Below are 101,469 nucleotides of genomic sequence, written 5' to 3' on the forward strand. Positions count from 1 at the left end.
AACCCAGCGCCCACCTGCCGCCCACCGCCTTCGTCAACTACCTGCAGAACCACGACCAGGTGGGCAACCGGCCCCGGGGCGACCGGCTGGTGACCCTGGCGGAGCCGCAGGCCCTGCGCGCGCTGGCCAGCCTGCACCTGCTGTCCCCCGCCATCCCCTTGCTCTGGATGGGGGAGGAATGGGGCAGCCGCACGCCCTTCCACTTCTTCGCCGGCTTCCGGGGTGACCTGGCGGAGGCGGTGCGCCAGGGCCGCACGAGCGACTTCCAGGGCTTCCCCGGCTTCCTGCCCCACCTGGACGACATGCCCGACCCCAACGCGGAGGAAACCTTCGCCGCCTCCCGCCTCTGCTGGGAGGATCTGTCGAAGGAGGAGCATGAGGACTGGTTGGCCTATTACGAGCTGCTGCTGACCTTGCGCCACACCGCCCTGGTGCCGCGGCTCGCGGGGCTGGCCGGAAACGACGCCAGGGGAAGCCTGCGCGATGGCACCGCGGCCACCCTGTCCTGGACCCTCGCGGACGGGGCAAAGCTGACCGCCCTGCTGGCCCTGGGGCCCGATCCCGCCGGCGGTTTCGACCCGCCCGCCGGCGACCTGCTGTTCGAGACGCCGGAAGGCGCCAGCGCTGGCTTCCAGGCCGACGGCGCCCTGCCGGGCTGGTCGGCGGCCTGGTTCATGACGGAGGGGAAGCTGACCAGGGGGTGAGGGGTCAGGGCACCCGCCACACCGTCGTCTCCCGCTGCTCCCGGTCCTCCAGCTCCCGCGTCGTGGGGACGGTGTAGGTGGCGAGCGGCTCCAGGCCGGTGCGGGGCAGGTAGGTGCGGCCGGGGTCGCCCATCAGGACCAGGGTGCCGGCGCGGGTCAGGTCGCGGAACCAGGCCAGCGCCCGCTCGGCGAAGGGCCGCTCATAGCAGATGTCGCCGGCCAGCAGCACCTCCACGTCAGGCAGGGGCTGGCCGACCAGGTCGGCGAGGCGCGTCTCCACCGCCACGCCGTTGGCCCCGGCGTTCAGTTCCGTCGCGGCGGTGGCAAAGGGGTCGATCTCCACCGCCACCACGTGGGCGGCGCCGGCCTTGGCCGCGGCGATGGCGACCAGGCCGCTGCCGGTGGCGAAGTCCAGCACCCGTTTCCCGACCACCAGGCCCGGATTGTCCAGCACGTGGCGGGCCAGGGCCTGACCGCCGGCCCAGGCGAAGGCCCAGAATGGCGGGGGCACCTGGTGGTGCTCCAGCCAGGCCTCCGTCGCCTGCCACAGGGGCGTGATCTCCGTCGCCAGGTACATGGGCACTTCCGGCACCAGGGGCGGGGCCGCCAGCGCCGTGTGGGCGCGGATGAAGGCGATTCGGTCGGCGGCGGTGCGCGTGGGGGTGTCGGTCATGGCCCGGGCACTATGCGCGTCCCGCGCCGGGCGGCAACCGCTTTCACCGACGAAACGTCATGGGACAATAGCCTTACCGTGTGAGAGGCTGTCCAGGCGCCCGGGGGACGGGTGCGACCAGCGACAACAGGGGGGATGGACATGAGCGACGCGGGCAACCCGATGGCGGCGGGCAACTTCGTCTGGACCGAGCTGAACACGCCGGACCCGGAGGCGGCGAAGGCCTTCTTCGCCGGGGTGCTGGGCTGGACCTTCACCTCCAAGGACATGGGCCCCATGGGGGTCTACACCATCATCCAGAACGGCGACCGGCAGATCGGCGGCATGATGAAGATGGAAGGCGCCATGTGGGACGGCATCCCGCCCCATTGGATGAGCTACATCGCCGTGGATGACGTGGACGCCGCGGCGGGCAAGGTGGAATCGCTGGGCGGCAAGGTCTGCGTGCCCCCGTCCGACATCCCGGAGGTCGGCCGCTTCTGCGTGATCAACGACCCCACCGGCGCGGTGGTCAGCCTGATCACCTTCCTGCCCATGGGCGGCTGAGGCCGTGTGGCTCCCCGCCCACCGGCGTGGTGGGGAGCCTTACCGGATGGGATAGGCGACGAGCTGCAAGGGCCCCACGGGGGCGGGCATCCGGTTGCCGTTCCCGCCGATGCCGGGGATGCCGCCGCCGGCGGACAGGGCGGCGGGCTGGCTCGCCACCCCGGCCATGATGGCGACCAGCAGGGCCCAGCCCACGAAGCGGCTGGCCTTGAAGGTGGCAAGGCTGTCCGCCGGGTCATCCACCTGCCAGCCGCGCACCTGCACCCACAGCAGGCCCCCCGTGGCCAGCAGCGGCACGGCCAGGACCCAGCCCTGCCCCAGGCTGGACAGGGCCGCCAGCCACAGGGCGAAAGCCCCGGCATAGAACCCGGCCACCCAGCGCTTGGACTTGGCGCCGAACAGCAGGGCGGTGGACTTGATGCCGACGCGGGCATCGTCCTCCTTGTCCTGGTGGGCGTAGATGGTGTCATAGCCCAGGGTCCAGAGGATGCAGCCGGCATAGAGCAGCAGGGCGGGGGCATCCAGCGTGCCCTTCACCGCCGTCCAGCCCATCAGGGCGCCCCAGTTGAAGGTCAGGCCCAGGAAGGCCTGCGGCCACCAGGTGATGCGCTTCATCAGGGGATAGCTGAACACCAGCACCAGCGACGCCACCCCCAGCAGGATGGACAGGAAGTTGAGCTGGAGCAGCACCAACAGGCCGAGGAACAGTTGCAGGCCCAGGAAGCCCAAGGCCTGGAAGACCGTCACCTCCCCCGCCGGGATGGGGCGGACGCGGGTCCGCTCCACCTTCGCGTCGAGCTTGCGGTCCAATATGTCGTTGACCGTGCAGCCCGCCCCGCGCATGACCACCGCGCCCACGGCGAACAGGGCCATCAGCCACCAGTCCGGCCATTGCCCCGCCGGGGCGGCCAGGGCGATGGCCCACCAGCCCGGGAACAGCAGCAGCCACGTCCCGATGGGCCGGTCCAGCCGCGCCAACCGCGCATAGGGCCGAAGCCCCGCCGGCAACACCCGGTCCACCCAGGTGCCGGTGCGGATGTCGGTGTGGCCGGTGGCCGTGTCCGTGGTTGAGCTTGCCGACATGCCGGTTCCGTCATCCCGCTGGGACAATGCCCTTGGCCTTCAAGTCGCGGATGGCCAGGGTTCTTGCTTCTGACAAATGCTCTTGGACCCGCGCCCCGAACGCATCCGACAACAGCCAAGCCGGGTCGGACGGATCTTCGATCCTTCGGGCCCGTGGTGCTTCCTGCCGCTCGGGTGTCATGGTTTGTTCCCTGCGTCCAGGTGTTGACATATACCATCGTCCAATCGAACCCGCACCGCCAAAGTCCCCCATGACCGACCGCCCCCGCACCCGCCTGTACCTGGACGCCCCCCTGGGCTCAGGCTTGCCCGTGGCTCTGGACGGGGACCGGGCGCATTACCTCAGGGCCGTGCTGCGGCTGGAACCCGGCGCCCGGTTGCTGGCCTTCAACGGGCGGGACGGGGAGTGGCTGGTGGAGGTGACCCGCCTGTCCAAGTCGGGCGGGGAGGCTGCCTGCCTGGAGCGGGTGCGGCCGCAGGTGCCGGATAACGGTCCCTGGCTGCTGTTCGCGCCGCTGAAGGGCGGGCGCACGGAGTATGTGGTGGAGAAGGCGGTGGAGCTGGGGGCCGGCCTGCTCCAGCCCACCTATACCCGCCGGGGCGACGTGGCCCGGGTCAACCTGGACCGGCTGCGGGCCAACGCGGTGGAGGCGGCGGAGCAGTGCGAGCGGCTGTCGGTGCCCGAGGTGCGGGACGGCCAGCCGCTGGACCGGCTGCTGGCGGGCTGGGACCCGGGCCGCATCTTGTTCGTGGCCGCCGAAAGTGGCAGGGCCGAGCCGATGGTGACCGCCGTCACAGCCCGGAAGGCCCAGCCGGCGGCATTCCTCGTGGGGCCGGAAGGCGGGTTCGACGCCCGCGAGCTTGACGCCCTCAACACCTTGCCCTTTGTTGTCCCGGTCGGGCTGGGGCCGCGGGTGCTGCGGGCGGACACGGCCGGCTTCGCCGCGCTAGCGGTGTGGCAGGCCCTGGCCGGTGACTGGACCCGGGACGGCGGCGACAGCCGCCCCCCGTTCCGCGCTGACTGAGTACCCGAATCGTTTCCCGTTGCCGACCTCCCCCAAGGAACGCCCTGCATGTCCGCCCCCCGAAGACGCCCGGCACCCCCATCGCCTCCCGGCGTGAGCTGGTCGAGTACCTGGAGCAGGGCTGCAAGCCCGCCGCGGACTGGCGCATCGGCACGGAGCACGAGAAGTTCGTCTTCCGCCATGGCGACAAGCGGCCGCTGCCCTATGAGGGGGAGGCCGGGATCGGTGCCATCCTGAAGGCCTTCGTTGACCGATTCGGCTATGAGCCGGTCTTGGAGGGCGAGAACATCATCGCCCTGGTGAAGGGCAAGGCCAACATCACCCTGGAGCCCGGCGGCCAGTTCGAGCTGTCGGGCGCGCCCCTGCAGACCATCCACCAGACCTGCGGGGAGGTGGGGGAGCATTTGCACCAGGTCCGCCAGGTGGGCCGGGACTTAGGCTTTGGGATGCTGGGGCTGGGCTTCAACCCGCTGTGGAAGCGGGACGACATCCCCTGGATGCCCAAGGGCCGCTACAAGATCATGGGCAGCTACATGCCCAAGGTGGGCGGGCTGGGCCTGGACATGATGACCCGCACCTGCACCGTGCAGGTGAACCTGGACTTCGCGTCGGAAGCCGACATGGTGAAGAAGTTCCGGGTGTCGCTGGCCTTGCAGCCGGTGGCCACGGCCCTGTTCGCCAACAGCCCCTTCACGGAGGGGCGGCCGAACGGGTTCCAGAGCTTCCGCAGCCACATCTGGACCGACACGGACCCGGACCGCACCGGCGACCTGCCCTTCGTGTTCGAGGACGGGTTCGGCTTCGAGCGCTATGCCGACTATGTGCTCGACGTGCCCATGTACTTCGTCTACCGCGACGGCCAGTACATCGACGCCTCGGGCCAGAGCTTCCGGGATTTCCTGGATGGCCGCCTGCCCGCCCTGCCGGGGCAGGTGCCGCTGCTGACCGACTGGACCGACCACCTGACCACCGTCTTCCCGGAGGTGCGGCTGAAGCGGTACCTGGAGATGCGCGGGGCCGACGCCGGCCCCTGGGGCCGCCTCTGCGCCCTGCCGGCCCTGTGGGTGGGGTTGCTCTACGACCAGACGGCGTTGGACGCCGCCTGGGACCTGGTGAAGGGCTGGACGGCGGAGGAGCGGGCGGCCCTGCGCCGCGACGTGCCGCGCCACGGCCTCGCCACCCCGTTCCGGGGCGGCACCCTGCGGGACGTGGCGGTCCGGGTGGTGGAGATTGCCCGGGCGGGCCTGCGCGCCCGCGCCCGCATGGAATATGTGGGCGACGACGAGACCCATTTCCTGGAGCCCCTGGCCCAGATCGCCGAGTCCGGCCGGTCGCTCGCCACGGAGCTGCTGGAAAAGTACCAGGGCGCCTGGGGCGGTGACGCCTCGAAAGTGTATGACGAATACGCTTACTGATCCCGCCCTTATGCCCGCCCGCGAAATCGGGTAGTGTCGCCGACACAGGCCGGGCCGCCAGGATGCCCGGCCGCGGGAGGAAATGGGTCCGGCGGGATGCTGCGTTTCGGGGAGTTCACGGATCCCGCCGCGGAGCGGTCCTACCGCCTCCATGCCATGGAGCAGGAGGTGCGGACCCTGCGCCGCAACCTGTTCGGGCTGATGGTCTTCTACCTGATGCCCCTGGCGCTGGATTTCCTGTATTTCCCGAAGGATACGGTCTACGGCCTGTTCCTGCCGCTGCGGGCCGTCGTCTATGCCGCCATCGCCGGCATCATCCTGATCCCCAGCCGGGAATCCACCTACCGGCCGCGGCAACTGCTGGTCCTGCTGCTCCTGGGCTATATCTGGGCCATGGCCACCCTGGTGGCGGTGAAGGTGGAGCGGCCGGACGCGGCGCTGACCGTGTCCTTCTTCATCATGATCGTGGTCCTGATGAACTACCTGTTCCTGCCCACCCGTTGGGTCTGGATGGTGGCATGGGGGATCACGGCCAGCGTGGCCTATGTGGGCGTGGTCATGCCCCTGGCCGACGCGCCCGCCCGCCAGATCGCCACGGCCACGGTGATGCAGGCGTTGGCCAACCTGTTCGGCGGCTTCACGGCCTACCAGCTCAGCACCCTGCGCCGGACCGAGTACCACCGCATGGTCCAGCTCGACACCGAGCGCCACCGGCTGGCGGAGGCGAACGGCGAGTTGCAGAAACGGGAAACCATCATCGCGGAGCAGCGTGACCGGCTGGCCGCCCAGGTGCGGGAGCTGGAGGAGGCGCAGCGGCGCCTGCTGGAGACCCAGGCCAGCCTGGTGCAGGCGGAGAAGATGGCGAGCCTGGGCCAGCTCGTCGCCGGGGTGGCGCATGAGCTGAACACCCCCATGGGCATCGCCGTGACGGCGGCCACCCACATGCAGGACAGCATGGCCGAGCTGGACCAAGCCCTGTCCACAGGCAAGCTGACCCGCAGCCAGCTCCGCGACTACCAGGAAACCCTGCGGGAGAGCAGCCGCCTAGTCACCGCCAACCTGACCCGGGCCGCCGGGCTGGTGCAGAGCTTCAAGCAGGTGGCCGTGGACCAAGCCAGCGCCGAGCGGCGGCCCTTCGAGCTGGGCCCCTATGTGGAGGAGGTGCTGCAGAGCCTGGCGCCCCGCCTGAAGCGGGAACGGCACAAGCTGGTGGTGGACTGCCCCGCCGGGCTGGTGCTGGACAGCTATCCCGGCGCCCTGTCCCAGGTGCTGACCAACCTGCTGATCAACGCCCTGACCCATGCCTATGAGCCGGGGCAGGCGGGCCGGATCGGCATCACGGCCGCCTATGCCGGCGCGGACGGGGTGGAACTGCGCTTCAGCGACGACGGGCGGGGCATCCCGGCGGAGAACCAGGGCAAGGTCTTCGACCCGTTTTTCACCACGGCCCGGGGCCAGGGCGGCAGCGGGCTGGGCCTGCACATCGTCTACAATCTGGTGACCCAGACCCTGCGCGGGACGATCCGGCTGGAGTCGGCGCCCGGTTCAGGCACGACCTTCATCCTCACCCTGCCGCGGCGCGTCGACACCGCCCCGGCCCAACCCGTGCTCCACCGGCCGGGGTAAGCCGGCCCGGCGGGCGGACCGTCCCGATACGCAGCACATCCCCCGCTGCCCCCTGGCCCCCTTGGCGTTCCTACCTACAATTCGCGGGACCGGATGGGGCAGGGGATCGGCATGGCGATGCAGGCACGGGTTGGCAGGGGAGGGGAGGGATGACGATCCCGGTCGAGGGCGCCTGGCCCGCCGCCCGCGCCCGCCTCATGGACCCGCCGCCGGCGGCCGACAGCCTGTTGCGGCCCCGCGCCGACCAGGCGGCGCGCCTGCCCACCGATCGGCCCCTGCTGGCCGTGGTGGTGGATGTGGAGGAGGAATTCGACTGGGCAGCGCCCTTCGACCCCGCCAACACCAGCGTCACCGCCCTGCGCCATATCCACCGGGCGCAGCGCCTGTTCGACCGGCATGGGCTGCGCCCGACCTATGCCGTGGATTACCCGGTCGCCACCCAGGCGGAGGGGTACGAGCCCCTGCGCGAGATCCTGGCGGACGGGCGCTGCCATATCGGCGCCCAACTCCACCCCTGGGTCACGCCCCCGGCGGGGGAGATCGTCGGCAAGCGCCATTCCTTCCCCGGCAACCTGCCCCCCGGCCTGGAGCGGGCCAAGCTGGTGCGGCTGAAGGCGGCGCTGGAGGATACGTTCGGCCTGTCGCCCTTGCTGTACAAGGCGGGTCGTTACGGGGTCGGTCCGAACACGGCCGGCCTGCTGCATTCATTGGGGTTCCGGATCGATGCCAGTCTGGTGCCCAGCCGGGACTACCGTCCCCTGGGCGGGCCGGACTTCCGCGACTCGCCCCTGGGGCCCTTCTGGTTCGGGCCGGGCCGGTCCCTGCTGGAGATCCCGGTGACTTGCGGCTTCATCGGGCTGGCGGGTGGCCTGCCGCAGCCCCTGGCCGCCCGGCTGACCGCGCCGGCGCTGGAGCCCTTCGGCCTGCCGGCGGTCCTGTCCCGCACCGGCCTGCTGGGACGGGTGCAACTGACGCCGGAGGGGGTGCCGCTGGCAGAAGCCATGGCCCTGACACGCGCCCTGCTGCGGCGGGGCACGCTCGTGTTCCAGCTCTGCTTCCACAGCCCGTCCCTGGCGGTGGGCCACACGCCCTATGTGCGGACGAGAACGGACCTCGACCGCTTCCTGGGATGGCTGGCGGATTATCTGGACTTCTTCTTCGGCGAGGTCGGCGGCGCGCCCACGACGCCCGCCGACCTGCTGTCCCTGGCCGAGGCGAACCGGGGGTCGGGGCCCCCGTGAATCCTCACGCCGCCTTCGTCCCACCCACCGTCAGCCCGTCGATGCGCATGGTGGGCTGGCCCACGCCCACGGGCACGCCCTGGCCGGCCTTGCCGCAGACGCCGATGCCAGGGTCCATGCAGCTGTCATTGCCGATCATGGTGACCTTGGTCAGGGCGTCCGGCCCGTTGCCGATCAGGGTGGCGCCCTTCACGGCGGCCCCGACCTTTCCGTCCTCGATCATGTAGGCCTCGGAGGCGGAGAAGACGAACTTGCCGGAGACGATGTCCACCTGCCCGCCGCCGAAGTTCACGGCATAGAGGCCGCGCTTCACGCTGGCGATGATCTCCTCCACGCTCTTGTCGCCGCTGCGCATCACCGTGTTGGTCATGCGCGGCATGGGCATGTGGGCGAAGCTCTGGCGGCGGCCGTTGCCGGTGGGCTTCACGCCCATCAGCCGGGCGTTCAGGCGGTCCTGCATGTAGCCCACCAGGATGCCGTCCTCGATCAGGGTGGTGCACTGGCTGGGCGTGCCCTCGTCGTCCACCGTCAGGCTGCCGCGGCGGCCCTCGATGCTGCCGTCATCCACCACCGTCACGCCGGGTGCGGCGACCCGCTGGCCCAGCAGGCCGGAGAAGGCGGAGGTCTTCTTGCGGTTGAAGTCACCCTCCAGCCCGTGGCCGATGGCCTCGTGCAGCATCACCCCGCACCAGCCCGGGCCGAGGACGACCGGCATCTCGCCCGCCGGGGCGTCCGTGGCGGACAGGTTCACCAGGGCGCCGCGCAGCGCCTCGTCCACATAGCCCTGCCAGACCTCCGGCTGGAGGAACGCCTCATAGGTGCGGCGGCCGCCGGCGCCGTAGCTGCCGGATTCCATCTTGTCGCCCTCGCCCACCACGACGGAGACGTTGAGCCGGACCAGCGGCCGTATGTCGGCCACCCGGGTGCCGTCGGCCCGCACGATCTGCACCGCCTGCCACTCCCCCGACAGGGAGCAGGAGACCTGGCGCACCCGCGCATCCTTCTTGCGGGCATAGGCGTCCACCTCCGCCAGGAGCTTCACCTTGGCCTCGAACGGGACCAGGCCCAGCGGGTTGTCGCTGGCATAGAGCTGGCGGTTGGTGCCCTGGGGCGGCTCGGCATAGGTGCCGCCATGGCCGGCATGGACGGCGCGCACCGTCTCCCCCGCCCGGCGGATGGCGTCCTCGCTCAGATTGCTGGCGTGGGCATAGCCGGTAGCCTCCCCCGACACGGCCCGCAGGCCGAAGCCCTGGGAGGTGTCGAAGCTGGCGCTCTTCAGCTTGCCGTCGTCCCAGGCGAAGCTCTCGGACTGGGCGTATTCCAGGAACAGCTCGCCGTCGTCCGCCCCCCGCAGCGCGTCGCCCACCAGGGATTCGGTGCGCGACCGGTCCAGGCCGGCGCGGGTGTAGAACAGGTCGTCGGTCAGGGCCAGGTTGGACATCGCTCTCTCCGCGGGGATGACACCTATACAATGGCGACCGGGGCAGGGCAGGGCAAGCGACAGGGATGGCGCGGATGGGGTGGGGCGCAGACCCGTCCCACGGGGGTGGTATCCGGGCCGGGATCGGGGGGCGCGCTCATGTCATCCCGCCGGTTACGGTGCACCCGGCAAACAAAACCTGTCGGTCACGGCAAGATTCACAGACAAAATAAGTTCTGGTAAAAACATGCTTCCGGAGATCGCGACTCGGAATGCGTGAAACATCCCCTTTGTTCTGCTGCCAAATGGTTATAGCATTTCCGGCGCCAATTTTTTAGGCGGATTCGGCCCCTGCCCCCTTCGCGCATGCGCCTTCGGAAGCGCATTTTCGCGGTCCGCATTGATCTATGTCGGCTGCGACGCATTGCCCGAGGGGTTGGAACCCCGCGGAAGGTGGTCGATCTTTACCCGCGTCGCCGCCGTCTGTATGGTCTGCGACGAAAAGCGCCCCGGTCGGGCGGCCCGTGGTGACCCGTGTTGCGTCCCTGCCGATCAAGCCACCTCCGCTCCGCCCGCAAGGCGGGACCGGCGGCTTGCCACGCCGGGGCCGGGCGGCATCTCCCCGTGTCGCGGTAACCGCGGGTTCGACGGTCGATCGGCCGGTCCGGCCAGGAAAGGGGGTGCAAAGCCCCCGGCAACGACGAGAGTGGTAAGGGATGTCAGTTCGCAAGATCGGCGCCGCCCTGGCGGCCTTCCTGATCCCCCTGGTGTATGGCGGCCTTCCGGCGCTGGCCCAGGAAGCGGGGCGCGTCGTGGGGGCGCCCACCGAGTGGCAGCTCGGGCTCCAGGAAGCCTCTTCCCCCGTGAAGGAGCAGGTGGACCAGTTCCATGACCTGCTGCTCATCATCATCACCACCATCACCCTGTTCGTGCTGGGGCTGCTGGTCTACGTGATGATCCGGTTCAACCGCCGGGCCAACCCGACGCCGTCGACCACCACGCACCACACCCTGCTGGAGGTGCTGTGGACCGGCGTGCCGGTGCTGATCCTGCTGGTGATCGCCGTGCCGTCGTTCCGCCTGCTCTATTTCATGGAGAAGGCGCCGAACCCCGAGCTGACCATCAAGGTCACCGGCCACCAGTGGTACTGGAGCTATGAGTACCCGGACCATGACGGCATCACCGCCGAGGTCCGCATGATCCCCGACGATGAGATCAAGCCGGGCCAGCACCGCCTGCTGGAGGTGGACAACCGCATCATGGTGCCCGTGGGCGTGGATGTCCGCGTGCTGGTCACCGGGGCGGACGTGATCCACTCCCTGGCCCTGCCGGCCCTGGGCGTGAAGAAGGACGCCGTTCCCGGCCGCCTGAACGAGACCTGGTTCCGCGCCGACCGCGAGGGCGTGTTCTACGGGCAGTGCTCCGAGATCTGCGGCACCGGCCATGGCTACATGCCCATCGCCGTGGAGGCCGTGACCAAGGACAAGTTCGACGCCTGGGTCGCCAGCCAGAAGCAGGCCATGAATTCGAATGGGGCGGAGCCCCGCCAGGTCGCCCAGGCGGCCGAGGCGAAGTAACCGGCTCCGGAAAGAGGGTGAGACAATGGGTGCTGTGACCGGGGCTCACGCCCACGACCACGATCACAAGCCAGGCTTCGTGAAGCGCTGGCTTTTCTCCACCAACCACAAGGACATCGGGACTCTCTACCTTTACTTCTCGGTCATCGCCGGGCTGATCGGTGGGTTGTTCTCGGTGATCATGCGCATGGAGTTGCAGGAGCCTGGCATCCAGGTCCTGTCCTTCTTGGCCGACGACCCGGGCCAGTTCTGGAACGTCCTGATCACGGCCCACGGCCTGATCATGGTGTTCTTCGTCGTCATGCCCGCCCTGATCGGCGGCTTCGGCAACTGGTTCGTGCCGCTGATGATCGGCGCGCCGGACATGGCGTTCCCGCGCCTGAACAACATCAGCTTCTGGCTGATCGTGCCGGCCTTCCTGCTGCTGCTCGGCTCCGCCTTCGTGGGCCCGGGTGCCGGCACTGGCTGGACCATCTACCCGCCCCTGTCGGGTGCGGCGTTCGGCCATGACGGCCCCAGCGTGGACATGGCGATCTTCGCCCTGCACCTGGCGGGCGCCAGCTCCATCCTGGGCGCGGTGAACTTCATCACCACCATCTTCAACATGCGCGCCCCGGGCATGACGCTGCACAAGATGCCGCTGTTCGTCTGGGCGATGCTGGTGACCGCGTTCCTGCTGCTGCTGGCCGTGCCCGTCCTGGGCGGCGCCATCACCATGCTGCTGACCGACCGCAACTTCGGCACCCACTTCTTCGACCCGGCCGGCGGTGGCGACCCGGTGCTGTTCCAGCACCTGTTCTGGTTCTTCGGCCACCCCGAAGTGTACATCATGATCCTGCCGGCCTTCGGCATCATCAGCCACATCGTGGCGACCTTCAGCCGCAAGCCGGTGTTCGGCTACCTCGGCATGGCCTACGCCATGGTCGCCATCGGCGTGGTGGGCTTCATCGTCTGGGCGCACCACATGTTCACGGTCGGCCTGGACGTGGACACCAAGGCCTACTTCACCGCCGCCACCATGATCATCGCGGTGCCGACGGGCGTGAAGATCTTCAGCTGGATCGCCACCATGTGGGGCGGCTCCATCGAGTTCAAGACGCCGATGCTGTTCGCCGTCGGCTTCATCTTCCTGTTCACCGTGGGCGGCGTGACGGGCGTGGTGCTGGCCAATGCCGGCATGGACATCGTCCTGCACGACACCTACTACGTGGTCGCGCACTTCCACTACGTGCTGAGCCTGGGCGCCCTGTTCGCCATCTTCGCCGGCTTCTACTACTGGGTCGGCAAGATGAGCGGGCGGCAGTACCCGGAGTGGGCGGGGCAGCTGCACTTCTACACGACCTTCATCGGCGTGAACCTGCTGTTCTTCCCGCAGCACTTCCTGGGCCTGGCGGGCATGCCGCGCCGCATGCCGGACTACACCGACGCCATGGCCGCCTGGAACATGATCTCCTCCTACGGCGCCTACATCTCCTTCGCCTCCACCATCTTCTTCGTCTTCATGGCGATCTACACGCTGGTGGCGGGCCGTCGGGTTGATGGCGATTACTGGAAGACCGGTGGCACGACGCTGGAGTGGACCCTGTCCAGCCCGCCCCCGTTCCACCAGTTCGAGACCCTGCCGCGCATCAAGTAAGTCGAGTGTGACAGTGGGCCGGCGGTGCGCCGCCGGCCCGGCCTGACGGCAAGAAGACCAGGGTCAGCCGCGCGGGGGATGCACCCCGCGCGGTTTTTCAAGAAGACCCCGGCCGCCGGGCCAGTTCCCGAGGGATAGAGACGCTCAAGATGACCGACACCGCCCTGGACATGAGTGTTGAGACCGGTGCCGCCTCGTACGGCGCCGCCTCCGTTAAGGACTACGTGGCCCTGCTGAAGCCCCGGGTGATGTCGCTCGTCGTGTTCAGCGGGTTGGCCGGCCTGATCGTCGCCCCGGGGCACCTGCACCCGGTGCTGGCGGCGGTGGCCATCCTCTGCATCGCCATCGGCGCCGGTGCCGCCGGTGCCATCAACATGTGGTATGACCGCGACATCGACGCGATCATGGCCCGTACCCAGAAGCGCCCCCTGCCGCAGGGCCGCATGGACCCGGACGAGGCGCTGGCCTTCGGCGTGTTCCTGTCCGTGGCGTCCGTCGTGCTGATGGGCCTGGCCGTGAACTGGGTGGCCGCCGCCCTGCTGGGCCTGGCCAACGCCTTTTACGTCTTCGTCTACACCATGTGGCTGAAGCGGCGGACGCCGCAGAACATCGTCATCGGGGGTGCCGCCGGCGCCTTCCCGCCGATGATCGGCTGGGCCGCGGTGACCGGGGACGTGTCCCTGGCGAGCATCATCCTGTTCGCCCTGATCTTCTTCTGGACCCCGCCGCATTTCTGGGCCCTGGCCATCTTCCGCAAGGTGGACTACTCCGCCGCCGGGGTGCCCATGCTGCCCGTGGTGGCCGGCGAGGCCGAGACCAAGCGCCAGATGCTCTGGTACACCCTGGCCCTGTTCCCCATCGGCGTCGCGCCGTACTTCGTGGGCGTGGGCGGGCCGGTGTACCTGGCCGGCAGCATCATCCTGGGCGGGCTGTTCGTGCTGAGCGCCATCCGCGTGCTGCGCAGCGAGGACCACAAGCCCGCCAAGCAGATGTTCACCTATTCCATCCTGTACCTGTTCCTGATGTTCGCCCTGCTCATCGGTGAGCGGCTGGCGGCCTGACGGAGGGGAAGGGGACCCATGACCAACCAGACGGACAAGACCGTGGCACCGGGGACGGGCATCCAGACAGAGGCGGAGCGGCTGAAGCGGCAGCGGCAGAAGAACATCGCCGTCGCCCTGCTGCTGGTGGCCTTCGTCGCCATCGTCTACGTGGTCGCCATCGTCCGGATGAGCGAGGGGGGCCGGGATGACCGACGGGAACCCGACGCCGAACCTGGGCCGGAAGAACCTGCGCGTCGCCGCGGCGCTGGGCGGCATCGTGGCGGGCATGGTGGGCCTGTCCTACGCCGCCGTGCCGCTCTATGACCTGTTCTGCAAGGTGACCGGCTTCGGCGGCACCACCCAGGTGGCGCAGGCCGTGTCGGAGCGCGTGGTGGACCGCACGGTGACCGTGCGCTTCAACGCCGACGTGAACGGCAACCTGCCCTGGCAGTTCCGCCCGGCCGTGACCCAGATGCAGGTCAAGGTGGGGGAGGCGGCGACCACCACCTTCCACGCCAGGAACACCTCCGACAAGGTGCTGGTGGGCACGGCCACCTACAACGTGACCCCGGACAAGACCGGCATCTATTTCAACAAGGTCCAGTGCTTCTGCTTCACCGAGCAGCGGCTGGAGCCCGGGCAGTCGGTGGAGATGCCGGTCTACTTCTTCGTGGACCCGGCCATGGCGGACGACCCCAAGCTGGCGGACGTCACCACCATCACCCTGTCCTATACCTTCTTCCTGGCGGCGGACCAGTCGGCGGCGGCGAAGCCCGCCCAGCCGGCCCCGGCGCAGGCGGCCCAGGCCCTGGACGGTGCCAAGGCCACAAGCTACCAAGGGACATCCCCCCAGCCGCCCCAGGGCGGCGCGGGGGCCGGACCGGCGGCGCGACCGAACTGACCGGACCCGAACGACAACAACGGCAACCAAGTCGGCACGACTGAGCGAGACCGAGGGAAAAGAGAGATGGCGGACGTACAGGCCCATTCCGGCAGCGTTCCCAGCGATGGGATCAAGCAGCCCTACCACCTGGTTGACCCGAGCCCGTGGCCCCTGCTGAGCGCCTTCGCCGGCGGCCTGCTGGCCACGGGTCTGGTGCTCCAGTTCCACGGCCATGGCTGGTACCTGCTGGCCGCCGGCCTGCTGGCCGTGCTGGGCTGCATGTGGGGCTGGTGGCGCGACGTGCTGAAGGAGAGCGTGGTCCAGAAGGCCCACAGCCCCGTGGTGAAGATCGGCCTGCGCTATGGCATGTCGCTGTTCATCGCGTCGGAGGTGATGTTCTTCGCCGCCTTCTTCTGGGCCTTCTTCGACGCCAGCCTCTTCACCAACGAGGCCATCCAGTACACCCGGGTCGAGGCGACCGGCGGCACCTGGCCGCCCAAGGGCATCACGCCCTTCAACCCCTTCGACCTGCCGTTCCTGATGACGGTGATCCTGCTGCTGTCCGGCACCACCGTGACCTGGGCGCACCATGAGATCATCGAGGGCCGCCAGAAGCAGGCCGTGACGGCCCTGGCCATCACCGTCGCCCTGGGCGTGCTGTTCACCGGCTTCCAGCTGTACGAGTACAGCCACGCCACCTTCGCCTTCAACACCAACGTCTATTCCAGCACCTTCTTCATGGCCACCGGCTTCCACGGCCTGCACGTGTTCATCGGCACCGTGTTCCTGGCCGTCTGCCTGTTCCGCGCCATGAAGGGCCACTTCACCCCGAAGAGCCATTTCGGCTTCGAGGCGGCGGCCTGGTACTGGCACTTCGTCGACGTGGTCTGGCTGTTCCTGTTCGTCGCCATCTACTGGTGGGGCGCCGGCGGGAAGTGGGTCGCCCACTGAGACCAGATCGTCGGCCGGCTTGCGGCGGGGGAATGTTTCCCCCGCCGTTTTGCTTTCTGGGGACCATTATCCGCCGCCTTCCGCACCCCCATCTGGATGAGGGCATCCTGAACCTCAGCGGACGAAGATGACCGCCCCCGATACCACCCTGGCACCCCGCCGTTTCCGCCCCAATCCCGTGGCCGCCCTGTTCGTGCTGGTGGGCGTCGCCATCCTGGCCGTGCTCGGCACCTGGCAGGTGCAGCGGCTGCAGTGGAAGTCGGACCTGATCCGGAAGATCGAGAGCCGGACAGACGCCCCGCCCGTGCCCTTGCCGGCCGTGGTGGAAGACCCGGAATCCTGGGACTACCGCCCCGTCCTGGTCACCGGCCGGTTCCTGCATGACAAGGAGCTGTATCTCGGCCCCCGCACCCTGACCCCGCCCCGCGGGCCGAAGCAGGCGGGCTTCCACGTGCTGACCCCCTTCGCCCGGGACGATGGGTCAGGCATCCTGCTGGTGGACCGGGGCTTCGTCCCCAACGACCGCCGCGATCCCGGCACCCGCGCCGAGGGGCAGGTGCAGGGCACCGTCACCATCCAGGGCATCGCCCGCGTGCCCCAGGGCCGGGCCTGGATGCAGCCGGAGAACCGCCCGGCGGAGAATTTCTGGTTCGCCTATGACCTGCCCGCCATGGCCGCGGCCACGGGCCTGCCCGGCTTCGACCCCCTGGTCATGCAGGCCGGCCCGGCGGAAAACCCGGGCGGCTTGCCGGTGGGTGGGCAGACGCTGGTGCAGATCAAGAACGACCACCTGTCCTACGCGATTACGTGGTACGGCTTGGCCCTGACCCTGGCTATATTCTTCATCGTCGCCAGTTACCGCCGCGCCTGAGGCCTGCCGCATGACCCTGCCGCCCTCCGCCTACCAGAAGCTGGAATCCGTTTTCGCCCGCCGCACCGCCCTGATGGGCGCCCTGGGCATCCTGCACTGGGACAGCCGCACCATGATGCCGGACGCCGCCGCCCCGTCGAGGGCGGAGCAGGTGGCGGCGCTGGAGTTGGTGCTGCACGAGCAGCTGTCCGATCCCCGCGTGGCCGACTGGCTGGCGGAGGCGGAGGCCAGGACGGCGGACCTGAACGACTGGCAGCGGGCGAACCTGCGGGAGATGCGCCGCGTCCGCGACCTGGCCGCCGCCCTGCCCGCCGATCTGGTGGAGGCCCAGGCCCGCGCCCATTCGCGGGCAGAGGCGACCTGGTGCACCGCCAAGCCGAAGGCCGACTTCGCCGCCCTGCGCCCGGCGCTGGAAGAGGTGCTGGCCCTCAAGCGGGAGGAGGCGTCCGTCAAGGCCGGGATCCTGGGCTGCGGCCTGTACGACGCCCTGCATGACGGGTACGAGCCCGGCAACCGGGTTGCGGACTTCGCGCCCGTGTTCGACGCCTATGCCGACTGGCTGCCCGGCTTCCTGGAGAAGGTGGAGGCGCGCCAGGCCGCGGAACCGGCGCCCCTGCCCATGGACGGTGCCTTCCCCATCGCCGGCCAGCGGGACCTGGCCATCGGCCTTGCCGCCCGCATCGGCTACACCGGCCGGGTGGACGAGACCATGCACGCCTTCTGCGGCGGGGCTACCGGCGACGTGCGCATCACCAGCCGCTTCGACGAGGCGAACTGGTTCAAGTCCCTGAAATCCAGCCTGCATGAGACCGGCCACGCCCTGTACGAGCAGGGCCGCCCCCAGGCCTGGATGCAGCAGCCGGTGGGCTTCGCCCGCGGCCTCGCGGTGCATGAGAGCCAGAGCCTGACCTTCGACATGCAGGTGGGCCGCCATCCCCGCTTCCTGGAATGGCTGCTGCCGCAGATGAAGGCCGCCTTCGGCGTGGATGGCCCCGGCTGGACCGTGGAGAACATGCAGCGCCGCTTCCGGCAGGTGCAGCGGACCCTGATCCGGGTGGACGCGGACGAGGTGACCTATCCCGCCCACGTCATCCTGCGCTGGCGGCTGGAACAGGCCATGGTGGAGGGAAGGTTGGAGATCGCCGACCTGCCCGCCGCCTGGAACGAGGGGCTGCGCGGCCTGCTGGGCATCACCCCGCCGGACGACGGGGTCGGCTGCCTGCAAGACCTGCACTGGCCCATGGGGCTGTGGGGCTATTTCCCCACCTACACCCTGGGCGCCATGATGGCCGCCCAGCTCTTCCAGGGGGCACTCAACGACATCCCCGGGCTGGAGGACCAGCTGGGCCGCGGGGAGTTCGGGCCCCTGGTGGGCTGGCTGCGCGACAAGGTCCACCGCTGGGGCCGCTTCCTGACCACGCGGGAGCTGCTGATCCAGGCCACCGGCAAGCCGCTGGACGCGGGCGTGTTCCAGGCGCACCTGGAGCGGCGGTATTTGGGGTGAGTGACCCCCTTCCTCCTTATTTCCTCGCGGTGGAAGCTTGGTCGAACGGCTGCGTTACGTCTCCTATCCCAGGGGGAGAGGGACAGGGTGAGGGGAGGCCAGCCTGGGACAGCAGGTCCTTGCCGCAGGTTCCCCTTTCCGGAAAAGGCCCAACCCCTCTCCCTGTCCCTCCCCCTATGGGGGAGGGGACGCAGGGGCAACGTTCATCCCCACAACCCCACCTGCATGCCCCCATGACATTGGCTGACTTCTTCACCTCCGGCCGCATCGTCGACATCGCCATCGCCCTGGCCCTGCTGGAGGGGTTGGGCGTGGCGCTTTACCGCTGGCGGACGGGCCGGGGGCCGGCGTTGCGGCCCTTCCTGGTGAACCTCGCCGCCGGCCTGTGCCTGATGCTGGCGCTGCGGGCGGCGCTGGTGGGAGCGGGGTGGGGGTGGGTGGCGGCGGCCCTGGTGGGGTCCCTGCTGGCCCATGGGGCGGACCTGGCATGGCGGTGGCGGGTGGGGGACAAGCGGCCTCCGTCAGCCCTTACTGGATGACCATCTCCACCCGCCGGTTCTGGGCCCGTGCCTCGGGGCTGTCGCCGGGCACGGCGGGGCGTTCGCGGCCGTAGCTCATGGTGGTGATGCGGTTGGGGGCGATGCCCAGGGCCTGGAGGCGGGTCTTGACCGCGTCCGCCCGCCGCTGGCCCAGGCCGATGGCGTATTCGGGGCTGCTGGTGTCGTCGGCATGGCCTTCCAGCCGCACGGCCAAGGCCGGGTCACGGACCAGGGTGCGGGCCTGCTCCTCCACAGCCACCAGCGCCTCCGGCCCCAGATCAATCCGGTCATGGCCGAACGGCAGGATCACCCGCAATGGCACGGTCAGGCCATGGGAACTTGGCGACACCCCTGCCGCCGCGGCACCCAGGGGTGCCAGCGTGAGTGCCACACAGGCCAGCAACAGCTTTCGCCGATCCATCTCCGCCCCCCTTCACTTCCATCATTTCCCGCCCCGCCCGGCCCCGCAAGGCCGGGCGGGGCCAGGGGAGGGCGTCAGTTCACCACCGTCACCGCCCGGCGGTTCTGGGCCCAGGCGGCCTCGTTGCTGCCGGCCACGGCAGGGCGTTCCTTGCCATAGGCGATGGTGGTTACCCGGGCCGTGTCGATGCCGGCGGTCTCCAGGTAGCGGCGAACCGACTCGGCCCGGCGCTGGCTGAGGGCCAGGTTGTACTCGCGGGTGCCGCGCTCGTCGGCATGTCCCTCGACGATGACCCGGACGGTCGGGTTCTGGCGCAGCCAAGCGGCCTGTTTCTCCAGGACGGAGGTCGCCTCCGGGTTCAGGTCATAGCGGTCCAGGGGGAAGAACACCCGGTCGCCGGCCCCCGCCGTCAGGAAGGGGTTCTCGGTGGACTGCACGGCCTGCACGGGTTGGGTGAGCTGGGCGGTCTGGCTGCCGCTGCCGCCCCCGCTGGTGTTGGCGCTGTCGCCGCCGGTGGTGGAGCAGGCGGTGAGGCCCAGGGCCAGCAGGCCGAAGGCGAAGAGTCGGGCGGTGTTCCCCATGGTCGGTTCCCCTTGTGTCAATCCCCGCGACCGTTTTTGGTCACAGGGCGACTACGCCGTTCGATTGGGGCAGGTCCGGGGCAGGACCGGGACGGGGAAAAGGCGTGTGTCCGGCAAAATACGGGTGTGTTTTCGGCGCACTACCCCGCCTCACTCGGGCCGGTCCACGGCGGCCAAGTGGCCGATGACGTCGGCATAGAAAAGCTCCTTCGCCTCCAGCCGCACCGGCACCAGCGGGTCGCCGGGGGCGGGGCGGCCCAGCCACAGGTCGAAGCCCCTGGGCTTGCCGTCCGGGGCGATGGTCCAGAAGTTCTGCTCGTTCCGCTTGGCCTGGCGGAAGCCCGCCACCGGGTGGACCAGCACGCGGCAGCCGATGGCCTGCCCCTCATAGGCCGTGTAGTCGGACTTCTCGATGCTGCGCGGCTTCAGGGGCCGGGCCTCCACGTCATAGCGGCGGCGCCCGTCATAGACCGGCACCCGCACCTCGCAGCGGCCGTCCTTTGCCTCCACGGCGCGGGAGATGGCGGCCGCGGCGGACAGCAGGTCCACCGTGCCCGCCCGCTGGTCCGGCGGCACCGCGGCCTCATCCTCCGCCGACTGGGCGGGGACATGGCTGGTGGTGACCGTGCCGTCGGGGGCATAGGCCATGTCCTGGGTGTGGGACTTGCCGCGAAGCGTGCGCTCACTGTGGAAGCGCTGGGGTTGCACCCCGGCGGGCCCGCCGAACCGGCCGCCCGCCTCTGCCACGTAGGACCAGTTGATCAGCCGGGCCAGCAGGTCGCCGGGCCTGGCCCCGACGGCCAGGGTGTAGGCATCCCCCTGCACCTGGGTCTGCAACGTCATCCGCCCCAGCTTCAGCCCGCCCACATAGACGTCATAGCCATAGGTGGCCGCCCCCGGCGCCGCCAGGGCGGGGGAGGGGAGGAGGAGGCAGATCAACAGGAAGGGTCTTAGCATGGTCCCCGGTCCGTAGGTCGGATTAGGTGCGCCAGCACCGTAATCCGACGCCAACAGGGGGATATGCCGGGGATCACAGGGCGACTGTCGGATTACGCGGGCTCTCGCCCGCTAATCCGACCTATAAAGACCGCCTCACGCGTGGCCGACCTCCGCCGACAGCATGGACAGGCTGGCGCCCAGCTTGGCGATGGCCCGTTCCCACTTGGTGTCCAGGTCCGGGTCGAACAGCAGGGCCGAGTCGGCCGGCGCGTGCAGCCAGCCGTTGGTCTGCATCTCCTGGTCCAGTTGCCCCGGCCCCCAGCCGGCATAGCCCAGGGCCAGGAAGCTCTGCTTCGGGCCGCGGCCCTCCGCGATGGCGCGCAGGATGTCCACCGTGGCGGTCAGGGCCACGTCGTCGTCCACCTGCAGCGTGCCGTCCTGCATGTAGTCGGTGGAGTGCAGCACGAAGCCGCGCCCGGGCTCCACCGGGCCGCCATAATGGATACGCAGGTCGCCGGCCAGGTCCTGGGTATCGATCTCCAACTGCTCCAGCAGCTCCTCGAAGTCGATGCCGTTGAACAGCCGGTTCACCACCAGCCCCATGGCCCCCTCGGGCGTGTGCGCGCACATGTAGATCACGCTGCGGGCGAAGCGCGTGTCGGGCATCTGCGGCATGGCGATCAGCACCTGGCCGGTCAGGCTGTGGCGTATCTCTGATACCTTCATGGGCGTCCGCTCATCCGGTCTGGGTCCAGGCTGGCCCGGGAAGGGCCCCGCACCGTCAACAAGCAATCGTAGCACAGGGCGGGGCGTCGGGCCTATTCCCCGTCGCCGCTGGCCGTCGGGCCGCCCGTCTGCCAAGGGGAAACCCGCGCTTTCGTGAAAGGTTGCCCCGCCCGCCCCGGCGCGCAAGGGGGGCGGGCCGGAAGGATAGCCCGCACCCCCGCTGAGGCAGCCCCTTGCCCCCGGCGCGGCCGGACCGTAGAAGCTTGGCGTGAGTGCGATTGCCCCAGGCGGGCTCCCCTGGGGCGTGGACCGCACGTCCCTGTTTCGGGCCCCAGTCCAACTCCCGGGAGGAGATAGAGATGAGCATCAATGTGGGCGACCGCATCCCGTCCGTGACCCTGAAGCACCTGACCGAGTCCGGGATGCAGGAGATCAGCACCGACGACATCTTCAAAGGCAAGAAGGTCGTCCTGTTCTCCGTCCCCGGCGCCTTCACGCCCACCTGCTCCGCCAAGCACCTGCCGGGCTTCGTCGAGCATGCGGAGGAGCTGAAGGCCAAGGGCGTGCAGGAGATCGTCTGCATGGCCGTCAACGACCCGTTCGTGATGCAGGCCTGGGGCAAGCAGAACAACGTGGCCGGCAAGATCACCATGCTGCCCGACGGCAACGGCGCCCTGACCAAGGCCCTGGGCCTGGAGATGGACGGCACCGCCTACAACCTCGGCCACCGCGGCCAGCGCTTCGCCCTGGTGGCGGAGGACGGCGTGGTGAAGGGCCTGTATGTGGAGAAGCCCGGCGCCTTCGAGGTGTCCAGCGCGGAGTATGTGCTGAAGCAGGTGTGACGGGCGGGCCAGTTCGGCACCCGGGTTTCCCCCTCACCCCGACCCTCTCCCCGGGGGGGAGAGGGGGAAGTCGGCCCGCCTGAAGGGTATTGAGACAGAAAGCCGACTTTCGAATTCGAAAGTAGGACTTTGCGCCCATAAACCCCCTCTTCCTACCGAGGAGAGGGTCGGGGTGAGGGGGCCGTAGCAGCGAGACGCCGCCGTTCCGCTCAGAACCCCTCCCGTGCCTCCCGCAGCCCCTCGCGTGCCAGCTCGTCGGCGCGTTCGTTCTCGGGGTGGCCGGCGTGGCCCTTGACCCAATGGAATTCCACCTGGTGCTTGGCGACCAGGTCATCCAGGCGGCGCCAGAGGTCCTCGTTCTTCACCGGGTCCTTGCCGGCGGTCTTCCAGCCGTTCTTCTTCCAGCCGTGGATCCAGGTGGTGATCCCGTTCTTCACATACTGGCTGTCGGTGTGCAGGCGCACGGCCATGGGGCGCTTCAGGGCGGACAGGGCCTCGATGGCGGCCATCAGCTCCATGCGGTTGTTGGTGGTGGCGGGCTCCCCGCCCTTCAGCTCCTTCTCCACCCCGTTCCAGCGGAGGATGGCACCCCAGCCGCCGGGGCCGGGGTTGCCGCTGCACGCCCCGTCGGTATAGGCGTCGACCACCTTGTCCTCGGCCATGCTCAGAGCCCCAGGCTGGCGGGGTCGAGGCCGTATTCGGCCACGGTGCGCACCTGCTGGTGGAAGCGCAGCTTGTGCAGGTATTCCAGCGGGTCCTTGCGCCGGACCATGGCCCCAGCGGGCGTGTTCAACCAGTCATAAAGCCGGGTCAGCAGGAAACGGATGGCGCTGCCCCGGGCCAGCAGGGGCAAGGCGGCCAGTTCCGCCGCCGACAGGGGTCGGGTGCGGGCATAGTTGGCCAGCAGCAGCCGGGCCTTGGTGATGTTGAAGCTGCCGTCCGGCTCGAAGCACCAGGCGTTCAGGCAGATGGCCACGTCATAGGCCAGCAGGTCGTCGCAGGCGAAGTAGAAGTCGATCAGGCCAGACAGCTTGCCGTCGCGGAAGAAGACGTTGTCCGGGAACAGGTCGGCATGGATCACCCCGGCGGGCAGGTCCGCGGGCCAGGATCTCTCCAGATGGTCCAGCTCCGCCGCCAGCGCGTCGCGCAGGCCGGGCTTCACCTCATCCGCCCGGGGGGCGCTGGCCTCGAACAGGGGGCGCCAGCCCTGGACGGACAGGGCGTTGCGCCGCTTCAGGGGGAAGCCGGCGCCGGCCAGGTGGAGGCTCGCCAGCCCCGCGCCCAGTCCGGCGCAATGTTCCGGCAGGATGCGGCGGGGCCACATGCCCTTCAGGAAGGTCACCAGCACGGCGGGCCGGCCGCACAGGGTACGCAGGGCCTCCCCGTCGCGGGCGCGCACCGGCTGGGGGCAGGTGACGCCGTTGGCGGCCAGATGCTCCATCAAGCCTAAGAAGAAGGGCAGGTCGGCCGGGTCCACCCGCTTCTCATAGAGGGTCAGGATGAACGGCCCGGACTCCGTCACCAGCAGGAAGTTGCTGTTCTCCACCCCCTCCGCGATGCCCTTGCAGGACACCACCTCGCCCAGCGGGTACTGGGCGACGAAGGAACGGACATCCTCGTCGGAGACTTCGGTGTAGACGGCCATGGTGGGTGGGTAGCCGAAGCGCGGCCCGCGGTCAATGCGACCACTGTCCTGGATCCGCCAACATGGCAGCAGCCCGTTTCCCCCTGGCTCGACTGCCTCCCCTGCGTAAGCAGGAGTCCACGGCTTTTGACCCGCCAGGCAACGTCACCCTGGTTGAAGAACTGTGGGCCCCTGCTTTCGCAGGGGAAGCAGAAAATCCAGGTCCTAATTCCAATCCTGGTGGCCTTCGGGTGGAGATGGAACTCACATGGCGGCGCCATTCAGAAAGTGGCGGAAACCGCCACACAATGGCGGCGATGTGGCGCCCAGGCCGGCGCGATTCCGGAAATGTGAGGAAATCCGCGGCTTCCAGCACTTGGCACGGCGGTTGCTGATAGGGAGGCATGGCCGGCAAGGCCGACGAGATGCCGCCCCACCGGGGCCGACCGACGGAGACGACGATGACCGACATGACCTTCAACCAGACCCAGGTGGCCCCCCGCACCGGCGAGTGGCCCAACCGCCTGGCCGAGGTGCTGACCGGCGCCGAGCTGCTGCCCATCCTGGCCTCCGCCCTGCTGATCGTGGCCGCGATCATCGAGATCCTCTGACCGCCGCCAAACCTGACCGACACATTCCCAGACAAGGACCAAGACCATGGGCCTGATCGATCGCCTCGGTGACGTGATCAACGCCAACCTCTCCGCCCTGGTGGAGCGGTCCGAGGATCCCGAGCTGGCGCTGAACCAGGCCATCCGCGCCCTGGAGGACGCTTTGTCCGAGGTGCGCTGCGGCACGGTCCGGCTGATCGCCGAGCGCAAAGATGCCGCCGAGGCCTGGCGCGCCGCCGAGTTCGAGATGCTGGAGTGGGAGCGCAAGGCCGAGCTGGCCCTGTCCCACGGCCGGGAGGACCTGGCCAAGGCCGCGCTCTGGAACCGGGAGCAGGTGCGCCGCGCCGCCAACCCGGCCCGGGAGGAACTGGACGTGCTGGAGAAGGCCATCGCTGAGCTGGGCGAGGATGCCCGCAAGCTGGAGGCGAAGCTGGCCGACGCGCAAGGTCGCCGCCGCAGCCTGGCCGCCCGCTACCGCGGCGCGGTGGAGCGGCTGAGGGTCCGCACCAGCCTGAACGACGGCCGCTTGGACGAGGCCCTGGCCCGCTGCGTGGAGCTGGAGCGCGACATCGACCGGGTGGAGGCCGCCGGCGACGTGGCCACCATGGGCCGCCGCCGCACCCTGGCGGAGGAACTGGCCGCCCTGGAGAGCGAGGAACGGGTCAAGGCCGACCTGCAAGCCCTGAAGACACGGGTCGGGGCGCGTTGAACGCGCGCCGGACCTGACTTGAACGAGACACCTGACGAGATGGAGAGAGACGTGACCACCTTCGACCACATCACCCGCAACGCCCGGTCCCGCAAGCTGTGCAAGGACCCCGCGAACGGCATGATCTTCGGCATCTGCGCCGGGGTCGCCGGGTGGCTGGGGGTGAAGACCTGGTTCATCCGCCTGCTGGCCATCCTGGGCCTGGTGTTCCTGACCGGCCCGACCCTGCTGGCCTATGTCGTGGGCGCCCTGGTCCTGAACAAGCGTCCCATCAGCCGCTACGACGCCTTCGTCCACCGCTACGGCCCCCTGGGCGAGGACCGCTACGACCGCAGCCGCTGGTAAGGCCGCACGGGCTTGCGGGGCGACGGGCGGGTCGCCCCGCATCCGGCCCCGCCCACCATCCCCGAGGGGGAGGTGGGCGGGGCTTTTCTATTTGGCCTTACGGTCTTTCTGCGACTTCCCCCCCAACCCGCCCCCTCTCCCCGCCGGGGAGAGGGGGCGGGTTGGGGGGGTGTCTCCGTGGGGCCGACCTCACTCCGCCGCCACCCGCCGCACCGGCGGGTCGTCCTGGTTCACCGGCACGGCCTCGGCCCGGGGCTTCTCGCCCAGGCGCAGCAGGGCCGGCAGCAGCAGCAGGGTGAAGACCGTGCTGACCGCCAGGCCGCCGGTGATCACCGCCGCGATGCCGCGGTAGATCACGCTGCCCTCACCGGGCACGACGATCATCGGGGCCATGCCGGCCACGGTGGTCAGTGTGCCCATGAAGATGGGCTGGATGCGGCTGCGCAGGGCGATGTGCACGGCCTCCGCCCGGCCCTTGCCCTCCAGCTCGCAGCGGCGCGTCTCATCCACCAGCAGGATGGCGTTGTTCACCACGATGCCCAGCAGGATGATGAACCCGATCATGGTCAGCAGGTCCAGCGGCTGGAAGGTGAACAGGTTGGTCACGTCCAGCAGCGCCAGCCCGCCCACCGTGGCGAGCGGGATGGAGATCATCACCATGGCGCTGTCCTTGGCGGAGCGGAACAGCAGGGCCATCAGCAGGAACAGCAGGCCCAGGGCCAGGATGAAGTTCTTGGCCATGGCGCTGACCGTGGCGTCCAGCCGGTCGGCGCTGCCGCCATAGCGGATGGTGCCGTCCGGCGGCAGCATGGCCTTCAGCTGCGGCTCGATCTCCGTGCGCAGCTTCACCAGCACGTCCTCCAGGGCGATGTCCTCCCCGGCTGGATGTTCAGGCTGATGGTGCGCTTGCCGTCGATGCGGGAGATATTGGCCGGCCCCACCGACCGCACCACGTCCACCAGGTCGCCCAGCGGCACCACGGCCCCGGACGGGGTGGCCACCGGCACGGCCTCCAGCTCCTCCGGCCCGGTCCATTCCGGGGCGCGCAGGATGATGTCCAGCCGGTCCTTGCCGTCGAACTGCTCCCCCAGGAACAGGCCGTCGCCAAGCGCCCGGACCACGCTGCCCACCTGGGTGCGGGTCCAGCCCACCTCCTGGATGCGCTGGTCGTCGGGGATCACGGCCAGCTCCGGCTGGGCCATCTCCGGGTTGGGGTCGCTGAACACGGCCACGCCGGGGAAGGCGTCCCGCAGCACCTGCAACCCGCGGGACGCGGCGTCCGCCAGCCCGTCGGCGTCGCTGCTCTGCAAATGCAGGGACACGGTGCCCTCCGCGCCCAGGCCGCCGAACAGGTTGCCGCGGTTGGCGAAGGCCTGGACGTCGGGGAAGCCCACCAGGATCTCCTCCCGCATGATCTTCATCATCTCGTCCAGGCGGGACTCGTCCTCCAGCCGCACGGCGACCGACCCGCCGCCGGGGAATCCGATGACGTAGAAGTTCTTGGCCTTGGGCTGCTTCTCGCCGAGGTAGTAGGGCATCAGCCGCTCCACCACGACCTTCCCCACCTCCTCCCGGTTCAGGTCCACGCTGGTGCCCACGGGGAAGTTCAGGAAGGCGTCCACGCTGTCGCGCTTTACCGGCGGCAGGTAGGACATGGACGGGAACAGCAGCCAGGACCCGCCCAGGCTCACCCCCACCAGGGCGACGATCACCACGATGCGGCGGCGGTTGTTGGCCGTCAGGTGCATGATCCTCAGGCTCAGCCAATCCACCCAGCGGGCCTCCCCCGACATGCTGGGGGTCAGCTTCATCCAGCGGCTGGCGGCCACGGGCAGCACGGTGGCGCAGACGATCAGGCTGATGGTCACGCCCACGGCGATGGTCAGGGCCAGGTCGGCGAAGATCTGGCCTTCCACCTCCTTCATGAAGACGATGGGCACGAAGGTGACCACCGTGGTGGCGGCAGAGGCGAACAGGGCGGAGATCACCCGCCGCGCGCCCTCATGGCTGGCGGTGTCGGGGTCATGCCCGCGCTCCCGCATGCGGACGATGTTCTCCAGCACCACGATGGCGCTGTCGATCACCATGCCCACGGCGAAGGCAAGGCCGGCCAGGCTGATCACGTTGATGGACCGGCCGGTGATGGCCAGCACGGCGAACAGGCTCAGCAGGGAGATGGGGATGGTGATGGCCACCAGCAGGGTCAACTGCGTGCGCCGCAGGAACAGCCACAGCACCGCCACCGCCAGCACGATGCCGGACACCAGGTTGCCGGTCAGCAGGCTGATGGCATTGTTGATGTAGACGCTGGGGTCGAAGCTCTGGTTGTTGGTCAGGCCGCGGGCCTTCATCTCCCCGTCGCGCATCTCCGCGAAGACGCGCTTCACCTCGTTCAGGGTGGCCAGCACGTTGGCGCCCTGTTCCCGGATCACCCGCAGGCCCACGGCCTCGTTGCCGTTCTGGAACGAGTAGTCGAACTGCCGCTCCAGGTCGACCTTCACCTCAGCCACGTCGCCCAGCCGGATGGGCCGGCCCTCGCGCCATTCCAGGATCAGGGCGGACAGCTGCTCCGGCTGGAAGCGGCCCTTGTAGCGCACGGTGTAGGTGCGGCGGCCGTCATCCACGAAGCCGCCGGTCACGTCCTGGGCCCGGCCCACCACCTGGGACACCTGGGGGATGGTGATGCCGAACTGGGCCATGCGGTAGGGGTCGAAGACCACCTGCACCTCATGCTCCGGCCCGCCGCCGCCGCCGGCACCCCAGTCCACCCGGGCCACGCCCTCGATGGCCTCGATGCGGGGGATCACGTCGTTGTTGATGTAGTCGTACTGGTCCCGCAGGCTGCCGGAGGTGCCGGGCAGCTTCTGGATGAAGTAGAAGATCAGCGTGTCGTTGGCGTTGGCCCCGCCGGGCCCGCCGCCGCCGATGGTGATGCGCGGCGGGTCCGCGTCCGCGGGCAGGGTGGGCAGGCGGTTCAACCGGCTGATCACGTCCAGCAGCGTCCGCTGCATGTCCGTGTCGATGCTGAAGGTCAGGGTGACGAAGGCGAAGCCCGGGTTGGCGCCGCCGCGCATCTCCGTCACGCCGGGAAGGCCCTGCAACACGTCCTCGATGGGTTCCAGGATCTCACTCTCGACCTCCTGGGGGGAGGCGGCGCGCCAACTGGCGGTGACGCCGATGGTGGGCTGCTCGATCTCCGGGAACAGCTGCACCGGCAGGGTCAGGGCGCTGTAGATGCCGGCGGCCACCACCACCAGCACGGCCACCAGCAGGGCCGCCGGGTTGCGCAATCCAAGCTTCACGATGTCCATGGGTATCCTCCCCCCGTGGCCGGGCGCGGGGAAGGATGGGCGGGCCCCGCGGCCGACGGCGATGCCGGCCGCGCGGCCCAGGGCGGGGGCCGCGTCGTCCGGTCGCTGCGGGGACCATACAACCGGGGCACGTAACCCGCCCCGGTCACTTGGAAACGGCGGGGTTACGAAGTGTAACGGGCGGGTAAATGCCAGGGTTTCCGCGGGTCAGCGGGGGCGGGCGGGGCCGGTGGTCTGGATGAGGCGGGCCGCGGAAGCCTCATCCAAAAGCGCTTCGATGGCTTGCCTGAGCCCAGGTTTGGCCCTGCCCAGCACACCCCGATCAGGTTCATGAATACGAGGGAAGAACGCCTGGGTCGGCGGAAGGTATGCAAGCCGGCGAAGATCAAGCCTGAAAGGCTGCCTCTGGCCCTCTGCCATGGCTTGCCGCAGATCAAAGTCCCGCACGCCTTTGGGCAAAGCTGACCCTACTGGGCCGATCTGGGTTGTCGTGTACGCAAGGACAACGGTCTCCCCGTTGCTCCTGACGAACGAACCCAAGACTTATGCCACGCGGACCTTTGGCCCTGGCAAATCCTTGCGGTCAAGCTCATCCTCTGGGAAGCGACACCGGACCCACTCACCAGAAGCGTAGATCGACAAACTCAGTACCCGCCCGCCGTGAGAACCCTGTCAAATAGGGCAACACGCTTCGCATAGCTTTCATCGGTATCGTCGGCTTCACGAACCAACGTGTATTCGCGGATGTCCGGCGGCGCGATCACCTGGAAGAACGGCCTGCCGTCTGCATCGCAATCCGGCAGCGGGTCGGCATACTCCACCATCTCCGTCGCGATAGCGACAGACGCATCAAGACGGTCCGCCGTCTCCCGGCTGACTGCCACCTGTTCATCCTTCAGGGCCGCAAAGGCTGGTCGGGCGTCGTCCATGGCCACCTCTCCCGGTGGAAGATAACGCGCCCGACCGCTTTCAACAATAGGTGTCCGCCGACATTGGACTCTGCCTCCCCCATCGCGGTGGGGGCCCGGGCCTCGCTGGCCGTTGGCGCCGTGGCCAAGGGTCCTTGGCCAGGGTCCCTGCCGCCGCAGGGAAGGCAGAGTCTCGGGATGTCGGTGCTTACAAGGCGTCCGCGTTGGTCTCGCCCGTGCGGATGCGGACGGCCTGGACCACGTCCAGGACGAAGATCTTACCGTCGCCGATGCGGCCGGTGTTGGCGGCCTTCTGGATGGCGTCCACCACGCCCTCCACCTGCTCGTCGGCGACGGCCACCTCGACCTTCACCTTGGGCAGGAAGCTGACCGAGTACTCCGCCCCGCGGTAGATCTCGGTCTGGCCCTTCTGGCGGCCAAAGCCCTTCACCTCGCTGACGGTCAGGCCCTGGATGCCCAGCGCGGTCAGGGACTCGCGCACCTCGTCCAGCTTGAACGGCTTTATGATGGCCATGACGAGCTTCATCGCGCTTTCCCTCCGGAATTGAAAACCTTGGCTCCCTTGGCGACGGCGTCACGGGTCCCCCCTGCCGCGCCTTGCTGCCCACAGCACTTACAAGAACCGTGCCGACGTCCGTGGTGGCGGAAAACGCGGGCAGAACCGGGTGCCCTGGCAGGGAAAGGCGCAACCATGGGCAGTAGCTGCCCAAAAAGCAGGCATATGCTGCGGCGGATCGGCCCCTGGACATCGCAGGCCAAGCGCGCAACCTTACGCCCCATGATGACCGACACCGCATCCCCCGCCGCCGCCACCAAGCCTGAGACCCTGACCGCCGACGTGGTGGTGGTGGGCGGGGGCCTGGGTGGCCTGACCATGGCCTGTGCCCTGGGCACGGCCGGCGTGCCCACCGTCGTGGTGGACCGCGACCCGCCCGAGGCGCAGATGGCGACGGCCTTCGACGGCCGCACCACCGCCGTGGCCTATGGCTCGGCCCGGGTGCTGGACGGGGCGGGGGTCTGGCAATACATGGCGGATGAGGCGGGGCCGATCCTGGACATCCGCGTCACCGACCAGAACGACCCACTGTTCCTGCACTATGACCACCGGGAGGTGGGGGACAAGCCCTTCGGCTGGATCGTGGAGAACCGCGTCATCCGCCACGCCCTGATGCGGCGGCTGGCGGAGCTGTCGAACGTGGTCCACCTGGCCCCCGTGGCCGTCACCGGGCTGGAGCGGGGGGCGAGCCATGCCACCGTCACCCTGGCCGACGGGCGCAAGGTCAAGGCGGGCCTGGTGGTCGGCGCCGACGGGAAGAAGAGCTTCTGCCGGGAGAGCGCCGGCATCAAGCTGACCTCCTGGTCCTACGGCCAGCACGCCATCATCACCAACATCGAGCATGAGCTGCCCCATGGCGGCACGGCGGTGGAGCTGTTCCTGCCGTCCGGCCCCTTCGCCATGCTGCCCCTGACCGGCAACCGCACCAGCATCGTCTGGAGCGAGCGGGCGGAGATGGCGCCCTGGTACCTGAAGCTGCCGGAGGCCCGCTTCACGGCGGAGCTGCGGCACCGGGTGGGCGACTGGCTGGGCCGCATCCGCCCCATCGGCCCCCGTGCCGCCTATCCCCTGGGCCTGATGCATGCGGAGCGCTACATCGACCAGCGGCTGGCCCTGGTGTCGGAGGCCTGCCACGGCATGCACCCCATCGCCGGCCAGGGGCTGAACGTGGGCATCCGCGACGTGGCGGCGCTGGCAGAGGTGGTGGTGGACGCCCGCCGCCTGGGCCTGGACGTGGGCTCCTCCGACGTGCTGGAGCGCTACCAGCGCTGGCGCCGCTTCGACACGGTCAGCCTGCTGGCCACGACGGACGCCCTGACCCGCCTGTTCAGCAACGACATCGCCCCCCTGGCCGCCGCCCGTCGCCTGGGCATGGCGGCGATCAACACCTTGCCGCCCTTCCGGCCCCTGAAGCGCATGTTCATGCGGCACGCCATGGGCGTGGTGGGCGACCTGCCAAGGATGGTGAAGGGCGAGGCTTTGTAGGTCGGATTAGCGCCGGCGGCGCGTAATCCGACGGCACCGCGTGGATGGTTGCGGACCCAGCGCGTAATCCGACGGGCCCCCACGGATGTTGACGTCGGATTACGGTCCTCTCGGACCTAATCCGACCTACGAGTGCCATGCCCATTTTCTTCACCTCCGACCAGCATTTCGGCCATGCCGGCGCGATCAGCCGGTTCCGCCGGCCCTTCGCCGGCGTGGCAGAGATGGATGCCGCCATGGTGGCCCGCTGGAACGAGGCAGTGGGGCCGGGGGATGAGGTCTGGCATCTGGGCGACTTCGCCCTGAAGCACGGGCCGGAGCGGATGGCGGAGATCCTGGGCAGCCTGAACGGCACCAAGCACCTGCTCTGCGGCAACAACGACAGCGCCGCCACCAAGCGGCTGCCCGGCTGGGCCAGCGTCGGCGACTATGCCGAGCTGATGGTGGACGAGACGCGGCTGGTCCTGGGCCACTACGCCTTCCGCACCTGGAACGGCCTGTACAAGGGCGCCTGGAACCTGCACGGCCACAGCCATGGCCAGTTGAAGGGCATGACCCGGCAGGTGGACGTGGGCGTGGATGTCTGGGACTTCCGGCCGGTGACGCTGGCGGAAATCAAGGCAAGGTTCGGGAAGAGGTTGAAGAAGTAAGGTCTCCGAGCCAACACCTCTGTAGAAAACAGAAGCCCCGTCATCCCGGCGAAAGCCGGGACCCGGGGTCAGGGGCGCGACATCTCCGCTATTGGCTTGTGAGCGGCTGAACCACACCGCCGGTGTTTGGGGCTCCTGTGTCACGGCTTTCGCCGGGATGACGGTGTAGGGTTCCCGGGCGGGGGTGAAAGGCGACCCCTTTTATTTCTCCGGCGAACCGCCACATCTCCTTGGCAACGCTTCCGCCCTCCTGCCTGTTCGGGGGAGGGCGGCGGCCGGTGTTCCGATCTGAAGGAAGCCAACAACCATGTCCCAACGCGACCCCCGCATTTTCATGTGGGCGCAGGCGGTGGAGCTGCTCGACCGGGTCGAGCGCATGCACCGACAATCCTTCTCCCCCGTCCCCGCCGCCTCGGCCAAGCCGGGCTGGCAACCCCCCGTCGACGTGTTCGAGACGGAGGGCGAATACCGCATCTGCGTGGCCCTGCCGGGCGTCCACAAGGACCAGCTCGACGTGCTGCTGGACGGCCGCACGCTCCTGGTGGTGGGGGAGCGCTCCTTCCCCGTGGAGCATGGCGAGGCGGCCCTGGTGCACCGGCTGGAGCTGCCCTATGGCCGCTTCGAGCGACGGATCGAGCTGCCGCCCACGGTGGTGGGCATCGGCCGGCGCGAGCTGGTGGACGGTTGCCTGCTGGTGGTCCTGCACAAGGCGTGAGGGGTTTTGAGACATGGCTGAGATGAACGTGAACGAGACCGCCTCCGCCGGCACCGCGGAGTCCCGGATCGCCCAACTGCCGCCGGACACGATGATCGTCCTGCCGGCCCGCAACATCGTGCTGTTCCCCGGCGTGGTCCTGCCGCTGGCCATCGGCCGCAAGCGCAGCATCGCCGCGGCGCAGGAGGCCGCCCGCAGCGGCCGCCCCCTGGGCATCCTGCTGCAGAAGCAGGAGGGGACGGAGGAACCGTCGGGCGACGACCTGTACCAGACCGGCACGGTGGCGAACGTCCTGCGCTACCTGACCGCCCCCGACGGCACCCACCACTTGGTGGTCCAAGGGGAGCAGCGCTTCCACGTCAAGGAATGGCTGGAGGGCTGGCCCTTCATGGTGGCCCGGGTGGAGCGGGTCAGCGAGGCCGAGACCCAGGACGCGGAGATCCAGGCCCGCTTCTACCTGCTGCGCGACCGGGCGCTGGAGGCGGTGAGCCTGCTGCCCAACGCCCCGCAGGAGATGGGCGCCGCCATCCAGGCCATGACGTCAGCCCCGCTGCTGGCGGACATGGTGGCCACGTACCTGGACATCGGCCCGTCGGAGAAGCAGGACCTGCTGGAGGTCCTGGACCTGCGGCAGCGGCTGGACCGCGTCCTGTCCGTCCTGAACAGCCGCATCGAGGTGATGCGCCTGACCAAGGAGATCAGCCAGCAGACCAAGGAGAACGTGGACAAGCGCCAGCGGGAGTACCTGCTGCGCGAGCAGCTCCGCACCATCCAGAAGGAGCTGGGGGAGGCCGACGAGAAGGCCACCGAGGTGGAGGAGCTGTCCCAGGCCATCGACAAGGCGAAGATGCCCGAGGAGGTGGAGGCCCAGGCCCGCAAGGAGTTGAAGCGGCTGGAGCGCATGCCGGAGGCCGCCACCGAGTACGGCATGGTCCGCACCTACCTGGAATGGCTGACCGAGCTGCCCTGGGCCGTGGAGACGGCCAAGGAGATCGACCTGAAGGAGGCGCGCGCCATCCTGGATGACGAGCATTTCGGCCTGGAGAAGATCAAGAAGCGCATCCTGGAGTTCCTGGCCGTCCGCAAGCTGAACCCGGAGGGCAAGAGCCCCATCCTCTGCTTCGTCGGGCCGCCGGGCGTGGGCAAGACCAGCCTGGGCCAGAGCATCGCCCGCGCAACGGGGCGCAAGTTCCAGCGTGTGGCCCTGGGCGGCGTGCATGACGAGAGCGAGATCCGCGGCCACCGGCGCACCTATGTGGGGGCGCTGCCCGGCACTATCATCCAGGCCCTGAAGAAGGCCGGCAGCCGCGACTGCGTGCTGATGCTGGACGAGGTGGACAAGCTGGGCCAGGGCTTCCATGGCGACCCGTCCGCTGCCTTGTTGGAGCTGCTGGACCCGGAGCAGAACAACAGCTTCCGTGACACCTACCTGGGCGTGCCGTTCGACATGTCGCGGGTGATGTTCATCGCTACCGCGAACATGCTGGAAAACATCCCCGGCCCCCTGCGGGACCGGATGGAGGTGATCTCCCTCGCCGGGTACACGGAGGAGGAGAAGCTCCAGATCGCCCGCCGCTACCTGGTGGACCGGCAGCTGAAGTCCAACGGCCTGAAGCCGGAGCAGGTCGCCATCACGGATGAGGCCCTGCGCGCCATCATCATGGGCTACACGCGGGAGGCGGGCGTGCGCTCCCTGGAGCGGCAGGTGGGGGCGGTGCTGCGCAACGCCGCCGTCCGCATCGCCAGCGGGGAGGCGGAGCAGATCACCATCGGGCCGGACGACCTCCAGGCCATCCTGGGCGGCAAGCGGTTCGAGAACGAGGTGGCCCTGCGCACGGCCCTGCCGGGCGTGGCCACGGGCCTGGCCTGGACCCCGGTGGGCGGCGACATCCTGTTCATCGAGGCCAGCCGCTACCCCGGCAACGGCAAGCTGGTCCTCACCGGCCAACTCGGCGACGTGATGAAGGAGAGCGTGCAGGCGGCCCTGTCCCTGCTGAAGAGCCGGGCCCCCGCCCTGGGCATCAAGGCCGAGGATTTGGACAAGCAGGACATCCACGTCCACGTCCCGGCCGGCGCCACGCCCAAGGACGGCCCGTCCGCCGGTGTCGCCATGTTCACCGCCTTGACCTCCCTCCTCACCGGGCGGAGCGTGCGGGCCGACGTGGCGATGACGGGGGAGATCAGTTTGCGCGGCCTCGTCCTGCCCGTGGGCGGCATCAAGGAGAAGGTGACCGCCGCGGCGCTTGCCGGGGTGAAGACCGTCATGCTGCCGGCCCGCAACCGCCGGGACTATGACGACATCCCGGAGGACGCCCGCAACCGGCTGAAGTTCGTCTGGCTGGAGACGGTGGACCAGGCCATCGCCTGCGCCCTGGGCGACGACCTCGGCGCCTCCTGCCACCAGGCCGCCCAGGCGGCGGAGTGAGGGCCTAAAGCGTGGGCAGCAGGGTCACCAAGCCCTGCTGCCCATAGGCCTGCAAGGGTCCATCCCGGGTCAGCAAGGGCAACCGCTCCACCGCGGCTTGGGCCACCAGCATCCGGTCGAACGGGTCCCGGTGGAGCAGGGGCAGGGTGGCGTAGCGGGCACAGTGCCGAGGCTCCACCGTCAGCAGGGCCATTTCCTCGGGTACGTCGAACAGCTTCGGGTTCCAGGGCAGACGGCCGATGCGGGATAGTGTGCCGATTTCCCACAGCACCACCGTGCTGACGAAGCAGATTGACGCCTCAGCGATGGCGGCCGCTTCGCCTTTCGTAAGCTGCCCTGGCTCCAGCCTAAGCCAGAGATAGATGTGCGTGTCGAGGATGATCCCCGGCCCGTTCACGGCAGCGACGTCTTGTAGAAATCGTCGATCAAGTCGTCCGGCAGGGAGATATCGTCGGGCACCCTGATGCCCAGGTGCGCCAAGTCACCGAAGCGGACGGGCTTGCGCCCCGGCTGGTCGTTGACCACCACCAGCCGCACCGCCGGCTTGCCCTCGCGGGTGACGAGGACGTCCTCCCCCGCCTCGGCGCGGGCGAGGAGGGTGTCGAGGTCGGCCTTGGCCTTGGCGACGGGGACTTGGATGGACATGGCGGGGCTCCCACGCGTGTCCCCATCATGATGGGCGGCGGCGGCCCGGCCGTCAACCGGGCCGCCGGGCGGGTGTCAACCGGCCTGCGCCGCCCGCTGCGCCGCGAACTTGGCCAGGAAGGCGCGGAAGGCCGTGTCCATGTCGGACCAGAGCTGCTGCACCAGGGGCTGGGCGGAGACGAACTCCACATAGCGGCGCAGCTTCGGCCGGGTCGCCAGGTCGTCGTTGCCCCGCGCCCAGAACATGCGGGCGTAGAACAGCCAGCCCACCAGGGTGCAGTCGGCCAGGGTGACCTCAGGCCCGGCGGCATAAGCGTCATCGGCCAGGAACACCTCCAGCGCGTCCAGCCCCTTGTCCAGCCGGGCGCGGGCCGCCTCCATGTCGATCTTGTGGCTGGGGTCCATGCCGGCCCGCAGCATCTCCCCCATATCCTGGCAGTACAGGTCCACCGTGCGGCCCACCAGCCGCGCCTTGGCCCGCGCCTGGGGGTTGGTGCCCAGCAGGGACGGGGTGGGGAAAGCGTCCTCCAGGTATTCGCAGATCACGGCGCTTTCCGGCAGTATGAAGCCGTCATGGTCCAGCACCGGCACCTTGCCGATGGGGTTCATCGCCTTGAACTCGGGCGTGCCGAAGGGCGCCGGCTTCAGCGTGTGCTCCAGCCCCTTCGCCCGAACCTGGAACAGCACCCGGCTGACATAGGGTGAGCCTGCCATGCCGTAGATCGTGATCAACCTGTCCTCCAATGCATCCTTTGTTGGTAGAGGGTCTATAGCACTGCGCCCGCCGCCCCGCACGGCCGGACAGCGGCATGTGAACGATTATCAGTCGCCACCCCCTTGCGCCCCGGCCCGCGCGGCCCCAGACTTCCGCCATGGACGTTCCCCAAGCCCGGCCCGCCGCCCCGGAGGCACCCTTGGACGCCCCGGCAGCACCACGCGCGCCGACGGGCGGGCGGGGTCGTGTCTTCTTCCTGGCACTGGGCTATGTCTGCGTGGCGCTGGCGGCGGCCGGGGCCGTGCTGCCGGTGCTGCCCACGACGCCCTTCCTGCTGGTGGCGGTCTGGGCCTACATGCGCTCCCACCCCGAGCGGGCGGAGAAGCTGTTGGCCCATCCCCGCTTCGGCCCCTACCTCAGGGACTGGCGCGACCAGGGCGCCATCCCCACCCGGGCCAAGCTGTTGGCCATCGGCATGATGGGGGTGTCCTTCGGGCTGGTCTACGCCACCTCGGACCGGCCGGCGGTGCTGTGGGGCGTGGGTGTCACCCTGGTCTGCACCGGCCTGTTCATCGCCACGCGGCCCGTGCCGAAGGCGCGTTAAGGCGCTTCCGCCCCCTTGCAAAGCTCAAACAACCGTTCGACACTCCCTTCCCAATACGGAAGGCGCCGCGGGCAACGCGGGCCGGGAACCCAGGGGAAGGACACGTCCGCCATGGCCGACGCCTATATCTTCGACACCGCCCGCACGCCCCGCGGCAAGGGCAAGAAGGACGGCAGCCTGCATGAGGTGACGCCGATCCAGCTTGCCACCCAGGTGCTGCACGCCTTGCGCGACCGCAACGCCCTGGACACGGCCGCGGTGGACGACGTCATCCTGGGCTGCGTCAGCCCGGTGGGGGAGCAGGGGGCCAACATCGCCCGCGTGGCCGCCATCAACGCCGGCTATGACCAGTCCGTGGCCGGGGTGCAGGTGAACCGCTTCTGCGCCTCGGGGCTGGAGGCGGTGAACATGGCCACCGCCAAGGTGATGTCCGGCCAGGCGGACCTGGCCATCGGCGGCGGGGTGGAGAGCATGAGCCGCGTGCCCATGGGCAGCGACGGCGGTGCCTGGGCCACGGACCCTGCCGTTGCCATCAAGACCTATTTCGTGCCCCAGGGCATCAGCGCCGACCTGATCGCCACCAAGTACGGCTACAGCCGCGACGACGTGGATTCCTATGCCGTGGAGAGCCAGCGCCGCGCCGCCCAGGCCTGGGGGGAGGGGCGCTTCGCCCGGTCGGTGGTGCCGGTGAAGGACGTGATCGGCCTCACCCTGCTGGACCGGGACGAGACGGTGCGGCCGGATGCCAGCATGCAGTCGCTGGCTTCGCTGAACCCGTCCTTCGCCGACCTTGGCGCCAATTATGGCTTCGACGGGGTGGCGGTGCAGCGCTACCCGGAGGTGGAGCGCATCAACCACGTCCACCACGCCGGCAACAGCTCCGGCATCGTGGACGGGGCGGCCGGGGTGCTGGTGGGCACAAGGGAGGCGGGGGAGCGGCTGGGCCTGAAGCCCCGCGCCCGTATCCGTAGCTTCGCCTCCGTCGGCTCGGAGCCGACCATCATGCTGACCGGCCCCAGCTTCAGCGCGGAGAAGGCCCTGAAGAAGGCCGGCATGACCGCTGCCGACATCGAGCTGTGGGAGCTGAACGAGGCCTTCGCCGCCGTGGTGCTGCGCTTCATGGACGCCCTGTCGGTGCCCCATGACCGGATCAACGTGAATGGCGGTGCCATCGCCATGGGCCACCCGCTGGGCGCCACCGGGGCCATGATCCTGGGCGTGCTGCTGGACGAGATGGAACGCCGCGACGCCGCCACCGGCCTCGCCACCCTCTGCGTCGGGGCCGGCATGGGCACGGCCACGATCATCGAGCGGGTGTGACCGGTTGATTCGTAGGTCGGATTAGCGCTGGAAGCGCGTAATCCGACGATCCCATACCGATCCGTTTGCCGTCGGATTACGCGGGCTGGCGCCCGCTAATCCGACCTACGACAAGAACAAGGTTCCGTGAGGCCCCCATGACCTGCATCACCACCGCCGTGGACGGCGACGGCATCTGCATCCTGACCATCGACCAGCCGGGCCGGTCGATGAACGTGATCGACGGGGCCTTTGCCCGGGAGTTCGCCGGTGCCATCGCCCAGGCCGCCGGTGATGCGGCCGTGAAGGGTATCCTCATCACCTCGGGCAAGCCTGCCTTCCTGGCCGGGGCCGACCTGATGGAGCTGGAGGCCGTGTTCGAGCGGGTGGCGGACACGCCCACAGCCGCGCTTTACCAGGGCTTCGCGGGCTTCAGCGCCACGCTGCGCAAGATGGAGACCTGCGGCAAGCCGGTAGCCTGCGCCCTCAACGGCACGGCGCTGGGCGGCGGGTTCGAGATCGCGCTGGCCAGCCATTACCGCGTCGTCGCCGACGATCCCGGCATCAAGCTGGGCCTGCCGGAGGTGCAGGTTGGCCTGCTGCCGGGCGCGGGGGGGACCCAGCGGGTGCCGCGGCTGATCGGCATCCAGCTGGCCCTGCCGCTGCTGCTGGAGGGACGGCAGCTCAGCCCGCAGAAGGCCAGGGATACCGGCCTCGCCCACGCGGTGGTGCCGGCGGGGGAGCTGCTGGCCGCCGCCAAGGCCTGGCTGCTGTCGCCCGCCGCCACGGCAACCCAGCCTTGGGACGCCAAGGGTTACAAGGTGCCCGGCGGGGCGGGGGGCATGGACCCGCGCTCGGTGCAGACCTTCATGGCCGCCGGGGCCATGCTGCGGGACAAGACTTACGGCAACTACCCGGCCCCCGCGGCCATCCTGTCCTGCGTGTATGAGGGCACGCAGCTGCCCATGGACACGGCGTTGCGGGTGGAATCCAAGTACTTCACCAGCCTGTTCCTGACGCCTGTGGCGCGGAACATGATCCGCACCCTGTTCATCAACAAGGGCAAGGCCGACAAGCTGTCCCGCCGCCCGGCTGACGTGCCGCGGAACAAGATCCGGAAAATCGGCATGCTGGGCGCCGGCATGATGGGGGCCGGCATCGCCTATGTGGCCGCCATGGCGGGGATCACGGTGGTGCTGGTCGACCAGACCCAAGAAGCCGCCGAGCGGGGCAAGGGCTATGCCGCCAAGCTGCTGGCCGACGCCGTCGCCAAGGGCCGCATGACCAAGGCGAAGGCGGACGGCATCCTGTCCCTGATCCAGCCCACCACGTCCTACGACGGCCTGTCCGACGCGGGGCTGGTGGTGGAGGCGGTGTTCGAGGACCGCGCCCTGAAGGCGGAGGTGACGCGGCGGGCGGAGGCGGTTATGCCCCCCACGGCCATCTTCGGCTCCAACACCTCCACCCTGCCCATCACCGGGCTGGCGGAGGCGAGCAGCCGGCCGGAGCGCTTCATCGGCATCCACTTCTTCAGCCCGGTGGACAAGATGCCCCTGGTGGAGGTTATCCGCGGGGAGCGGACGGGCGACGAGGCCCTGGCCATGGCACTGGACTTCGTGCAGGCCATCCGGAAGACGCCCATTACCGTGAACGACGGCCGCGGCTTCTTCACCAGCCGCTTCTGCGGCGCCTACATCAACGAGGGGCAGACCCTGTTGCTGGAGGGCGTGGCCCCCGCCCTGATCGAGAATGCCGGCAAGATGGCGGGCATGCCCGTGGGCCCGCTGGCCCTGGCGGATGAGACGGCCATCGACCTCGCTTACAAGATCTTCCGCCAGTGGAAGCTGGATCTGGGCGACAGCTTCGTTCCCGGTTCCGGGGCAAGCGTCACCACCCGCATGGTCGAGGAGTTCGGCCGCCCAGGCCGCAAGGGCGGCAAGGGCTTTTACGACTACCCGGAGGGCGGCAAGAAGCGCCTCTGGCCCGACCTCGCTACCCACTGGCCGCAAAGGCCGGCGGACCAGCAGCCCGACGTGGAGGAGGTGAAGACCCGCCTGCTCTATGCCCAGGCCCTGGACGCGGTACGCTGCCTGGAGGCGGGCGTGCTGACCACGCCGGAAGACGGGGATGTGGGCGCCATCCTGGGCCTTGGCTATGCGCCCTGGACCGGCGGTCCCTTCAGCCTGATCGACACGGTGGGCGTGGCCCGCTTCGTGGCCGAGTGCGACGCCCTGGCTGCCAAGCATGGCGAGCGGTTCAGCCCGCCCAGGCTGCTGCGCGACATGGCCACCCGCGGCGACCGCTTCTATCCGGCACCCGCGGCGAAACAGGCGGCCTAGGCACGGCAGGGTGGAAAAGGCGAGGGTGTTCCGCTATATTCTAGCACGAAAGCGATGGAGGCACCCTTGCCTGACCATTCCAGGATTGATGTGGGGGCGGACGAGGTCCAAGCCCATTCCTCAAGGAAGCGTGATTCCAAGGCCTTTGATGAGCTGGCCCAGGGTGAAGGGTTCGGTGCCTTCACCCTTGCCTGCATGTCGGAGGGCGTTGCCCAGGCTGTTGGCAACAGGCCCAAGGCCTTTTAGGTCGGATTGGCGGGCGCTAGCCTGCGTAATCCGACGGCACATCGTCGCCCGTTGATGTCGGATTACGGTGCTGGCGCACCTAATCCGACCTACCATTCACCCCTCCCACGCCCCCCTGATCCGGGGCAGGGCGTCTTTGAAGCCGGACAGGACTTCCGGGTCGAACTTGGCCGGGGTGATGCGGTCGTCGCCGTTCAGGATGCTGTCCACCGCCCGGTCGTGACTGAAGCCCGGCTTGTAGGGCCGGTCGGAGCGCAGGGCGTCGTAAACGTCGCAGACGGTGACGACCCGGCTCTCATACGGGATGTCGGTGCCGCGCAGCCCGTTGGGGTAGCCGCTGCCGTCGAAGGCTTCGTGGTGGTTCAGGGCGATGCTGGCGGCCAGGTCCATCAGCGGGTCGCCGCTGCCGCTCAGCACTTGGTGGCCCAGCTCCGAATGGCGATGGATGACGGCCCAGTCCTCATGCGTGAGGGGCGTGGTCTTGAACAGGATGCCGTCGGGGATGGCCAGCTTGCCGATGTCATGGGCGCTGGCCGCCTTGACCATCATGTCGGCCCGGGCCGCGCCCAGGTCCAGCGCCCGGGCCAGGACCCCGGTCAATCGCCCGACCCGGTCCTGATGCAGGGCGTGGATCGACCGCTCATGCAGCAAATCCCGCAGATGCTCCACCATCCGCAGTGAGGCGAGGGTGGGCGGCAGGGCATCGGGGAAGGACAGGCTGTCGGGCATGGTGTCAGTCTTATCGGAACTGGTTACCGAACTGTTAATCCACCAGAGGGCGAAAAGGGCAGTGCCTCCGCAAACGACAAAGGGGCGGCCGGTGGGCCGCCCCCCGTCTTCAAGGAACTCTACCGGGCCTACCCATAGATCGCGCTGGGCAGCCAGAGCGCCAGCCCCGGGAACTGGTACAGCAGGAACAGGGATATCAGCACGATGAACATGAAGGGCAGCATGCCCTTGAAGATGTCGTTCAGCTCCACCTCCTTCGGCGCCACGCCCTTCAGGTAGAAGGCCGACATGGCCATGGGGGGCGACAGGAAGCTGGTCTGGATGTTCAGGGCCACCAGCACGCCGAAGAACACCGGGTCGATCCCGTAATTGTCCAGCAGCGGCAGGAAGATGGGCACGAAGATCACGATGATCTCCGTCCATTCCAGCGGCCAGCCCAGCAGGAAGATCAGGATCTGGGTCAGCAGAAGGAACTGCCAGGGCTCCAGGTCGATGGAGGTGAACCACCCCTCGATCAGGTGCTGGCCGCCCAGCAGGGCGAAGACGCTGGCGAAGATGTAGCTGCCCACGAACAGCCAGCAGACCATGGCGCTGCCGCGGCCTGTCAGGAACACTGCCTCCTTCAGCTTGGTCCAGGTGAAGGACCGGTAGGCGACGGACAGCAGGATGGCGCCCAAAGCCCCGATGCCCGCGGCCTCGCTGGGGGTGGCCAGGCCGAACAGGATGGCGCCCAGCACGCCCAGCACCAGGGCGGTCAGCGGCACGAAGCTGGTCAGCAGCATCTTGACCACCTGCAGGAACGGGAAGTTGCCCTCGTTCTCCGGCAGCCTGGGGGCCAGGGACGGGTTGATGACCGCCCGGCCGATCACATAGACCATGTACATGCCGGCCAGCATCAGGCCGGGGATCAGCGCGCCGGCATAGAGCCGCACCACGGACTCCCCCGCCATGGCGCCATACAGGATCAGCATGATGCTGGGCGGGATCAGGATGCCCAGGCAGCCGCCCGCGGCGATGACGCCCGACGCCAGCTTCTTGTCATAGCCGGCGCGCAGCATGGCCGGCAGGGCCAGCACGCCCATCAGCGTCACCACCGCGCCGACGATGCCCGTGGCGGTGGCGAACAGGGCGCAGGTGGCAAGCGTCGCCACGCCCAGGGAGCCGGGGATGCGCCGCATGGATACCTGGAGCGAGTAGAACAGCTTGTCCAGGATGTTCGCCCGCTCGATCATGTAGCCCATGAACAGGAACAGCGGGATGGAGATCAGCACGTCGTTCGCCATCACCCCATAAGCGCGCTGCACCAGCAGGGGGAAGATGGTGTCCCCGATGGCGTAGAAGCCGAACATCACCGACAGGGCGATCAGGGTGAAAGCGATGGGGAAGCCGATGAGGATGCTGAAGATGAAGACCACCAGCATCAGCATGCCGACGGCGGGATCGCTCATCGCAGGCCTCCCGAGGTCTCGGCATGCTCATGGGCGAAGCGGTCCGCGTCGTCCTGGATGGCGTGCTGCTGCAGCATGATCTGTTCCAACTCCTCCACGTCGTGCAGCCGCTGCGGCCAGGCGCCGGTGCGCAGGCAGATCATGCAGCGCGCCATCTCGGCGATGCCCTGGAGCAGCAGCAGCGCGCCGGCGACGGGGATCAGGGTCTTGAAGGGGTAGATGGGCGGCCCGTCCGGGGTGAAGGAGCTGTGCTCGTTCATGATCCAGGACATCTTGGCGAAGCCGTAGCCCGAATAGATCAGGGTCAGCGCCGCCGGGACGAAGCAGGTGACGTAGAGCAGCAGGTCGATCCCAGCCTGGGTGCGGGGCTTCCAGGTGCGGTACAGGAAGTCGCCGCGGACATGCCCGTTGCGCGACAGCAGGTACGCCCCGCACATCATGAACAGGCTGCCATACAGGATGTAGCTGGTGTCGTAGGCCCAGGAGGTGGGGGCACCGAAGACGTAGCGGGACACGACCTCGTAGCAGACCACGAAGGTCAGCAACAGGATGCACCACGAGAACGCCTTGCCCACCCAGGTGCTGACCTCGTCGATCAGGAAAAGTAAACGGTTCATCACGCTCCCCGGGGGCAATGGGACGGGAGGGGGCCGGAACGGAAAAGGGGCGGCACCCCGTGGGATGCCGCCCCCGCCCGGTCAGGCGAACATGGCCTTGTAGGCCAGGTCCGTGCGAACCTGGAACTCGTCCTCGAAGGCGATGACGCGCTTGGCCCAGGCCATCTGGCTGTCCAGCACCTTCTTGAAGAAGGCGTCCTGGCTCTTGGCGGCGATCACCTTCTTCCAGGCGTCCATCTGGGCGTTCAGCACGGCGTCGGGGGTCTTCACCACCTTCACGCCGGCCTTCTTCAGCTCCTCCAGGTCCTTGGAGTAGCGGTCCATGGCCTTCCAGCTCATGTCCGCGGAGGCCGCCTCCGCCGCCACCCGCAGCACGCCCTGCAGCTCCTTGGGCAGGCCGTTGTACTTGGTGCGGTTGAAGATGACCTCGAAGCACTCCGCCGACTGGTGGTAGCTGCCCACCATGTAGGTCTTCGTCACGTCCTGGAAGCCCAGCGCCCGGTCGGAGGAGGGATTGTTGAACTCCGCCCCGTCCAGCAGGCCGCGGTCCAGGGCCGGCACGATGTCGCCGCCGCCCATGATGGTGACCGCGACGCCCAGCTCCTTGTTCAGGTCGGCGGCCAGGCCCACGGTGCGGTACTTCATGCCCTTCATGTCGTCGATGGTCTTGATCTCCTTCTTGAACCAGCCCAGCGGCTGGCTGGGCATGGGGCCCGTCAGGAAACCGACCAGGTCGAGCTTCAGGATGTTCTGGACCAGCTCGTCATACAGGGCCTGCCCGCCGCCATACTTGATCCAGCCCAGCATGTGGTTGGCCTTCCAGCCCATGGCCGGCGGGGTGCCGAACAGGGAGAAGGCGGCGTTCTTGCCGTACCAATAGGCGGTCACGCCGTGGCCGCCGTCCAGGGCGCCGGCAATCACCGCGTCCTGCAGCTGGAGCGCGCCCACCACGGCGCCGGCCGGCAGCAGTTCCAGCTTCAGCCGGCCGCCGGACAGGGTGTTGACGGTGTTGCAATAGTCCGCCGCGAACTCGTGGAAGATGTCGCGGGCGGGCCAGGTGCTCTGGAAGCGCAGGGTGGTGGTCTGCGCGCGGGAAACGTTGGGCATGGCCACCGCGCCGGCGGCGGCGCCCGCCACGGCACCGGCGGCCGCGCCGATGAACTTGCGGCGGCTGCTGCCTGTGGCTTCCGCCGGGGTCGTGTCGGCGGCTACCGCGTCGGTACGGGTCGTCTCATCGGTCATGAAATCTTTCCTCCCATGTCGGGCGCCCTTCGGCGCTTGTTCAGCCATTTCGAACTGACTTCCCAATGACCCTTTCAGCCCGCGTTTCCCGAAGTTCCCGGATACCCTCACCGGTTCTGTGACTTTGGGCCGCAGGTCTTGGCCGGGCCGCTGCGGCGGCCCGGGTCACCTTTGTGCGGGGGATCGTACCTTTCTTTTTGAAACATCACAATTTTTTGTCGCCCCGCGCATGTTTCGGCCGGTTAGACTTTGGTCGCGCCCCCATTTGCGCGATAGACCGCGACAATTCGCCTCACCCGAAAAGCCCGGCGAAGAAGCCGGCCGTGAAGTCCCACAGGGTCTGCAGCGCGCCCGGGATGGCCGCCCCGATGTCATAGGCCGTGGTATAGGTGCCGCTGCCCTCGTCGGGCATGTTCCGCACCATCCCGTCCCAGAAGCCCTCGATGGCGTCCCCGATCACGGGCAGGACGCCGCGGGCCTCCTCGCCCACCTGCTGGCCGATGTCCCGGGCCCTGTCCGCCTGTTCCGACATGGTCTCGCGCTCCCTCGTCCGCGTGTCGCCGGGGCTGCCGCCCGGCCCGAAGCACAACGTCGGGCCGGTGCGCGGGGTCCGCAAGCCGCCCGGCCGCGGGGTCCTGCGTCAGCCGGACACGGTCCCGGAGGGGGTACCGAGGGCGGAAGGCCTTGCTGCCCGTGCCGGAATACGGTTTCCTGGTCCGGCGGGGACGCCGGGGGCTGCGGCGATTATCCCCGGAGTCGGCGAGGGGAGTATCCGGGGGCTTGGCTGTTGCCGGTCCGGTGCCACCGGCGCCGACGGTCCCCACCGCCAGCCCATCCCCTTGGAGAACGTTGCCCCGTGTCCGTCCAGACCGACCTTGAGAACGGCCAGGCCGAACTGCCGTCCGACGACGTCATCTATCCCGGTATGATCCCCTTCCTGATGGTCCATGTGGCATGCCTCGGCGCCATCTGGACCGGGGTCTACTGGCGTGACATCGCCATCGCCGTGTTCCTGTATTTCCTGCGCATCTTCGCCATCGGCGCCGGCTACCACCGCTACTTCTCCCACCGGGCGTTCAAGACCGGCCGGGTGATGCAGTTCCTGCTGGCCTTCCTGGCGCAGACCACGGCCCAGAAGGGTGCCCTGTGGTGGGCGGCCAAGCACCGCCACCACCACAAGTACAGCGACACCGAGCTGGACGTGCACTCCCCCCGGCAGAAGGGCTTCTTCTATGCCCATGTCGGCTGGATCTTCACCAAGCGGCACGACACGGCCGATTACCGCACCATCCCCGACCTGACCAAGTTCCCGGAGCTGGTCTGGCTGGACAGGCACTACTACGTGCCGCCCTTCATCATGGGCTTCCTGGTCTGGCTGTTCTTCGGCTGGTCCGGCCTGGTGGTGGGCTTCTTCTGGTCCACCGTGGCCGTCTACCACGGCACCTTCTGCATCAACAGCCTGGCCCACGTGCACGGGCGCAAGCGCTATGTCACCGGCGACGACAGCCGCAACAACTGGCTGCTGGCGCTGATGACCATGGGCGAGGGTTGGCACAACAACCACCACGCCTACCAGTCCAGCGCCCGCCAGGGCTTCCGCTGGTGGGAGTTCGACCCGACCTACTACATCATCAAGGCCATGTCCTATGTGGGCCTGACCTGGGACGTGCATGAGCCGCCCAAGGCCGTGGTCCGCAACGAGCAGCGCCTGGGCACCAAGGTGATCGAGGCCGCGGCCAGCCAGCTCGCCGCCAGCTTCAGCCCGGACAAGATCGCCGCCCAGATCCGCGAGTCCCTGGGCGCCACCCCCACCCTGGCCGAGGTGGAGGCCCGCCTGCGCGCCGCCCGCGACAATGCCCGCCAGCGGGCGGAGGCCCTGCTGTCCGGCATCAGCCTCCCACACATGCCCAGCACGGACGAGCTCCGCCAACGCGCCTCCAAGATGTTCGTCCGCAGCCCCAGCATGGACGACATCGTCGAACGCGCCCGGCTGCTGCTGGCCGAGAGCGTGGGCGCCAAGCTGGCCGCGACGGCGGCGTAAGCGACCGGTCCATGGTGTGAGTTGGAGAGGGCGGGTGCCACGAGGCTCCCGCCCTTTTCATTTGGGCGGTGCCTCCAGACCCGATGGAGGCCGGTCCCCCTCTCCCCGGTAGGGAGAGGGGGATTGGCGGCGCTTCACGACGTCCGTCGCATGGGACCCAACGGGTAGGCCCGGGTGTTCCCCTCCCATGCGCCTGACCCTGATCCTCCCCTGCCTCCTCTTGGCCGCCTGCGGGACGGGGGAGGCGCCCGGCCCGGCCCGGCAACCCCTGGGCCCTTCGGTTGCCGCCGGCCCGGCGGGGCAGCTTGCCGGCAATTTCGCCGTTGGTTCCCTCACGGTGGAGACGGTCGGCGCGCTTGCCATCGCGGGCGGGGTGCTGGCGGCCATGTCCGGCAGCCAGGAGGGGGAAAGCACCACGACCACCACGGCAACCCAGACGCGGCCCTGACCTTGTCCCCGCCTTTGGGCAAGCTAGTTCCGCCGGCCCTGCCGGATGGGGGAGGCCGCCCCGCCGCCGCTTCCCATCCTTTTGCGTTTATGCAGATTTTATTGCATGGGCTTAGACTCACCCGGCAAGCAGGAAGGGGAGTAGGGACATGCGCTCTGCCACCAGGAATGCCATGGGTGTCCTCAGGCTCCGCGGCCAAGTCCGCCGGGGGCCAGTCTTCCAGCCTGTCCCGACGGGGGACTGGGCGCACCTTCCCGATTTCGCCGAACACGTTGCCGGGCTGATGCTCTGCCTGCCGCCGCTGTTCCTGTGCGGCTTGGCCCTCTGGAGTGCCCTCGACCTCGTCCTGGGCTGAAGCCCCTGCCATGGTGTGATGCTCCAGGCCGCCAGAATGGTTGGCCGCCGGCATGGACACGCCTCCGCGACTGCGCCGGATCGCGAAAAGCAAAAAGCCCCGCGGCGTAAGCCGCAGGGCTTTTGAAGGCCGATGGCGTCCCCATGGGGATTCGAACCCCAGTTTACGCCGTGAGAGGGCGTCGTCCTAGGCCTCTAGACGATGGGGACAGGGGCCGTCGGTGGAGCGGGTGTATAGGCCACCGACCGGGGCCCCGCAAGCGCTTTTTTCACCGCCGGGCAAAAAATCTCCGGATTGGATCGGGGCGATAGGGGGGCGTGGGGCGCTGCGCGCGAGTCTTGCGGTCCCCCTCACCCCAACCCTCTCCCCGGGGGGGAGAGGGGGTATTTGGGTGGCCGTTTTCCCTGGGTTATTCCCCGACCAGCCGCCGCGCGGCGGCCAGCAGGGCGTCCACGTCCTCTTCCCTGGTGTTCCAGGCCGTCACCAGCCGGACCACCTGCCCGTCCCAGCGGTAGAAGCCGAAGCCGGCCTGCTCCAGGCCCTGGATCACCGGCTCGGGCAGGCTGACGAACACCTCATTCGCTTGCACGGGATCGCGCAAGGTGGCGCCCGGCAGGGCGGACAGGCCCTCGCCCAGGCGGGCGGCCATGGCGTTGGCGTGGGCGGCCAGGCGCAGCCACAGCCCGTCGGCCAGGTAGGCGTCCAGCTGGGCCGACAGGAAGCGCATCTTGCTGAACAGGTGGCCGGCCCGCTTGCGGCGGTAGCCGAATTCCTCCGCCAGCCCCTTGTCGAAGAACACCACCGCCTCCGCCGCCAGGGCGCCGTTCTTGGTGGCGCCGAAGGACAGCACGTCCACCCCGGCCCGCCAGGTCACGTCGCCGGGGTGGCAACCCAGGCCTGCCACGGCGTTGGCGAAGCGGGCGCCGTCCATGTGCACCTTCAGGCCCTTCCCCTTGGCGAGGTCCGCCAGGGTGCGCACGTCCGCGGGGCTGTAGACGGTGCCGGACTCCGTCGCCTGGCTCAGCGACAGGGCCATGGGCTGGACGCAGTGGACGAAGCCCCAATGGGCCTTGTCCATGGCGCCGCGCAGGGTTTCGGGCGCCAGCTTGCCGTGCTCGCCGGGCAGGGGGACCAGCTTGGCGCCGCCGGTGAACATCTCCGGCGCGCCGCACTCGTCCACATTGATGTGGCCGTCCGCATGGGTGTAGACGCCGCCCCAGGGCTTCACCAGGCAGGTGAGCGCCAGGGAATTGGCCGCGGTGCCCGTGGCCACGGGGAACACCGCCACGTCCGTGCCGAACACTTCCGCCAGCCGCTGCTCCACCCGCGCGGTCAGCGCGTCGGCGCCATAGGACGGGGCCGTGCCCTCGTTCGCCGCCGCCAGGGCCGCCATCACCTCGGGCGCCGCCCCGGTGACGTTGTCGCTCATGAAGTTCATCGTGATGGGTCCAGGTTCCGGGAAATCCGGTGCATCTGGGCAAGACGATGCTTTGATGTAAAGGGGTTCAGCCTGGGAGGTCCTGCCATGGGCCGCGGACGCGGACGACGAGGACGATCTTCTTGTCCTCATCCACGCGGAATCTGATGCGGTGGCGTTCCACGATGCGCATCCGGAACCTTGGGTCGATGTCGTCCTGGGGCCAATGTCAGTGGGCCGACCCCAACTCGCTAACAGCGCTCAGGATATGCTTCACCTTGGCCTTCGCGGCCGGGCCGCCACGGCCATACCAACGACGGACTTCGTTCAGGTCGTCCGCTGCTTCCGGCAAAAGGATGACCCGGTAGCGCACTGGTCAGAACAGTTTCCGGGCCTGGGGACGAGGCAGTTCATCTTCCGTATCCCAGGAATCGACCCAAGCCTCTATTTCCTCCAACGGAATCCCGATCCCTTGGCGCGCGTGTTCCAACGCCCTTTCGGTTTTGGCGTCGTCCTCGCTCATCGGCAGCGGCTTCATGGCGGGCTTGGTCATGGCATAGACTATGGCACGGACCCCGGGGCGTTGGAAGGGGCGTGCCCCACCCCGACCAGCCCTCTGTCGTAAGGGGGGCTGGCCCGGGCGGCGGAATGTATTAGACTTGTTTGATCCAAAGGGATGGCCTGGGAATCCCGCGGCTGTCAGGCGCTTTTCCCTGTGACACCCGTCACCGCGCCGGGTTGGTTGCTTGGCCCATGCTGTCCCCGGTCTGGACCACCAGCAGGCTGGTGCCGGCACGGGGGTCCAGCACGTGCAACTGCTCGCGCCCGTCGGGCAGGGTCACGTGGTAGACGACGCGGCCGTTGGATTCCACCATCGGTCCGATGCGGCTCCCCGCCGGAAGGCTGCCGGGCTGGGCCGTCGCGCCGGCCGGGGCAGGGCCCGCGGCCGGCGCGGGCTTGGAAAAGCTGCGGGGATGGTTCGGATCGGTGGCGCGTTTGTAGACTTCCCAGGCGATGAAGCCGAACCCGGCGAAGATGATCACGCCCATGATGACCAGGAGTGCCTTGAGTGCCCGCACGCGACGTTGTCCCTTCGGTTGAGCCGCCGCCCGCCATGGATCTGGCGGGGCTGGAAGGCTGGGATGACGACCTTTTCCTGGAGGGGGAAGAGGGCGAGGGCCCCGGCGCGCCCGCAGACGCGGCCCCGTCCCTGCACCGCGTCCAGGTGCCCGCGGGCGCGGACGGGGAGCGGCTGGACAAGGCCCTGGCCGAGCTGCTGGCGGGGGCCGGCCTGTCGCGCTCGCGCCTCCGGTCCTTGATCGACCAGGGCCACGTGGCGACGGGCGGCGTGACCATAGACGACGCCTCCCGCCGGGTCAAAGCCGGCCAGTGGGTGGAGGTGGCGGTCCCCGCCGCCGTGGGCGCGGAGCCGCGGCCCCAGGACATCCCCATCACGGTGGCGTATGAGGATGAGGAGCTGCTGGTGGTGGACAAGCCGGCAGGCCTGGTGGTTCACCCCGCCGCCGGCAACCCGGACGGCACGCTCGTGAACGCCCTGCTCGCTCATTGCGGCGACCGCCTGTCCGGCATCGGCGGGGTCCGCCGGCCCGGCATCGTCCACCGGCTGGACAAGGACACCAGCGGCCTGATGGTGGTGGCCAAGACCGACCGGGCCCACCGGGGCCTGGCCGCCCAGTTCGCCGACCGCAGCCTGTCCCGCACCTACCTGGCGGTGGTCTGGGGCACGCCTGTCCCGCGGGAGGGCCGGGTGGAGGGCAACATCGGCCGCCACCCCACGGACCGCAAGCGCATGACAGTCCTGTCATCCGGCGGCAAGCCAGCCGTCACCTTGTATCGGGTAGAACGCAGCCTGGGCCTCTCCGCCAGCCTCGTGGAGTGCAAGCTGATGACCGGGCGTACCCACCAGATCCGCGTGCACATGACCCATGTCGGCCACCCGCTTGTGGGCGACCCTGTCTATGGCCGCCCCCGCGCCACCCGGGCGAAGGGGGAAGCGGCATCGGCCGCCAAGGCCCTGGCCGGCTTCCCGCGCCAGGCCCTGCATGCCGGACGGATAGAGTTCCTGCATCCCGTGACGGGCGCGCGCCTGTCCTTCACCGCCCCGTTGCCGGCGGACATGCGCGCGCTCATCGACACCGTGGGTTCGTCGTGATGGCGGGTCCCGGAGTCCTGTACTAGGTTATCATCGGTTGTCCGCTCCCCCGGTGCCACGTCCGGGCCGGGGGCAGGGAAGGAGGCCCTTCGGGGGAGAAGACCATGGCTAGCTTACCTGCCGTACCCACCATCAGTTCCGAGAGCAACCTTGCGCGCTATCTCCAGGAGATCCGCAAGTTCCCCATGCTGCAGCCCGAGGAAGAGTACATGCTCGCCAAGCGCTGGACCGAGCATGAGGACGCCGAGGCCGCGCACCGGCTGGTGACCAGCCATCTCCGGCTGGTGGCGAAGATCGCCATGGGCTACCGCGGCTACGGGCTGCCGGTGTCGGAGCTGATCTCCGAGGGCAACGTGGGCATGATGCAGGCGGTGAAGCGGTTCGACCCGGACCGCGGCTTCCGCTTGGCCACCTACGCCATGTGGTGGATCCGCGCCGCCATCCAGGAATACATCCTGCATTCCTGGTCCCTGGTGAAGATGGGCACCACCGCCGCCCAGAAGAAGCTGTTCTTCAACCTGCGCAAGCTGAAGGGCCAGATGCAGGCCATCGAGGATGGCGACCTGGCGCCGGAGACGGTGGCGAAGATCGCCCAGACCTTGGACGTGCCGGAACAGGACGTGGTCAACATGAACCGGCGCCTGGCCAGCCCGGACCACAGCCTGAACGCCCCCTTGCGCGTGGACGGGGAGGGGGAGTGGCAGGACTGGTTGGTGGATGAGCAGGAAAGCCAGGAGATCCGCTTAGGCGAGCGGCAGGAGCTGGGCAAGCGCAAGGCCCTGCTGGCCCAGGCCATGAAGTCCCTGAACGAGCGGGAGCGGCACATCCTGGTGGAGCGGCGCCTGAAGGAGGAACCGACCACCCTGGAGGATCTGTCCCAGGAATACGGCATCAGCCGGGAACGGGTGCGCCAGATCGAGGTGCGGGCCTTCGAGAAGCTTCAGAAGGCCATCAAGGCCGCGGCGATGGAGCAGCGGCTGGCGTGAGCGGCCGGGCCGCCTGGCCCGTTGCGGCGGTCGCCGGGGCGGCGGGGGCGTCTTCCTCCGGCGCCATGCCCAGCGGCTCGGCCCCGCCGGGGCGGCCCATGACCTCGGGGCCCCAGTCGGCCACCAGGCCGGCGCGCTCCGCCTCCATCTCCCGGATCCGGGACCCGCTGCGCGCCTGCTCCACCATGGCCACGCCCATGGGGATGAAGAAATACATCAGCCAGCCGATGGCCGCGGCCCCGAACATCACCATCCAGGTGAAGGGGTCCGCCAGCAGCCGCGCCGTCCCGTCCAGCGTATGCCCGGCCTGCCACAGCCGGACCAGGAAGGGGGCGATGCCGGTCAGGTTCATGGAGCCCACGGTCAGGGCCGCCGACTTGTCCGGGTCCTTGTCCACCACATAGGCGACGATGGTGGGGATCAGCCCGGCCAGCAGCAGCACCGTGCTGGGCAGCACGAACAGCCCCAGCGGGATGACCAGCACCAGCGTCAGCCACAGCCCGCCGCTGCTCCGCTTGCCCGCCGCCCGCGCCATGGCTCAGCGCCCCCCCAGCATGACGAACCCGGTCAGCAGCAGCACGACCCCGGCCACCACGCTGCTGACCACGGCCGCCACCTGGCGGCCATTGTGCTCCACCTCCCCGGCCTGGACATGCTGGCCGGCCCTGGTCCTGTCGATCTGCCGGGTCAGGCTTTCATACCGCCGCTGGGCCTGGCGGAAGCCCTTGTCGTCCTTGACGATGGCATCGGGGCTGTCCACCAGCCGGATCAGCCCGTCCAGCGACCCCTCCCGCGCCACCCGCTGCGCCTCGACGCGCAGCCGTTCCCGCGTTTCCCGGTGCTTGAACCGCTTGAAGGCCGGGTCCATCAGGCTGACGAACCAGCCGCACAGGTTGGGCAGCCGCGCCGGGCCGAAGCGCTGCTGCACGTCGGACAGGACATGCAGCATGGCCACCAGCCGGCGCCCCGGGTCCATCCCGCCCGCCAGGGGCTGCAACAGCTTCTCGTTCAGCTTCTTGTGGTGGGTGGCGATGAAGGCGGCCACGTGCCGGTCCACCGGTTCCTTCCCGCGGCCGGTCCCGGCCCCCACCGTGTCCAGCGCCAGCAGCAGGTCCGGCAGGGTCAAGGCGTAATGGGACGCCACCTGCGGGCTCAGGCAGGGGCAGGCGGGCGCCAGCTCATACAGCAGCCGCTCCACCCCGAAACCGGGGCCTGTCTGCTCCAGCAGGTTCCGGTTCCCGTCGAAGGCTTGCACCATGGGCACATATTCCGGCCGGAACTCCGGCTGGCAATTGGCCCAGAACATGGGCAACTGTGCCAGCACCAGCTCGGCGAAGGCCTGCACACCGCCCCCGTCCCACAACGCCTCCGCCAGGGCGGTACCCACCCCGTCCGGCATGACCGACAGGCCGCGATAGCGGATGGGGGCCGGCGGGTCCAGGGCGATGGCGGCCCGGGCGACCAGCCGGTCTTCCTGCGCGGTGGCCCGCCCGCCGATGCTGGCGGAGGAGATGGCGGCCTGCAACGCCTCCGCCCGCGCCTCGTCCCCACGGCGCGGCGCACCCACTTGTCCACGTCGCCCCGGTCGATCAGGGGGGCGGCGGCCAATGGGTTGCGGCACATGGCCCGGGCCAGGGCCCGGCAATGCATCAGCTCCTCCCCCCCGAACTCGAAGGGGCGGGCACCCTTGCGGGGCACCTGGGGCTGCTTCGGGCTCAGCCGCCGGCCCTGGAGCCATAGGTCCAGGTCGGCCATGGTCCAGCGTTGGCGGGGGTCGTCGGTCATCAGCCCGCGCAGGGGCTCGATCAGGTTCTGCGGCAGCCGCACCTGCGCGGTCAGGGCCGGGTAGGTGCCCCGGTCCATCTTGGCCTTCAGGATGGCGTCGTCGTCCAGGTCGCGCAGGGGGTTGCGGCCCAGGTGCAGGACCAGCAGGGTGACCCCCAGGGCGTACAGGTCGTCCGCGATGCTGCCCGGCCCGCGCCCCGACGGTTGGGCCATGCCCCGCTCGATGGTCTCCACCAACAAGGGCTGCCCATAGCCGGGGGGAACCGTCAGGCAGTCCCCGATCAGCACGCCGCCCGTGGTGGAGGCATCCTTGAAGAACAGGTTCGTCGGGTTCAGCCCGCCGCAGGTCACCCCGCGCATGTTCAGCTCACGCAGGGCCAGCAGCAGGGACGGCAGCAGCCCCCGGATGATCTGGTCCTCCGGCACCGGCTCCCGCGTGTCCCGCAGGTCGTCCATCACCCGGCGGCCGGCGGGCCGCTCATACAATACGGCGAAGCGCCGCCGCCGGTCGGGGGTCCAGTCCACCGCACCCCAGTCGGCCAGCCGCAGCACGGCGGGGTTGTCCAGGCCGCGAAAGGCGGGCAGGGCGTCGATGCGGGCGGGGACCGGCCGGTCGGTGACGATGGCGAACAGCTCCGTCCGCCGGTCCTTGATCGCCTTGGCCACATAGGCCTTGCCCCCGGCCGAATCCAATTCCGGCAGGCGCGACCCGGGCAGGATCTCGCAACGCCCGCCAAGGTCGACGGGCGGCAGGTCTGACACGGCGGCGGTCACGGCAGGGGCCATGGTTTCCCATCAAGGCGCGGGCAGCCTTTGCCGCCCCGCAACATCATGGCAAACCAACGGGGTAGGGGCAACCCGACCGGTGTGGATGGGTGTGTAACACTTATGGGTGGTACGGGTGGCGGGTGATGTCCGGCCTGGAGCCCGTGGTGGCGTGTTCGGGGAAAACGGATTCCAACGGATCGGAACGGATGAAAACGGTATGGGTGCGGCCTGGGGCTGCCGACGGGCCAGTTCTGCAAAGGTCATTCCGCGCCTGCGGCGCAATCACCTGAAGACGGCCTTGCATTCATGGATGCGGGTCACGCACCCGACACGCCTACCGTTCAAATCCGTTTTGATCCGTTAAACTCCGTTTTCCCTACACAGGCATCCACTGACACCAAGACTGCGAACATCCTCGAACGGCAGTCCCCACGCGCTCACTCCGCCAACACCTTCGGCAGCTTGAACACCACGTCCTCCGTGGCGGTGACCACCTCCTCGACGGTGACCTGGTAGCGGGCGCGGAGCGCGTCCAGCACCTCTTCCACCAGCACCTCGGGCGCGGAGGCGCCGGCGGTGATGCCAAGGGTGCGGACCCGGTCCAGCCGGTCCCAGTCGATCTGGGCGGCGCGCTGCACCAGCATGGCGCGGCTACAGCCATGGGCCCGCGCCACCTCGACCAAGCGGACGGAGTTGGAGCTGTTGGGCGCACCCAGTACCAGCAGCGCGTCGGCGCGGGGCGCGATGGCCTTCACCGCCGCCTGGCGGTTGGTGGTGGCATAGCAGATGTCCTCCCGCTTCGGGCCGGCGATGGCGGGGAACCGCTGCCGCAACGCCTCCACCACCTGCACCGTGTCGTCCACGGACAGGGTGGTCTGGGTGACGAAGGCCAAATTGTCCGGGTCCGCGACCTCCAGCGTCGCCACGTCCTCCACCGTCTCCACCAGCAGCACGGCTTCCTTGGGCAGTTGGCCCATGGTGCCCACCACCTCGGGGTGGCCGGCATGACCAATCAGCACGATGGTGCGGCCGTCCCTGTGGTGCCGCTCCGCCTCACGGTGGACCTTGCTGACCAGGGGCAGGTGGCGTCCACATACAGCAGGTTGCGGCGCTGAGCCTCCGCCGGGATCGACTTGGGCACGCCATGGGCGGAGAAGACCACCGGCCGGTCGTCCGGCACCTGGTCCAGCTCCTTCACGAAGACGGCGCCCTTACGCTCCAGGCTCTCCACCACGAAGCGGTTGTGCACGATCTCATGCCGGACATAGACGGGGGCGCCGTATTTCCTCAGCGCCACCTCGACGATCTGGATGGCCCGGTCCACGCCGGCGCAGAAGCCGCGCGGCGCGGCCAGCAGGATATGCAGGGCGGGCTTGGCCTGGGTGTCCCGCGCGGCGGGGTCCAGGACGGACATGTCAGGGCTGGCGGACATTTCTGCTTCGGCTTCCTGCTGCTCTACCGCGCTCCGGGATCGGGCACCGCATCCTATGGGCCCACCTGGTGAAGATTTCATGGCGGGGGAGGGGAGGGATGGCCGCACCCCGGTCCTGCCGGGCAACCCGGACCGCCGCGCCCGCCCGGGCTTGTGCGTCCCCGGTTGTTTCCCTATTGTCGCGTGGCCGCGGGACCCCCGCTACCCCTTTTTACGCACGGACCGGATCTTGCCTGTGACGCGCACCCGTTCGACCCCCGCCCATGCCCGCCAGCCTATAGCACGGGACGGCGGGAACGCCGCCCGCCGATTGGTCGGGGCTGCCATGGCCGGTGTGGCACTGCTGGCCCTTTCCGGTTGCGGCAGCGACCGCGACAGCTTCCGCCCCGGCTGCCCCAACGTGGGCATCGTCCGCGACGCCGCCACCTGGCGGCAGGAGGGCGGGGTGGCCGTCATGGCGCGGGTGGACGCGGCCTGCGAGTATGAGGACACGGGCGTCACCGTCACTGCCGACCTGACCATCACCGGCCGGACGGCGGAAGGGGCGAACCCCGGCCGTCTGCCGCTGGAATATTTCGTCGTCGTCACCGACCCGCAGCGCAACGTCATCGCCAAGCAGGTCTTCGCTACCGGCGTGGACATCAGCGGCGGCACGGGCGCGGTGGCCGAGTCCCTGGTCCAGTTCATCCCGGCCGCCCCCACGGTGGATGCCCGCTGGTACGAGGTGCTGGTGGGCTTCCAGCTCCCGCCGGAGCAGGTGGAGACCAACCGCCGGGTCAACGAGGGGCGCTGACGCCCCGCCCTGGGGAAAGTTTGGGCGTGACCGCCCGGCGCATTGACTTCGCCGGGGCCATGGTTAGTTTACCGCGCACATGCCGCTCACCCCATGCGGGAGAGACCGGATAGCCCATACGGGGTATCCGGCGCCGAAGGAGCAACCGCCCCCGGAAACTCTCAGGCAAAAGGACCGCTTGGGGCAGGCACATCTGGAAAGCAGGCGGGTCCGGGGTTTGTCCCGGGCCGACCGCCCACCGACGGAGTAAGTGGTTGGCGCAAGCCGGCCGCGAATCTCTCAGGGGCCAGGACAGAGGGGGGCAAACCTGCTTGGGATGATCCCGGGCGGGCGTGAACTCTGTCCGGGGGACTTCCAGTGGGCAATGATGCGGGCACCGCGCCCGAGACCCTTCTGCAGACGCCGCTCCATTCCCTCCACCGGGAGCTGGGGGCCAAGATGGTGCCCTTCGCCGGCTATGACATGCCGGTCCAGTACCCCATGGGCGTGCTGAAGGAGCACCTGCACACAAGGCACCAGGCCGGCCTGTTCGACGTGTCCCACATGGGCCAGGTCCGCTTGCGCGGCGCCAGCGTGGAAGCCGTGATCGCGGCGCTGGAGGCCCTGGTGCCCGGCGACGTGGCGGCCCTCGCGCCGGGCCGCATCCGCTACACCATGTTCACCGACGCGCAGGGCGGCATCCTGGACGACCTGATGGTCACGCGGTTCGATGACCACGTCTATGTGGTGATCAACGCCGGCCGCAAGCGCGCCGACCTGGCCCATATGGCGGAGAACCTGCCGGGCGTGGAGATCGAGTATCTGGGCGACGACGCCGGCCTGCTGGCCTTGCAGGGCCCCGCGGCAGCCACCGTCATGGCGCGGCTGGTGCCGGGGGCGGAGGCCATGCCCTTCATGTCCGCCACGACGGCCAGCATCAATGGCATCCCGGTGCAGTTCAGCCGCTCCGGCTACACCGGCGAGGACGGGTTCGAGATCAGTGTCGCCGCCAGGGACTCGGAAGCCCTCGCCCGGTTGCTGCTGGCCCAGCCCGAGGTTGCGCCCATCGGCCTGGGCGCCCGCGACTCGCTGCGGCTGGAGGCGGGCCTCTGCCTCTACGGGCATGACATCGACGAGACGACGACCCCCATCGAGGCGGGGCTGGCCTGGACCATCTCCAAGCGCCGCCGGGCAGAGGGGGGCTTCCTGGGCGCGGCCATCATCCAGGCCCAGCTCCAGAATGGCACCACCCGCAAGCGCGTGGGCATCCTGCCCGAAGGCCGCCAGCCCGCGCGGGAACACACGGACATCCAGGACCAGGACGGCCGCGTCATCGGCCAGGTGACCAGCGGCGGCTTCGGCCCCACGGCCAACGGCCCGGTCGCCATGGGCTATGTCGCCACTGCCCAGGCCGCGGTGGGCACGCCCGTGAACCTGATCGTGCGCGGCAAGCCGCTGGCGGCCAAGGTCGCCGCCATGCCCTTCGCGCCGCACCGGTATTTCAAGGGGTAGGGCCGTAGGTCGGATTGGCGGCGCACGCCGCGTAATCCGACGGCCAAGGGATTTCGTCTGATCACGCTTCGCTGATCCGACCTACAGAACAGGCTTCTCGGACAAGGGGACAGGACCATGACTATCCGTTTCACCAAGGACCATGAGTGGATCAAGCTTGAGGGTGACGTCGCCACCGTCGGCATCACCGACTATGCCCAGCACGCCCTGGGCGACGTGGTGTTCGTGGAGGTGCCGGAGGCCGGCAAGGCGCTGAGCCAGGGCAAGGACGCCGCCGTGGTGGAGTCCGTGAAGGCCGCGTCGGAGGTCTATGCCCCCGTTGACGGCACCGTGACGGAGGGCAATGCCGCCCTGGCGGATGAGCCCGCCCTGGTCAACACCGACCCCACCGGCAAGGGCTGGTTCTTCAAGATGACCCTGTCCAACCCGTCCCAGCTGGACGCGCTGATGGACGAGGAAGCCTATAAGTCCTACGTCGAGGGCCTGTGATGCGTTACCTCCCCCTGACCGAGGCCGACCGCCGGTCGATGCTGGCCACCATCGGGGTGGACAGCGTCGACGCCCTGTTCCGTGACGTGCCCGAGGGTGCCCGCCTGCCGGGTCCCATCCCCGGCCTGCCCAACCACATGGGCGAGCTGCAGGTGGAGCGGCACCTGTCCCGCCTGTCCACCAAGAACCTGACCGCAGGCTGCGTGCCCTTCTTCCTGGGCGCCGGCGCCTACAAGCACCATGTGCCGGCCAGCGTGGACCAGATCCTGCTGCGGGGCGAGTTCCTGACCAGCTACACCCCCTACCAGCCGGAGGTGAGCCAGGGCACGCTGCAGTACCTGTTCGAGTTCCAGACCCAGGTCGCCCTGCTGACCGGCATGGATGTGGCCAACGCCTCCATGTATGACGGCGCCACCGGCACGGCCGAGGCGGTGCTGATGGCCAACCGCATCACCAAGCGGAACAAGGCCATCCTGTCCGGCGGCCTGCACCCCCACTACCGGGAGGTCACCCAGACCACCTGCGGCGTGATGGGCATGGACATCCAGGCCCAGACCCCCGACCCCGCGGGCAAGGAGGACCTGGCCGGCCTGGTGGACGACCAGACCGCCTGCGTCGTCGTGCAGACCCCAAGCCTGTTCGGCCACCTCAGCGACTTCACCGCCCTGTGCACCGCCGCCCACGCCAAGGGCGCCCTGGTCATCGTGGTGGTGACGGAGGTGGTGTCCCTGGGCCTGCTGACCCCGCCGGGCCAGATGGGCGCCGACATCGTGGTCTGCGAGGGCCAGAGCATCGGCAACGCCCTGAACTTCGGCGGCCCCTATGTCGGCCTGTTCGCCACGCGGGAGAAGTTCGTCCGCCAGATGCCCGGCCGCCTCTGCGGCCAGACGGTGGACGCGGAGGGCAAGCGCGGCTTCGTGCTGACCCTGTCCACCCGTGAGCAGCACATCCGGCGGGAGAAGGCGACCAGCAACATCTGCACCAACAGCGGCCTCTGCGCCCTGGCCTTCACCATCCACCTGTCCCTGCTGGGGGAGGAGGGTTTCAGCCGCCTCGCCCGCATCAACCACGCCAACGCCGTCCTGCTGGCGGAGAAGCTGGCGGGCCTGAAGGGCGTGGAGGTGCTGAACGACAGCTTCTTCAACGAGTTCACCGTGAAGCTGCCGAAGAAGGCCGCCAAGGTGGTGGAGAAGCTGGCCAAGCAGCAGATCCTGGCCGGCGTCCCGGTCAGCCGCCTGTACCCGGCCGAGGACGGGCTGGAGAAGCTGCTTCTGGTGGCCTGCACCGAGACGAACACCGAAAGCGACATGGACGCGCTGGTGCGCGGCCTGGAGGAGGTCCTCTGATGAGCATGAACAACCAGGGCCGCCCCACCACGCCCCACGCCGCCAGCGCGTCGGAGACGGCCGGCACCTTCACCGGCAACCGGGCGCTGATGCAGGAAGAGGCGCTGATCTTCGAGCTGGACAACCCCGGTGTCGTCGGCGTGGACCTGCCGGAGCCGGCGACCACGAAGACCAAGCTGGGCGGCGTCAAGGCCCGCGGCCGCATCGGCCTGCCGGACCTGGCGGAGCCGCAGGTGGTCCGCCACTTCACCCGGCTGAGCCAGAAGAACTTCGGCATCGACAGCACGATGTACCCGCTGGGCTCGTGCACCATGAAGCACAACCCGCGCCTGAACGAGAAGATGGCGCGGCTGCCCGGCTTCAGCGACATCCACCCGCTCCAGCCCGAGTCCACGGTGCAGGGGGCGCTGGAGCTGATCGACCAGCTGGCCCACTGGCTGAAGACCCTGACCGGCATGCCGGCGGTGGCCATGTCGCCGGGCGCCGGCGCCCATGGTGAGCTGTGCGGCCTGATGGCCATCCACGCCGCGCTTGAGGCGCGCGGGGAGGGGCACCGCAAGCGGGTGCTGGTGCCGGAGAGCGCGCACGGCACCAACCCGGCCACGGCGGCCTTCTGCGGCTTCTCCGTGGACACGATCCCGGCGGAGGACAATGGCCGCGTCAGCGTGGAGGCGGTGAAGGCCAAGCTCGGCCCCGACGTCGCCTGCATCATGCTGACGAACCCCAACACCTGCGGCCTGTTCGAGCCGCAGATCAAGGAGATCGCCGACGCGGTGCATGAGGCCGGCGGCTATTTCTACTGCGACGGCGCCAACTACAACGCCATCGTCGGCCGGGTGCGCCCGGCGGACCTGGGCGTGGACGCCATGCACATCAACCTGCACAAGACCTTCAGCACGCCCCATGGCGGCGGCGGCCCCGGCTCCGGCCCGGTGGTGCTGTCCGCGGCCCTGGCCCCCTTCGCCCCGCTGCCCTATGTGGTGCACGGGGAGGACGGGTTCCGGCTGGTGGAGCACGCGGCCGACGCCGAGGGCAAGCCCTTCGGCCGGCTGAAGACCTTCCACGGCCAGATGGGCATGTTCGTGCGCGCCCTGTCCTACATCCTGTCCCATGGCGCGGACGGGCTGCGGCAGGTGGCGACGGACGCGGTGCTGAATGCCAACTACGTGCTGGCCAGCCTACAGGACGTCATGTCCGCCCCCTTCGGCGGCCCCTGCATGCATGAGGCGCTGTTCGACGACGGCTTCCTGAAGGGCACCGGGGTCACCCCGCTGGACTTCGCGAAGGCCATGATCGACGAGGGCTTCCACCCCATGACCATGTACTTCCCCCTGGTCGTGCACGGGGCCCTGTTGGTGGAGCCGACGGAGACCGAGTCGAAGTCCACCCTCGACCAGTTCATCGCCACCCTGCGCCACCTGGCGGAGAAGGCGAAGGCCGGCGACGCGGCGTTCTTCCAGGCGGCCCCCCGCCTGACCCCGCGCCGCCGCCTGGACGAGACGGCGGCGGCCCGCAAGCCCATCCTGCGCTGGACGCCCCCGGCCCAGCCGGTGCAGGCCCAGGCCGCGGAGTAAAGCAGGCGCAAGAGCGTGTTCCCGGGCACCGGGAGCACGCTCCGGCGGCGACCGCCGCCGCGCGGCCACGTGGCCGCGAAAGCCAAGCCGCGGATGCGGTGCCGGCGTTTGAGGAACTCAAGAAGCTAGATCCGATGCCAGCTTGCTGGAAGCGGGTCGAAAATTGCGCGGGCGGGGTCCGGAAGGCCCCGCCCGTGTCATTTCCGCCACCCGTCACGCGAATTTCCCGCAACCGCCTCCCATTTCCGGCGCGCCCGAGGTATGTTGCTGGTCTGTTACAGACCTGATCCGCGATGGCAACGACCTCCCGTCCCCTGATCCCTTTCCGGTTGCGTACCGTCCTTGTATCCCTGGCGTTCCTGGCCGGGCCCGCCAGTCCTGCCATGGCGGCGGGGGCGTTGACGGCGGCGGACAAGGAACGGCCTGTCGTCATCGCCTCGGACCCCTGGTGCCCTTATGCCTGCAACCCGGAGACGGAGGGGCGGGAAGGCTACATGGTGGAGCTGGCGCGGGAGGTGTTCCGTGAGGCCGGCCTGTCCGTGGACTACCGGGTGGTCAATTTCCAGGTCATGCGCCGCATGGCGGCCGACGGAAGCGCCACCTTGATCCCCGGCGTGGCCGCGGACCTGGACGGGACGCTGCTTTTGCCGAAGCTGTCCCAGGGCAACTCCGCCAACGCGGTGGCCGTGGCCCCGGCGCGGGACTTCACCTGGAAGGGGCCCGACAGCTTCACGGGCCACCGGCTGGGGGTCATCAAGGACTATGTCTATGGCGGCGCCATCCAGGCCTATGTGGACGCCCACAAGGCCGACCCGAAGCGGGTGGAGGTGTTGAGCGGCTTCGGCTACTCCCACGTCACCCAGGGCCTGCGCATGGTCATGGCCGGGCGCATGGACCTGTTCCTGGACGACCGCAACGTCCTGGTCTGGACCCTGTCCCGCCTGCCCAAGGCGGACGGGGTCCGCGTGGTCTCGCTGGAGGATGACGCGGACCTGTTCGTCGGCGTCTCCAAGCGCGACCCCCGCGCCGCCGCCCTGGCCACCCTGCTGGCGGATGGCACAGCCAAGCTCCGCGCCTCCGGCCGGTTGGCGGAGATCCTGGCCTCCTACGGGCTGAAGGACTGGGAACAGCCCAACCGCTGAGGACCACCTCCTCGCCCCCCGCCGCCGGGCCTGCTATGAAGGCGGGCAGATCGTCGCGTGGTGGGGAACCCGATGAAATCCGGCAACAGCGTCCTGTCCTCCTACGGCACCACCATCTTCGAGGTGATGTCCCGCCTTGCGGAGACGCACAAGGCCGTCAACCTCGGCCAGGGCTTCCCCGATGGCAACGGCCCGGCCGACTTGGTGGCGGAAGCCACGCGCTACCTGGACACAGGCTGGAACCAATACCCCTCCATGATGGGCCTGCCCACCCTGCGGCAGGCGGTGGCGGAGCATGCCAGGCGTTTCTACGGGCTGGATGTCGATTGGGCTTCGGAGGTGATGGTGACCTCCGGCGCCACGGAGGCGCTGGCCGCCTGCCTGTTCGGCCTGCTGGAGCCGGGGGACGAGGTGGTGCTGTTCCAGCCGCTGTACGACAGTTACGTCCCCATCATCCGCCGCGCCGGCGCCGTGCCCCGCTTCGTCAGCCTGCGGGCGCCGGACTGGAGCTTCGATCCGGATGAGCTGCGCGCCGCCTTCGGGCCCAGGACCAAGCTCGTCCTCATCAACAACCCGCTGAACCCTGCCGCCAAGGTCTGGGGGTGGGAAGAGCTGTCCACCCTGGCCGAGCTGGTGCAGGAGCATGACTGCCTCGCCGTCTGCGACGAGGTCTATGAGCATCTGGTCTTCGACGGTCGCCCGCACATCCCGCTGATGGCCCTGCCCGGCATGCGCGACCGCACCTTGCGCATCGGCTCCGCCGGCAAGACCTTCTCCCTCACCGGGTGGAAGGTGGGCTATGTCACCGGCGCCCCCCGGCTGCTCCAGCCCGTGGCGAAGGCCCACCAGTTCCTGACCTTCACCACCCCGCCCAACCTGCAACACGCCGTGGCCTTCGGGCTGCGCAAGGACGACGCCTATTTCCACGGCCTCGCCGCCGACATGCAGGCAAAGCGCGACCGGCTGACCGCGGGGCTGCGCGCCGCGGGCCTCACGGTGCTGCCGGCCCAGGGCACCTATTTCGTCACCGCCGACATCGGCCACACCGGGCTGGGGGAGGGCGACACGGAGTTCTGCAAGCGCCTGACCGCGGAGGCCGGCGTCACCGCCATCCCCGTCAGCGCCTTCTTCGACCAGGACCCGCCGGGCAACCTGATCCGCTTCTGCTTCTGCAAGAAGGACGAGACATTGGATGAGGCCTGCCGCCGGCTGGAGGGCTGGTTCGCGGCGCGGGCGTGAATCGCCAATGATAAAGCCGAAAGTGCGGCGAGGAAGGAAGTGTGCTGTGGGAACCTTTTTCTTCGATGATAGCAAGCACCCAAGCAGTGGTTTTCATATAGTTGCAAGCGTATATAGCGAGAAGGATGTATCGAATAAAATAAAGGAAAAATTTATTGAGGTTGGATATCGTTATGGAGTCGACGAATTTAAATCAGGTCGGCATATGAAGAATAATCAAAAGCTCTCTTGTTTGAGAGATAGTCTCATGGATATTATATCATATAATTGCAAGATTGGCGTAGCTATATCGAAGCCGGATGAGAACATGAGCAAGATATCCCTTGCGCTGCTGCGGAAAATGCTCGCCCATCCGAGTTTGATGGGAAGACCGCATCAGGTTTATTTCGATCAAGGACTGTTTCCGCGAAACCAATCAATCAGAGAAGAAACGTCGCTGTTGGTTACTGAGTGCCAGCTAAATTTCCAGTTCTCGTGCGATTCGAGAGAGGTATGCGGCATACAGCTTGCCGATCTGACGGCGCATACTTGTGCCATTATGCTGAAAGAAGCAATGGGTTTAACGAGCAAGAAAGTCAATATTGGAAAGGACGAAAATCAGAGCTGGCCCGAAGAAATAGAAATTGGATTTCTACTTTGGACGGGCATAAGGTATAACTTCTTCTCCGCCGCCCCTCCGCACCCTGACGATTGGCAGGCTGATGAGATCCAGCCGATGGCCGATGTGACGCCCTATGGGCTCTATATCGATGAAGCTTTGGCTGACGAAATCAAAGACGCGGCGTTGGCTCGTTTTGGAAAGATGTACCTCGGCTGTATACACTAAAGCCTTAACTTTGAGTTTGATTGACGCTACTAAGCCTGGGATCCCGCTTTCCCATCCCGGCCACCCCCATCCCCACCGCCAGCGTCGCCAGCCAGGCGACCCGGCTCTGGTAGCGGTCGTGGGGGTTGGACAGGGCGCCGTTGATGAAGGCGTTGCCCAGCAGGGCCAGCAGCATGAACAGGGCCAGGGCGGCCACGTCATGCCGCTTCCGCCGCGCGGCCCAGGCGACGACAAAGGGTAGGGCCAGCAGGGACAGGTGCGCCACGGGCACATGCACCAGGTTCAGCGCGTCGAACATGCCTTGCGTGGTCTGCTGCTTCTGCTGCTTCGCTGCGGTGAAGGCGTCGTTCTGCCAGGGCAGGTGGCCGCTGAAGATCCAGCGAGTGACCTCCTGCCACTCATCCAACCCGTCGCCCGTCTCCACCTCCAGGATCTGGTGCCAGGTGGCGACCAGGGCGGTCCTCAGGTGCAGTCCGGGATAGGCTTTCAGGCTCTCCTTGGTGATGCGGGACAGCTCCGCGTCCGCGCCACCCCAGCCGCCCACCTTCCTGAAGGGGCTGTCCGGGTGCCACAGGAACTCGTTGGCGTCCGGCACGATCTGGTCCTGGTAGTCGCACAGCTTGTAGGCGGGGTCGGGGCAGTGCTCCGCCAGGAACTTCTGCGCGATCCCGTCCTGCACCAACCGACCGAACACGAAGGCCGGGCCGCCGGGGGTGAAGGTCGCCTTGCCCACCAGCGCCAGGTGGCCCAGCGGCATCACCAGCAGGCTCGCCCCCAGCACCAGGGCGGGTGGCAGCAGCCGCGGCGTCACCGCCCAGCCCCAGCGCCGCACCGCCAGCTTGGCTCCGGCCACCACCGCCACAAGCCCGGCGGCCAGGGCGATGGTGCCCATGTGGGACAGCAGGGCCAGCAGGCCGACCGCCGCCACCCCCGCCCGTTCCCCCGCCCCAGCCGCTCCCAGCGGAAACCCAGCATCCAGAAGCCCAGGACCAGCAGGCCGGTCAGGATGTCCGGCATCAGTTGCGCGCTGTACCAGGAAATGCCCGTCAGGGCTGCCAAGCCGACCGCGGCACCTGTCAGCGCCCAGGGGCCGTGCGGCAGGTCGTGGGCCCGCAAGGCCAGCCGGACCAGCCAAAGGGTCACGGCCGCCTGCGCCAGCACCGGCCCCCATAGGGTCACCCAGCCCAGGGAACTTCCCCAGAGGAACAGGCCATAGAACAGGGACCGACCCGGCTCCAGCTCCAGGTCGAAAACCCGCTTGATGTAGCCACCCGTGTCGAAGAACACGATTGCGTAGCCGTTCCACAGGGCGGGGGCCAGCAGGGCCGCCAACGACAGCGCCAGCGCGGCGGCCCAGGCCAGGGCCCGGCGACCGTCTTGTGTCGCCTCGGCGGCGGCGGGGGAGGGGATCGGTGTCATGATGGGCTGGGTAGACCGGTGATGTGGCGACGATGCGGCGGAAGGATGCAGAGCCCGGGGCATTCCGCAATGGCCCTGATGATCGATTGCAAGAGCGTGGTGCCGCTGACCGGAGGCGGTGCCGGCGATTGAGAGACACGCAAAGCTTGGACCTGTTTCCAGCCTGCCGGATGCAGGTCAAAAATGCGCCTCCCATCCGGCCCCATGTCTGCCATATTGCGCCGCGAGAACCAGGGGACCGAATGCGGCCACCCCGGTTCGGCCCGGTCCCGTCCCCCTTCGGACCCGGTAGCGAGGAAACAGTCCCTGACGATGCCGACGCGCACCCTATCGCTCCTGCTCGCCCTTGGCATGCTCCAGACCCCGGCGGTCCTGGCCCAGTCGGCCCCGCCCGCCGGCTCCCGCCCGGCCCCGGCGCCGGCGTCCGCCCCGGCGGCGCCCCCGGCTCCGGCGGAGCCGTCCCCCGCCGAGCGCCCCTTCGAGCTGGCGGGCGTGGAAGTGGCGGCGGAGCGCGACAAGCCGCAGGCCTGCTTCCGGTTCACCCGCACCCTGCCGAAACCCCGGCCCAGGGGCGCGGACCTTGCCAAGTTCGTCCAGGTGGCACCGGCCCAGGACATCACCGTCTCTGTCCGCGACCGCGACCTTTGCCTGGAAGGGCTGGGCCACGGCCAGCGCTACACCATCACCCTCGCCGTCGGCCTGCCCGCCGAGGGCGGGAAGGAGACCCTGGCCGCGCCGGTCACGCGGGAAGTGGACGTGCCCGACCGCCGGGCCAGCCTGGCCTTCCGCGGCCAGGGCTACCTGCTGCCCCGCATCGGCGGGGAAGGGCTGCCCCTGCGCAGCGTGAATGTGGAGCGGGCGCGCCTGTCGGTGCTGCGGGTCAACGACCGGGCGCTGGTGGAGCAGATCTATTACGGCCGCATCAACCAGACCATGACCGACTTCGAGGTCGGCGACATCCTGGACAAGAACGGCGAGGTGGTCTGGCGGGGGGAGATGGCCATGGCCGGCGGGCGCAACCGCGCCGCGGTCACGCCCTTCCCCATCGACGCGGTGCTGGGCACCCTGCCACCGGGCGTCTATGTGGCGGTGGCGGAGAACGCGGCCCTCCCCGTGGTGGCCTGGGACATGCGGGCCACCCAATGGTTCGTCGTTTCCGACTTGGGGTTGACCAGCTTCCGGGGGGAGGACGGCCTGACCGTCTTCGCCCGCAGCCTGTCCAATGCCAAGCCCCTGCCGAACGTGTCCGTGCGCCTCGTCGCCCGGAACAACGAGGAGCTGGGCACAGCCAGCACCGGCCCGGACGGGCTTGCCCGCTTCCCCCGGGAACTGTTGCAGGGGCAGGAGGGGCGTACGCCCCAGGCCTTGTTCGCCAACGCGCCCGAGGGCGGCTTCTCCCTGCTGGACTTCGGCGCCCCGGCGGTGGAGGTGGCGGCGGACGGCCGGGCCACCGGCCCGCTGGACGCCTACCTGTTCACCGACCGCGGGGCCTACCGCCCCGGTGACCTGCTGAACCTGACAGCCCTGCTGCGTGACGCCGACGCCCGTGCCGTGGCCGGGCGCCGGCTGGCCTTCAAGCTCGCCCGGCCCGACGGGCTGGTGCTTGAGACGCGTTATGCCGATGACCGCGGGGCCGGCGGCTATGCCGTGGCCTTCCGGCTGCCGCCCAACGCCGTGGGGGGCCGCTGGTCCCTGACCGCCCATGCCGACGCCAACGGCCCGGCCCTGGGCAAGGCAGAGATGATGGTGGGGGAGGTGGCGCCCACCCGCCTGGACGTGACCCTGACCGCCGACAAGGCGCGGCTGGGCCCCGACGGCAAGGCCACCCTGACCGTGGACGGCCGCTACCTGTTCGGCGGCCCCGCCGCCCGCCTGCCGGGCGAGCTGACCGTGACCCTGCGCCCCGCGGAAAAGCCCTACCCGGGCCTGGACGGCTACCGCTTCGGCCTGGTGCAGCAGGCCCTCGCGCCGGAGCGGCGCAGCCTGCCCGGCTTCACCACCGCCCCCGACGGCACGGCCAAGGTGGGTGTGGAACTGGGCAAGCTGCCGGAGACCACCCGCCCGCTCGAGGCGGTGCTCCAGGCCACGGTGCATGACGTGGGCGGCCGCTCGGTGGAGCGGACGCTGGTGCTTCCCGTGTCCAACCAGGCCTTCGCCCTGGGCATCAAGCCGAACTTCAACGGGGAGGCGGTGCCGGAGGGGGCGAGCGTCGCCTTCGACGTGGTGGCCGTGGCCCCCGACGGGCAGCGGGTGGCCCGCACCGGCCTGTCCTGGGAGCTGTACGAGGAGGAATTCCAGTACGACTGGTTCGAGGCCGACGGCCGCTGGGACTACAAGTCCAGCATCCGGGACAAGCGCCTGACCGGCGGCACCCTGGACGTGGCCGCCGACAAGCCGTCCATCCTGGAGGAACAGGTCAAGGCCGGCCGCTACCGGCTGGAGGTGTTCGACCCCGCCACGGGCGTGGCGTCCAGTGTCCGGTTCTCCGCCGGCTGGTGGGTCAGCGCCAAGCTGGGCGACAAGCCCGACACGGTGGAGCTGGCGGTGGAGGGGGCCCAGGCCCAACCCGGCGGCACCGCCCGGGTGTTCGTCCGCCCGCCCTATGAGGCGACGGTGGTGGTGGCCCTGGCCGACCGCGCCGTGCGCTCCACCCAGGTGCAGCAGGTGGGGCCCCAGGGCGCCTTCCTGGAGGTACCCATCCCCGCCGACGTGACCGGCGGCGCGCACCTGCTGGCCACCGCCTATGCCCCGCCGACCCGGCCAAGCGCAACGCCCCCCGCCGGGCCGTGGGCATCGACTGGGTGGCCGTGGACCCGGCGTCCCGCCTTCTGTCCGTGAAGATCGAACCGCCGGCGGAGGCCCGGCCCCGCGGCCCGCTGACGCTGCCGGTCACCGTAACCGGGGTGGAGGAGGGGGCGCAGGCCCATGTGGTGGTGACCGCGATCGACCAGGGCCTGTCCTCCCTGGGCGGCCAGAACGCGGTGGGTGAGCAGGGCGTGAACCCCGCCGGCTGGTTCTTCGGCCGCCGCAGCCTGCCCGTGGAACTGCGCGACGCCTATGGTCGCCTGTTGGGTGAGCCTGCACCCGCCCCGCCCGTCACCAAGGACAAGGAACCGGTCAAGGCGCTGCCCCGGGCCCCGTCCCCGACCTTGCTACAGGGCCGGGACGTGGCCGCCGTCTATTCCGGCATCGTCACCGTCGGGGCTGACGGCAAGGCCCAAGTGGTCCTGGACCTGCCGGACATCCAGTCCACCCTGTCGCTGACCGCCGTGGCCTGGTCCGGCACGAAGGTCGGCCGCGGCGACGCGGTCATGGCCGTGCGCGACCCGGTCACCGCCACCCTGGGCGTGCCGGGCTTCCTGGCGCCGGACGACAAGGTCCAGCTCCGCCTCTCGGTGGACAACGCCGCAGGCCCTCGTGGCCCCTACCGGGCCACCCTGATCGCCGAGGGGCCGTTGGCCGTGGACAGCACGCCCATGGACTTCAAGGCCCTGCAGCCCGGCCGCAACGCCAATGCCACCCGCACCCTGACCGCCACCGGCGTCGGCCAGGGCCGGCTGACCCTGACCCTGACGGGGCCGGAGGGCTACACGCTCACCCGCATCTTCCCCATCACGGTGCGCAGCCCGGTCCCGCCGGTCGCCCGGCAGGATGGCGGCACCCTGGCGCCCGGCGGGACGCTGACCGTCCGCGGCGGGCCGCTGCTGGAAGGGCTGCGGCCCGGCACGGCGACCCTGGCGGTGACGGCGGGTCCCCGCCTGCCCCTGGACGCCGCCGGACAGCTGCTGGCCCTGGACACCCGCGCCTATGGCTCGTCGGAGCAGTTGGCCGGACGGCTGCTGCCCCTGCTGTACGTCAACGATTGGGCCCGTGACCTGGGCCTGCCCGCCGATGCCGCCCTGAAGGAGCGGGTGCAGATGCTGATCGACCGGCTGGCCGCGCGCCAGCGGTCGGACGGCGCCTTCGCCCTCTGGTCCGTGGACGGGCCGGCCGAGCCCTGGCTGACCCCCTTCGTCCTGGACGCCCTGACCCGCGCCCGGGAAGCCGGCTATGTGGTGCCGGAGGAAGGCTACCGCCGCGGGCTGGACTGGCTGTCCCGTGCCGTGGGCAACAGTTGGGTGGAGGATGCGGAGCTGCCCTCCCGCGCCTATGTCCTGTACGTCGCCGCCCGGGCCAAGGTGATCGACGCCGCCCCGGTGCGCTTCTTCCAGGAAACCTTCTTCCCCAAGGTGAGCAGCCGGTTGGCCCGGGCCCAGGTGGGTGCCGCCTTCGCCCTGCTGGGCGACGGGGAACGGGCGGCATCCATCTTCGCGGGCCTGCGCGACCTGCCCGTGGGCACGCCGGGCGCGCGCGACTTCGGGTCGGAGCTGCGCGACCGGGCCGCCGCCCTGGCCTTCCTGGCGGAGGGCAACGCCGACGCCGCCCTGGTGGAGGCGGAGGCCAAGGCCCTGCAGACCTTGTTGCGCGACCCCGCCCAGACCAGCACGCAGGAGCGGGCCTGGCTGCTGCTGGCCGCCAATGCCCTGTCGGGCCGCTCCGGCCCCGTGACCCTGGCCCAGGACGGCAAGCCGGAAACGCTGGCCCGTCCCCTGCTGCGCCGGGTGGACCCGGCCAAGGGCCTGCTTCTGGGCAACCCCGGCCAGCAACCCTTGTCCACGCAGGTCACTGCCGTCGGCATCCCCGCCAAGCCCCTGCCGGCAGAGGCCAACGGCCTTACCCTGGAGCGGCGCATCCTGGACACCAAGGGCAACCCAGTGGACCTGAACAAGGTCCGGGCCAACGACCTGTTGGTGGTGGTGCTTGAGGGCAAGGCGGAGCGCCCGCCGGCCGGGCCGCTGCTGCTGGTGGACCCGCTGCCGGCCGGCTTCGCCATCGAGAATGTGCGACTGGCCGGCAGCGCCCAGTTGGGTGACCTGTCCTGGCTGGGGCCTTTGTCCGATGCCGCCCATGTGGAGTTCCGGGAGGACCGGTTCGTCGCCGCCCTGGACCTGCCGGCGGAGACGCCGGACTTCCGCCTGGTCTACCTGGCCCGCGTGGCCAATGCCGGGACCTTCGGCCTGCCCGCCGCCCGGGTGGAGGATCTGGTGGACGCCACCCGCTTCGCCCGCACCCCGGCGGGGACCCTGACCGTGGTGGCGCCGAGGGGGTGACCTCGGGCGCTACCGCGCCGTCAGCAGGCCGCTGCCCTCTTCCTTCAGCGGCTCGGTGCCGGCGATGCTCATGACCACCTCGCCGGCGGTGGCGAAGCGCTCCAGGCGGCGGGACCAGACGGGGCCGGCGGCCTGGGCGCGACAGGGGAAGCGTTCCCCGGACCAGGGGTCCACGATGTCCGCCACCACCTGTCCCGCCTCCACCCGGTCCCCCAGGGCGGCGTGGTAGGCGATGACCCCGGCCACGGGGGCCCGCACCCGGTCCACCCCGGCCAGGGGCGTGCCCTCGCACAAGGCGGCGGGAAGGGGGGCCGGGGTGCCGGCCAGCACGCCGCGGACCCGCAGGTGGTCCAGGATGGCGTCGGCGTCGGCCTTGGCCTGCGTGTCGTCCACGTCCGCCTCGCCCCGCAGCTCGATGGTCGTGGCGGCGCAGGCGGGTGGCAGGGGGATGCCGTCCGGCAGCCGCGCCCGCAGCTTCCACCACACGGACGAACAGGCCTCATCGAACGGGTCCCCGCCCGACTCGCCGGCCAGCAGCGCCGCGTGGCAGCCCAGCCGGGCCGACAGGTCGGCGAAGCCCGGCCATAGCTCCGTGCCCGTGTACAGGTGCATCACCGCGTCCGAATCGCAATGCAGGTCTAGCATCACGTCCGCATCCACGGCGAAGCCCAGCAGCAGCTTGCGCAGGGCGTCCGCGTCGGTCTGCGGCACCAGCTCCGCCACCGAGTCCCGCAAGGCTTGGCGCACCAGGGCCACGTTGGTCGCCGCGTCCAGGCCCAGTTGGCCCCTGACCCGGCGCTCCACCGCGTCGGTCAGGTCGGCATAGGCCCGGTTGAAGTTCACCCCGCCGCCCAGCTCGAACCGGCCCAGCAGCCGGCCCTGGAACACCTGGTCGAAGCCGATGGGGTTGGCCAGGGGCAGCACCAGCACCTCCCCCCGGACCTGGCCCGCCGCATCCAGGGCGGCCAGCTTGGCGACAAGGTCAAGCGCCACCAGCATGCCCGGCAGCTCCCCCGCATGCAGCCCGGCCTGGACATAGGCCTTGGGCCCCGCGCCGGGCCTGCCGAAGCGGTGCAGCCGCAAGGACCGGCCGGTGCCCGGGCGGTTGAAGGGAAGGGGGATGATGTCGATGGCATGGGTCATGGCGACAGTCTGCCCACCCTGAAAGGGCCCGTCCAGCCCTGGCGCGCACCGCCGACCTCTGCCACCTTCTAGCCAGAGGCGGTGGGGAATGGTGGCTTTACACGGAACGATACCGGGGGCTGGGGAGGGGTGGCGGGTGTGGGCGCTCATCGCCGCCCTGATGGCCTATGGCGCCTTCTGCATGCCCGCGCCCCAGGGCTTCGGCCCGGCAGAGCTGGCGGTGGCCCTGGGCCTTTTCGCCGCCATCGGCCCGGCACGGCTGTTCGCCTTGTCCAGCGGCTTGTCCTTGCGGCGGCCCGGTGCGGACATGCTGGACTGGGTGGGCAGCCTCACCCTGCTGGCCCTGCTGCTGCTGGGCGGGGTGCGGGGGATCGCCCTGGGCTGGGCGGAGCGGGACATCCTGCGTGACGTGGTCCCCCTTGGGTTCCTGTTCCTGCCCCTCCTGCTCGGCCCCTTGCTGGCCTGCCTGACGCCGCGGGTGCTGCGTCGGCTGGCGCACGCCTTTGCCCTTGCCGGCCTGCTCTTTGCCCTGCGCTGGTGGGGGAGCCAGGTCATGGGCATCGGGCCGGCGGGGATGGCGGGCCCCAACAGCGCGGACTACCTGCTGAACAGCGCCACCGTGCCCTTTGCCGCGGTCTGGCTGCCCCTCGCGGGCCTCCGCCCTGCGTTGGAGCGACCGGGCAGGGGCGGCTGGGTCCTGGCGGGCCTGGGCCTCATCGCCGGCCTCGCCTGCCTGGGTGCCCTGGCAGAGGCGGTGCACCGGGCGGCGCTGTTGCTGTGCCTGGGCGCGCTGGGGATCGGCTTCGTGGCGCAGGGGCTGTTGCGGCCCCGGCTGGGGCTGGTCCTGCTGCTGGGCTTGCTGGCCGCCTCCTCCATCCTGGGCCCGGTGCTGCTGGACGCGCTGGATTTGGTCGCGCGCAAGACCGAAGCGGTGGGCCTGAACAACCGGTTGGCGGAGGTGGAGGCCGTGCTGGCCCAGACCGGCCGTTCCCCGGTCGCGTTCCTGCTGGGCGACGGCTGGGGCGCCCTGCTGTCCAACCCGGCGGTGGGGTATCTCCGCGTCTCCTATACCCACAGCTTGGCCAGCTACTTGTTGCTGAAGGTGGGGGCCGTGGGGCTGGTGCTGGTCCTGGCCTATCTGGGCCTGCTGGCGGGCCGCATCCTGGCGGCACAGGCACGCCGGCCCGACCTGCTTCTGGCGGCAGGGCCGTCCCTGCTGCTGGGCCTGTTCCTCCATACCTCCTTCAAGTTCCTGTGCTTCGGCCTGCTCCTGGCCTTGCTCACGGCCCGCGGGCGGGGCGGCTAAGCCGCTTGCGGCTTTACAAAGAATATGATGGGGGTCATTCTCTTGTAGTAAGCGACCTATCCGGCAGGGCGATCCCATGGCCGCGCGTTCCATCCTGTTCGTGAACCGGGTCTACCCGCCGGACGCGGGGGCGACGGGGCGCCTGTTGGCGGATGTCGCCTGCCACATGGCCGACCAGGGCTGGCAGGTCACCGTGGTGGCCGAGGGTGAAGGCGACGCCACGCCCATGCCCGGGCTCACTGTCCGCCGCACCGGGGGCCGGGTGTCGGGGGCCAGTGCCCGCGCCTATCTGGGCAGCCTGGGGCGGCTGGCACGCCTTGCCTTGGCGCAGCCGCGCCATGACCTGGTGGTCACCATGACCGACCCGCCCCTGCTGCACTTGGCCGGGCCGGCCTTGCGGGCGCGGCATCGTGCGGCCCTGGTGCATTGGTGCCAGGACTTGTACCCGGACCTGTTCCCCCGCGTGGGGCTGGCTCTGCCCAAGGCGGCGGCGCTGGCGCTCGCGGGGCTGTCCACGGCGGCCCTGGCGCGGTGCGACCGGCTGGTGCCCATCGGGGATTGCATGGCCGACCGGCTCGCCGCCCGCGGCCTGGACCCCCGCCGCATCCACCCCATCCCCAACTGGCCCCAGGCCGGGTTGCTGGCCGCCAAGCCCGACCGCGGCGCATTGGAGGAAATCGTCCCCGCCGCGCGGGGCAGGTTGGTCCTGCTCTATGCCGGGACCATCGGCCTCGTCCACCCCACGGCCCCCCTTCTGCACGCAGCACGGCGCCTGCAGGCAGCCGGGGCGCCGGTCCAGATCGTTGTCATGGGGGCAGGTCGGCGACGGCAGGCCCTGGACCAGGACGCCGCCAGCCTGCGCAACCTTTCCCTGCTGCCCTACCTGGATGATGGGCGGGCGGCCATGGTATCCGCCACGGCCGACCTGCATCTGGCCCTGATGGAACCGGCGACGGTCGGCATGCTGGTTCCCTGCAAGGTCCCGGCCGCCCTCGGGGCGGGCCGGCCCGTGCTGTTCTGTGGCCCGCCCGATGGCACCGCCGCGCGGCAGGTGGCGGCGTCCGGGGCTGGCCGCGTCGTGCCTCCGGATGGGGAAGCCCTGGCTGCCGCCGTCCAGGCCTGCCTGGAGCATCCGGGAATGCTGGAAGCCTGGACGGAAGCGGCGGCCCGGGAAAGGGCGGCCTTCCGGGACCGGCCGGGCCCCGCGGCCTTTGCCGGCCTGGCGTCGGAGCTGCTGGAAGGGCGGGTGGCCCGCCCGCGTCTCATCCGCCGCCTGTCCCTGCCGGTCACCACCCCCCTCGGCCCCGGCCGCGTGGGCTGAGCCATGGATGGCGGGCTGCACAGCATCCCTGTGGCGGTCGGGCAGTTGCGGCAGGACCTGCGCGCCTCCTGGCGAGGCGTCCTGTGGGCCGGGCTTGCCGGGTTCCTGCTGGCCCTGGCCGGGCTCTGGCTGGTGACGCCGCAATACACGGCCGCCATCACCATCGGCCCCACCGGGCGCATCGGACCCGCGGGCATGGGCATGCGGGTGCCCAGCGCCGTCACCAACCCGGTCCGCCCGGTGGCCGAAGGCGGGTCGGGGGAGGAGCTGCTGTCCGACTTCAGCCGCTATCTGGAGCTGATGGTCTCCGTCCCCGTGGCGGAAAGGCTGGCCGCCGATACCGGCCTGATGGCCCGCCTGTTCCCCTCCGCCTGGGACGCGGACCTGAAGGAATGGCGCCCGGCCATGGACCCGATGTCGCTGGGGGCGCGGCTGCTGCGCTGGCTGGTGGGCCAGCCCACCTGGGCACCCCCGGACGCGGTCAGCCTGTCCCGCCATCTCCGCCGCAAGCTGACGCTGGAGAAGGTGCATGGCGGACCCATCCACCGCATCTCCTTCCGGCATGAGGACCGTGCCTTCGCCATCATGCTGGTGTCGCGCCTGCATATGGTCGCCGACCGGCTGCTGCGGGAGGAAGCGGCCCGCCGCACGGGCAAGGAGGTGGATTATGTGCGGGATAAGCTGAAGGGGATCAGCAAGGCCGGGGACGAACGGGCGCTGGGCGCGCTGCTGGCGGACCAGGAACGTATCCTGATGATGCTGGACATTGACCTGCCCTTCGCCGCCGACGTGATCGAGCCCGCCCACGCGCAGGCCCTGCCGGACTGGCCCAACCCCGTGGTCCTGCTGCCTCTGGGCGCCGTGGCCGGCATGGGGCTGATGGTCTTCGCCGTCACCGCCCGCCTGGGCCTGACCCGGTTCGGCCGGTGACCGGGAAGACGCCCCCCGTTCCCCTGTCCGTGGTCGTCATGACCCGGGACGAGGCGGAGAACATCCAGGACTGCCTGCGGAGCCTGGAGCCCTTCGCGGAAATCTTCGTGGTGGACAGCGGCAGCGGCGATGACACCGCCCGCCTGGCTTTCGCTGCCGGGGTTCGGGTAGTGCCGTTCCGTTGGGACGGGCGCTATCCCAAGAAGAAGCAGTGGTGCCTGGATAATTTGCCCCTCCGGCACGACTGGGTCCTGTTCGTGGACGCGGATGAGCGCGTCACACCGGCCCTGGCGGGGGAACTGCGCGGGCTGGTGTGCCGGGGACCGGACGCCGCGGCCTATATGCTGGATAGCCGGCCCGTGGTGCTGGGTCGGGTGCTGCGCTTCGGCGCGCGCTTCCGCAAGGTGGCCCTGATGCACCGGCGACGCTGCCGTTTCGCGCCCTGCCCGGACCTGGGCATCGCGACCATGTGGGAGGTTGAGGGGCACTACCAGCCCGTCGTCGACGGGCCGGTCGGGCGGCTGCGCGCGCCGCTGCTCCATGCCGACGCCAAGCCGCCCTTCGCCTGGTTCGAGCGGCACAACCGCTATTCGGATTGGGAGGCCCACCTGGACCATGGTGGCGGGCGGGCAGCGCTGCTGGCGGGGGAGGGGCCCTGGCGGCGGGCGCTGAAGCGGGTTTTCCGCCGCCTGCCGTGCCGCCCCGGCCTGCTGTTCCTGCTGGAATACGGCCTGCGCCTGGGCTTCCTGGACGGGCGGGCGGGTCTGCACCACGCCCTGGCCCGGGCATTCTATTACTGGCAGGTTGGTTACAAGCGTGACTGGCTGGCATCCCGACAGGGCCGGCCCGACGACGCTCAGTCCTCGGAGTCGTCCTCTTCCACGTCACCGGCCAGCGCCTTGATCAGCTCGAACGCGCGGCGGCGGACGGGCTCCTCCGGGATGCGGTAATAGGCGCGGACCAGCTCCAGCGTTTCCCGCCGGGCCATGGACTCGAACTCCTGGGTTTCGCTGGGCACGCCGTTCGACAGGTCGGGGCCCTGGGCCGGCAGGTCCTCGAAGAAGAAGGTCACCGGCACGCCCAAGACCTGGGACAAGTTGAACAGACGGCTCGCGCTGATCCGGTTGGCGCCGCGCTCATACTTCTGCAGTTGTTGGAAGGTAATGCCGACCGCCTCACCCAGGGTTTCCTGGCTCAAGCCCAGAAGCGTGCGGCGTAGGCGCAGGCGCTGTCCCACATGGATGTCGATGGGGTTGGGGCCCTCGCCACGCTTTGACAGCGAGTACGGGCTCGCCAGATTGGCCTTCTTCGAGCTCTTCTTTGCGATCATCTTCCTCTCCCAACCTTGCACGGCGGCCAAGCGTGTATAGTGCAGAATCCTTAGCGGGCAAACGGATTTATGCGTAGTCGAAGGGCTTCTGCCGGCCCCGGTCTTGTGGCCGAAATCACCCCATCGCCCCGGCTATGCCAATAACGGTTGCGGCCCCCGGTCGGCACCAATTCGGGGAGGAGAAGTTTGTTCATTAACTTTGCTTCCGCCCGAAGCGCAGGTACGCGTAAGCCGCGGGATGCGCGCTTCTGAGGCTTGCCATGCAGAATTGCAGGGCAGAGATGCAACGCCGAACACCCTGGGGCAGCCCCAGGATCTCCGCACGGATGCGGTCCTGTTCCTGCCGTCCCAAGGCCGCGTGCCGACGTGACAGCCCGTCGGGGGCGAACACGGCCAGGGCGCTAGGCATGCGGGAAATCCGGCAGGCGCGCCGAATCGCCTCCAGGGTGAAGGCGTAATCGGCCGCGATGCGGTAGGACATGTCGAACTCCATGTCGGCCACCAGGTCGCGCCGGTACAGGATGGCGCAATGGTGGGCCGGCATGCCGTACCAGACCCAACGCCAGTGCCGGGACGGTTTCAAGGCCAAGTGCCCGGTCCCCGGGTCCTCCAACGCGTCGCCATAGAGCAGGTCCGGTGACCCGGCCCGCAACGCCGCCGCCACCCCGGCCAGCACGCCCGGCCCGGCCAGCCGGTCGCCGCCGTTCAGGAACAGCAGGTAACGGCCCTGGGCCTGTCCCATGGCCCTGTTCATCCCGCCAAAGGGCCCGCCATCGACCCGGCTGTCCCACCAGTGGGGCGGGTCCCTGGCCAAGTCCCCAAGGGTCCCGTCGGTGGAGCCGCCGTCGGCCACCAGCCATTCGAACTCCCGCCAGCCCTGCGCGTCCAGGGAGGCCCGTGTCCGGGCTAGGCCGGCCCGGTCGTCCCGTGTGACCGTGATCACGGAAAGCAGCGGTCCGTCCATCCCGTCAGTCCGCGATGCTGACGATGGCCGCCGCCGTCAGGGCCAACTGGCTCAGGATGCCGGTCACGCTCTGGGTCAGGGGCAGGAACTCCAGCGGCTCCGGGTCGCGCGGCACGACGATGGTGGACCCCGGCGGGATCCCGGCCACCCGGTACAGGTCGGGCAGCCGCTCCAGCGGGCGGGAGCTGCCGTCCGGCAGGATGACGAAGGCCAAGTCCTCGTCCGCGTTGCGGGTCGTGCCGCCCGCCTCCTCCAGATAATCGTCCGACCCCTTGCCGGACCGGAACTGCAGTGATGCCGGCGACAGCACCTCCCCACCACCGTCACGGTCAGGGGGCGCTTGGGGATGGTCAGGCGGTCGCCATGCTCCAGGGTGATGTCCTGGGACGGGTCCGCGGCAAGGGCGGCGGGGTCGGCCTGCACGGTGATCCGGCCCAGGGCCTGGGCCCGGTGCAGGTCTTGGGACAGGCGCCGGGCCATCTCCACCCGGTCGGCGGCGGGCGGGTTGGCGCGGCGGAGTTGTTCCTCCAGCGCCCGGTCCACCTCTGCGGCATAGCGGCGGAGCGCCGCCTCCTGCTCCCGCCGGGCGCTTTCCCGCGTGAAGACGGCCCCATAGGGATAGGCCGAGGCCGTCAGCCCCCCGGCCCGGGCCAGCAGGCCGGACAGGGTCTCGTCCGGGGCGATGTCATAGGTGCCGGGCTGCGCCACCTCCCCGGCCAGGACCACCGTCCGCCGGGCGGCGGCCGGCAGGCGCGAGCCCACCCGCACGCTGTCCCCCGGTCCGACCCGGGTGTCCTCCAGCCCGACCCGCCGCGGGTGTCCCGCCCGGCCGGGGGCGGTGGGGATGACAGTTCCAGCAGCGCCGGGTCCGCGCCCAGGGCCAGCCCGCCCGCGGCTTGCAGCAGGGCGCCCAGGGCCACCCCTTCCGCCACCGGGTAGGCCCCGGCCTGGCGCACCGCCCCGCCCACCCAGGCCCGGTGCTCCAGCAGCAGGGCCAGCACGTCGTCGGGCAGGTCCGGCCGGGGTGGGCGGGACGTGGCCGGGTCCCCCGGGGCGTCCGCCCCGGGTTCGGCGGGGAGGGCCGCCACCTCCGACCGCGACAGGATGCGCACCCGGTCCCCCTCCTGCAGCCGGCGGTCGCTGCCGCCGGACCGCACCTCCACGGGGGCGAAGGGGATCAGGACACGGGCCAGGCGGGCCCGGTCGAACCGTTCCAGCACCGCTAGCAGCCCATAGGCGTCGGGGGCCAACGCCTCCCCGTCCCGCAGCAGGGCGCGCAAGGTCGGTGTCGCCGACAGGTCCCGCACGCCCGGCAGCCGCACGGCCCCCGCCAGCTCCACCCCCGCAGGGCCGGCATCCAGGACCTGCCCCGCGCCGGTTTCCCCGACCGGGGCGCCGGTGCCGCCGGCCGCCTGGACCAGCCGGGTCGCGCCAACGCCCGGGGCGGCAGGGTAGGGGCCGGGCCGCAGCACGCCCCGGCGCAGCAGCCTTGCATTGGCCAGGGCGAAGGGCAGCAGGTCGGGCTCCGCCGTGAAAAGGTCGGGGCAGGGCAGGGGTGGCCCCGACAAGCCGGCCGCGGCCTGGGCCAGCGCCCCCGTGCCAACACCCCCTCCGGGTCCGCCGACAGGGTGGCGGCCAGCGCGGAAAGGCCTGGGCAGTCCTCTCCCGGCGGGATGGGCGGGCCGGCCAGAAGGGACAGGACCTGCCGGCTGCCAAGATAGGAAATGTCCGCGGGCCCCAGGACCAGCAGCCGCCCACCCCCTGCCAGTGACGGGCCGTCGCGCCCGTCCAGCACGGCCTCCAGGTCCACGGCCTCCAGCCGGCGGCTGCCGGTGGTCGGGTCGATGCCCACGGCCACGGCGAAGGGGCGATAGGCGTCCGGCAGAAGGTCCGCCTCCGCCAGCAGGCCGGACAGGCGGCCGCCCGCCGACAGGGGGCGGGGGCCGGGTTGGCGCACATGGCCCGCCAGCTCCACCGTGTCCAGGCGGTCGGGGCGGCGGGTGCCGTACAGCAGGATGTCGCCGGAGCGGAACAGGGGACGGTCGGGGTCGGTGACGATGGCGCTCCGCTCGCTGCCGTCCGGTCCGGCATGCAGCCGCACGGCGGCCGGCGGGCCGGCATCCAGTGCCCCGCCGGCCAGGTCCAGCAGCCCGGCCAGGGTGGCCGGACGGCCGTCGGCGGGAAGCTCATACAGGGCCGGGCGGGCGACGCGGCCGGCCACCGCCACCACTGGCCCCAGGGGCGGCACGACCAGCCGGTCGCCGTCACGCAACCGCTCCGTCGCGGCACCAGCCCCGTCCCGGAGCAACTCATAGAGGTCCACCGGCACCCCGGCCGGGTCACCACCGGGCCGGACCAGCCTTATGGCCCGCAGGCTTCCCCCGGCCAGCACGCCGCCGGCCGCGGCCAGCCCGTCCAGCACGCTGGCGAAGGCAGGCACTTCCTGCGGCCCGGGTCGCGCCACCTCCCCCACCACCAGCACGGACAGGCGCCGGGCCTCTGCCAGGGACAGGTGGCCGCTGGTCTGGCTCAAGCCCGTCGCCACCAGCGCGTCGAACTCCGCCCGCAAGGCTCCCAACGTCTTCCCGGCCGCCGGCAGCGGGGGCAGGTCGTTGACCAGCAGCAGCCCGTCGACCCCGATCCGGTGGCGGCTCACCCCGCTCACCAGCCCCCGCAACACCACCAGCACCTCGTCCCCAGGCCCCAGCACATGGCTGTCCGCCGCCGACCCAAGGGCCGGGGGCCGGCCGGCCGGGGCCTCCGCGAACAGGCCGTGGCCGTACAGGCGCAGGGGCTCCCCCGCGCGGCGGCTGAATTCCTGCTCCACCCGTCCCGGCCCTGCCGCCTGGACCGGCGGCGGCAACCAGCAGAGGAGGCAGAGCAGAAGGAAAATCGACAGGGAACGGTTCGGCATCTGACATGTACGCGGCGGGCGGGCAGACCGCCCATCATACACAAGTAGATGGCAGCGCAAAGCTCCCATAGCCCGGCCAAGAAAAAAGCCGGGGCCCCCTGGGGGACCCCGGCTTCCGCCCGTCAGGCAACGGCTTGGTCAGCGCTGGGTACGGCCGTCCAGGGTCAGCAGGGGGCCGTACAGCTCCGGCCGGCGGTCGCGGAACACGCCCCAGGCCGTGCGGGTCCGGGCCACCGCGTCCAGGTCGAAGGTGGCAGTCAGCACCGCCTCCTCGTCGCGGCCCGCCTCGGCCACCTTTTCCCCCTTCGGGCCGGCGATGAAGCTGGACCCGTAGAAGGTGATGCCGCAGCTCTGCTCATCCTCCCGGCCGATGCGGTTGCTGGCCACCAGGGGCAGCAGGTTGGCGCCGGCATGGCCCTGCATCACCCGCTGCCAGTGGTCGCGGCTGTCGATGCTGTCGTCATGGGGTTCCGACCCGATGGCGGTGGGGTAGAACAGCAGCTCCGCCCCCTTCAGCGCCATCACCCGGGCCGACTCGGGGAACCACTGGTCCCAGCAGATGGCCGTGCCGATCCGGGCGTAGCGGGTCTGATAGACCTGGAAGCCCGTGTCGCCAGGGTTGAAATAATACTTCTCCTGGTAACCCGGCCCGTCGGGGATGTGGCTCTTGCGGTAGATGCCCAGCACGGTGCCGTCGGCATCGATCGTGCCCAGGGAGTTGTAGCAGGCGTTGTTGGCGCGCTCGAAGAAGCTGACCGGCAGCACCACGGACAGTTCCCGGGCCAGGGCGGACATGCGGGCCAGCACCGGGTTGCCCTCGGCAGGGGCGGCCAGGTCGAACAGCTCGGCCTTCTGCTCCTTGCAGAAATAGGGCGTCTCGAACAGCTCCTGCAGCAGGATGATGTTCGCGCCCCGGGCATGGGCCCGGCGCACCATCTCCTCCGCTTTGGCCAGGTTGGCCTCCCGGTCCCATCCGCAGGCGAATTGCGTCGCCGCCACTGTCACCTGTCGCATCGTCCACTTCCCCCCTCGCATGGGTGCCGGGGCAGCCCGCCACGACGGGGGCGGCCCAGGCAGCGCCAAGATGGGCATGGTCTAGACCGAAATCAGGTCGGGATGGAACGGGCCTGCCATACCCGCCCCGCATGTCGCGCCCTGGGCGGGCGCGCCTCTCCGGGGTACCCCCGACCGGAAAGTTCGGGGAGATTGACGCAAGCATAACTTCGCAGCACAGATATGGCGCGGCTCTGGACTGTAATGCTTAGTCCTCTAATTAATTGTTGTTCCTTGTGACGGGCGCCCTGATTTGACCTGAAGTCTTTTCCGCCTGTTGCCATTGAACCAGAAAATCTTCACATTCCCGTTTGACCAACCGTAGGTCACACTATAACCAAAGGATGCCAGCTTTAGTTTCGCCGGAAACAAGTTGGCGTCCGCCCGGAACACTGGTTCCGAGCTGGGTGGGAGCACGCGGGACGCAGTTTGGTTGCTGACTCGGAAACATTGATGACGAAACAAGAACGGGCGGCCACGGAAGGGATCGAAGGCCAAGCCACCAGCGGGGAGGTGGAGGCGGGCCTTGGACAGGTGCTGCGTGACGCGCACCGGGCGATGTCGCGCGCGCTCCAGTCGCGGATCGCGCTGCACGGCGTCAGCATGGGCCAGTGGTTCTTCCTTCGTGCCCTGTGGGAACAGGATGGCCTGACCCAGCGCGAACTCAGCCAGCGGGTGGGGATGATGGAGCCCACCACCGTCACCGCCATCAACAGCATGGAGCGGCGCGGCCTGGTCACCCGGGTGCGCAATCCCCACGACCGTCGCAAGGTCAACATCTTCCTGACGCCCAAGGGCAAGGACCTGCGGGGGGTGCTGCTGCCCTGCTCGGCAGAGGTGGCCCGCGCCGCCGTGGCCGGCATGCCGGAGGACCAGATGGCTCAGCTGATGGCGATCCTCGCCCGGATCATCGGCAACCTGGACAGCGCCACGGACCCGGCCACCGGCCTCGTCAGTCCCGAGGCGCTGGAGGACTGACCCCCAGCCGCTCCCACGGCAGCATCACCCCGTCCCCCAGGTCGCGCCAGGCCACGCCATACAGGCGCGACAGCAGGCCGGGTTCCAGCACCAGCGACGGGGGGCCGTCAGCCACCACGCGGCCCGCTTCCAGCAGAATGACCCGGCCACAGAACCGCGCCACCAGCGCCAGGTCATGCAGCACGGCCAGCACGCCCGTGCCCGCCGCGGCCCGGTCGCGCAGCACCTCCATCACGCGGAGCTGGTGGTAGGGGTCCAGCCCGGCCACCGGCTCATCCGCCAGCAACAGGGCCGGGTCACCCGCCAGGGCCCGGGCCAGCAAGACCCGCGCCCGCTCCCCGCCCGACAGGCTGGTCACCGCCCGGTCGCGGAATCCCTCCACGTCGCACAGGGAAAGGGCCCGGTCGATGGCCGCCGCGTCCGCCGGGCCCGGACGCCGCCAGGGCTCCAGGTGCGGCAGCCGCCCCAGCGCCACCAGCCTTTCCACGGTCAGGGGCCAGTGCACCGTGGACGCCTGGGCCAGGTAGGCCAGCCGCCGCCCCCGTTCCCGCGCCGGCACCGCGGGCAGGAGGACGCCGTCCAGGGTGACAGTCCCGGCGTCCGACGGGGCCAAGCCCGCCAGGGTGCGCAGCAGGGTGGACTTGCCCGCCCCGTTCGGCCCCACCAGGGCCGTGAACTCCCCCGGCCGCAAGGCCAGGCCCACGCCGCGCAGGACAGGCGCGCCGCCCAGGCTGACGGACAGGTCGGCGGCGGCCAGCATGCTCATGCCACGCTCCGCCGCAGGCGCAGCACCAGCGCCAGGAAGAAGGGCGCGCCCAGCAGGGCGGTGACGACGCCCAGCTTCAGCTCCGGCCCTGGCCCGCCGAGTCGCACCGCGATGTCCGCGGCCAGAGCCAGAGCCGCCCCGCCCAGGGCCGACGGGGCCAGCAGGCGGCCCGGCTGGTGGGCTACCAGGGGGCGCAGCAGGTGGGGCACGATCAGCCCGATGAAGCCGATGGCCCCCGCCACGGCCACCGCCGCCCCCACCGCCAGGGCCGTGCCGACGATGACCAGGGCGCCCACGCGGGACACGGAAAAGCCCAGCGACCGGGCCGTGTCCTCCCCCAGGCTCAGCGCGTCCAGCCCCCGCCCCACGGACAGCAGCAGCGCCGCCCCCAGCAGCATGAAGGGGGTGGCCAGCAGCACGTGCTCCAGGCTGCGGTCGGCCAGGGAGCCCAGCATCCAGAACACGATCTCCGTCAGGGCGAAGGGGTTGGGCGACAGGGACAGGGCCAGCGACGTCAGCGCCGCCGCCAGGCTGCTCACCGCCACGCCGGCCAGGATCAGGGTCAGCACGCCCGCATCGCGGCCTGCCAGCAGGTACAGCACCCCCGTGGCCAGCAGCGCCCCCGCCATCCCCCCAGCGGCAGGGCCAGGGGGAAGGCCAGGGTCAGCCCGCTGTAGAAGGTGATGACGGCACCCAGGGCAGCGCTGGCCGACACGCCCACCAGCCCCGGCTCGGCCAGCGGGTTGCGCAACAGGCCTTGCAGGGCCGCCCCCGACAGGCCCAGCACCGCGCCTACGGCAAGGCCCAGGATGGCGCGGGGCAGGCGGATCTCCGCGAAGATCACCGCGGCCGTGCTGTCGCCGCCGCGCCACCAGTCCGCCGCCGCCTGGGGCAGGGACACGGCACTCGGCCCCACGGCCAGGCTGCCCAGGAACAACAGGGCGACCAGCAGGGATAGCCCCGGCAGCAACAAGCGTTCGGCCAAGGGGATCACGGTCATGGCACCGCGCCACGTTCCGCCACCTGGGGCGGGACTGCCAGCAGCCTGTCCCGCGCCTCGGACAGCAGGGTCACCGCATCGGCGGTCAGCGGCGTGCCGCAGGTGATCAGCGCCCCCGGCACCACGGGCCGCCGCTCCGCCGGCACGCTGCGCGCCAGGGCCGGGTGGGCCAGCAGCCGGTTGGCGAGGGAGGGGGAGGTGCCACCCCCCTCCGGCTTGTCCAGCAGCAGGTCGGGCGGGTCCGCCGCCACCGTCTCCACCGGCAGGTAGCCATATCCCGCCAGCCCGCGGGCCGCCGCGTAGTTCCGCAGGCCTGCCGCCCGCATAACCGTGTCGGACAAGGTGCCCGACCCGGCCGTGAAGCCGCCGGGCGCCAGGGACAGGGCACTGGGCCGTTGGCCATCCTCCGGCGTCGCCGCGGCCAGCTTGGCATCCATCCCGGCTAGCAGGGCCTCCGCCCGCTCCCGCTCCCCAGCGCGTCCGCCACTTGGCGCAACTGGGCGCGGATGGCGTCAAAATCGTCAGCCAGCCCCAACTCCAGCACCTTGATGCCCCGCGCCCGCAACAGGGCCACGGTTGGCCGGGTGGTGAAGCTGCCCGCCAGCACCAGATCGGGCTGCAACGGCAGGATTTCCTCCGCCATGCCCTGGACGGTGGGCAGCCCCGCCGCCGAATCGGCCACCGCCGACAACTCCCGGTCCAAGGCCAGGAAGGACAGGGCAGCGATCCGCTCCCGCGGCAGCAGCAGCACCGCCACCTGGTCGGTGCACAGATTCAGGCTGACCACGCGCTGTGGCTTGGCCAGCACGGGGGGCGCGGCCGCCAGCGCGACCGCCGTCGCCAGCGCCGCCAGAAGCCGCCGCGCCCCCCGGCCCATCAGAACCTCCCCCGCACGCCCGCCAGGGCGGAGGCGCCGGGCTGGGCGAAGCCGCTGGGGTTCTCTATCCGGCGGTCCAGCAGGTTGGACCCGCGGGCATACAGGCTCCAGCCCTCCGTCACCTGATAGGTCGCCGCCAAATTGGCCAGCCAATAGCCACCCACGCCCCGGGTGCCCAGGAAGTTGCCGTTGTCGGCATAGGTGGCATCCAGCCGCTGCCCGACGAAGGTCAGCTCCGGCGACAGCATCAGCCCGTCCACCGGCTCCAGCCGCGCCGTGAAGGCCAGGGCATGTTCCGGCCGGCGCAGCAGGCGGATACCCGTGTCGTCGTTGCGGGCGTCGGTCCAGGTCCAGCTCGCCGCCAACTCCACCCCGTCGGCGGGCCGCAGGGCCAGGGTGGCCTCCACCCCCTCGCTGTCCGCCTTGCCCACATTGACCACGGTGCTGGAGAAGTCGGCGTTGTACTGGAAGGTGATCAGGTCCTTGATGTCGTTGCGGAAATAGACCACCCCGGCGCGCACCAGGTCGTCCCGGCCCAGGCCGGCCACATCCGCCTCCACCCCGGCCTCATAGCCGGTGGACTTCTCCGGCCGCAGGTTCGGGTTGCCGACATAGCGGAAGCTGTTGGTGCCGAACCGGTCATACAGGGTCGGCGCCTTGAAGGCGGTGCCCACATTGCCCTTCAGCCGCACCTCACCGCCGCCCGGCAGCTCCGCCACCGCGGCGACCGCGCCCACCCGCCAGGTGGTGCGGCTGCCATAATCGTCCGGCCGGTCATGGCGCACCCCGGCGCTCAAATCCAGGAAGCCGAAGGCCCGCGCCTGCGCCTGGGCGAACAGGGCCAGGCTGTCCGCCCGCTCATCCACGGCAGAGGAGAAAGGCCCGAAGGCGGAGACGGACAGGGTGCTGAACTCCACATCCTCCCGCGTCAGGGTCAGGCCGCCGGTCAGGACGATGTCCCGCAGTTCCGGCGCGCCGGACACGGCCAGGCTGTTCTGCCAGTCGAGCTGGCTGCGGGTGCCCTCATACCGGTCGTCGCTGGTGCCGCTGTCGTTGGCGTCCGGCCGGTCGGTGAAGCTGCGGTCATAGATGGTCTGGCCCACCGCCAAGCGGCTGGTGAGCTGGTTCTTCCACAGGGCCGCCGTACCGGCCACCTGCCAGGTCAGGTTCTCCGACTCGCCCTCATAGTTCGGCTCGTCGCTGGGCACGCTGTCCAGGTCGAACTGGGCATCGCGGTAGCGGACCAGACCCTCAACCGTCCCGAAGCCCAAGGTGTAGACGCCCTTGGCCGTGGCGGTCACAGTCTCCGCCCCGTCCTTGTCGCCGGTGCCGGGGCGGCGCAGGCGCTTGGGCGTGTTGTTCTGCCCGTCCGTGGTCAGCCCTTCCACCGACAGGCCATAGTCCGCCGCCCCCGCGCTGCCATACAGGCCGGCGGTGCCGCGCCAGGTACCGTCGGTACCCACGCCCACATCCACCTCCGGGCTTGCCGGGCTGTCGCCGCCCGCCCGGGTGATCAGGTTCACCACGCCGCCGATGGCGTTGGAGCCGTAAAGGGTGGAGGCGGGGCCGCGCACCACCTCGATCCGCTCGAACCCGCCCAGGGTGTCGTCGCCGAAGTTGAAGGCACCGGCGGCCAGCGACGGGTCGTTGGCGGGCAGCCCGTCCACCAGCACCAGCACATGGTCGCTGTTGGCGCCGCGCAGGAAGACGGACGCGTTGCTGCCGATGCCGCCGCTGCGGACCACGGTCACGCCCGGCAGGGTGGACAGGGCCTCCGGCAGGGTCTGGTAGGCGCGCTCCCCGATCACCTCGCGGGTGACGACATTGACGCTGGCGGGCACCCGTTCCACCGGTGTCGGCACGCGGGTGGCGGTCACCACCACCTCGGCAAGCTGGGTGTCGGCCGGCGACTGGGCCAGGGCGGGAAGGCCCGCCGCAAGGAAGGGCAGGGGGGCAAGCTTAAGGAAAGACTTTGGTGTCATGACGTCCGCGCATTGTCCGGCCGGACGTCGCCTGTTCCCAGCGGTCCGGCCCGTGGTGGGCGGGCCGCCGCGGATGGACCGCGCACGCCACCGGCGGCGCCGGGCATGGTCCCGGTACCGTGATCGGTGAACTGCACGGGCACTCAGAGGATGCAAGGCACGCCTCCGTCCACGGCAACCCAACGGGCACGTCACCGCAAAACGGAAGCAACCGTCCCACCAGGGCACCCCGCCCAGTGGCTGCGTGACGCTTCGCGCCGGCAGGTCTCCTGGCTTCCGGGTCATCGCCGCCGCCCAGCCTTCCCAGACGTCGCCGTCCAGTGGCATGCCGCCGGCCCTTTGGCAGGGCAAGCGGGGGCGTTGGCTCTCCGGTCACAGTTGCGGGGGCAGCCGCGGCGTCGGCCCATGGCCCTTTCAGGCCCGGACCTCACCGCGTTCCCTTTTCACCCTGTCGAGGGACCGACGCGGGGGAAACATTACCGCCCGTGGGGCCGCTGCATCAAGCCTCGCTCATAGACGCGGCAAGCATCGAAGCCATGCGGGCTGGATCGGCCCCGGCGGCAGGATTATCCTTGCCGGATGGACGGAAGCCCCAGGATCGGCATCACCGGCAGCGCCGGGACCGGCAAGACCACATTGGCGGAAGCGCTGGCAGGGGCGCTGGGCGTGCCCCTGGTGCCAGAGGCGATGCGGGCGCTGCTGAAGGCCGGCTTCGACTTCCACAGCCTGACGCGGGAGGGGCACCGGGCCCTGATCCGTCAACAGGCGGACGACCTGGCCGCCGTCCTGGCCCGGGACAAGGGCGGCCTGGTCACCGACCGCACGCCCCTGGACTTCGCCGCCTTCTGGCTGGCCAATGGCTACCAGGTGGATGATGAGCCGGGCACGGAGGCGCTGCTGGCCCGCGCCGTGGCGGCCATGGCCGACTTCACGCTGGTGGTGGTGACCCCCTGGGGGGAACTGCCCCTGGGCGACGACGGCGTGCGCAGCCGCAACCCCTGGCACCAGCTCCAGTTCCAGGAACTGGTCGAGGGCCTGTGCCGCCGCTGGCTGCCCCCGACCGCCTGCTGTTCCTGCCGCCGGGGAACATGGGGGTGGAGCGCCGCCGGGATTTGGTCCTGGGGCGGTTGGGGGGTGGTGTCGGGGTTCCCGTTGGTCACCCCGACCTACGAAGCCCTGTAGGTCGCGGGTGAGCGCCAGCGAACCCCGACATTCAGGGCAGCCCCGACAATTCCAGGCTCAGATGCCTTGCCCCGCCATGTACCCGCGCCGCGCGTCCTGCGGGCTGAAGCGGGGATCGCTGCTATGGGTGTTGCGGCCGGCGGAGGCCTTCTGGGCGGCGCTGCCGTCGGGGCGCGCGCGTTGCCATTCCCGGGCGCGCAGGTCGTCGGCGCCCTGCCGGTTGCCGGCGCTGGTGGCACCCATGGGGGTGGGGGCGTGACGGCGGGCCTGGCGCCATTCGCGCTCGGACAGGTCGGCCCGGCCCTGGGCGGGGGAGCGGTCATCAAGATGCATGGTCGTATCCTCCTGGTCGTCATCCATTACCCAGGCACCTGCCCGCGTGCGGCGGCCGCCCGAGTTGCCTTCGTCCATCCCGTGTCCCCCGCCGAAGGCGGAGGCCAGGTCGCCCGGGTGTCCCTTGGGCTCCCTGTCGGTCAGCAGCGCCGCGCCCAAGGCGAACAGGCCATAACCCGCCATAACCCCGCGCACAGCATCCGGCTCGTCATCCATCATCCAGGCCGCGGCCAGGAAGGCTGCGCCCTCCAGCGCGTCCACGGCCAAGTGCTGCTTCATGGACAGGAGAGGATAGGCCCCCAGCTCATAATCTGTCAGGTGGGCATAGGCGGTGGACAGGACCGCGGCACCATCCATCACGCGGGTAGCGGTGCGGTCCCAGCCCAGCAGCCGGGGCGTGGCAAACAGGGCGGCGGAGACGGCGTAATCGATGATTCCGTGGGTGCGGGTCGATATCATGGGGGCTCTCCTCCATCGGGTTCCGCCACCAGAACAGCCCGCGCGCCCCACGGTTGCGCCCACAGCCCAGGCATTTACAGGCGCGTTACACCTCCCGCGTTGATTGTTACGGGCCCATGGCGATGCTCTGCACCCGGATGGTCTCAAGCCCAGGGGTCCAGGGATGCGTGCGCTGAGGTTGTTGTTGCTGGCCGCCTGCGGGATGGCGCTCAGCGGGTGTCTGGTGGTGGACGCGCTGCGGATGCAGCGGGCGCAGGAGGCCGCACCCCACCAGGTCGCCGCCGCCCTGCCGGTGGAGCTGCCCTTCCAGGACCGGGACGGGCTGGTCATCATCCCCGGGACCGTCAATGGCAAGGCGACCCTGGACTTCGTCCTGGACACGGGTGCCCCGGTCACCGTGCTGCTGGATGGCGGTGAGCCCACGGCCCCGCTGGCCCTGGACCTCAGCAAGGCGGAAAAGCTGGGCGACAGTCCCGCCAGCCCGGTCGGCTCCATCCTGTTCGGATTCGGCCTGGATTTCGGGCCCATCGCCATCCGCGACCTGCCCCTGGTGGGCGTGCCCCTGGGCTCCATGCCTTGCCAGGACCGGTTCCACAAGCTGGGTTTCCGCGGCGTCATCGGCATGGACCTGTTCCGCCGCTTCGTGGTGGAGGTGGATTTCGACGCCAACCGCCTGCGTCTGCACGATCCCGCCAGCTACCGCTACGACCGGGGCGGCACCGTCCTGCCCCTGACCTTCCATGACCGGCACATCTATGTAGACGGCGGCGTCACCCTGCCCGACGGCACCGCCGTGCCTGGCCGCTTCCACGTGGACACCGGCAAGAATTCCGGCCTGATGCTGCTGGCCGGCAAGGCACCGGGGCTGGTGATGCCGGCGGAGGGGCGATCCCGCACCGCCTGCCTCGTCAACGGCACCATCGACCAGCGGGAGGGCGCGCCCGTCACCCTGGCCCTGGGCGGGGAACGCGCGACCGGCGAGACGCCCTTGTATGAGGGTTCGGGCCGCATGGACCAGGGCGACTCCATCGGCACAGTGGGCATGGGCACCCTGCGCCGCTGGAACCTGGTAATCGACTATCCCGGCAAGCGCCTGATCCTGGAGCCGCGCAAGGCCCGGTAGAGCAAACGGGCCCCTTGATCGCGCCACGCTTAATGTTAGAGTATGTGGCAGGCGACAGGACGGGGCGGGTCATGAGCTTCCCAAAGGATGAGGTCCTGGCAAAGCTTGACGTGCTGATTTCCATGGTCAGCCGGCAGGAGAAAGTGCAGGCGGAGCATTCGGCCACGCTTGCCTCCCTGGGCGACCGCTTGACCCGGATCGAGACCAACATGACCCATTACCCGAACCCGCGGGAGTTCTTCGAGCTGAGCGGGCGGGTGGATGAGATCAGCCGCCGCCTGCCCACGACCCTGGCCTATGCCCCGCCCGCGGGCCGTGCTACGAAGCCCGGCGCCGAATAGGCCCGACCGCTTCTTCGCCAGGGGTTTCCCATGTCCGCCGCTGAGTCTGGCGCCGCGTCCGACGCTGTCCTCGTCACCGGCACCGGAACCCCCGTCGCCACCGTCACCCTGAACCGGCCAGAGGTGCACAACGCCTTCAACGACGGGGTCATCGCCGAGCTGACGGCCGCTTTCCAGGCCTTGGGGGCCGACCCGGCCGTGCGGGTCGTCCTGCTGCGGGGCAACGGGCCCAGCTTCTCCGCCGGCGGGGACCTGAATTGGATGCGCCGGATGGCCGGCTATACCGTGGAGCAGAACCGGGAGGACGCACTGGGCCTCGCCCGCATGCTGCGCACCCTGAACGAGCTGCCGAAACCCACCGTCGCCGTGATCCATGGCAACGCCTTCGCCGGCGCCTGCGGGCTGGTCAGCGCCTGCGACATCGCCCTGGCCGCCGACCATGTGCAGTTCGCCCTGACGGAGGTGCGGCTGGGCCTGATCCCGGCCACCATCGGCCCCTATGTGGCCGCCGCCATAGGCCCCCGCGCCTGCCGCCGCTACTTCCTGACGGCGGAGCGCTTTGGCGCGGCCGACGCCCTGCGCTTGGGATTGGTGCATGAGGTGCTGCCCGCCGACGGGCTGGAGCCGGCGGTGCAGAAGCTGGTGGGCCATCTGCTGGCCGGCGGGCCCAACGCCCTGGCGGAGAGCAAGCGCCTGGTCCGCGACATCGCCTTCCGCCCCTTGGACGACGCCCTGATGGCCGACACCGCCGACCGCATCGCCGCCGCCCGGGCCAGCGACGAGGGGCGGGAAGGGGTGTCCAGCTTCCTGGAGAAGCGCAAGCCGAACTGGGTCCGGTCCTGACCCACATCAAGGCGCGCCGGGCACCCCGTGCCTAGGTTCGGTGGTCCAACCGTTCCGGGACCGCCATGCCCCATACCGCCCGCCGCCGCGTCCACCACACCCTGCCGGCGATGCTCTTCACCGTGTCCCTGCTGGGGCTGGAGGCGTTGAGCATCGAGGCGGTGGCCGGCTGGCTCGTCCTTTCGGTGCTGGGCTCCGTGGCCGTGGTGGTGGCCGCCTTCCACCGGCTCTTCCCCGGCAGCCGCTTCTTCACCGTCGCGCTCGCCAACTTCATCGGCATCTACGCCTGCATCTTCATCTTCTTCGTGGAGGCCAACTTCGCCGCCGTGTCGGCGCCGGTGCTCTCCATCGGCTTCATGCTGCCCCTGGCCGCCTTCCTGGCCGGGGCGCTGCGGGTGCGGGCGGACATCCGCGCCGTGGTGCTGGAAGAGGGGCGGCGCCTGGACAACAAGTTCGGCCGCGCCTTCGTCTGGCTGGTGCCGGTGGGGATGATCGGGCTCGCCACCTTCCTGGTGCCGCAGGGCTGGACGGCCAAGGGGATCAGCGACTGGTTCCTGGCCTCCATGGCCGGCATCTCCCTCATCGTCCTGTTCGCCAGCAAGGACGTAGCGGTGCTGCTGCTGGACACGGGCCTTCTGTTCGAGGAGTTCTTCGAGCAGGTGGCAAGGCTGGTGGAGCCGGCCTTCGCCTTCTTCACCTTCTATTCCCTGCTGGTGATCGTCTTCGCCAGCCTCTACACGGTGCTGGACCGCTTCTCCGCCGGCAGCCACTTCATTGTCCATGGCCAGGGCCGGGACATCAGCTTCGGGGAGGCGCTGTATTTCTCCGTCATCACCCTGTCCACCGTCGGCTATGGCGACATCATGCCGGTGACCGACGTGGTCCGCCTGCTGGTGGCGGGGGAGGTGGTGGCCGGGGTCCTGCTGCTGCTGTTCGGCTTCAACGCCATCTTCAGCTTCTCCAGTGAGCGCCAGCGCCACCGCGCGGACCACCACGCCCATCCCCACGCGCCCGTGGCCCATGACCGGCCGCCCCACCCGCGCCAACGCCCCGGGCATTGATCCACGGTTCCCGCACCCATCCATCTTGCAGCCGAACCGCTTCTCCCGGCACAAAGCGGCATCCCGACGCCGCAGGACAGTAACCCCATGCCTGACGCCCACAGCCACGCCCTCCCCTTCGTCCAGGAAACGCTGCTGTTCCTGGGCGCGGCGGTGCTGGCCATCCTGGTCCTGCACCGGCTGCGGGTCAGCCCGGTGCTGGGCTACCTCGCCGCCGGCGTCGCCCTGGGCCCCTCCGGCTTCGGCCTGGTCACGGCGGTGGAGGAGATCCGCGCCTTCGCCGAGTTGGGCGTGGTCTTCCTGCTGTTCGTCATCGGGCTGGAGCTGTCCATCGACCGGCTGACGGCCATGCGCAAATGGGTCTTCGGCCTGGGCACGACCCAGGTGGTGCTGAGCGCCATCGTCATCGGCGCCATCGCCTATGGCTTCGGCAACCCGGCCCCCGCCGCGGCGATCCTGGGGGCCTGCCTCGCCCTCTCCTCCACCGCCGTGGTGGTGCAGTTGCTGGTGGAGCGGGGGCAGGTGGCATCCCCCACCGGCCGGGTGACCTTCGCCGTGCTGCTGTTCCAGGACCTGGCCGTGGTGCCGATCCTGCTGATGGTCTCCGTCCTGTCGGACCCGGGTGAACAGCCCCTGGCCCTCACCCTGGCGTTCGCCCTGGGCAAGGCGGTGCTGGCCGTGGTCGTCATCCTCCTCGTGGGCCGTTTCACCCTGGGGCCCCTGCTGCGCCATGTGGCCAGCACCCGCAGCACCGAGCTGTTCACCGCCACCGCCCTGCTGATCGTGCTGGGCACCGGCTGGGCCACCAGCCAGGGCGGCCTCTCCGCGGCCCTCGGCGCCTTCCTGGCCGGGCTGGTCCTGGCGGGGACAGAGTTCCGCCACCAGGTCGAAAGCGACATCCAGCCCTTCAAGGGCCTGCTGCTGGGCCTGTTCTTCCTGTCCGTGGGCCTTGGGATCGACCTCAGCCTGATCTATGGCCAGCTCGGCTGGATCCTCGCCTCCGTCGTCGGCCTCATGGCCATCAAGGCGGCCATCGCCGGGGGGCTGGCGCTGGCATTCGGCGCCCCGCGGGACGTGGCCATCCGCAGCGGCCTGCTGCTGGGCGAAGGGGGGAATTCGCCTTCGTCGTCATCGGCGTCGCCCTTTCCGCCGCCCTGATGCCCACCGACATGGGCCAGTTCATGTTCGCCGTGGTGGGCCTGTCCATGATGGTCACGCCGTTCCTGCCCGCCCTGGCGGAAAGGCTGGTCGCCCTGTTCCCGGTCGCTGCCCCCGAATCGCCCCAGGCCGCCGGGCCGGGGAGCTGGCCAACCATGTCATCGTCTGCGGCTATGGCCGGGTCGGCCGCACCGTGGCCCAGCTCCTCGCCGGCCAGCAGGTGCCCTTCGTCGCCCTGGACATGAACCCGGAGCTGGTTCGGTCCCTCCGTGCCGAAGGCCACCCCATCCATTACGGCGACAGCAGCAAGCCCGACGTCTTGAAGCATTTGGGCGCCGACCGCGCCACGGCCATCATCGTCACGCTGGACGTTCCCGCGGCGGCTGAGCGCAGCATCGCCGCCATCCGCCACCACTGGCCGGACCTGAAGATCTTCGCCCGCTCCCGCGACCGCCACCACGCGGCCGAGCTGCTGGCCATGGGCGTCACCGCCGTGGTGCCGGAAACGTTCGAGAGCAGCCTGACCCTGGCCCGGGGCGCCTTGGAGGCGCTGGGGGTGCCCACCATGGCCGTCGAAGAACTGGTGACGCGCTACCGGGAATCGGATACGTCAGCACCACTGACCCGGACGGGTCCAAGCAGGACCGGGAAGACGGCCTGACCAGGTGGTGTGTGGGGGAGGGATCATGTTCCAGAAGCTCTTGGTGGCGAACCGGGGGGAGATCGCCTGTCGCGTGATCCGCACGGCCCGGCGCATGGGCCTGAAGACCGTGGCCGTCTATTCCGACGCCGATGCCGGCGCCCTGCACGTCGCCCTGGCGGATGAGGCCGTCCGCCTCGGCCCCGCCCCCGCCCGCGACTCGTACCTGCGCGCCGACGCGATCATCCAGGCCTGCAAGGCCACCGGGGCGGAGGCCGTCCACCCCGGCTACGGCTTCCTGTCGGAAAACGCGGCCTTCGCCGACGCCTGCGCCCAGGCCTGCCTGACCTTCGTCGGCCCCCCGGCCAGCGCCATCCGCGCCATGGGCGGCAAGTCGGAGGCCAAGGCCCTGATGGAGCGGGCCGGCGTCCCCCTCGTCCCCGGCTACCACGGGGAGGACCAGGACGAATCGCTGCTGGCGCGAGAGGCCACGCGCATCGGCTATCCCGTCCTGATCAAGGCCAGCGCCGGCGGCGGCGGCAAGGGCATGAAGGTCGCCACCGGACCGGAGGAGTTCCCCGCCCAGCTCGCCAGCGCCAAGCGGGAGGCCAAGGCCAGCTTCGGCGACGACCGGGTGCTGGTCGAGCGCTACCTGGCCCGGCCTCGCCATGTGGAGATCCAGGTCTTCGCCGACACCCACGGCAACTGCGTCTACCTGTTCGAGCGCGACTGCTCCATCCAGCGCCGCCACCAGAAGGTGGTGGAGGAGGCGCCGGCCCCGCGCATGGACCCCGCCATCCGCCAACGCATGGGCCAGGCCGCTGTGGCCGCCGCCCAGGCCATCGGCTATGTGGGCGCCGGCACGGTGGAGTTCCTGCTGGACACCGACGGCTCCTTCTTCTTCATGGAGATGAACACGCGCCTGCAGGTGGAGCACCCGGTGACGGAGCTGGTCACCGGCCAGGACCTTGTCGAGTGGCAGCTCCGCGTCGCTTCCGGCCAGCGCTTGCCCCTGTTGCAGGATGAGCTGCGCCTGAACGGCCACGCCATCGAGGTGCGGCTGTACGCGGAGGACCCGGCCAAGGGCTTCCTGCCGCAGACCGGTACCCTGCGGCACCTGCGCTTCCCGCCCGCCGGCCCCCATGTGCGGGTGGACACGGGCGTGCGCGCGGGCGACGCCATCTCCATCCACTATGACCCGATGATCGCCAAGCTGATCGTCTGGGACGAGGACCGGGATGCCGCCGTCCGCCGCCTGCGCGGAGCCTTGGGCGGCACGCAGGTCGCCGGGCTGAACGCCAACGTGGCTTTCCTCTCCGCCATCGCCGCCCACCCGGCCTTCCTGGCCGCCGACCTGGACACCCGCTTCATCGAGCGGCACGAGGCCGACCTGCTGCCCCCCGCGCAGGAAGCCCCGGAGCGCGCCCAGGTTCTCGCCGCCCTCGGCCTGCTGCTGCACCGGGCGGGGGAGGCGCGGGCCAAGGCGCTCACCAGCGCCGACCCCTGGAACCCCTGGGGCCGGTCCGACGGCTGGCGCCTGAACGATGAGGCGCACGATGCGGTCACCCTGCGGGAGCCGGGCGGGGCGGAGCATGTGCTCAAGCTCACCTACCGCCGCGACGGCTACCATTTCGACGCCCGCGGCGGGCACCACGTCGGCAACGGCAAGCTGGCCGACGACGGCACCCTCACCGCCACCCTGGACGGCTTCGCCGCCACCGCCACCTGGGTGAAGTCCGGGCCGGAGCTGGTGCTGTTCCTCGACGGCGCCACCCACCGCTTCCAGGTGGTGGAGCCGCTGGCCACCGCCGCGGCCGACACCGGCGCCGCCGGCAAGCTCACCGCCCCCATGCCCGGCAAGGTCATCGCCCTGCTGGTGGCCGAAGGTGCCGCCGTGGAGAAGGGCGCCCCCGTGGTGGTGCTGGAAGCCATGAAGATGGAACACACCCTGAAGGCCCCCGCCGCCGGCACGGTGACCAAGCACCGCTACCAGGTGGGCGACCAGGTGCCGGAGGGGGTGGAACTGGTGGGCTTCGAGGCCGCGCCATGACCACGATCCGCATCGTCGAGGTCGGCCCCCGCGACGGCCTGCAGAACGAGAAGCAGCCGATCCCCGTGGCGACGAAGGTGGAGCTGGTGGACCGCCTCTCCGCCACCGGCCTGCGCTCCATCGAGGCCGGCGCCTTCGTCAGCCCCAAATGGGTCCCGCAGATGGCGGGCTCGGCGGAGGTGATGGCCGGGATCACACGGCATCCCGGCGTCGCCTACCCCGTGCTGGTCCCCAACGCCCAGGGGCTGGAGGCCGCGCTCGCCGCTGGCGCGACGGAGGTGGCCGTATTCGGCGCGGCCTCCGAGTCCTTCAGTCAGAAGAACATCAACTGCTCCATCGCGGAGAGCCTGGAGCGATTCCGCCCGGTGGCGGAACGGGCCCTGGCCGCGGGCGTCCGGGTGCGCGGCTATGTCTCCTGCGTCCTGGGCTGCCCCTATGAGGGGGCGGTGGACCCGGGGAAGGTGGCGGAGGTCGCGGCCGCCCTGGTCGCTATGGGCTGCTATGAGGTCTCGCTCGGCGACACCATCGGCGTCGGCACCCCGGCCAAGGCGCGCGCCATGGTGCGGCGGGTGGTGCTGGACGTGCCGGCCGACCGGCTCGCTCTGCATTTCCACGACACCTATGGCCAGGCCGTGGCCAACATCCTGGCCTGCCTGGAAGAAGGGGTGACGGTGGTGGACAGCGCCGTCGCCGGCCTGGGCGGCTGCCCCTACGCCAAGGGCGCCAGCGGCAACGTGGCGACGGAAGACGTGCTCTACCTGCTGCACGGGCTGGGGCTGGAAACGGGCGTGGACCTGGACGCGGTGGCCCGGGTCGGCGGCTGGATTTCCGAGATCCTTGGTCGCCCCACGGGCAGCAAGGTGGGTCGTGCCCTGATGGCCAAGGCCGGGCAGGCCTGACCGGAACCATCACGGCTGCGACCGCGCCAGCGGATGGGGAACGCGCGCTTTGCGCAGTAATGCCGCCGTCACTCGACAAATGGGGCCGGCTCGTACTACTTTCGCGCAGAGTTCGTTGGCGCGGAGCAGGTCGTGAGTCGGTCCATCGAGGGCGTCTCCAACTGGATGCACATGTTCCGCTGGATCGTGAAGCTGATCCGCGACGAATACGGCGTGGACGAAAAGGTCCTCAACCGCACCGCCATGCTGGAAACCGACTGCGGCCTTTCCATCGAACAGGTGGAAGAGGTGCTGGACGCCATCGCCGACAGCTTTTCCATCCGCTTCCCGCCCGGCACCCTGGATGAGGTGCTGAAGCTGGAGGAGTTGTGCATGCTGGCCGCCTGGCTGAAGGGCCTGTTCAAGAAGCCCGAATTCATCTCCGCCGGGTTCGAGGCCCAGTGCCGCGGCATGAACGCCACTGCGGGGGCGTGATACCCTTGTCCTCAGGCGCTCCCGGTACGGGGGCAGGGGGAGGGGCCTCCGCCGCAGTCGCGCTGCCGACGGGACCGCTTTCCATCCCCCTCTTCCCGCTGGACCGGGGCTTTACGGCGGCGTAAGCGGTGCCACTTTCCCTGCACCGCAGCCGAAGCAGCATACCCGGACATGACCATCCATCTCCTCCGCCTCGCCGTCGGCGCCGAAAGCCTGGAGTCCATGCGGGCTTGGCGGGCCGAGCACCAGATCGACTGGCAGGGGCGCCGCGTCGTCCCGACCTACACCAAGCGCCCGCCCAATCGGCAGGCGGAGCTGCTGGACGGCGGCTGCATCTATTGGGTGGTCAAGGGAGTGATCCGCTGCCGTCAGCCCTTCGCGGGCTTCGACATGGTGGCCGATACGGACGGCACCTCCTATTGCCGCATGCTGATGGACCCGGAGCTGATCGAGACGGCACCCGTGCCCAAGCGCCCCTTCCAGGGCTGGCGCTACCTGCGGCCAGAGGATGCCCCACCCGACTTGGGCCAGGGCGGGGGAGGGGACGAGCTGCCCGCCCACCTGCTGGCCGAACTTCGGGAACTGGGATTGGCATGATTGGCGCCCGCGAAGAAAATTCCGCGTCGCACAAAAATCCTGTTGACGGTGATTGGGGTGGGGCGTAGAAAGCGCTCCACCGACGCGCCGGACGCAGTCTGGCGGCGACGGTGGAGCGCTCCCTGAGAAAAGGCTTGACGGCGCGTTGCCGGATGGCTATGTAGGGGGTCCGGCCGCGATGCCCGACAGGGTTGGCGGCCGGGCGCGACGGGGCCCTGGCGGCCCGCCTGTCGCGGCGCTGGCCCCGCTTGGGGCCGCACGGTTCCTTCCGCCCCCTGGCGTGCCGGGAGCGGGCTGGCCCACCGGGTCGGCCTGCGCGGGTGGGTTCGCGGTGGCCCCGGCCGCCGCGCCGGATCTTGGACAAGTGAAGTGTCGAGAAGGGATGCGCAGGCGGCGGGCGCAGCGGCAAGGGGCGGATGGCCCCGGATCGTTGGCCTGAGGTCATGTGCATCTTGGTAGCATGCTCTTGTGCCCCCATCCCGTTGGGATGGGTAGCTGGGAAGCAGGTTGCTTTGGTGCCCGGCCTTGGCCGGCACTCGAGAGGCGCGCCCTTGGTTTTGCCTTGGGTGGTGCCGAAGTGAAACCTGAGAGTTTGATCCTGGCTCAGAACGAACGCTGGCGGCAGGCCTAACACATGCAAGTCGGACGCCCCGCAAGGGGAGTGGCGCACGGGTGAGTAACACGTGGGAACGTACCCCTCGGTTCGGGACAACGCCTGGAAACGGGCGCTAATACCGGATACGCGCTGCGGCGGAAAGGTTCACCGCCGAGGGAGCGGCCCGCGCCTGATTAGGTAGTTGGTGGGGTAACGGCCCACCAAGCCGACGATCAGTAGCTGGTCTGAGAGGATGGCCAGCCACACTGGGACTGAGACACGGCCCAGACTCCTACGGGAGGCAGCAGTGGGGAATATTGGACAATGGGCGCAAGCCTGATCCAGCCATGCCGCGTGGATGACGAAGGCCCTAGGGTTGTAAAGTCCTTTCGCACGCGACGATGATGACGGTAGCGTGAGAAGAAGCCCCGGCCAACTTCGTGCCAGCAGCCGCGGTAATACGAAGGGGGCTAGCGTTGTTCGGAATCACTGGGCGTAAAGGGCGCGTAGGCGGCCACCCAAGTCAGGCGTGAAAGCCCCGGGCTCAACCTGGGAACCGCGCTTGAGACTGGTTGGCTCGAGTTCCGGAGAGGTGGGTGGAATTCCCAGTGTAGAGGTGAAATTCGTAGATATTGGGAAGAACACCGGTGGCGAAGGCGGCCCACTGGACGGACACTGACGCTGAGGCGCGAAAGCGTGGGGAGCAAACAGGATTAGATACCCTGGTAGTCCACGCCGTAAACGATGTCGGCTAGGCGCTGGGAACCCTAGGTTCTCGGTGCCGCA

At 69.8% G+C, this 101,469-nt stretch carries 101 protein-coding genes, 1 tRNA gene, 1 rRNA gene, 1 pseudogene and 2 riboswitches (2 of these 106 cut by a window edge); of the genes and pseudogenes, 60 read left to right on the forward strand and 44 right to left on the reverse strand.

Annotation, left to right across the window (positions count from 1 at the left end; genetic code table 11):
* Both HHL28_RS18190 and HHL28_RS18195 read left to right on the forward strand, forming a co-directional pair.
* Positions 1-93, forward strand: the end of a protein-coding gene (locus HHL28_RS18190; protein WP_404326320.1) for an alpha-amylase family glycosyl hydrolase. Its footprint begins 1,161 nt before the window's first position; 93 of the gene's 1,254 nt are visible here — the last part of the coding sequence; its start codon lies off the left edge, out of view; its stop codon occupies positions 91-93.
* Positions 60-704, forward strand: coding sequence for a DUF3459 domain-containing protein (locus HHL28_RS18195; RefSeq protein ID WP_404326321.1), 645 nt, complete (start codon positions 60-62; stop codon positions 702-704). The genes HHL28_RS18190 and HHL28_RS18195 overlap by 34 nt, the downstream gene beginning before the upstream one ends.
* A 4-nt stretch (positions 705-708) precedes the next feature.
* Here the strand turns inward: HHL28_RS18195 and HHL28_RS02380 are convergent, their stop codons facing one another.
* The gene (locus HHL28_RS02380; RefSeq protein ID WP_075773045.1) at positions 709-1,377 is read right to left on the reverse strand and encodes a class I SAM-dependent methyltransferase; all 669 of its coding nucleotides are present in this window, start codon (positions 1,375-1,377) and stop codon (positions 709-711) included.
* Between the two features lie 141 nt (positions 1,378-1,518).
* Here HHL28_RS02380 and HHL28_RS02385 point away from each other — a divergent pair, with 141 nt between their 5' ends.
* Positions 1,519-1,923, forward strand: a complete 405-nt coding sequence (locus tag HHL28_RS02385) for a VOC family protein (RefSeq protein ID WP_404326323.1) — start codon at positions 1,519-1,521, stop codon at positions 1,921-1,923.
* 39 nt (positions 1,924-1,962) lie between these two features.
* On the opposite strand, the gene ubiA is transcribed toward HHL28_RS02385, so the two are convergent.
* Entirely contained in the window at positions 1,963-3,006 is a 1,044-nt protein-coding gene (ubiA, locus tag HHL28_RS02390) for a 4-hydroxybenzoate octaprenyltransferase (protein ID WP_075773046.1), read from the reverse strand.
* A 251-nt stretch (positions 3,007-3,257) separates the two neighbouring features.
* Between ubiA and HHL28_RS02395 the strand changes: the two genes are divergently transcribed.
* The 4 genes from HHL28_RS02395 to HHL28_RS02410 all read left to right on the forward strand — a co-directional run bounded on the left by HHL28_RS02395 (position 3,258) and on the right by HHL28_RS02410 (position 8,313).
* A complete protein-coding gene (locus HHL28_RS02395; RefSeq protein WP_075773047.1) occupies positions 3,258-4,031 on the forward strand; it encodes a 16S rRNA (uracil(1498)-N(3))-methyltransferase in 774 nt (257 codons plus the stop codon).
* A 44-nt stretch (positions 4,032-4,075) separates the two neighbouring features.
* Positions 4,076-5,446: a glutamate--cysteine ligase gene (locus tag HHL28_RS02400; RefSeq protein WP_169655641.1), complete on the forward strand. Its 1,371-nt coding sequence runs from the start codon at positions 4,076-4,078 to the stop codon at positions 5,444-5,446.
* Positions 5,447-5,542: 96 nt separating this feature from the next.
* A complete protein-coding gene (locus HHL28_RS02405; protein ID WP_083699526.1) occupies positions 5,543-7,072 on the forward strand; it encodes a sensor histidine kinase in 1,530 nt (509 codons plus the stop codon).
* Between the two features lie 149 nt (positions 7,073-7,221).
* Positions 7,222-8,313: a polysaccharide deacetylase family protein gene (locus HHL28_RS02410; protein WP_083699527.1), complete on the forward strand. Its 1,092-nt coding sequence runs from the start codon at positions 7,222-7,224 to the stop codon at positions 8,311-8,313.
* 4 nt (positions 8,314-8,317) lie between these two features.
* Here the strand turns inward: HHL28_RS02410 and tldD are convergent, their stop codons facing one another.
* Positions 8,318-9,754, reverse strand: coding sequence for a metalloprotease TldD (tldD, locus tag HHL28_RS02415; protein ID WP_075773049.1), 1,437 nt, complete (start codon positions 9,752-9,754; stop codon positions 8,318-8,320).
* Positions 9,755-10,449: 695 nt separating this feature from the next.
* Between tldD and coxB the strand changes: the two genes are divergently transcribed.
* The 9 genes from coxB to HHL28_RS02460 all read left to right on the forward strand — a co-directional run bounded on the left by coxB (position 10,450) and on the right by HHL28_RS02460 (position 18,737).
* Positions 10,450-11,310: a cytochrome c oxidase subunit II gene (gene coxB, locus HHL28_RS02420; protein ID WP_075773050.1), complete on the forward strand. Its 861-nt coding sequence runs from the start codon at positions 10,450-10,452 to the stop codon at positions 11,308-11,310.
* Between the two features lie 25 nt (positions 11,311-11,335).
* The gene (gene ctaD, locus HHL28_RS02425; protein WP_169654611.1) at positions 11,336-12,946 is read left to right on the forward strand and encodes a cytochrome c oxidase subunit I; all 1,611 of its coding nucleotides are present in this window, start codon (positions 11,336-11,338) and stop codon (positions 12,944-12,946) included.
* A 149-nt stretch (positions 12,947-13,095) separates the two neighbouring features.
* On the forward strand, positions 13,096-14,007 hold the full coding sequence (gene cyoE / locus HHL28_RS02430; RefSeq protein WP_075771589.1) for a heme o synthase: 912 nt from the start codon (positions 13,096-13,098) through the stop codon (positions 14,005-14,007).
* Between the two features lie 18 nt (positions 14,008-14,025).
* Positions 14,026-14,313: a hypothetical protein gene (locus tag HHL28_RS02435; RefSeq protein ID WP_169654613.1), complete on the forward strand. Its 288-nt coding sequence runs from the start codon at positions 14,026-14,028 to the stop codon at positions 14,311-14,313.
* Positions 14,195-14,890: a cytochrome c oxidase assembly protein gene (locus HHL28_RS02440; protein ID WP_083699181.1), complete on the forward strand. Its 696-nt coding sequence runs from the start codon at positions 14,195-14,197 to the stop codon at positions 14,888-14,890. Before HHL28_RS02435 ends, HHL28_RS02440 begins: the two co-directional genes overlap by 119 nt.
* Before the next feature lie 66 nt (positions 14,891-14,956).
* On the forward strand, positions 14,957-15,823 hold the full coding sequence (locus HHL28_RS02445) for a cytochrome c oxidase subunit 3 (protein WP_075771590.1): 867 nt from the start codon (positions 14,957-14,959) through the stop codon (positions 15,821-15,823).
* 127 nt (positions 15,824-15,950) lie between these two features.
* On the forward strand, positions 15,951-16,694 hold the full coding sequence (locus HHL28_RS02450; RefSeq protein ID WP_075771591.1) for an SURF1 family protein: 744 nt from the start codon (positions 15,951-15,953) through the stop codon (positions 16,692-16,694).
* 10 nt (positions 16,695-16,704) lie between these two features.
* Positions 16,705-18,198: a carboxypeptidase M32 gene (locus HHL28_RS02455; RefSeq protein ID WP_075771592.1), complete on the forward strand. Its 1,494-nt coding sequence runs from the start codon at positions 16,705-16,707 to the stop codon at positions 18,196-18,198.
* 233 nt (positions 18,199-18,431) lie between these two features.
* A complete protein-coding gene (locus HHL28_RS02460) occupies positions 18,432-18,737 on the forward strand; it encodes a hypothetical protein (protein ID WP_404326328.1) in 306 nt (101 codons plus the stop codon).
* On the opposite strand, the gene HHL28_RS02465 is transcribed toward HHL28_RS02460, so the two are convergent.
* From HHL28_RS02465 to HHL28_RS02480, 4 genes are all read right to left on the reverse strand, one after another.
* Positions 18,727-19,158 (reverse strand): OmpA family protein, encoded by a 432-nt coding sequence (locus HHL28_RS02465; RefSeq protein ID WP_083699182.1) that lies wholly within the window; start codon positions 19,156-19,158, stop codon positions 18,727-18,729. The two genes, HHL28_RS02460 and HHL28_RS02465, sit on opposite strands and share 11 nt — an antisense overlap.
* Positions 19,159-19,232: 74 nt before the next feature.
* A complete protein-coding gene (gene pal, locus HHL28_RS02470; RefSeq protein WP_075771594.1) occupies positions 19,233-19,739 on the reverse strand; it encodes a peptidoglycan-associated lipoprotein Pal in 507 nt (168 codons plus the stop codon).
* A gap of 150 nt (positions 19,740-19,889) precedes the next feature.
* Positions 19,890-20,696, reverse strand: coding sequence for a DUF3108 domain-containing protein (locus tag HHL28_RS02475; RefSeq protein WP_075771595.1), 807 nt, complete (start codon positions 20,694-20,696; stop codon positions 19,890-19,892).
* 135 nt (positions 20,697-20,831) lie between these two features.
* Positions 20,832-21,404 carry a YqgE/AlgH family protein gene (locus tag HHL28_RS02480; RefSeq protein ID WP_075771596.1) on the reverse strand — a complete coding sequence of 191 codons (573 nt, stop codon included), beginning with the start codon at positions 21,402-21,404 and terminating at the stop codon, positions 20,832-20,834.
* A gap of 359 nt (positions 21,405-21,763) precedes the next feature.
* Between HHL28_RS02480 and HHL28_RS02485 the strand changes: the two genes are divergently transcribed.
* Complete coding sequence (locus HHL28_RS02485) at positions 21,764-22,246, forward strand: peroxiredoxin (RefSeq protein ID WP_075771597.1); 483 nt, start codon at positions 21,764-21,766, stop codon at positions 22,244-22,246.
* 209 nt (positions 22,247-22,455) lie between these two features.
* On the opposite strand, the gene rnhA is transcribed toward HHL28_RS02485, so the two are convergent.
* Both rnhA and HHL28_RS02495 read right to left on the reverse strand, forming a co-directional pair.
* On the reverse strand, positions 22,456-22,908 hold the full coding sequence (gene rnhA / locus HHL28_RS02490; protein ID WP_075771598.1) for a ribonuclease HI: 453 nt from the start codon (positions 22,906-22,908) through the stop codon (positions 22,456-22,458).
* Positions 22,909-22,910: 2 nt separating this feature from the next.
* On the reverse strand, positions 22,911-23,891 hold the full coding sequence (locus tag HHL28_RS02495) for a homoserine kinase (RefSeq protein ID WP_075771599.1): 981 nt from the start codon (positions 23,889-23,891) through the stop codon (positions 22,911-22,913).
* A 383-nt stretch (positions 23,892-24,274) separates the two neighbouring features.
* Here HHL28_RS02495 and HHL28_RS02500 point away from each other — a divergent pair, with 383 nt between their 5' ends.
* Genes HHL28_RS02500 through HHL28_RS02510 form a run of 3 tightly spaced genes read left to right on the forward strand, consistent with a single transcriptional unit; the run spans position 24,275 to position 25,535 of the window.
* The gene (locus tag HHL28_RS02500; protein ID WP_075771600.1) at positions 24,275-24,481 is read left to right on the forward strand and encodes a hypothetical protein; all 207 of its coding nucleotides are present in this window, start codon (positions 24,275-24,277) and stop codon (positions 24,479-24,481) included.
* Between the two features lie 46 nt (positions 24,482-24,527).
* Positions 24,528-25,190 (forward strand): PspA/IM30 family protein, encoded by a 663-nt coding sequence (locus HHL28_RS02505; RefSeq protein ID WP_075771601.1) that lies wholly within the window; start codon positions 24,528-24,530, stop codon positions 25,188-25,190.
* A 51-nt stretch (positions 25,191-25,241) separates the two neighbouring features.
* Positions 25,242-25,535 (forward strand): PspC domain-containing protein, encoded by a 294-nt coding sequence (locus tag HHL28_RS02510; protein ID WP_075771602.1) that lies wholly within the window; start codon positions 25,242-25,244, stop codon positions 25,533-25,535.
* 189 nt (positions 25,536-25,724) lie between these two features.
* Here the strand turns inward: HHL28_RS02510 and HHL28_RS02515 are convergent, their stop codons facing one another.
* The 4 genes from HHL28_RS02515 to HHL28_RS02530 form a co-directional block, all read right to left on the reverse strand.
* A complete protein-coding gene (locus HHL28_RS02515) occupies positions 25,725-26,384 on the reverse strand; it encodes an efflux RND transporter permease subunit (RefSeq protein WP_169654615.1) in 660 nt (219 codons plus the stop codon).
* The gene (locus HHL28_RS02520) at positions 26,381-28,846 is read right to left on the reverse strand and encodes an efflux RND transporter permease subunit (RefSeq protein WP_169654617.1); all 2,466 of its coding nucleotides are present in this window, start codon (positions 28,844-28,846) and stop codon (positions 26,381-26,383) included. The genes HHL28_RS02515 and HHL28_RS02520 overlap by 4 nt, the downstream gene beginning before the upstream one ends.
* A 644-nt stretch (positions 28,847-29,490) precedes the next feature.
* On the reverse strand, positions 29,491-29,775 hold the full coding sequence (locus tag HHL28_RS02525; protein ID WP_075771604.1) for a hypothetical protein: 285 nt from the start codon (positions 29,773-29,775) through the stop codon (positions 29,491-29,493).
* Between the two features lie 187 nt (positions 29,776-29,962).
* Positions 29,963-30,301, reverse strand: a complete 339-nt coding sequence (locus HHL28_RS02530; protein ID WP_075771605.1) for a P-II family nitrogen regulator — start codon at positions 30,299-30,301, stop codon at positions 29,963-29,965.
* 252 nt (positions 30,302-30,553) lie between these two features.
* Between HHL28_RS02530 and HHL28_RS02535 the strand changes: the two genes are divergently transcribed.
* The 4 genes from HHL28_RS02535 to lon all read left to right on the forward strand — a co-directional run bounded on the left by HHL28_RS02535 (position 30,554) and on the right by lon (position 35,606).
* On the forward strand, positions 30,554-31,816 hold the full coding sequence (locus HHL28_RS02535; protein ID WP_404326332.1) for a UbiH/UbiF/VisC/COQ6 family ubiquinone biosynthesis hydroxylase: 1,263 nt from the start codon (positions 30,554-30,556) through the stop codon (positions 31,814-31,816).
* Positions 31,817-31,953: 137 nt separating this feature from the next.
* Entirely contained in the window at positions 31,954-32,466 is a 513-nt protein-coding gene (locus HHL28_RS02540) for a metallophosphoesterase (protein ID WP_075771606.1), read from the forward strand.
* 307 nt (positions 32,467-32,773) lie between these two features.
* Positions 32,774-33,181: an Hsp20/alpha crystallin family protein gene (locus HHL28_RS02545; protein ID WP_075771607.1), complete on the forward strand. Its 408-nt coding sequence runs from the start codon at positions 32,774-32,776 to the stop codon at positions 33,179-33,181.
* A 13-nt stretch (positions 33,182-33,194) separates the two neighbouring features.
* The gene (lon, locus tag HHL28_RS02550) at positions 33,195-35,606 is read left to right on the forward strand and encodes an endopeptidase La (protein WP_075771608.1); all 2,412 of its coding nucleotides are present in this window, start codon (positions 33,195-33,197) and stop codon (positions 35,604-35,606) included.
* Between the two features lie 4 nt (positions 35,607-35,610).
* Here the strand turns inward: lon and HHL28_RS02555 are convergent, their stop codons facing one another.
* From HHL28_RS02555 to HHL28_RS02565, 3 genes are all read right to left on the reverse strand, one after another.
* A complete protein-coding gene (locus HHL28_RS02555; RefSeq protein WP_083699184.1) occupies positions 35,611-36,003 on the reverse strand; it encodes a type II toxin-antitoxin system VapC family toxin in 393 nt (130 codons plus the stop codon).
* Positions 36,000-36,251 carry a type II toxin-antitoxin system Phd/YefM family antitoxin gene (locus HHL28_RS18200; RefSeq protein WP_075771609.1) on the reverse strand — a complete coding sequence of 84 codons (252 nt, stop codon included), beginning with the start codon at positions 36,249-36,251 and terminating at the stop codon, positions 36,000-36,002. The genes HHL28_RS02555 and HHL28_RS18200 overlap by 4 nt, the downstream gene beginning before the upstream one ends.
* 75 nt (positions 36,252-36,326) lie before the next feature.
* Complete coding sequence (locus HHL28_RS02565; RefSeq protein WP_169654619.1) at positions 36,327-36,983, reverse strand: glutathione S-transferase family protein; 657 nt, start codon at positions 36,981-36,983, stop codon at positions 36,327-36,329.
* Between the two features lie 140 nt (positions 36,984-37,123).
* Here HHL28_RS02565 and HHL28_RS02570 point away from each other — a divergent pair, with 140 nt between their 5' ends.
* The 3 genes from HHL28_RS02570 (at position 37,124) to HHL28_RS02580 (ending at position 41,208) form a co-directional block, all read left to right on the forward strand.
* Positions 37,124-37,570: a YbaN family protein gene (locus tag HHL28_RS02570; RefSeq protein WP_083699185.1), complete on the forward strand. Its 447-nt coding sequence runs from the start codon at positions 37,124-37,126 to the stop codon at positions 37,568-37,570.
* Positions 37,571-37,681: 111 nt separating this feature from the next.
* Positions 37,682-38,890, forward strand: a complete 1,209-nt coding sequence (locus HHL28_RS02575) for an acetyl-CoA C-acetyltransferase (protein WP_075771612.1) — start codon at positions 37,682-37,684, stop codon at positions 38,888-38,890.
* Positions 38,891-39,027: 137 nt separating this feature from the next.
* Positions 39,028-41,208 (forward strand): 3-hydroxyacyl-CoA dehydrogenase NAD-binding domain-containing protein, encoded by a 2,181-nt coding sequence (locus tag HHL28_RS02580; RefSeq protein ID WP_075771613.1) that lies wholly within the window; start codon positions 39,028-39,030, stop codon positions 41,206-41,208.
* Between the two features lie 342 nt (positions 41,209-41,550).
* Here the strand turns inward: HHL28_RS02580 and HHL28_RS02585 are convergent, their stop codons facing one another.
* From HHL28_RS02585 to HHL28_RS02605, 5 genes are all read right to left on the reverse strand, one after another.
* A complete protein-coding gene (locus tag HHL28_RS02585; protein WP_075771614.1) occupies positions 41,551-42,183 on the reverse strand; it encodes an HD-GYP domain-containing protein in 633 nt (210 codons plus the stop codon).
* Between the two features lie 128 nt (positions 42,184-42,311).
* Positions 42,312-43,631, reverse strand: coding sequence for a TRAP transporter large permease (locus tag HHL28_RS02590; protein WP_075771615.1), 1,320 nt, complete (start codon positions 43,629-43,631; stop codon positions 42,312-42,314).
* A complete protein-coding gene (locus tag HHL28_RS02595) occupies positions 43,628-44,248 on the reverse strand; it encodes a TRAP transporter small permease subunit (protein WP_075771616.1) in 621 nt (206 codons plus the stop codon). The genes HHL28_RS02590 and HHL28_RS02595 overlap by 4 nt, the downstream gene beginning before the upstream one ends.
* A gap of 81 nt (positions 44,249-44,329) precedes the next feature.
* Positions 44,330-45,490: a TRAP transporter substrate-binding protein gene (locus HHL28_RS02600; RefSeq protein WP_075771617.1), complete on the reverse strand. Its 1,161-nt coding sequence runs from the start codon at positions 45,488-45,490 to the stop codon at positions 44,330-44,332.
* A 292-nt stretch (positions 45,491-45,782) separates the two neighbouring features.
* The gene (locus tag HHL28_RS02605; RefSeq protein ID WP_075771618.1) at positions 45,783-46,022 is read right to left on the reverse strand and encodes a hypothetical protein; all 240 of its coding nucleotides are present in this window, start codon (positions 46,020-46,022) and stop codon (positions 45,783-45,785) included.
* Between the two features lie 324 nt (positions 46,023-46,346).
* Between HHL28_RS02605 and HHL28_RS02610 the strand changes: the two genes are divergently transcribed.
* The 3 genes from HHL28_RS02610 to HHL28_RS02620 all read left to right on the forward strand — a co-directional run bounded on the left by HHL28_RS02610 (position 46,347) and on the right by HHL28_RS02620 (position 48,334).
* On the forward strand, positions 46,347-47,531 hold the full coding sequence (locus HHL28_RS02610) for an acyl-CoA desaturase (RefSeq protein WP_404326335.1): 1,185 nt from the start codon (positions 46,347-46,349) through the stop codon (positions 47,529-47,531).
* A gap of 187 nt (positions 47,532-47,718) precedes the next feature.
* Positions 47,719-47,979, forward strand: a complete 261-nt coding sequence (locus HHL28_RS02615; RefSeq protein WP_075771619.1) for a hypothetical protein — start codon at positions 47,719-47,721, stop codon at positions 47,977-47,979.
* A gap of 148 nt (positions 47,980-48,127) precedes the next feature.
* On the forward strand, positions 48,128-48,334 hold the full coding sequence (locus HHL28_RS02620) for a hypothetical protein (RefSeq protein ID WP_169654621.1): 207 nt from the start codon (positions 48,128-48,130) through the stop codon (positions 48,332-48,334).
* Positions 48,335-48,467: 133 nt separating this feature from the next.
* Here HHL28_RS02620 and HHL28_RS02625 read toward each other — a convergent pair.
* From HHL28_RS02625 to HHL28_RS02640, 4 genes are all read right to left on the reverse strand, one after another.
* Positions 48,468-48,543: transfer RNA gene (locus HHL28_RS02625), tRNA-Glu, on the reverse strand.
* A 200-nt stretch (positions 48,544-48,743) separates the two neighbouring features.
* A complete protein-coding gene (locus HHL28_RS02630; RefSeq protein WP_449687196.1) occupies positions 48,744-49,763 on the reverse strand; it encodes a threonine aldolase family protein in 1,020 nt (339 codons plus the stop codon).
* A 364-nt stretch (positions 49,764-50,127) separates the two neighbouring features.
* Positions 50,128-50,304, reverse strand: a complete 177-nt coding sequence (locus tag HHL28_RS02635; protein WP_169654623.1) for a hypothetical protein — start codon at positions 50,302-50,304, stop codon at positions 50,128-50,130.
* Between the two features lie 172 nt (positions 50,305-50,476).
* Positions 50,477-50,830: a hypothetical protein gene (locus HHL28_RS02640; protein ID WP_075771622.1), complete on the reverse strand. Its 354-nt coding sequence runs from the start codon at positions 50,828-50,830 to the stop codon at positions 50,477-50,479.
* Positions 50,831-50,865: 35 nt separating this feature from the next.
* On the opposite strand from HHL28_RS02640, the gene HHL28_RS02645 reads away from it, so the two are divergent.
* Both HHL28_RS02645 and rpoH read left to right on the forward strand, forming a co-directional pair.
* On the forward strand, positions 50,866-51,924 hold the full coding sequence (locus HHL28_RS02645; RefSeq protein WP_075771623.1) for an RluA family pseudouridine synthase: 1,059 nt from the start codon (positions 50,866-50,868) through the stop codon (positions 51,922-51,924).
* Positions 51,925-52,028: 104 nt separating this feature from the next.
* Positions 52,029-52,910, forward strand: a complete 882-nt coding sequence (rpoH, locus tag HHL28_RS02650) for an RNA polymerase sigma factor RpoH (protein ID WP_075771624.1) — start codon at positions 52,029-52,031, stop codon at positions 52,908-52,910.
* On the opposite strand, the gene HHL28_RS02655 is transcribed toward rpoH, so the two are convergent.
* The 4 genes and pseudogenes from HHL28_RS02655 to ispH form a co-directional block, all read right to left on the reverse strand.
* Positions 52,876-53,445 carry a hypothetical protein gene (locus HHL28_RS02655; RefSeq protein WP_075771625.1) on the reverse strand — a complete coding sequence of 190 codons (570 nt, stop codon included), beginning with the start codon at positions 53,443-53,445 and terminating at the stop codon, positions 52,876-52,878. The genes rpoH and HHL28_RS02655 overlap by 35 nt on opposite strands.
* Positions 53,446-53,448: 3 nt before the next feature.
* Positions 53,449-54,168, reverse strand: a complete 720-nt coding sequence (locus tag HHL28_RS18205; RefSeq protein WP_404326340.1) for a hypothetical protein — start codon at positions 54,166-54,168, stop codon at positions 53,449-53,451.
* Complete coding sequence (locus HHL28_RS02660; RefSeq protein WP_404326342.1) at positions 54,063-55,481, reverse strand: hypothetical protein; 1,419 nt, start codon at positions 55,479-55,481, stop codon at positions 54,063-54,065. Before HHL28_RS02660 ends, HHL28_RS18205 begins: the two co-directional genes overlap by 106 nt.
* A gap of 419 nt (positions 55,482-55,900) precedes the next feature.
* Positions 55,901-56,877: pseudogene (ispH, locus tag HHL28_RS02665) on the reverse strand (4-hydroxy-3-methylbut-2-enyl diphosphate reductase).
* Between the two features lie 343 nt (positions 56,878-57,220).
* On the opposite strand from ispH, the gene HHL28_RS02670 reads away from it, so the two are divergent.
* The 8 genes from HHL28_RS02670 to HHL28_RS02705 all read left to right on the forward strand — a co-directional run bounded on the left by HHL28_RS02670 (position 57,221) and on the right by HHL28_RS02705 (position 65,795).
* Positions 57,221-57,688, forward strand: coding sequence for a hypothetical protein (locus HHL28_RS02670; RefSeq protein ID WP_075771627.1), 468 nt, complete (start codon positions 57,221-57,223; stop codon positions 57,686-57,688).
* 86 nt (positions 57,689-57,774) lie between these two features.
* A riboswitch (glycine riboswitch) is annotated at positions 57,775-57,875 on the forward strand.
* Positions 57,876-58,126: 251 nt separating this feature from the next.
* Positions 58,127-59,179, forward strand: a complete 1,053-nt coding sequence (gene gcvT / locus HHL28_RS02675; RefSeq protein ID WP_404326344.1) for a glycine cleavage system aminomethyltransferase GcvT — start codon at positions 58,127-58,129, stop codon at positions 59,177-59,179.
* A gap of 117 nt (positions 59,180-59,296) precedes the next feature.
* A complete protein-coding gene (gcvH, locus tag HHL28_RS02680; RefSeq protein WP_075771629.1) occupies positions 59,297-59,668 on the forward strand; it encodes a glycine cleavage system protein GcvH in 372 nt (123 codons plus the stop codon).
* The gene (gcvPA, locus tag HHL28_RS02685) at positions 59,668-61,014 is read left to right on the forward strand and encodes an aminomethyl-transferring glycine dehydrogenase subunit GcvPA (RefSeq protein ID WP_075771630.1); all 1,347 of its coding nucleotides are present in this window, start codon (positions 59,668-59,670) and stop codon (positions 61,012-61,014) included. Before gcvH ends, gcvPA begins: the two co-directional genes overlap by 1 nt.
* Positions 61,014-62,588 (forward strand): aminomethyl-transferring glycine dehydrogenase subunit GcvPB, encoded by a 1,575-nt coding sequence (gene gcvPB / locus HHL28_RS02690; protein WP_075771631.1) that lies wholly within the window; start codon positions 61,014-61,016, stop codon positions 62,586-62,588. Before gcvPA ends, gcvPB begins: the two co-directional genes overlap by 1 nt.
* A 329-nt stretch (positions 62,589-62,917) precedes the next feature.
* The gene (locus tag HHL28_RS02695) at positions 62,918-63,730 is read left to right on the forward strand and encodes a substrate-binding periplasmic protein (protein WP_169654625.1); all 813 of its coding nucleotides are present in this window, start codon (positions 62,918-62,920) and stop codon (positions 63,728-63,730) included.
* A gap of 72 nt (positions 63,731-63,802) precedes the next feature.
* Positions 63,803-64,969 (forward strand): aminotransferase, encoded by a 1,167-nt coding sequence (locus HHL28_RS02700; RefSeq protein ID WP_075771633.1) that lies wholly within the window; start codon positions 63,803-63,805, stop codon positions 64,967-64,969.
* 46 nt (positions 64,970-65,015) lie between these two features.
* Positions 65,016-65,795, forward strand: a complete 780-nt coding sequence (locus tag HHL28_RS02705; RefSeq protein WP_169654627.1) for a DUF3800 domain-containing protein — start codon at positions 65,016-65,018, stop codon at positions 65,793-65,795.
* 4 nt (positions 65,796-65,799) lie between these two features.
* Here HHL28_RS02705 and HHL28_RS02710 read toward each other — a convergent pair whose 3' ends face one another.
* Positions 65,800-66,723 (reverse strand): hypothetical protein, encoded by a 924-nt coding sequence (locus tag HHL28_RS02710; RefSeq protein ID WP_169654629.1) that lies wholly within the window; start codon positions 66,721-66,723, stop codon positions 65,800-65,802.
* Positions 66,724-67,526: 803 nt separating this feature from the next.
* Here HHL28_RS02710 and HHL28_RS02715 point away from each other — a divergent pair.
* Entirely contained in the window at positions 67,527-70,052 is a 2,526-nt protein-coding gene (locus HHL28_RS02715) for an alpha-2-macroglobulin family protein (protein ID WP_169654631.1), read from the forward strand.
* Positions 70,001-72,364 carry an alpha-2-macroglobulin family protein gene (locus HHL28_RS02720; RefSeq protein WP_169654633.1) on the forward strand — a complete coding sequence of 788 codons (2,364 nt, stop codon included), beginning with the start codon at positions 70,001-70,003 and terminating at the stop codon, positions 72,362-72,364. The genes HHL28_RS02715 and HHL28_RS02720 overlap by 52 nt, the downstream gene beginning before the upstream one ends.
* Before the next feature lie 9 nt (positions 72,365-72,373).
* Here HHL28_RS02720 and HHL28_RS02725 read toward each other — a convergent pair whose 3' ends face one another.
* Positions 72,374-73,507, reverse strand: coding sequence for a succinylglutamate desuccinylase/aspartoacylase family protein (locus HHL28_RS02725; RefSeq protein ID WP_075771636.1), 1,134 nt, complete (start codon positions 73,505-73,507; stop codon positions 72,374-72,376).
* A gap of 136 nt (positions 73,508-73,643) precedes the next feature.
* On the opposite strand from HHL28_RS02725, the gene HHL28_RS02730 reads away from it, so the two are divergent.
* The 4 genes from HHL28_RS02730 (at position 73,644) to HHL28_RS02745 (ending at position 78,014) form a co-directional block, all read left to right on the forward strand.
* A complete protein-coding gene (locus HHL28_RS02730; RefSeq protein ID WP_169654635.1) occupies positions 73,644-74,813 on the forward strand; it encodes a hypothetical protein in 1,170 nt (389 codons plus the stop codon).
* Between the two features lie 76 nt (positions 74,814-74,889).
* Complete coding sequence (locus tag HHL28_RS02735) at positions 74,890-76,134, forward strand: glycosyltransferase family 4 protein (protein ID WP_075771638.1); 1,245 nt, start codon at positions 74,890-74,892, stop codon at positions 76,132-76,134.
* Positions 76,135-76,137: 3 nt separating this feature from the next.
* The gene (locus tag HHL28_RS02740) at positions 76,138-77,064 is read left to right on the forward strand and encodes a hypothetical protein (RefSeq protein WP_075771639.1); all 927 of its coding nucleotides are present in this window, start codon (positions 76,138-76,140) and stop codon (positions 77,062-77,064) included.
* Positions 77,061-78,014 (forward strand): glycosyltransferase family 2 protein, encoded by a 954-nt coding sequence (locus HHL28_RS02745; protein ID WP_404326350.1) that lies wholly within the window; start codon positions 77,061-77,063, stop codon positions 78,012-78,014. The genes HHL28_RS02740 and HHL28_RS02745 overlap by 4 nt, the downstream gene beginning before the upstream one ends.
* On the opposite strand, the gene HHL28_RS02750 is transcribed toward HHL28_RS02745, so the two are convergent.
* The 6 genes from HHL28_RS02750 to aguB form a co-directional block, all read right to left on the reverse strand.
* Positions 77,921-78,394 carry a helix-turn-helix domain-containing protein gene (locus tag HHL28_RS02750; protein ID WP_083699188.1) on the reverse strand — a complete coding sequence of 158 codons (474 nt, stop codon included), beginning with the start codon at positions 78,392-78,394 and terminating at the stop codon, positions 77,921-77,923. The genes HHL28_RS02745 and HHL28_RS02750 overlap by 94 nt on opposite strands.
* A gap of 193 nt (positions 78,395-78,587) precedes the next feature.
* Positions 78,588-79,358 (reverse strand): glycosyltransferase, encoded by a 771-nt coding sequence (locus HHL28_RS02755; protein WP_075771641.1) that lies wholly within the window; start codon positions 79,356-79,358, stop codon positions 78,588-78,590.
* Positions 79,359-79,433: 75 nt separating this feature from the next.
* Positions 79,434-80,084, reverse strand: a complete 651-nt coding sequence (locus HHL28_RS02760; protein WP_404326352.1) for an SLBB domain-containing protein — start codon at positions 80,082-80,084, stop codon at positions 79,434-79,436.
* Positions 79,991-80,680, reverse strand: coding sequence for a serine/threonine-protein kinase (locus HHL28_RS02765; RefSeq protein WP_169654639.1), 690 nt, complete (start codon positions 80,678-80,680; stop codon positions 79,991-79,993). The genes HHL28_RS02760 and HHL28_RS02765 overlap by 94 nt, the downstream gene beginning before the upstream one ends.
* The gene (locus HHL28_RS02770) at positions 80,581-82,272 is read right to left on the reverse strand and encodes an SLBB domain-containing protein (RefSeq protein WP_169654641.1); all 1,692 of its coding nucleotides are present in this window, start codon (positions 82,270-82,272) and stop codon (positions 80,581-80,583) included. Before HHL28_RS02770 ends, HHL28_RS02765 begins: the two co-directional genes overlap by 100 nt.
* 138 nt (positions 82,273-82,410) lie before the next feature.
* Entirely contained in the window at positions 82,411-83,286 is an 876-nt protein-coding gene (gene aguB / locus HHL28_RS02775; RefSeq protein ID WP_075771643.1) for an N-carbamoylputrescine amidase, read from the reverse strand.
* A 492-nt stretch (positions 83,287-83,778) separates the two neighbouring features.
* Between aguB and HHL28_RS02780 the strand changes: the two genes are divergently transcribed.
* On the forward strand, positions 83,779-84,303 hold the full coding sequence (locus HHL28_RS02780) for a MarR family winged helix-turn-helix transcriptional regulator (RefSeq protein WP_083699190.1): 525 nt from the start codon (positions 83,779-83,781) through the stop codon (positions 84,301-84,303).
* Here HHL28_RS02780 and HHL28_RS02785 read toward each other — a convergent pair.
* Genes HHL28_RS02785 through HHL28_RS02805 form a run of 6 tightly spaced genes read right to left on the reverse strand, consistent with a single transcriptional unit; the run spans position 84,278 to position 88,928 of the window.
* Positions 84,278-85,069: an ABC transporter ATP-binding protein gene (locus HHL28_RS02785; RefSeq protein ID WP_075771644.1), complete on the reverse strand. Its 792-nt coding sequence runs from the start codon at positions 85,067-85,069 to the stop codon at positions 84,278-84,280. The genes HHL28_RS02780 and HHL28_RS02785 overlap by 26 nt on opposite strands.
* A complete protein-coding gene (locus HHL28_RS19085) occupies positions 85,066-85,698 on the reverse strand; it encodes a FecCD family ABC transporter permease (protein WP_449687210.1) in 633 nt (210 codons plus the stop codon). The genes HHL28_RS02785 and HHL28_RS19085 overlap by 4 nt, the downstream gene beginning before the upstream one ends.
* The gene (locus tag HHL28_RS19090) at positions 85,632-86,069 is read right to left on the reverse strand and encodes an iron chelate uptake ABC transporter family permease subunit (RefSeq protein WP_449687214.1); all 438 of its coding nucleotides are present in this window, start codon (positions 86,067-86,069) and stop codon (positions 85,632-85,634) included. Before HHL28_RS19090 ends, HHL28_RS19085 begins: the two co-directional genes overlap by 67 nt.
* Entirely contained in the window at positions 86,066-86,506 is a 441-nt protein-coding gene (locus tag HHL28_RS02795; protein ID WP_169654642.1) for a substrate-binding domain-containing protein, read from the reverse strand. Before HHL28_RS02795 ends, HHL28_RS19090 begins: the two co-directional genes overlap by 4 nt.
* 5 nt (positions 86,507-86,511) lie before the next feature.
* A complete protein-coding gene (locus HHL28_RS02800) occupies positions 86,512-86,946 on the reverse strand; it encodes an ABC transporter substrate-binding protein (RefSeq protein ID WP_169654644.1) in 435 nt (144 codons plus the stop codon).
* The gene (locus HHL28_RS02805) at positions 86,946-88,928 is read right to left on the reverse strand and encodes a TonB-dependent receptor plug domain-containing protein (protein WP_075771647.1); all 1,983 of its coding nucleotides are present in this window, start codon (positions 88,926-88,928) and stop codon (positions 86,946-86,948) included. The genes HHL28_RS02800 and HHL28_RS02805 overlap by 1 nt, the downstream gene beginning before the upstream one ends.
* A gap of 242 nt (positions 88,929-89,170) precedes the next feature.
* A riboswitch (cobalamin riboswitch) is annotated at positions 89,171-89,407 on the reverse strand.
* 100 nt (positions 89,408-89,507) lie between these two features.
* On the opposite strand from HHL28_RS02805, the gene HHL28_RS02810 reads away from it, so the two are divergent.
* Complete coding sequence (locus HHL28_RS02810; RefSeq protein ID WP_169654646.1) at positions 89,508-90,110, forward strand: ATP/GTP-binding protein; 603 nt, start codon at positions 89,508-89,510, stop codon at positions 90,108-90,110.
* 57 nt (positions 90,111-90,167) lie between these two features.
* Here HHL28_RS02810 and HHL28_RS02815 read toward each other — a convergent pair whose 3' ends face one another.
* Positions 90,168-90,902, reverse strand: a complete 735-nt coding sequence (locus tag HHL28_RS02815; RefSeq protein WP_075771649.1) for a hypothetical protein — start codon at positions 90,900-90,902, stop codon at positions 90,168-90,170.
* Positions 90,903-91,065: 163 nt separating this feature from the next.
* Here HHL28_RS02815 and HHL28_RS02820 point away from each other — a divergent pair, with 163 nt between their 5' ends.
* The 12 genes from HHL28_RS02820 to HHL28_RS02875 all read left to right on the forward strand — a co-directional run.
* Complete coding sequence (locus HHL28_RS02820) at positions 91,066-92,025, forward strand: pepsin/retropepsin-like aspartic protease family protein (protein WP_075771650.1); 960 nt, start codon at positions 91,066-91,068, stop codon at positions 92,023-92,025.
* 71 nt (positions 92,026-92,096) lie between these two features.
* Positions 92,097-92,366 (forward strand): hypothetical protein, encoded by a 270-nt coding sequence (locus HHL28_RS02825; RefSeq protein ID WP_075771651.1) that lies wholly within the window; start codon positions 92,097-92,099, stop codon positions 92,364-92,366.
* Positions 92,367-92,396: 30 nt separating this feature from the next.
* Entirely contained in the window at positions 92,397-93,209 is an 813-nt protein-coding gene (locus HHL28_RS02830) for an enoyl-CoA hydratase/isomerase family protein (protein WP_075771652.1), read from the forward strand.
* A gap of 65 nt (positions 93,210-93,274) precedes the next feature.
* Positions 93,275-94,270: a potassium channel family protein gene (locus HHL28_RS02835; RefSeq protein ID WP_075771653.1), complete on the forward strand. Its 996-nt coding sequence runs from the start codon at positions 93,275-93,277 to the stop codon at positions 94,268-94,270.
* Between the two features lie 87 nt (positions 94,271-94,357).
* Positions 94,358-95,428 (forward strand): monovalent cation:proton antiporter-2 (CPA2) family protein, encoded by a 1,071-nt coding sequence (locus HHL28_RS02840; RefSeq protein WP_169654648.1) that lies wholly within the window; start codon positions 94,358-94,360, stop codon positions 95,426-95,428.
* Positions 95,428-95,673, forward strand: a complete 246-nt coding sequence (locus tag HHL28_RS02845; RefSeq protein WP_169654650.1) for a hypothetical protein — start codon at positions 95,428-95,430, stop codon at positions 95,671-95,673. The genes HHL28_RS02840 and HHL28_RS02845 overlap by 1 nt, the downstream gene beginning before the upstream one ends.
* Positions 95,622-96,089, forward strand: a complete 468-nt coding sequence (locus HHL28_RS02850; RefSeq protein ID WP_169654652.1) for an NAD-binding protein — start codon at positions 95,622-95,624, stop codon at positions 96,087-96,089. The genes HHL28_RS02845 and HHL28_RS02850 overlap by 52 nt, the downstream gene beginning before the upstream one ends.
* 25 nt (positions 96,090-96,114) lie before the next feature.
* Entirely contained in the window at positions 96,115-98,118 is a 2,004-nt protein-coding gene (locus tag HHL28_RS02855) for an acetyl/propionyl/methylcrotonyl-CoA carboxylase subunit alpha (protein ID WP_075771655.1), read from the forward strand.
* Positions 98,115-99,017 carry a hydroxymethylglutaryl-CoA lyase gene (locus HHL28_RS02860; protein ID WP_075771656.1) on the forward strand — a complete coding sequence of 301 codons (903 nt, stop codon included), beginning with the start codon at positions 98,115-98,117 and terminating at the stop codon, positions 99,015-99,017. The genes HHL28_RS02855 and HHL28_RS02860 overlap by 4 nt, the downstream gene beginning before the upstream one ends.
* 132 nt (positions 99,018-99,149) lie before the next feature.
* Positions 99,150-99,491 carry an acyl carrier protein gene (locus tag HHL28_RS02865; RefSeq protein WP_075771657.1) on the forward strand — a complete coding sequence of 114 codons (342 nt, stop codon included), beginning with the start codon at positions 99,150-99,152 and terminating at the stop codon, positions 99,489-99,491.
* Positions 99,492-99,662: 171 nt separating this feature from the next.
* A complete protein-coding gene (locus HHL28_RS02870; RefSeq protein WP_075771658.1) occupies positions 99,663-100,088 on the forward strand; it encodes a DUF1489 family protein in 426 nt (141 codons plus the stop codon).
* A gap of 580 nt (positions 100,089-100,668) precedes the next feature.
* Positions 100,669-101,469 (forward strand): 16S ribosomal RNA (locus HHL28_RS02875); it runs 680 nt beyond the window's last position.

The organism is Aerophototrophica crusticola, from assembly GCF_012913305.1.
GTDB classification, from domain to species: Bacteria; Pseudomonadota; Alphaproteobacteria; order Azospirillales; family Azospirillaceae; genus Niveispirillum; species Niveispirillum crusticola.

Bases quoted from the DNA above. Each gene is read 5' to 3' on its own strand.
- HHL28_RS02815 (WP_075771649.1), bottom strand. From the start codon at position 90,902: ATGATATCGACCCGCACCCACGGAATCATCGATTACGCCGTCTCCGCC.
- HHL28_RS02615 (WP_075771619.1), top strand. From the start codon at position 47,719: ATGCGCCTGACCCTGATCCTCCCCTGCCTCCTCTTGGCCGCCTGCGGG.
- HHL28_RS02715 (WP_169654631.1), top strand. From the start codon at position 67,527: ATGCCGACGCGCACCCTATCGCTCCTGCTCGCCCTTGGCATGCTCCAG.
- HHL28_RS02870 (WP_075771658.1), top strand. From the start codon at position 99,663: ATGACCATCCATCTCCTCCGCCTCGCCGTCGGCGCCGAAAGCCTGGAG.
- ubiA (WP_075773046.1), bottom strand. From the start codon at position 3,006: ATGTCGGCAAGCTCAACCACGGACACGGCCACCGGCCACACCGACATC.
- HHL28_RS18200 (WP_075771609.1), bottom strand. From the start codon at position 36,251: ATGTCCATCCAAGTCCCCGTCGCCAAGGCCAAGGCCGACCTCGACACC.
- rpoH (WP_075771624.1), top strand. From the start codon at position 52,029: ATGGCTAGCTTACCTGCCGTACCCACCATCAGTTCCGAGAGCAACCTT.
- HHL28_RS02620 (WP_169654621.1), top strand. From the start codon at position 48,128: ATGCGCTCTGCCACCAGGAATGCCATGGGTGTCCTCAGGCTCCGCGGC.
- HHL28_RS02410 (WP_083699527.1), top strand. From the start codon at position 7,222: ATGACGATCCCGGTCGAGGGCGCCTGGCCCGCCGCCCGCGCCCGCCTC.
- HHL28_RS02805 (WP_075771647.1), bottom strand. From the start codon at position 88,928: ATGACACCAAAGTCTTTCCTTAAGCTTGCCCCCCTGCCCTTCCTTGCG.
- HHL28_RS02385 (WP_404326323.1), top strand. From the start codon at position 1,519: ATGAGCGACGCGGGCAACCCGATGGCGGCGGGCAACTTCGTCTGGACC.
- HHL28_RS02540 (WP_075771606.1), top strand. From the start codon at position 31,954: ATGCCCATTTTCTTCACCTCCGACCAGCATTTCGGCCATGCCGGCGCG.
- HHL28_RS02450 (WP_075771591.1), top strand. From the start codon at position 15,951: ATGACCGCCCCCGATACCACCCTGGCACCCCGCCGTTTCCGCCCCAAT.
- HHL28_RS02860 (WP_075771656.1), top strand. From the start codon at position 98,115: ATGACCACGATCCGCATCGTCGAGGTCGGCCCCCGCGACGGCCTGCAG.
- HHL28_RS02525 (WP_075771604.1), bottom strand. From the start codon at position 29,775: ATGGACGACGCCCGACCAGCCTTTGCGGCCCTGAAGGATGAACAGGTG.
- HHL28_RS02535 (WP_404326332.1), top strand. From the start codon at position 30,554: ATGATGACCGACACCGCATCCCCCGCCGCCGCCACCAAGCCTGAGACC.
- HHL28_RS02380 (WP_075773045.1), bottom strand. From the start codon at position 1,377: ATGACCGACACCCCCACGCGCACCGCCGCCGACCGAATCGCCTTCATC.
- HHL28_RS02405 (WP_083699526.1), top strand. From the start codon at position 5,543: ATGCTGCGTTTCGGGGAGTTCACGGATCCCGCCGCGGAGCGGTCCTAC.
- coxB (WP_075773050.1), top strand. From the start codon at position 10,450: ATGTCAGTTCGCAAGATCGGCGCCGCCCTGGCGGCCTTCCTGATCCCC.
- HHL28_RS02755 (WP_075771641.1), bottom strand. From the start codon at position 79,358: ATGGACGGACCGCTGCTTTCCGTGATCACGGTCACACGGGACGACCGG.
- HHL28_RS02735 (WP_075771638.1), top strand. From the start codon at position 74,890: ATGGCCGCGCGTTCCATCCTGTTCGTGAACCGGGTCTACCCGCCGGAC.
- HHL28_RS02740 (WP_075771639.1), top strand. From the start codon at position 76,138: ATGGATGGCGGGCTGCACAGCATCCCTGTGGCGGTCGGGCAGTTGCGG.
- HHL28_RS02800 (WP_169654644.1), bottom strand. From the start codon at position 86,946: ATGGGCCGGGGGGCGCGGCGGCTTCTGGCGGCGCTGGCGACGGCGGTC.
- HHL28_RS02840 (WP_169654648.1), top strand. From the start codon at position 94,358: ATGCCTGACGCCCACAGCCACGCCCTCCCCTTCGTCCAGGAAACGCTG.
- gcvT (WP_404326344.1), top strand. From the start codon at position 58,127: ATGGTGCCCTTCGCCGGCTATGACATGCCGGTCCAGTACCCCATGGGC.
- HHL28_RS02855 (WP_075771655.1), top strand. From the start codon at position 96,115: ATGTTCCAGAAGCTCTTGGTGGCGAACCGGGGGGAGATCGCCTGTCGC.
- HHL28_RS02570 (WP_083699185.1), top strand. From the start codon at position 37,124: ATGGACGTTCCCCAAGCCCGGCCCGCCGCCCCGGAGGCACCCTTGGAC.
- HHL28_RS02810 (WP_169654646.1), top strand. From the start codon at position 89,508: ATGGACGGAAGCCCCAGGATCGGCATCACCGGCAGCGCCGGGACCGGC.
- HHL28_RS02660 (WP_404326342.1), bottom strand. From the start codon at position 55,481: ATGGCCCCTGCCGTGACCGCCGCCGTGTCAGACCTGCCGCCCGTCGAC.
- HHL28_RS02595 (WP_075771616.1), bottom strand. From the start codon at position 44,248: ATGAACCGTTTACTTTTCCTGATCGACGAGGTCAGCACCTGGGTGGGC.
- HHL28_RS02485 (WP_075771597.1), top strand. From the start codon at position 21,764: ATGAGCATCAATGTGGGCGACCGCATCCCGTCCGTGACCCTGAAGCAC.
- HHL28_RS02530 (WP_075771605.1), bottom strand. From the start codon at position 30,301: ATGAAGCTCGTCATGGCCATCATAAAGCCGTTCAAGCTGGACGAGGTG.
- HHL28_RS02795 (WP_169654642.1), bottom strand. From the start codon at position 86,506: ATGGATGCCAAGCTGGCCGCGGCGACGCCGGAGGATGGCCAACGGCCC.
- HHL28_RS02475 (WP_075771595.1), bottom strand. From the start codon at position 20,696: ATGCTAAGACCCTTCCTGTTGATCTGCCTCCTCCTCCCCTCCCCCGCC.
- HHL28_RS02700 (WP_075771633.1), top strand. From the start codon at position 63,803: ATGAAATCCGGCAACAGCGTCCTGTCCTCCTACGGCACCACCATCTTC.
- pal (WP_075771594.1), bottom strand. From the start codon at position 19,739: ATGGGGAACACCGCCCGACTCTTCGCCTTCGGCCTGCTGGCCCTGGGC.
- ctaD (WP_169654611.1), top strand. From the start codon at position 11,336: ATGGGTGCTGTGACCGGGGCTCACGCCCACGACCACGATCACAAGCCA.
- HHL28_RS02750 (WP_083699188.1), bottom strand. From the start codon at position 78,394: ATGATCGCAAAGAAGAGCTCGAAGAAGGCCAATCTGGCGAGCCCGTAC.
- HHL28_RS02505 (WP_075771601.1), top strand. From the start codon at position 24,528: ATGGGCCTGATCGATCGCCTCGGTGACGTGATCAACGCCAACCTCTCC.
- gcvPB (WP_075771631.1), top strand. From the start codon at position 61,014: ATGAGCATGAACAACCAGGGCCGCCCCACCACGCCCCACGCCGCCAGC.
- rnhA (WP_075771598.1), bottom strand. From the start codon at position 22,908: ATGGCCGAGGACAAGGTGGTCGACGCCTATACCGACGGGGCGTGCAGC.
- HHL28_RS02835 (WP_075771653.1), top strand. From the start codon at position 93,275: ATGCCCCATACCGCCCGCCGCCGCGTCCACCACACCCTGCCGGCGATG.
- tldD (WP_075773049.1), bottom strand. From the start codon at position 9,754: ATGTCCAACCTGGCCCTGACCGACGACCTGTTCTACACCCGCGCCGGC.
- HHL28_RS02440 (WP_083699181.1), top strand. From the start codon at position 14,195: ATGACCGACGGGAACCCGACGCCGAACCTGGGCCGGAAGAACCTGCGC.
- HHL28_RS02635 (WP_169654623.1), bottom strand. From the start codon at position 50,304: ATGACCAAGCCCGCCATGAAGCCGCTGCCGATGAGCGAGGACGACGCC.
- HHL28_RS02455 (WP_075771592.1), top strand. From the start codon at position 16,705: ATGACCCTGCCGCCCTCCGCCTACCAGAAGCTGGAATCCGTTTTCGCC.
- HHL28_RS02770 (WP_169654641.1), bottom strand. From the start codon at position 82,272: ATGCCGAACCGTTCCCTGTCGATTTTCCTTCTGCTCTGCCTCCTCTGC.
- HHL28_RS02495 (WP_075771599.1), bottom strand. From the start codon at position 23,891: ATGGCCGTCTACACCGAAGTCTCCGACGAGGATGTCCGTTCCTTCGTC.
- HHL28_RS19090 (WP_449687214.1), bottom strand. From the start codon at position 86,069: ATGACCGTGATCCCCTTGGCCGAACGCTTGTTGCTGCCGGGGCTATCC.
- HHL28_RS19085 (WP_449687210.1), bottom strand. From the start codon at position 85,698: ATGGCGGGGGCGCTGCTGGCCACGGGGGTGCTGTACCTGCTGGCAGGC.
- HHL28_RS02575 (WP_075771612.1), top strand. From the start codon at position 37,682: ATGGCCGACGCCTATATCTTCGACACCGCCCGCACGCCCCGCGGCAAG.
- HHL28_RS02780 (WP_083699190.1), top strand. From the start codon at position 83,779: ATGACGAAACAAGAACGGGCGGCCACGGAAGGGATCGAAGGCCAAGCC.
- HHL28_RS02845 (WP_169654650.1), top strand. From the start codon at position 95,428: ATGCCCACCGACATGGGCCAGTTCATGTTCGCCGTGGTGGGCCTGTCC.
- HHL28_RS02585 (WP_075771614.1), bottom strand. From the start codon at position 42,183: ATGCCCGACAGCCTGTCCTTCCCCGATGCCCTGCCGCCCACCCTCGCC.
- HHL28_RS02655 (WP_075771625.1), bottom strand. From the start codon at position 53,445: ATGGCGCGGGCGGCGGGCAAGCGGAGCAGCGGCGGGCTGTGGCTGACG.
- HHL28_RS02725 (WP_075771636.1), bottom strand. From the start codon at position 73,507: ATGACCCATGCCATCGACATCATCCCCCTTCCCTTCAACCGCCCGGGC.
- HHL28_RS02545 (WP_075771607.1), top strand. From the start codon at position 32,774: ATGTCCCAACGCGACCCCCGCATTTTCATGTGGGCGCAGGCGGTGGAG.
- HHL28_RS02520 (WP_169654617.1), bottom strand. From the start codon at position 28,846: ATGGACATCGTGAAGCTTGGATTGCGCAACCCGGCGGCCCTGCTGGTG.
- gcvH (WP_075771629.1), top strand. From the start codon at position 59,297: ATGACTATCCGTTTCACCAAGGACCATGAGTGGATCAAGCTTGAGGGT.
- HHL28_RS02445 (WP_075771590.1), top strand. From the start codon at position 14,957: ATGGCGGACGTACAGGCCCATTCCGGCAGCGTTCCCAGCGATGGGATC.
- HHL28_RS02670 (WP_075771627.1), top strand. From the start codon at position 57,221: ATGGCCGGTGTGGCACTGCTGGCCCTTTCCGGTTGCGGCAGCGACCGC.
- HHL28_RS02600 (WP_075771617.1), bottom strand. From the start codon at position 45,490: ATGACCGATGAGACGACCCGTACCGACGCGGTAGCCGCCGACACGACC.
- HHL28_RS02825 (WP_075771651.1), top strand. From the start codon at position 92,097: ATGAGCTTCCCAAAGGATGAGGTCCTGGCAAAGCTTGACGTGCTGATT.
- HHL28_RS02395 (WP_075773047.1), top strand. From the start codon at position 3,258: ATGACCGACCGCCCCCGCACCCGCCTGTACCTGGACGCCCCCCTGGGC.
- HHL28_RS02785 (WP_075771644.1), bottom strand. From the start codon at position 85,069: ATGAGCATGCTGGCCGCCGCCGACCTGTCCGTCAGCCTGGGCGGCGCG.
- HHL28_RS02435 (WP_169654613.1), top strand. From the start codon at position 14,026: ATGACCAACCAGACGGACAAGACCGTGGCACCGGGGACGGGCATCCAG.
- cyoE (WP_075771589.1), top strand. From the start codon at position 13,096: ATGACCGACACCGCCCTGGACATGAGTGTTGAGACCGGTGCCGCCTCG.
- lon (WP_075771608.1), top strand. From the start codon at position 33,195: ATGGCTGAGATGAACGTGAACGAGACCGCCTCCGCCGGCACCGCGGAG.
- HHL28_RS02500 (WP_075771600.1), top strand. From the start codon at position 24,275: ATGGCCGGCAAGGCCGACGAGATGCCGCCCCACCGGGGCCGACCGACG.
- gcvPA (WP_075771630.1), top strand. From the start codon at position 59,668: ATGCGTTACCTCCCCCTGACCGAGGCCGACCGCCGGTCGATGCTGGCC.
- HHL28_RS02480 (WP_075771596.1), bottom strand. From the start codon at position 21,404: ATGAAGGTATCAGAGATACGCCACAGCCTGACCGGCCAGGTGCTGATC.
- HHL28_RS02830 (WP_075771652.1), top strand. From the start codon at position 92,397: ATGTCCGCCGCTGAGTCTGGCGCCGCGTCCGACGCTGTCCTCGTCACC.
- HHL28_RS02630 (WP_449687196.1), bottom strand. From the start codon at position 49,763: ATGAGCGACAACGTCACCGGGGCGGCGCCCGAGGTGATGGCGGCCCTG.
- HHL28_RS02820 (WP_075771650.1), top strand. From the start codon at position 91,066: ATGCGTGCGCTGAGGTTGTTGTTGCTGGCCGCCTGCGGGATGGCGCTC.
- aguB (WP_075771643.1), bottom strand. From the start codon at position 83,286: ATGCGACAGGTGACAGTGGCGGCGACGCAATTCGCCTGCGGATGGGAC.
- HHL28_RS02465 (WP_083699182.1), bottom strand. From the start codon at position 19,158: ATGGATCGGCGAAAGCTGTTGCTGGCCTGTGTGGCACTCACGCTGGCA.
- HHL28_RS18205 (WP_404326340.1), bottom strand. From the start codon at position 54,168: ATGGTGCAAGCCTTCGACGGGAACCGGAACCTGCTGGAGCAGACAGGC.
- HHL28_RS02645 (WP_075771623.1), top strand. From the start codon at position 50,866: ATGGATCTGGCGGGGCTGGAAGGCTGGGATGACGACCTTTTCCTGGAG.
- HHL28_RS02605 (WP_075771618.1), bottom strand. From the start codon at position 46,022: ATGTCGGAACAGGCGGACAGGGCCCGGGACATCGGCCAGCAGGTGGGC.
- HHL28_RS02460 (WP_404326328.1), top strand. From the start codon at position 18,432: ATGACATTGGCTGACTTCTTCACCTCCGGCCGCATCGTCGACATCGCC.
- HHL28_RS02580 (WP_075771613.1), top strand. From the start codon at position 39,028: ATGACCTGCATCACCACCGCCGTGGACGGCGACGGCATCTGCATCCTG.
- HHL28_RS02590 (WP_075771615.1), bottom strand. From the start codon at position 43,631: ATGAGCGATCCCGCCGTCGGCATGCTGATGCTGGTGGTCTTCATCTTC.